Origin of the sequence: uncultured Deefgea sp. (assembly GCF_947072475.1) — a bacterium.
Lineage (GTDB): Bacteria > Pseudomonadota > Gammaproteobacteria > Burkholderiales > Chitinibacteraceae > Deefgea.
On sequence record NZ_CAMTIA010000008.1, the window covers coordinates 1 to 86,485 of the forward strand.

At 50.2% G+C, this 86,485-nt stretch carries 76 protein-coding genes, 2 tRNA genes, 1 pseudogene and 2 riboswitches; of the genes and pseudogenes, 53 read left to right on the forward strand and 26 right to left on the reverse strand.

Annotated features, from left to right (window positions below):
* Positions 1–236: 236 nt before the first annotated feature.
* Complete coding sequence (cysG, locus tag Q0V82_RS04500; RefSeq protein ID WP_297573051.1) at positions 237–1,610, reverse strand: siroheme synthase CysG; 1,374 nt, start codon at positions 1,608–1,610, stop codon at positions 237–239.
* A gap of 242 nt (positions 1,611–1,852) precedes the next feature.
* On the opposite strand from cysG, the gene Q0V82_RS04505 reads away from it, so the two are divergent.
* From Q0V82_RS04505 to Q0V82_RS04515, 3 genes are all read left to right on the forward strand, one after another.
* Positions 1,853–2,161: a c-type cytochrome gene (locus Q0V82_RS04505; RefSeq protein WP_297573053.1), complete on the forward strand. Its 309-nt coding sequence runs from the start codon at positions 1,853–1,855 to the stop codon at positions 2,159–2,161.
* A 147-nt stretch (positions 2,162–2,308) separates the two neighbouring features.
* Positions 2,309–3,223 carry a protein-methionine-sulfoxide reductase catalytic subunit MsrP gene (gene msrP, locus Q0V82_RS04510; protein ID WP_297573054.1) on the forward strand — a complete coding sequence of 305 codons (915 nt, stop codon included), beginning with the start codon at positions 2,309–2,311 and terminating at the stop codon, positions 3,221–3,223.
* Positions 3,224–3,288: 65 nt separating this feature from the next.
* A complete protein-coding gene (locus Q0V82_RS04515) occupies positions 3,289–3,948 on the forward strand; it encodes a sulfite oxidase heme-binding subunit YedZ (protein ID WP_297573056.1) in 660 nt (219 codons plus the stop codon).
* Here the strand turns inward: Q0V82_RS04515 and Q0V82_RS04520 are convergent.
* The 11 genes from Q0V82_RS04520 to Q0V82_RS04570 all read right to left on the reverse strand — a co-directional run bounded on the left by Q0V82_RS04520 (position 3,945) and on the right by Q0V82_RS04570 (position 17,059).
* The gene (locus Q0V82_RS04520) at positions 3,945–6,059 is read right to left on the reverse strand and encodes an ATP-binding protein (protein WP_297573058.1); all 2,115 of its coding nucleotides are present in this window, start codon (positions 6,057–6,059) and stop codon (positions 3,945–3,947) included. The genes Q0V82_RS04515 and Q0V82_RS04520 overlap by 4 nt on opposite strands.
* Before the next feature lie 99 nt (positions 6,060–6,158).
* On the reverse strand, positions 6,159–8,174 hold the full coding sequence (gene recG, locus Q0V82_RS04525) for an ATP-dependent DNA helicase RecG (protein ID WP_297573060.1): 2,016 nt from the start codon (positions 8,172–8,174) through the stop codon (positions 6,159–6,161).
* Between the two features lie 507 nt (positions 8,175–8,681).
* Positions 8,682–9,173 (reverse strand): YaiI/YqxD family protein, encoded by a 492-nt coding sequence (locus Q0V82_RS04530; protein ID WP_297573062.1) that lies wholly within the window; start codon positions 9,171–9,173, stop codon positions 8,682–8,684.
* A 17-nt stretch (positions 9,174–9,190) separates the two neighbouring features.
* Positions 9,191–10,102 carry a patatin-like phospholipase family protein gene (locus tag Q0V82_RS04535; protein ID WP_297573064.1) on the reverse strand — a complete coding sequence of 304 codons (912 nt, stop codon included), beginning with the start codon at positions 10,100–10,102 and terminating at the stop codon, positions 9,191–9,193.
* A complete protein-coding gene (tsaA, locus tag Q0V82_RS04540) occupies positions 10,099–10,854 on the reverse strand; it encodes a tRNA (N6-threonylcarbamoyladenosine(37)-N6)-methyltransferase TrmO (protein ID WP_297573069.1) in 756 nt (251 codons plus the stop codon). The genes Q0V82_RS04535 and tsaA overlap by 4 nt, the downstream gene beginning before the upstream one ends.
* Before the next feature lie 86 nt (positions 10,855–10,940).
* Complete coding sequence (locus Q0V82_RS04545; protein WP_297573070.1) at positions 10,941–12,263, reverse strand: sodium-dependent transporter; 1,323 nt, start codon at positions 12,261–12,263, stop codon at positions 10,941–10,943.
* A 110-nt stretch (positions 12,264–12,373) separates the two neighbouring features.
* Positions 12,374–12,826 (reverse strand): DUF4124 domain-containing protein, encoded by a 453-nt coding sequence (locus Q0V82_RS04550; protein WP_297573071.1) that lies wholly within the window; start codon positions 12,824–12,826, stop codon positions 12,374–12,376.
* Between the two features lie 126 nt (positions 12,827–12,952).
* Positions 12,953–13,417: a hypothetical protein gene (locus Q0V82_RS04555; protein ID WP_297573072.1), complete on the reverse strand. Its 465-nt coding sequence runs from the start codon at positions 13,415–13,417 to the stop codon at positions 12,953–12,955.
* Positions 13,414–14,403 carry a Nudix family hydrolase gene (locus Q0V82_RS04560; protein ID WP_297573073.1) on the reverse strand — a complete coding sequence of 330 codons (990 nt, stop codon included), beginning with the start codon at positions 14,401–14,403 and terminating at the stop codon, positions 13,414–13,416. Before Q0V82_RS04560 ends, Q0V82_RS04555 begins: the two co-directional genes overlap by 4 nt.
* Positions 14,404–14,479: 76 nt before the next feature.
* Positions 14,480–15,721, reverse strand: a complete 1,242-nt coding sequence (argJ, locus tag Q0V82_RS04565; protein ID WP_297573074.1) for a bifunctional glutamate N-acetyltransferase/amino-acid acetyltransferase ArgJ — start codon at positions 15,719–15,721, stop codon at positions 14,480–14,482.
* A 291-nt stretch (positions 15,722–16,012) separates the two neighbouring features.
* Complete coding sequence (locus Q0V82_RS04570) at positions 16,013–17,059, reverse strand: serine/threonine protein kinase (protein ID WP_297573075.1); 1,047 nt, start codon at positions 17,057–17,059, stop codon at positions 16,013–16,015.
* Positions 17,060–17,500: 441 nt separating this feature from the next.
* Between Q0V82_RS04570 and Q0V82_RS04575 the strand changes: the two genes are divergently transcribed.
* Positions 17,501–19,099 carry an ABC transporter ATP-binding protein gene (locus Q0V82_RS04575; RefSeq protein ID WP_297573076.1) on the forward strand — a complete coding sequence of 533 codons (1,599 nt, stop codon included), beginning with the start codon at positions 17,501–17,503 and terminating at the stop codon, positions 19,097–19,099.
* Between the two features lie 89 nt (positions 19,100–19,188).
* Here Q0V82_RS04575 and Q0V82_RS04580 read toward each other — a convergent pair whose 3' ends face one another.
* Complete coding sequence (locus Q0V82_RS04580) at positions 19,189–20,910, reverse strand: SulP family inorganic anion transporter (RefSeq protein WP_297573077.1); 1,722 nt, start codon at positions 20,908–20,910, stop codon at positions 19,189–19,191.
* Between the two features lie 181 nt (positions 20,911–21,091).
* Here Q0V82_RS04580 and Q0V82_RS04585 point away from each other — a divergent pair, with 181 nt between their 5' ends.
* From Q0V82_RS04585 to Q0V82_RS04620, 8 genes are all read left to right on the forward strand, one after another.
* Positions 21,092–21,247: a cbb3-type cytochrome c oxidase subunit 3 gene (locus Q0V82_RS04585; RefSeq protein ID WP_297573078.1), complete on the forward strand. Its 156-nt coding sequence runs from the start codon at positions 21,092–21,094 to the stop codon at positions 21,245–21,247.
* Positions 21,248–21,430: 183 nt separating this feature from the next.
* Positions 21,431–21,507: transfer RNA gene (locus Q0V82_RS04590), tRNA-Pro, on the forward strand.
* Between the two features lie 205 nt (positions 21,508–21,712).
* Complete coding sequence (gene dbpA / locus Q0V82_RS04595; RefSeq protein WP_297573079.1) at positions 21,713–23,104, forward strand: ATP-dependent RNA helicase DbpA; 1,392 nt, start codon at positions 21,713–21,715, stop codon at positions 23,102–23,104.
* 234 nt (positions 23,105–23,338) lie between these two features.
* Positions 23,339–24,625, forward strand: a complete 1,287-nt coding sequence (locus Q0V82_RS04600; protein WP_297573080.1) for a DUF445 domain-containing protein — start codon at positions 23,339–23,341, stop codon at positions 24,623–24,625.
* A gap of 291 nt (positions 24,626–24,916) precedes the next feature.
* Positions 24,917–25,025, forward strand: a riboswitch (glycine riboswitch).
* A gap of 231 nt (positions 25,026–25,256) precedes the next feature.
* Positions 25,257–26,363, forward strand: a complete 1,107-nt coding sequence (gene gcvT / locus Q0V82_RS04605) for a glycine cleavage system aminomethyltransferase GcvT (RefSeq protein WP_297573081.1) — start codon at positions 25,257–25,259, stop codon at positions 26,361–26,363.
* 94 nt (positions 26,364–26,457) lie between these two features.
* Entirely contained in the window at positions 26,458–26,844 is a 387-nt protein-coding gene (gene gcvH, locus Q0V82_RS04610; protein WP_374758525.1) for a glycine cleavage system protein GcvH, read from the forward strand.
* 217 nt (positions 26,845–27,061) lie between these two features.
* Complete coding sequence (gcvP, locus tag Q0V82_RS04615) at positions 27,062–29,947, forward strand: aminomethyl-transferring glycine dehydrogenase (protein WP_297573082.1); 2,886 nt, start codon at positions 27,062–27,064, stop codon at positions 29,945–29,947.
* A gap of 243 nt (positions 29,948–30,190) precedes the next feature.
* Entirely contained in the window at positions 30,191–31,075 is an 885-nt protein-coding gene (locus Q0V82_RS04620) for a DUF6268 family outer membrane beta-barrel protein (RefSeq protein ID WP_297573083.1), read from the forward strand.
* Between the two features lie 327 nt (positions 31,076–31,402).
* Here Q0V82_RS04620 and Q0V82_RS04625 read toward each other — a convergent pair whose 3' ends face one another.
* The 4 genes from Q0V82_RS04625 to Q0V82_RS04640 all read right to left on the reverse strand — a co-directional run bounded on the left by Q0V82_RS04625 (position 31,403) and on the right by Q0V82_RS04640 (position 35,487).
* A complete protein-coding gene (locus Q0V82_RS04625) occupies positions 31,403–31,855 on the reverse strand; it encodes a GNAT family N-acetyltransferase (RefSeq protein ID WP_297573084.1) in 453 nt (150 codons plus the stop codon).
* A 703-nt stretch (positions 31,856–32,558) separates the two neighbouring features.
* The gene (locus Q0V82_RS04630; RefSeq protein WP_297573085.1) at positions 32,559–33,584 is read right to left on the reverse strand and encodes a cytochrome d ubiquinol oxidase subunit II; all 1,026 of its coding nucleotides are present in this window, start codon (positions 33,582–33,584) and stop codon (positions 32,559–32,561) included.
* Between the two features lies 1 nt (position 33,585).
* Positions 33,586–34,917 (reverse strand): cytochrome ubiquinol oxidase subunit I, encoded by a 1,332-nt coding sequence (locus Q0V82_RS04635; RefSeq protein WP_297573086.1) that lies wholly within the window; start codon positions 34,915–34,917, stop codon positions 33,586–33,588.
* Positions 34,918–34,926: 9 nt separating this feature from the next.
* On the reverse strand, positions 34,927–35,487 hold the full coding sequence (locus tag Q0V82_RS04640) for a GbsR/MarR family transcriptional regulator (RefSeq protein WP_297573087.1): 561 nt from the start codon (positions 35,485–35,487) through the stop codon (positions 34,927–34,929).
* A 198-nt stretch (positions 35,488–35,685) separates the two neighbouring features.
* Positions 35,686–35,951: riboswitch (cobalamin riboswitch) on the forward strand.
* Between the two features lie 5 nt (positions 35,952–35,956).
* Between Q0V82_RS04640 and Q0V82_RS04645 the strand changes: the two genes are divergently transcribed.
* From Q0V82_RS04645 to Q0V82_RS04715, 15 genes are all read left to right on the forward strand, one after another.
* Positions 35,957–36,079: a hypothetical protein gene (locus Q0V82_RS04645; RefSeq protein ID WP_297573088.1), complete on the forward strand. Its 123-nt coding sequence runs from the start codon at positions 35,957–35,959 to the stop codon at positions 36,077–36,079.
* Positions 36,080–37,954 (forward strand): TonB-dependent receptor domain-containing protein, encoded by a 1,875-nt coding sequence (locus Q0V82_RS04650; protein ID WP_297573089.1) that lies wholly within the window; start codon positions 36,080–36,082, stop codon positions 37,952–37,954.
* A 2-nt stretch (positions 37,955–37,956) separates the two neighbouring features.
* Positions 37,957–38,910, forward strand: a complete 954-nt coding sequence (gene cbiB / locus Q0V82_RS04655; protein WP_297573090.1) for an adenosylcobinamide-phosphate synthase CbiB — start codon at positions 37,957–37,959, stop codon at positions 38,908–38,910.
* A complete protein-coding gene (gene cobD / locus Q0V82_RS04660; RefSeq protein WP_297573091.1) occupies positions 38,903–39,955 on the forward strand; it encodes a threonine-phosphate decarboxylase CobD in 1,053 nt (350 codons plus the stop codon). Before cbiB ends, cobD begins: the two co-directional genes overlap by 8 nt.
* 8 nt (positions 39,956–39,963) lie before the next feature.
* The gene (locus Q0V82_RS04665; RefSeq protein WP_297573092.1) at positions 39,964–40,752 is read left to right on the forward strand and encodes an ABC transporter substrate-binding protein; all 789 of its coding nucleotides are present in this window, start codon (positions 39,964–39,966) and stop codon (positions 40,750–40,752) included.
* Positions 40,753–40,787: 35 nt separating this feature from the next.
* Positions 40,788–41,390, forward strand: a complete 603-nt coding sequence (gene cobO / locus Q0V82_RS04670; RefSeq protein WP_297573093.1) for a cob(I)yrinic acid a,c-diamide adenosyltransferase — start codon at positions 40,788–40,790, stop codon at positions 41,388–41,390.
* Between the two features lie 846 nt (positions 41,391–42,236).
* Complete coding sequence (locus Q0V82_RS04675; RefSeq protein WP_297573094.1) at positions 42,237–43,526, forward strand: cobyrinate a,c-diamide synthase; 1,290 nt, start codon at positions 42,237–42,239, stop codon at positions 43,524–43,526.
* An 82-nt stretch (positions 43,527–43,608) separates the two neighbouring features.
* The gene (locus tag Q0V82_RS04680) at positions 43,609–44,496 is read left to right on the forward strand and encodes a cobalamin-binding protein (RefSeq protein WP_297573095.1); all 888 of its coding nucleotides are present in this window, start codon (positions 43,609–43,611) and stop codon (positions 44,494–44,496) included.
* Positions 44,497–44,505: 9 nt separating this feature from the next.
* Positions 44,506–45,519, forward strand: coding sequence for an iron ABC transporter permease (locus Q0V82_RS04685; protein ID WP_297573096.1), 1,014 nt, complete (start codon positions 44,506–44,508; stop codon positions 45,517–45,519).
* Positions 45,516–46,301: an ABC transporter ATP-binding protein gene (locus tag Q0V82_RS04690; protein ID WP_297573097.1), complete on the forward strand. Its 786-nt coding sequence runs from the start codon at positions 45,516–45,518 to the stop codon at positions 46,299–46,301. Before Q0V82_RS04685 ends, Q0V82_RS04690 begins: the two co-directional genes overlap by 4 nt.
* Positions 46,302–46,444: 143 nt before the next feature.
* The gene (locus tag Q0V82_RS04695; protein WP_297573098.1) at positions 46,445–47,938 is read left to right on the forward strand and encodes a cobyric acid synthase; all 1,494 of its coding nucleotides are present in this window, start codon (positions 46,445–46,447) and stop codon (positions 47,936–47,938) included.
* Positions 47,913–48,665, forward strand: a complete 753-nt coding sequence (locus Q0V82_RS04700) for a hypothetical protein (protein ID WP_297573137.1) — start codon at positions 47,913–47,915, stop codon at positions 48,663–48,665. The genes Q0V82_RS04695 and Q0V82_RS04700 overlap by 26 nt, the downstream gene beginning before the upstream one ends.
* 138 nt (positions 48,666–48,803) lie before the next feature.
* Complete coding sequence (locus Q0V82_RS04705; protein ID WP_297573099.1) at positions 48,804–50,414, forward strand: methyl-accepting chemotaxis protein; 1,611 nt, start codon at positions 48,804–48,806, stop codon at positions 50,412–50,414.
* Positions 50,415–50,529: 115 nt separating this feature from the next.
* Positions 50,530–50,605: transfer RNA gene (locus Q0V82_RS04710), tRNA-Thr, on the forward strand.
* Between the two features lie 177 nt (positions 50,606–50,782).
* Positions 50,783–51,208 carry a ProQ/FINO family protein gene (locus Q0V82_RS04715; protein WP_226762903.1) on the forward strand — a complete coding sequence of 142 codons (426 nt, stop codon included), beginning with the start codon at positions 50,783–50,785 and terminating at the stop codon, positions 51,206–51,208.
* Between the two features lie 77 nt (positions 51,209–51,285).
* Here the strand turns inward: Q0V82_RS04715 and Q0V82_RS04720 are convergent, their stop codons facing one another.
* The gene (locus Q0V82_RS04720; protein ID WP_297573100.1) at positions 51,286–52,266 is read right to left on the reverse strand and encodes a malate dehydrogenase; all 981 of its coding nucleotides are present in this window, start codon (positions 52,264–52,266) and stop codon (positions 51,286–51,288) included.
* A gap of 232 nt (positions 52,267–52,498) precedes the next feature.
* Between Q0V82_RS04720 and Q0V82_RS04725 the strand changes: the two genes are divergently transcribed.
* The 23 genes from Q0V82_RS04725 (at position 52,499) to Q0V82_RS04835 (ending at position 75,190) form a co-directional block, all read left to right on the forward strand.
* On the forward strand, positions 52,499–53,218 hold the full coding sequence (locus Q0V82_RS04725; RefSeq protein WP_297573101.1) for a GntR family transcriptional regulator: 720 nt from the start codon (positions 52,499–52,501) through the stop codon (positions 53,216–53,218).
* A 92-nt stretch (positions 53,219–53,310) separates the two neighbouring features.
* Entirely contained in the window at positions 53,311–53,685 is a 375-nt protein-coding gene (gene sdhC / locus Q0V82_RS04730) for a succinate dehydrogenase, cytochrome b556 subunit (protein ID WP_297573102.1), read from the forward strand.
* Complete coding sequence (sdhD, locus tag Q0V82_RS04735) at positions 53,679–54,029, forward strand: succinate dehydrogenase, hydrophobic membrane anchor protein (RefSeq protein WP_288843601.1); 351 nt, start codon at positions 53,679–53,681, stop codon at positions 54,027–54,029. The genes sdhC and sdhD overlap by 7 nt, the downstream gene beginning before the upstream one ends.
* Positions 54,026–55,819, forward strand: a complete 1,794-nt coding sequence (gene sdhA / locus Q0V82_RS04740; RefSeq protein ID WP_297573105.1) for a succinate dehydrogenase flavoprotein subunit — start codon at positions 54,026–54,028, stop codon at positions 55,817–55,819. Before sdhD ends, sdhA begins: the two co-directional genes overlap by 4 nt.
* A gap of 70 nt (positions 55,820–55,889) precedes the next feature.
* Complete coding sequence (locus tag Q0V82_RS04745; RefSeq protein WP_297573106.1) at positions 55,890–56,603, forward strand: succinate dehydrogenase iron-sulfur subunit; 714 nt, start codon at positions 55,890–55,892, stop codon at positions 56,601–56,603.
* A gap of 71 nt (positions 56,604–56,674) precedes the next feature.
* The gene (locus Q0V82_RS04750; protein ID WP_297573107.1) at positions 56,675–56,920 is read left to right on the forward strand and encodes a succinate dehydrogenase assembly factor 2; all 246 of its coding nucleotides are present in this window, start codon (positions 56,675–56,677) and stop codon (positions 56,918–56,920) included.
* A 34-nt stretch (positions 56,921–56,954) separates the two neighbouring features.
* A complete protein-coding gene (gene gltA / locus Q0V82_RS04755; RefSeq protein WP_297573109.1) occupies positions 56,955–58,241 on the forward strand; it encodes a citrate synthase in 1,287 nt (428 codons plus the stop codon).
* A 106-nt stretch (positions 58,242–58,347) separates the two neighbouring features.
* Complete coding sequence (locus Q0V82_RS04760; protein WP_297573111.1) at positions 58,348–61,155, forward strand: 2-oxoglutarate dehydrogenase E1 component; 2,808 nt, start codon at positions 58,348–58,350, stop codon at positions 61,153–61,155.
* Between the two features lie 58 nt (positions 61,156–61,213).
* Positions 61,214–62,383 carry a 2-oxoglutarate dehydrogenase complex dihydrolipoyllysine-residue succinyltransferase gene (gene odhB / locus Q0V82_RS04765; RefSeq protein ID WP_297573113.1) on the forward strand — a complete coding sequence of 390 codons (1,170 nt, stop codon included), beginning with the start codon at positions 61,214–61,216 and terminating at the stop codon, positions 62,381–62,383.
* A gap of 81 nt (positions 62,384–62,464) precedes the next feature.
* Positions 62,465–63,898, forward strand: coding sequence for a dihydrolipoyl dehydrogenase (gene lpdA / locus Q0V82_RS04770; protein ID WP_297573114.1), 1,434 nt, complete (start codon positions 62,465–62,467; stop codon positions 63,896–63,898).
* A 92-nt stretch (positions 63,899–63,990) separates the two neighbouring features.
* Positions 63,991–65,160: an ADP-forming succinate--CoA ligase subunit beta gene (gene sucC, locus Q0V82_RS04775; protein ID WP_297573115.1), complete on the forward strand. Its 1,170-nt coding sequence runs from the start codon at positions 63,991–63,993 to the stop codon at positions 65,158–65,160.
* A 128-nt stretch (positions 65,161–65,288) separates the two neighbouring features.
* The gene (sucD, locus tag Q0V82_RS04780) at positions 65,289–66,173 is read left to right on the forward strand and encodes a succinate--CoA ligase subunit alpha (RefSeq protein ID WP_297573116.1); all 885 of its coding nucleotides are present in this window, start codon (positions 65,289–65,291) and stop codon (positions 66,171–66,173) included.
* 222 nt (positions 66,174–66,395) lie between these two features.
* The gene (locus tag Q0V82_RS04785) at positions 66,396–66,698 is read left to right on the forward strand and encodes a YqjD family protein (RefSeq protein WP_297573117.1); all 303 of its coding nucleotides are present in this window, start codon (positions 66,396–66,398) and stop codon (positions 66,696–66,698) included.
* A complete protein-coding gene (locus Q0V82_RS04790; protein WP_297573118.1) occupies positions 66,699–67,082 on the forward strand; it encodes a phage holin family protein in 384 nt (127 codons plus the stop codon). It begins immediately after the preceding gene.
* Entirely contained in the window at positions 67,079–67,348 is a 270-nt protein-coding gene (locus tag Q0V82_RS04795; RefSeq protein WP_288842098.1) for a hypothetical protein, read from the forward strand. The genes Q0V82_RS04790 and Q0V82_RS04795 overlap by 4 nt, the downstream gene beginning before the upstream one ends.
* Before the next feature lie 49 nt (positions 67,349–67,397).
* Complete coding sequence (gene cysM, locus Q0V82_RS04800) at positions 67,398–68,276, forward strand: cysteine synthase CysM (RefSeq protein WP_297573119.1); 879 nt, start codon at positions 67,398–67,400, stop codon at positions 68,274–68,276.
* A gap of 92 nt (positions 68,277–68,368) precedes the next feature.
* Complete coding sequence (locus Q0V82_RS04805; protein WP_297573120.1) at positions 68,369–69,235, forward strand: 3',5'-nucleoside bisphosphate phosphatase; 867 nt, start codon at positions 68,369–68,371, stop codon at positions 69,233–69,235.
* A 49-nt stretch (positions 69,236–69,284) separates the two neighbouring features.
* The gene (locus Q0V82_RS04810) at positions 69,285–69,908 is read left to right on the forward strand and encodes an L-threonylcarbamoyladenylate synthase (protein WP_297573121.1); all 624 of its coding nucleotides are present in this window, start codon (positions 69,285–69,287) and stop codon (positions 69,906–69,908) included.
* Between the two features lie 15 nt (positions 69,909–69,923).
* Complete coding sequence (locus tag Q0V82_RS04815; protein ID WP_297573122.1) at positions 69,924–70,568, forward strand: site-2 protease family protein; 645 nt, start codon at positions 69,924–69,926, stop codon at positions 70,566–70,568.
* A 9-nt stretch (positions 70,569–70,577) separates the two neighbouring features.
* Positions 70,578–70,937, forward strand: coding sequence for a hypothetical protein (locus tag Q0V82_RS04820; RefSeq protein WP_297573123.1), 360 nt, complete (start codon positions 70,578–70,580; stop codon positions 70,935–70,937).
* On the forward strand, positions 70,934–71,755 hold the full coding sequence (locus Q0V82_RS04825) for a ScpA family protein (RefSeq protein ID WP_297573124.1): 822 nt from the start codon (positions 70,934–70,936) through the stop codon (positions 71,753–71,755). Before Q0V82_RS04820 ends, Q0V82_RS04825 begins: the two co-directional genes overlap by 4 nt.
* A gap of 178 nt (positions 71,756–71,933) precedes the next feature.
* Complete coding sequence (gene scpB / locus Q0V82_RS04830; protein ID WP_297573125.1) at positions 71,934–72,470, forward strand: SMC-Scp complex subunit ScpB; 537 nt, start codon at positions 71,934–71,936, stop codon at positions 72,468–72,470.
* 194 nt (positions 72,471–72,664) lie between these two features.
* Positions 72,665–75,190: an EAL domain-containing protein gene (locus Q0V82_RS04835; protein ID WP_297573126.1), complete on the forward strand. Its 2,526-nt coding sequence runs from the start codon at positions 72,665–72,667 to the stop codon at positions 75,188–75,190.
* Positions 75,191–75,337: 147 nt separating this feature from the next.
* Here Q0V82_RS04835 and mltB read toward each other — a convergent pair whose 3' ends face one another.
* Together mltB and hrcA are read right to left on the reverse strand one after the other, a co-directional pair.
* On the reverse strand, positions 75,338–76,351 hold the full coding sequence (gene mltB, locus Q0V82_RS04840) for a lytic murein transglycosylase B (protein WP_297573127.1): 1,014 nt from the start codon (positions 76,349–76,351) through the stop codon (positions 75,338–75,340).
* Between the two features lie 13 nt (positions 76,352–76,364).
* Entirely contained in the window at positions 76,365–77,381 is a 1,017-nt protein-coding gene (gene hrcA / locus Q0V82_RS04845; protein ID WP_308445216.1) for a heat-inducible transcriptional repressor HrcA, read from the reverse strand.
* 95 nt (positions 77,382–77,476) lie between these two features.
* Here hrcA and Q0V82_RS04850 point away from each other — a divergent pair, with 95 nt between their 5' ends.
* From Q0V82_RS04850 to Q0V82_RS04860, 3 genes are all read left to right on the forward strand, one after another.
* The gene (locus tag Q0V82_RS04850; protein ID WP_297573128.1) at positions 77,477–78,352 is read left to right on the forward strand and encodes an NAD kinase; all 876 of its coding nucleotides are present in this window, start codon (positions 77,477–77,479) and stop codon (positions 78,350–78,352) included.
* A 223-nt stretch (positions 78,353–78,575) separates the two neighbouring features.
* Positions 78,576–80,228, forward strand: a complete 1,653-nt coding sequence (gene recN / locus Q0V82_RS04855) for a DNA repair protein RecN (RefSeq protein WP_297573129.1) — start codon at positions 78,576–78,578, stop codon at positions 80,226–80,228.
* 191 nt (positions 80,229–80,419) lie between these two features.
* Positions 80,420–81,661 (forward strand): tyrosine-protein phosphatase, encoded by a 1,242-nt coding sequence (locus Q0V82_RS04860; RefSeq protein ID WP_297573130.1) that lies wholly within the window; start codon positions 80,420–80,422, stop codon positions 81,659–81,661.
* Between the two features lie 234 nt (positions 81,662–81,895).
* Here the strand turns inward: Q0V82_RS04860 and trpC are convergent, their stop codons facing one another.
* The 6 genes and pseudogenes from trpC to Q0V82_RS04890 form a co-directional block, all read right to left on the reverse strand.
* Positions 81,896–82,705, reverse strand: a complete 810-nt coding sequence (gene trpC / locus Q0V82_RS04865; RefSeq protein ID WP_297573131.1) for an indole-3-glycerol phosphate synthase TrpC — start codon at positions 82,703–82,705, stop codon at positions 81,896–81,898.
* A gap of 57 nt (positions 82,706–82,762) precedes the next feature.
* The gene (locus Q0V82_RS04870; RefSeq protein ID WP_297573132.1) at positions 82,763–83,329 is read right to left on the reverse strand and encodes a hypothetical protein; all 567 of its coding nucleotides are present in this window, start codon (positions 83,327–83,329) and stop codon (positions 82,763–82,765) included.
* A complete protein-coding gene (gene trpD, locus Q0V82_RS04875; protein ID WP_297573133.1) occupies positions 83,329–84,357 on the reverse strand; it encodes an anthranilate phosphoribosyltransferase in 1,029 nt (342 codons plus the stop codon). Before trpD ends, Q0V82_RS04870 begins: the two co-directional genes overlap by 1 nt.
* Positions 84,358–84,534: 177 nt before the next feature.
* The gene (locus Q0V82_RS04880) at positions 84,535–85,104 is read right to left on the reverse strand and encodes an aminodeoxychorismate/anthranilate synthase component II (protein ID WP_297573134.1); all 570 of its coding nucleotides are present in this window, start codon (positions 85,102–85,104) and stop codon (positions 84,535–84,537) included.
* Positions 85,105–85,147: 43 nt separating this feature from the next.
* Positions 85,148–85,525 (reverse strand): GxxExxY protein, encoded by a 378-nt coding sequence (locus Q0V82_RS04885; protein WP_297573135.1) that lies wholly within the window; start codon positions 85,523–85,525, stop codon positions 85,148–85,150.
* Between the two features lie 38 nt (positions 85,526–85,563).
* Positions 85,564–86,485 (reverse strand): annotated as a pseudogene (locus Q0V82_RS04890) (anthranilate synthase component I family protein); the annotation flags it as partial.

Sequence of the window (86,485 nt, forward strand, 5' to 3'; positions counted from 1 at the left end):
TATGCGTTATTGGCTTGCGTAGTGGCGTTTTTGTTCTCGGGGCCCAGCAGTATTTATGTGGCGCAGCGCTGGGGCTCGGGTAAAGGGCGGCCAATGTCGGATGATAAATCCGAAGTTCGTTTGTCTGATTTGACCGAGATAAAGTAAGTGGGGCAGTGAATTAAAAAATGGCCAGCGATTGAGCTGGCCATTTTTGATGGTAAGGCAGATTTGTTACGCACTGTGGTGCGAATTGTTTAGCACCATTTTAATTTGTCATGCAATTGCACCACGTCACCAATAATCAGCAAGGCGGGTGGTTTGATGCCTTCTTGCTCGATGCGTTCGGCCAGCTCAATCAAGGTAGTGGTGACGACTCTTTGCTGGGCGGTGGTGGCGCGCTCAATAATGGCCACAAGGGTATGTTGATCTCGACCATGACTCATCAGCTGTTCAGCAATATACCCAGCTTGCGCGACGCCCATATATACCACGACGGTTTCGCTGGGGTTGACCAAGCGTGGCCAATCCAAATCAACTTCACCGTCTTTTCTGTGACCGGTTACAAAAGTAACTGATTGGGCGTAATCACGATGCGTGAGCGGAATGCCAGCGTAACACGATGCGCCAGCGGCCGAAGTAATGCCGGGCACCACTTCAAACGCAATGCCATGCTGGGCCAATTCTTCGATCTCTTCGCCGCCACGGCCAAAAATAAACGGATCGCCCCCTTTAAGGCGCAATACTTTTTTGCCCTCGAGTGCTAAACGCACCAGCAATTGATTGATTTCTTCTTGCGGCAGGGCGTGGTTATTGGATTTTTTGCCCACATAAATCCGCTCAGCGTCGCGGCGCACCATCTCCATGATTTCGGCAGAAACCAGATTGTCATACAGCACCACGTCGGCTTGCTGCATAAGGCGCAATGCGCGAAACGTCAGCAAATCGGGGTTGCCCGGGCCACTGCCGACTAAATACACTGCGCCACTGGGCGTGGTTTCGGGGTGATCGATGGCCGCGATCAGTTGCGCGCGGGCGTGCTCGATTTGCCCAGAGAACACTTGGTCGGGAATCGGTCCGGCTAAAACAGCCTCCCAAAACTCGCGGCGCTGTGCTGGGTCGGGCATTTTTTCTTTGCAATATTGGCGTAGCTCACTGCCCAATTGCGCCAGATTGCCCCAGCCGTGAGGAATCAAGGCTTCAAGTTGAGCGCGTAAATGCCTTGCTAACACCGGCACACCGCCGCCGGTTGAAATGGCGATGGTGAGTGGAGCGCGATCAATAATCGCCGGGGTAATAAAGCGGCTATGGCTTGGGTCGTCCACCGCATTGACCAAAATGCCAGCTGCCTCGCACGCCGAAAACACCGCTTGATTGACGCTGGCTTGGTCGGTGGCGGCGATGACTAGGCGTTGCCCAGTAATCTGCGTGATCGAAAACTGCGCCGGTTGCCAGCGCACTTCGCCCGATCGAACTAAATCATGCATCTCGTCACACAGCTCGGGCGAGACGACGGTGACATCGGCACCGGCGGAGCGTAATAAACGCAGTTTGCGAACGGCAATTTCACCGCCGCCCACAATCAGACAGGCTTGTTGTTTTAAATTCAAAAATAAAGGAAAGTAATCCATGATCTAGGCCATTTTGTTCGGGCAGAGAGCTATTGTCGCGGTTTTTGGCGGTGATGGCGTAAAAATTTCAAAGATTGAGCGCAGTTTTGATGTTTGGCAGAATGTGGTGCATTATTTTTAGGCATTATGCCGATTAGACTGCGTTTGTAGGTGAAGCAATAGCGCTATCAAAGTAAGATAAAGTGTAGAAAGTCGTCAGTGAGATGGCTTGACGGGTCAATCGTTATATAAGGGTTTGAATTATGAAAGTTATGCCTTGGGCGGTATTGAGTTTGGCCTTACTCCAAGGGGCGGCAATCGCCGCACCGGTTGAGGCGATGTTAAAGTCAAAAAACTGTATGGCTTGTCATTCGGTCGATAATAAAATCGTGGGGCCAGCATTTAAAGCGATTGCAGCCAAATATAAAGGCGATAAAAACGCCGTGACTTTGCTGGCCGGTAAAATTCAAAAAGGCAGTGTTGGCGTTTGGGGCCCGGTGCCGATGGGGCCGAATATGGTGACGGGTGAAGAAGCCAAGCAATTGGCGACTTGGATTTTGGCGCAGAAATAAAAATGCACTGAAAAAGACCGTAAAGTGAATACTTTACGGTCTTTTTTGTTGGTGGCCTGTCAGAATACTTGCATTGGTACGACAAAGTAAAAAACCACCCTCATGCGTTGTGCGGGGATTCAAGACCGCATTTTTGGAGAACTCGTCATGCTTATTCGTCAACCTAGCGATATTTTGCCGTCAGAGATAACGCCGCAATCGGTATTTTTAAATCGCCGCCAGTTTATGCTCGCAGGGACCAGCGCCTTATTGCTCACGGGCGAGGCGATGGCCGGTTTAAATGCCAAGCCCAGTGCCTTGTCGGTCAAAGAGTCGCCAAATAGTTTGAAGCAAATCACGACTTACAATAATTACTATGAATTTGGCACGGATAAGGGCGATCCTGCGCTGTATGCGGGGCAGCTAAAAACCAAGCCGTGGCAAATTGTGGTGAACGGTGAGGTCGGTCAGTCGCGCACCTATAGTATTGATGATTTATTAAAGGTGGCGGCTTTAGAAGAGCGTATCTACCGCTTACGCTGTGTAGAAGGATGGTCCATGGTAATACCTTGGGTGGGTATTCCGTTGGCCAGTGTTTTAAAACAAGTCAACCCCACGTCAAAAGCCAAGTTTGTTGCTTTTGAGACTTTAAACGACCCCAAGCAAATGCCGGGCCAGCGCAGCCGTGTTTTGGAATGGCCTTACCGTGAAGGCTTACGGATTGACGAGGCGATGCATCCTTTAACGATTTTGGCGGTGGGCTTGTATGGCGAAGTGCTACCCAATCAAAATGGCGCGCCGGTGCGCTTGGTGGTGCCGTGGAAATATGGTTTTAAAAGCATTAAATCCGTGGTCGGCATTCGCTTGCAAGAGCAGCAGCCCACAACGAGTTGGCAGCAAAGTGCGCCCAATGAATATGGCTTTTATTCTAATGTGAATCCCGATGTGCCGCATCCGCGTTGGAGTCAAGCCAAAGAGCGGCGAATTGGCGAATTTTTAAAGCGCGATACGCTGCCGTTTAATGGTTATGGCCCGCAAGTTGCGTCGATGTATCAAGGCATGGATTTGCGTAAGTTCTTTTAACTTGTTCGGCTCGACAATTTTTTTGTACGTCATTTGAACAAAACCTTCTACTGCAAGGTATATCCATGCAACGCATTATGAATGAAGGCTTAAAGCCTATACCTCTATTGTTGCGCGATAGACTCAAAGGTTTTTTGCCGCGTCCAACTAAAGTACTGCTGTTGATTGCGGGTCTGCTGCCTTTGGCGCGCTCGCTGGTGCTGAGTTTGGAAGCGGTCAATCCCATTGAGTTTTTTACTCGCTCGACGGGTACATGGGCGCTGGTGGCACTGCTGCTGACTTTAAGCATCACACCTCTGCGGCAGTTAACGGGCTATTCGCGTTTGATTGACTACCGCCGCATGCTGGGGCTATTTACCTTTTTTTATGCGTTTTTGCATTTCATGACGTATCTGTGGCTGGATCAGTTTTTTGATTGGTCGGCGATCGGGCAAGATATTTTAAAACGTCCTTTTATTACCGTGGGTTTTGCGGCTTTTGTGTTGTTAATTCCGCTGGCGGTGACGTCAACCAAGGGTTGGATGCGGCGTTTAAAGCGCAATTGGTCACGCTTACATCGTTTGGTGTATGTGATTGCAATTTTAGGTGTGGTGCATTATCTCTGGCTGGTGAAGGCTGACCTGACTACGCCCGCGATATATGCCGCCGTATTGGCGGTGTTGTTGGGCTGGCGTGTGCTGCGGTATTGGCGGGGTCGGCGCGATCAAGCACCAGCAAACGGCTAAGCCAGTTGTTTTTGCTGGTGCTCGATGATGGCGCGGTGGGTGAGTTGAACCTCGCTATCGAGCTCGATTAGTTGCGTGCTTTGGTAGTGTGCTGGGTTTTGTTCAATTAGCGCGAGGCATTGCGCGACACGGTCGGCACCGATTTGCAGCGCAATGCCTTTGCCGCTATGCGCTAAACGACAGGACTCTTGCGGGTCTTGCAACTGCGACAATTGCTGAATAATTTCATGAATCCGTTTTAAGCCTTTTTCGCTGATGCTAAAAAAACGCTCAGCACTAAACCCGAGCCGCGATTGCGCTTGCGGGTTGAAATACGCCAATGTGGCGTGTGCTGGCGCTGGCTCGCGGTGGGTTTCAATAAACGAAGCGCTTAAATTTTGAGTGATGCTGGCAATGGCCTGAATCAGGTCTTTGGCCGAAAAAGGCTTGCCAAGCCAGCCGTTAAGGCCAATGCGTTGAATTTCGGCCTCGCTGGGCCGTAGGCCCGCACTGACCATGAGTGCGGGGATGAAATTACCGCGCTGGCGCAAAATTTCGAGTGTGGCAATGCCATCTAACTCGGGCATATTGCGATCAATCACCAACATATTGATGTGTGGGTTTTGGTTTAAGAGACTGAGAGCCTCTTGCCCATTACGCGCCTCGATGACGTTGGCGTTGGCTAAGCATAAAATTTGCCGCATCAGGTCGCGATTTACTTCTTGATCTTCAACCAACAAAATACATAAGCCTTGCAGCGAGCATTGTGGCGCAGGGTTTTGGGCGCAATGCGCTTGAATTTCAGCTTGTACAGTACAGGTGAAGGTACTGCCTTGTTGCGGCTGGCTGGTAAAGCTTAAATCGCCAGCCATATTGAGCGCATATTCTTTGCTGAGCGCTAAGCCAAGGCCGGTGCCGCCTTTAAAGCGTCCGCTGGCAGTTTGCTCAAAAGGGCGAAACACCGCGTTGATTTCTTCGGCATCAATGCCCATGCCTTGATCTGCGACGATGGCTTGTAGTGTGATGCGCTGTTCGGTCAGGGTTGTGGCGCTGATATGGCAAGTAATGCGGCCGTGGTCCGAAAACTTAATCGCATTGCAGAGTAAATTAATCAGTATTTGCCGCCATTTGCCAGTGTCTAGCCATACATTGTCAGGAATAGGGTCGGCACTAATCGATAGTGACAGGTTTTTGTTGCGTGCCATCGGCTGAAACGTAGCCTGCAAATCGCTCAATAGCGCTGGCATGTCTAATGGGCTGGGGTTGAGTGAAAAATGCCCCGCTTCAATTTTGCTCATATCGAGCACATTGCCCAGTAGCGTTTGTAAGTGTCGGCTGGCTTGAATGATATGCTGCAAATACGCTGGATTGCTGCGGTCAGCATGGGCTTGGGCTAATTCGGCGTAGCCCAAGATGGTGGTCAGCGGTGTGCGCATTTCGTGGCTGATTGAGGCTAAAAAAAGGCTTTTGGCTTGATTAGCCGCTTGAGCACTTTGTTCGGCCGCTTTGAGTTGCGCTAGTGTTTGTTGGTTGCGCCATAAAGTGCGCAGCGCAAAATAAGCAAAGCCACTCATCAGTGCCAATAGCAACACAATCAGGCTAAATCGGTAGCGACTAAAGCTGGTAAAGGTGTCTTTTTTGGCTTCTAAACTGGCATTGTATTGCGCGTCGATCGAGGAGACGACAATGCGTAGGTGGGGGGCGACTCGCGCCATGCTGCTGGCTAGTGCCGGTAATTGCGCCGCGCTCAGCTCGGGGAGCAATTGCTCAGTTTTTTTGGCCCATTGCACCAGTGGCGTAATGTGTGCATTAAATTTGGGATTGTTGGAGTATTCGCTAAATTGGCCGTTGTCATAATGGTGGATTAGCGTTGCAAAATCAGCAAACGCAGCTTTGACTGCGCTAAAGTTTTCCGACTTAGGATTTTTGATGGCATCGTCGACGGCGCGTTCGACAAAACTAAATAGGCGATTGCCAGAGCGCGCTTCTTTAATCAGCTTTTGCTGCGCTGGCGAGTTAAACTCGTTGAGTAACTTTTGCGCTTTAAATTCATAACTTAAAACAAAAATTGAGACCAAGCTCAATACGCCGATCACCATGCAAAAAGTCGTGCGAAATTTGAAGTGATTCAAGCGAGTGCCCTAAGCCAAAAAATGTATACTAGTAGTATATCCTTTTGAAATTCTTACGTGTCGATTGCGGTAAACCCTAGTCGTTCACTGTTGCTTTGTTTACACCTTGAGTAACGCTTCGCGTCCGGGCAACCAACGATCTAAATGTGGCTGAGCCAGCTTGGCGTGGTGCTGCAAAATGGTTTCGGCGCTGTCTCTGGCTAATTCAAGTAAATCAGCATCGGTTTCTAAGTCGGCAAAGCGCAGCATCGGTACGCCTGATTGCTTAATGCCGGCCATATCGCCCGGCCCTCGGATGTGCAAATCTTGGCGGGCAATTTCAAAGCCGTCGGTGTGCTCAAAAATTACTTTTAATCGCGCCTTGGCGGTTTCGCTCAGTGGCGTGGTGTAGAGCAAAATGCACAAACTAGCGTGTGCACCACGGCCAACGCGGCCGCGTAATTGGTGTAATTGCGACAAACCCATTCGCTCGGCGTGTTCAATCACCATGAGGCTGGCGTTCGGCACATCAACGCCGACCTCGATCACCGTGGTGGCGATTAAAACTTGAATTTCATTGCGAGAAAAAGCCGCCATCGTTGCGGCTTTTTCTTCGGGTTTCATTTTGCCGTGTAATAAGCCAACGGCAATCCCTTCGAGCTCTTCGCTGAGCTGGGCGTGGGTGTCGACCGCAGTTTGCAATTGCAGTGTTTCAGACTCTTCGATTAAGGGGCAAACCCAATACACTTGCCGCCCTTCGAGCACTTTGGCGGCAATGCGCTCGATGACTTCGTCGCGGCGCGCGTCGGAAATCAGCTTAGTAATAATCGGCGTGCGCCCAGGCGGTAATTCATCAATCACGCTAACGTCCAAATCGGCATAAAAACTCATTGCCAAAGTACGCGGAATCGGCGTGGCACTCATCATCAGTTGATGCGGGCTTTGGCCTTTTTCGCGTAGCGCCAGTCTTTGCTGCACACCAAAGCGATGTTGCTCGTCGACAATGGCTAAACCGAGGTTTTGAAACGCCACACTGGCTTGAAAAATCGCGTGGGTGCCGACCAAGAGTTGTGCGCTGCCGTCACTCGCGGCGGCAATCGCTTCGCGTTTGGCTTTGGCCTTTAGGCTGCCAGTGAGCCACACCACGTTAACGCCCAGTGGCGCTAACCATGCCGATAGTTTTTGGAAGTGCTGTTCGGCCAAAATCTCGGTAGGGGCCAGCATCGCCACTTGAAAGCCCGCTTCAATTGCATGGCAGGCGGCCACGGCGGCAACAATGGTTTTGCCTGCGCCCACATCGCCTTGCAGCAAACGCTGCATCGGGTGCGCTTGCGCTAAATCTTGGGTGATTTCAAGTAGCACGCGTTTTTGCGCGGCGGTGAGAGCAAACGGCAAGTTGGCAATCAGCTGCGCGCCGAGTCGCCCGGCGGGGTCGATCTTGGGGGCAGTTTTTTCGCGGCGCACTGCGCGCGCTAAGCGCAGCGACAATTGCTGGGCGAGTAATTCGTCAAACTTGAGTCTTTGCCATGCCGGATGCGTGCGGGCGGTGAGCAGTATCTTCGGGATGTCGGGTGTTGGCGCATGCAGTAAACGCACGCTGCTGGCAAAATCGGGCAATTGCAGTGGCGCTAAAATGGCGTCGTTCAGGGTGTCGGGCATGGGCGTTTTGGTCAAAGCTTGGCCGATCCATGTGGCCAGTTGCGCTTGCGATAAACCTGCCGTGGTTGGGTAGATCGGGCTTAAGGCTTCTTGCAGGCTGACTTCGCCGCCAACGCGAATTTTGGGGTGAACCATTTCGGTGCCAAAATAGCCGTGACGTAAATCGCCATAGAGTCGCACGCGCTTGCCCACCGCCAATTGCTGCACTTGGCTGGGGTAAAAATTCATCAGCCGCACCACCAATGAGCCGCTGGCGTCTTTAACGCGGGCATTGAGTTGTTTGCGCGGCTTGTAATTGACTTCGCAAGACAAAACCTCGCCCTCAACCAAAACCGGACTGCCCATCGGCGCGTCGGCAATGGCGTAGAGATGCGTTTCGTCTTCGTAGCGCAGCGGCAAATGCAAAATCAAATCAAATTCGCGTTGTATCCCCAATTTATGGAGACGCTGCTGTTGGGCGGGTGTGAGTGAGCTCATTAGGTGGCTTGAACAATCGTTCTATTGACCTTACTGTACCGTATTTGCGCCATTTGAGCTAGGGGCGGTTGACATTGGCGGGTCGAGCGCCTTACGTGAGCTGGCTGCAGTTGACTGCGGGCTTGATTTTAAAAATCCGACGCAGAGGCGCAGAGGCGCGGAGGAAAACATTGGCAAGTCGCGGTATAAATTGTTGTGTTGCTTGGTGGTTTAAGTGGTTTGAATCATCGAAAGGCCGACGCAGAGGCGCAGAGGCGCGGAGAAAAACATCAATACGTTGATAGTTTAAATCGTTGCGTTTATTGGTGGTTTGAATGGTTTGAATGGTTTGAGTTGTCGAAAGGCCAGCGCAGAGGCGCAGAGACGCGGAGGAAAAACATCAGTATGTTGCAGTTCAAATCGTTGCGTTTAATGGTGGTTTGAACGGTTTAAATTTTGATTGTTTTGATTTTGCTTTTCTCCGCGCCTCTGCGCCTCTGCGTCAAAAGTTTTTTCGGTGTGCAGCGTTTAGCGGCCGTGTTGTGCTAAAAACCGATCCAGTGCTTTGGCAAAAGCTTGTTTGTCGCTTTGGCTAAATGCCGCTGGGCCGCCCGATTGCAGGCCGGCGCCGCGTAGTTCTTCCATGAAGTCGCGCATATTGAGTCGTTCGCGGATGTTTTCTGGCGAATAAAACTCGCCGCGAGGATTGAGCGCGTGTGCCTGTTTGTCAATGATGCGCGCCGCCAGTGGAATGTCGGCGGTGATGACTAAATCGCCCGCTTGGGCTTGCGCCACAATCCAATGATCTGCTTCGTCAAAACCATGGGCCACTTGAATCGCACGAATATGCGCCGACGGCGGCACGCGCACCAGTTGATTGGCGACCAAAGTCAGCGGCAGGGCTAAGCGATCGGCGACGCGAAACATGATTTCTTTGATGGCCACCGGGCAGGCATCGGCATCGACCCAAAGATGGCATTTTCTAGGGGTATTTGTGTCTAGATTTTGCTGTGTATGCATTGCTGGTAAATACCCCGTTAGTTTTTGCTGCGCTCAGCGAGTTTTTGTTTGATCAAGGGTAGCATCGCCAATGCGGCTTTTTCGCCTTCTAAAATGGCGACGTTTTTCATATCAAAATCACTGGCGCCAATTTTGCCGACTTTAGGGCGAATCACGATGTCGGCGCGGGCGAGTTCTTGTTCGCCCAGTTTTTGTCCCATGATGACAATCGCTTGGTTCATCACGCCCAGTGTGCTGGTGCTGGCGGCTTGGCCGCTGGCTTTGCTGGAGATATCTACCGCAATCACAAAATTAGCGCCCAAATCGCGTGCGGCATCGACCGGTACGGGGCTGACTACGCCGCCATCGACGTATTTTTTATTGGCTATGCTCACCGGCATAAAAATCCCCGGAATGCTGCTCGACGCGCGCACGGCTTGGCCGGCGTTGCCGCGGTTAAAGGCGATTTTTTTGCCGGTATCCAGCTCAGTGGCCACCGCAGCAAACGGTTTGGGGAATTGGTTGATGGCTTTATTGCCGACCAATTGATTGACGTAATCTTGTAGTTTTTGCCCTTTGATTAAGCCGCCGCCGAGTAAATTGACGTCGCGGATTTGGCTTTCATCCAGACTAAATGCGCGCTCTTGCAGCGTAAACGCATCCATCCCGCTGGCGTACAGCGCGCCAACCACGCTGCCGGCACTGGTGCCGGCGACGACTTCGGCTTGAATGCCGTTGGCTTCAAGCATTTTAATCACCCCAATATGAGCAAAGCCTTTGGCGGCACCGCCGCCGAGCGCGAGGCCGATTTTAATTTTGGGTGCTGGCGTTGGCGTAGGCGGTGCGACTGGCGGCGTACTGCACGCGGCCAATAGGCTGCTGGTGATAACGACCATCAGCGTGCTTAGTTGTGGGCGAAACTGTTTGAGTGCGTACTGAAATCGGTTCATCGTGGTTCCATTGAGAGCACCAAGGCGGTTTGACCATCGCATCGCCATTGGATTTCATACTGATAAAGCCGGATGCCATAGCTGCGGCATGGGTCGCTAGCATAGGCAGGGCGTGGGTCTTGGGCTAATACTTCGCAAATTAAGGCGTGCAGTGCACTTGAATCGGCGGCTGGCAATTGCGCCAATTGGCGGTGGGCGGTGGGGCTAAATTCAACCTTTAGCGTTAGCGGCGCGCCGCTGACAAAGCCGCCTTTCGCCTCACTTTGGCATTCAATAAACGGAATATAAGGCTTGATGTCGATAATCGGCGTCTGGTCGACTAAATCCACGCCAGAAAAGCGCAAGGTCACGCCGTTTTTGGTGTCGATATCTAAAAGACGCACCAAAGACAAACCCAATGAATTGGGGCGAAATGGACTGCGACTGGCAAAAACGCCGACTTTTTCATTGCCGCCCAAGCGTGGTGGGCGCACCGTGGGTGACCAGCGACCAAGCGTTTCATGAAAAATAAAATTCAGCCAAAGATGAGAAAACCCGTCCAGGCCGCGTACGCAATCGGCGTGATTAAATGGCGCAACGAGTTTGAGTGTACCAATCGCATGCGGCGCCAAGCTCGGTTGGCGCGGAATGCCGAATTTGTCGACAAAAGGCGTGCGAATAAAGCCGATGGGCTCGATGGTGTATTGGTTTGGATTCACAGAATTTGGATTGTTTGGATTGTTTGGATTCACAGGGTTTGCCGGCGTCAGCATAAAGCGGCCATAAAAAAGCAGCGAGTGCTGGATATTACCGCACTCGCTGCTCTTTATTGGGCGTGACTGCTTGAATGGGTGAACAATTACAAGTTATGCGCCCAAATCACGCAAATCACAATCGGCGCTACTACGGCGCAAATGAAGCGAAACGCCGGCAAAATACGCGCGGCATCTTGCGCAATCAACGACGCTTGCACGCGCGGCCAAATCGCCCAGCCAGCAAACAATGCGGCCAATAAACCACCGGCAGGCATCATCACATTGGAGGCAGCGTAGTCCATCAGGTCAAATGGGTTTTTGCCAAAAATATGAAAATCAGCCAATACGCCAAATGACAATGCCGCTGGAATGCTCAGTGCAAATACCGCAACACAGGTCATTAAAGTGGCTTTTTGGCGTTGAACGTTAAATTCATCAATCAAAAACGCCACAATCGGCTCGAGCAAAGACACCGACGACGTAATGGCAGCAAAAATCAGTAGCAAAAAGAACATCACGGCAAAAAATTGACCGAATGGCATTTGCGAGAAAATCGCAGGCATGGTGATAAACGTCAGGCCCGGACCAGCGGATGGATCAATGCCAAAAGCAAACACCGCCGGCAGCACCATCAAACCGGCCATCACGCAAGCGAGGGTCGCCAGTAGTGAAATCCACAGTGTTGCGCCGGGGAGTTTGGTTTTTTCGTCAACGTATGAGCCGTAGGCAATCAAAATCCCGCAGCCGACCGACAATGAAAACATCGCCAAGCCCACCGCTTCAATCATCATGGCAGCGTTGATTTTAGAAAAATCTGGGGTAATGAAATACATCACGCCGTCCATGGCGTTAGGTAGGGTCAATACCCGCGCGATAATGATCAGCATCAAGATAAACAAGGCTGGCATTAAGACTTTACTAGTGCGCTCAATGCCTTTTTGTACGCCGCCCATCACAATGCCGACGGTGGCTATTAAAAATAGACCGGTGTAAAAAATGCTTTGGCTTGGGCTGGCAATAAAGCCATTAAATAAGTCGCTGAGTGCTTTAGTGTCTTGCGTCATCACTTCGCCGGTAAGCGATAGCCATAGGTAAGCAAAACTCCAGCCGCCCACCACGCAGTAAAACGACAGTAAAACAAAAATACACAACACCGAGAGCCGACCCGCCCAAGGCCATAAGCCGCCTTTGAGATTGCGATACGCGGTGGTGGCGGATTTTTTGGCCATATGGCCGATGCTCATTTCTGCCAGCACCATTGAAATGCCGATCGTCAGTACACAGGCCAGATACACCAATAGAAATACACCGCCGCCGTTTTTGCCGGCAACGTAAGGAAACTTCCAAATTGCACCAAGACCGACTGCTGAGCCTGAGGTGGCAAGAATAAAGCCAAGTTTTGAGCCCCAATTGGCGCGTGAAGTCATAGAAAAATACTCTTGTTAAATTGTCACCGCGTGAGTTTTGCTTTTTCAAGCCCCTCGAACAAGGGTAATAGTTGGCTGGTCGTGCTGCGATTTGTGTGGTTTGCGAGTTTTTACTGCCCTGGCTTGGGCGCGGTTTGGACTTGGCTGATTGCTGCCTGCCATTGCGCTAGGTTGAATTCTTTCAAAATTGTTGTTTCAATAATGAGGATTGGCGGACGGGCTTGTAAGGTCTTGGCAGCATTAAAAAAAGCCAACATGCTGTCTTCTTGGCTTGGATCGGCCGTTTTTAGCGCGTAGCGCAATTTGCTTTGTTCTAATAGCGCCTGTGCCGCTTCACAGTTTGCCCCGCATTGTGGCGTAATCCATAGTGTGATCGCCGCAGGTTTGTCCGTGGTGGGCGCTGGCGCGCTGCTGCTGTGTATCTTTCTTTCTTTGGCCGCGGTGTGAGTCGGTGCGCGATCGGAATAAAACACATTGCCCTCAGTATCGCGCCATTGGTAGACCTTGCTGGCAAAGCCCATGCTGGATGTAGTAAGCAAAGTAAGTAAGAGCCAGAATCGCATAACAACCTTTAAATTAAAATTGCGAAGTACGACATATTGTTTTTGTGTTCAAGCATTGAAGTCGAAAACACCACAGTTTAAGTGGCGCGCCACAGTAATGCGGCGCGCCAAGATTAAAAGCTCAGATTAAGATTTGCCGCGTGAAGTGGTTTGAATTCGAACTTCAACTTGCTCTAGCTGCAAAGACAGCAGCCAGTCTTGGCGTTTTTGGCTGCAAATCGGGAGTGCGGTTTCGGCCTGCCATTGATCTTTGCCGATGTCTTGCATTTTGTAGCGATTGCTACCCATGTCCATATCCACCATTTGCCAATTTAAATACACCGATTTGGCAGGGCCAGTTAGCGTGAGGGTGACGGGTTGATCGGTGCTGACCGGTGCGGCACTTTTGATTTGGTAGCTTTGTTCGTTGATTTTAAACTGACAGCCTTGCTGCAAGTCTGGGCAAGAAATATGGATCACTTGATCGACTTTTGCTTGTTGCCAGCCTTTAAATAAGCCCATTTTATAAGCAAATAAACTCGCGCCCAGTAGTAGCGCGAGGATCAAAACGCTTTTTCTGGCCCATGCATTGTTTTTGAGGGGGTTTTTCATTGTGCTTGACTCCATGCGGCGCGCAGTAGGGCTACGCCATGTCCGCCGTGTGCTTGGGCGGTGTGAAGGGTGGATTGGTTTTGTCCGCCAATGGCAAATACCGGAAAGCACCAGCCCAGTTGCAATAATTGACTGAATTTTTCCCAGCCTAAAGGCGTTTGCCCCGGATGGCTTTGCGTTGGCGCAATATGGCCTAAAAAGGCAAAGTCAACGCCGATGCGCGCCGCAGCTTCAAGATCGCTCAGCTGATGCGTGGATGCGCTCACCCAATCGATGCTGCGAGGTCTAGCGTTCAGTTGCTGTAGTTGGCTGGCGGTAAAATGAATGCCGTCGGCTTGGATCGCTTGGGCCAAGGCTAAATCACGATGCAAAATCAGTTTGCCGCCGTGTGGCCGGGCAATGCTTTGCACTGCTTTTGCCAGATCTTGGTAATCACTGGCGGATAGTTGTGGTTCACGTAACAATAAGCAAGTTGGGCTAGTGGCCCACTTGGTACTGAGTTGCGCCATAAACGCTTCGCGACCTAATTCGGCCATATTGGAGATTTCAATGACCTCCGGCAAGGCTAGGCCACGCAAAATCGGGCCGTTGGCCGGCAAAATGGGTGAAACATTCAATTGACCTACACCTTGCCAAGCGAGCTCTTGCCCCTCGTGGCCGTGCAAAGTGCCGTTCCAGCCGCGCACTTTAAAAAATCGTAACTCCACATTGGCGTGCGGATAAGCAAAGCGCTGAGTGAGCCACGGTGTGGCGGCGGTGACGGCTATGCCCATTTCTTCTTGCAGCTCGCGGCATAAAGCGTCGTGAGCGGTTTCGCCAGCTTCGAGTTTGCCGCCCGGAAATTCCCAGTAATGCGCGTAAGGCTTGCCAGCGGGACGGCTGCCCATTAAAAACTGCCCTTGTGCGTTGATTAATACCCCGGCGGCAACGACGGTGGTTTTTTTGGGGCTGCTGGGATTGCTGTGGTTGCGGTACTCTGGCTGCATGGACGGGCTCGAAAAAAAGAAAAATCGCCAGCTAAGCCATCGTGTAGGCGACTTGGCTGGGTCTGGCAGGGATAGTTTAGCTGCGGTAGTCAGCGTTGATTTTCACGTAGTCGTAAGAGAAATCACAAGTCCATACCGTGGCGCGGTGCTCGCCGCGGTTGAGTTGGATATTAATGCTGATTTCAGCTTGGTTCATCACGGCTTGGCCTTGGCTTTCTTGGTAATCAGGATTGCGCCCGCCATCAATGGCCACTAATACGTCGTCAAGCCGCACTTCGATTTGGTCGACGTCTAAATCGCTAATGCCGGCATAGCCAATCGCGGCCAAAATACGGCCTAGATTAGGGTCCGAGGCAAAAAATGCAGTTTTAACCAATGGTGAGCGGCCGATGGCGTAGCCAACGGCTTTGCATTCGGCGTAAGTGGCGCCGCCGGTCACATTAATGGTGATGAATTTGGTTGCGCCTTCGCCGTCACGCACAATCGCTTGCGCCAAAAAGTGCGAAACCTGCTCAATTGCCGCGCGCAAAGTGGCGTAGTCGCGGCTATTGGCATCGGTGATTTCGGTGTTGCCGGCCAGCCCTGTGGCAATGGCGATATAGCTGTCGTTGGTGCTGGTGTCGCCGTCAACGGTGATGCTATTAAATGAAGCATCGGTCGCGGCCAGTAGCATCTCTTGCAATAAGGCTTGGCTAATGGCGGCGTCGGTGGCGACAAAGCCGAGCATGGTGGCCATATTCGGGTGAATCATGCCCGAGCCTTTGGCAATGCCGGTCACGGTGATAGTTTTGCCAGCCAAAACGATTTGCATGCTGGTCGCTTTGGGGGCGATGTCGGTAGTCATAATCGCGTTAGCGGCCTGTGCCCAGTTGCTAGCGGACAAATTGGCTTTGGCAGCCGGCAAAACGGCGATGATTTTTTCTGATGGTAGTGGCTCTAAAATCACGCCGGTTGAAAAAGGCAGCACTTGTTCGGATGTACAGCCCAACTCACTGGCCGTTGCGGCGCAAATTTGCTCGGCGCGCGCGAGGCCGTCTAAGCCGGTGCCCGCATTGGCATTGCCAGTATTGATCACTAGCGCCCGAATCGATTGGCCTGTGGCCAAATACTGCTGAAGATTTTTTTGGCAAATCCGCACTGGCGCGGCGCAAAAGCGATTTAAGGTAAACACCCCCGCAACGCGGGCGCCATCGGCGATTTGGATTAAGGTGGTGTCTTGGCGGCCGACTTTTTTAATGCCTGCGGAGGCAATGCCAATTTCAACCCCGGCAACCGGGAATAATAAAGCAGGATCAATGGGGGCGAGATTAACCGGCATGCAAGACTCCAAATGGTTGCAAATTTTAAAAAGTAAGCAGATTGTAACGTGATGCGACTGAGCGACGAAAGGCTTTTGCTCGGTGCGATGCACGTGGATGGGTCAGTGGCTTAGCAAATCAGCGACGATCTTTGCTTGTTAATCGCCGCTGACTGTACTGATTGTACTGATTGTGAAGTGCGTGACTTCAATCTGATTGTCGCAGATTCTGTGGCCAGCCGTGTTCGCGGTCAAAAACACCTTATTCATCGCTCAGAACATCTCTCAGAGCGCGGTGTTTTTGCGCTGTGTTTACATATCCCAATACGGCGGATCGATTTCATCGTCGATGCGGATGTAGCCAGTCGATTCATTGCTCCACAGTGGCGGCAAATGCATGATTTCAATTTGCTCGCGCAGCTCGGCAATCCGGTCTTGCCAATAGGTGGCGGTATTAAACCAAGGAAAAGCCGCCGGAAAAGCCGGGTCATCCCAGCGCCGCGCCAGCCATGCGCTGTAATGCATCAGGCGTATTGTTCTGAGCGCTTCAATTAAATGCAGCTCGCGCCGATCAAACTCACAAAAATCTTCGTAGCCGGCCAAAATATCCGCCAGTTGATTTTGTTGCTCTTCTCGATCGCCAGACAGCAACATCCATAAATCCTGAATCGCTGGGCCGGTGCGCGCGTCGTCAAAGTCAACAAAGTGCGGCCCAGCTGGCGTCCATAAAATATTGCTCGGGTGGCAGTCGCCGTGTAGGCGGATCAGTTGGATGTCGCCAGCGCGTTGATAGCATTCAGCCACACCGGCGAGCGCCGCTTCGGCAGTCGCTTGGTAGCTGGCGGCTAAATCCAGTGGAATGACGTTATTGTTGATTAAATAGTCGAGCGAGTCTTGGCCAAAGGTTTGCGGCGTGAGTTGTGCGCGATGGGCAAAGGGACTGAGTTGGCCAACAGCGTGAATCCGGCCTAAAAATCGACCAATCCATTCGCGAGTTTCAGCTTGATCGAGCTCGGGCGCGCGCCCGCCACGGCGTGGGAAAACCGCAAAACGAAAATCGCCAAAGCGATGCAGCGTTTGGCCGTTAAGCGTTAGCGGCGCAACCACCGGAATTTCGCGCTCGGCCAGTGCCTGCGTAAACTCGTGTTCTTCTAAGATCGCCGCGTCGCTCCAGCGCTCGGGGCGATAAAATTTGGCAATGACTGGGTCGCCATCGTCGATACCAACTTGGTAAACGCGATTTTCGTAACTATTGAGCGCAAGTAAATGCCCTGAGCAAGCCAGGCCAAGCGATTCAAGGGCGTCTAAGGTCAGGTCGGGCGTGAGTGCGGAGTAAGGAGCAGGTTTCATGCTGGGCATTTTACGCCGTTTGTACTTGGGCTAGGCAGTCAATTTGTGGGTTTGGCTGTTTTCTTTTTGCGCGCTTTCGGTGGGATTCAGGGTGGATTCAAATTGTTGCCAGTTTGTGCGTTTTTTTCTGGTGTTTGAGAGATGCTCTTATGAGTGCGAAGGAAGTGCTTTATGATCGATCATTAAGCTTGCGCGGTGCGCATGAAGTGCTTGCTAATGCGCTGGTCTGCTGATTCTTTGTTCGCTAGCGGGTTAGGAAGCCGCCGCCGTGACATCAAGCAAAGCGCAATTCAAAGCGAAATGCTTTTATCCAGCCCGATGGGTTTGTTTTTCTCCGCGCCTCTGCGTCTCTGCGTTGAAAGGTTTTTGGCGCGCTTGACACTAAAAATAGCCAAGTGATTCGTGTTAACGAGGTTTTGATGGGTTTAGTTGATTTGGGGTATCAGCGCTATGGTTAATTTGTTGACCGTGTCGAATTTATCGCTGCGATTTTCCGGTGCCAATGAGCCGGTGGTGCGTGATGTAAGTCTGCATTTGCATGTGGGTGAAAAATTAGCCTTGGTGGGTGAGTCAGGCTCGGGTAAAAGCGTTTTGGCGCGCAGTCTGTTGCGACTCGATCGCGAGGTGATTGCCAGTGGCGAGATTAAATTTGCCGGTCAGTCTTTGTTGCCCTTGCCAGAATCAGCGCTGCGTTTAATCCGTGGTCGACGCATTGCGATGATTTTTCAGGAGCCAATGACGGCGCTCAACCCTTTGCAAACCGTCTACACGCAGATTGCCGAAGTCTTGGTGGGGTATAGCGCTGCAGCGGCTAGAGATAAGGCGTGTAAGCTATTACTGCGTATGGGTATTGCGGATGCCGCTGATAAGCTCGATGTATTCCCTTATCAATTGTCAGGTGGGCAGCGGCAGCGGGTGATGATTGCCATGGCGATTGCTACTGAACCCGAGATTTTGATCGCTGACGAGCCAACCACCGCGCTTGATGTGACGGTGCAGGCGCAAATCATGGCCTTGCTGAGTCAATTGCAGGCCGAGCAAGGGATGGCGGTGTTGTTTATCTCGCATGATTTAAATCTGGTACGCCGTTTTGCTGATCGAGTGGCGGTGATGCAGGCAGGGCAAATTGTCGAGACGGCGCCAACGCAGCAATTGTTTGCGAGTCCCGCTCATCCCTATACCCAGTCTTTATTGGCGGCGCGCCCGACTCGCGTTGCTGCGCCTTTGCCATCGCATTCACCTTGCGTATTACAAGTACGGCAATTAACGCATGCTTATCCGGTATCTCGTTCGTGGTTTCGCACGCAACTCAAAACTGTTTTAACTAAGCTCGATTTTGATTTGCACCGCGGACAAACTTTGGCGGTGGTGGGTGAATCCGGTAGCGGTAAAACAACCTTGGCTTTGGCTTTGCTGCGTTTATTGCGTGTGGGTCAGGGCGGCGGTAGCGTGCAATTAACGCTAAATGGATCGCCCGCACTGCAATTGAGCGCATTGCAGGGCAAGGCGTTGCGACAGGCGCGCCAGCATATACAAATTGTTTTTCAAGATCCGTTTGCCGCTTTGTCGCCACGGCTGACGATTTTTGATCTGGTGGGCGAGGGTTTGTTGGTGCATCGCCCAGAATGTAGTACGGCTGAGCGCCGTGAGCAGGTGATTGCGGTATTGCAAGAAGTGGGCTTGGGGGATCATGCCGACATGGACAATATTTTGTCGCGCTACCCGCATGAGTTTTCTGGTGGGCAAAGGCAAAGAATCGCCATTGCGCGGGTGTTGATTATGCAGCCGAAAATTATTGTGCTCGATGAGCCGACGTCGGCGCTCGACGCGACGGTGCAGCAGCAGATTTTGCAGTTATTAGTCGCTTTGCAGCTTAAATTTGGTTTGAGTTTTTTGTTGATTAGCCATGATTTGGCGGTGGTGCGTGCTTTAGCGCATCGCGTGTTGGTGCTTAAAAACGGTGAAGTGCTCGAAACGGGCGATGTTGAGCTGGTGCTGTCTGAGCCGCAGCATCCTTATACTCAGCAATTATTAGCGGCGAGTCTTTGATGGGTTGTGGAGAGGTAGGGGGGGTGAAGCGGTACGAGGCGGTACGCAGCGGTGGAATGCGCTGCGCTTATTCGCACCCTACTTGCACCCTAAGGCTTGTTGGTGTTGGCCCAGTATTTAAGCGCTTCGTGCAAGGTGGTGAATATATGCTCTGCGCCAATTTTTTCGGTGATGTGATGGCGGTTTAAGTCGTCAATAAAGGCGGTATCGCAACGGGCAAACATCAGTGTGATGTTTTGTTGCTGCAATTGATCATCCAGTTGGCGTAGCGATTGGGCGGCCGAATAGTCGATGTGCGTCATGGCTGAGGCATCAATCATTAAGCAGTGCACTGGCGTAGCGGCTTGGCTTATCAGTGAGTGAATGTCGGCGCTAAAGCGGTGCTCGTTGGCATAAAATAAGTCGGCGCCAAAATGATAAATAATCAAACCCGCTTGCGTTGTCGCGCCCGGCTCAATGGCTTGCGTTACCAAATTGCCCTCCAAGTTGGCTTGCAATATCGCGCAATGCGGATTGTAGCTGTGGCTAACGTGATGCAGTAAAGACAGTAGCGCGGCAAATAGCAGTCCTTGCTCAACGCCGACTAAGGCCACGGTCATTGCGGTAATGATCGCCAGCTTAAATTCCCCTGGGCTTTCTTGATAAATGGCTTTGAGTGCGGACACATCAATCATGCCGATGGCGATGCTAAACACAATCGCGGCAAGGACCGTGTGGGGTAAGTAGGCGAGCCAGGCGGTCAAAAAAACCAAAGCAATCGCAACAATCCCCGCAAACACCAGTTGCGCCACTTGGCTGCGTGCGCCAGCTTGTACCGCCATTGCCGTTTGCGTAGGGCTGCCGTTAACGACAAATGCCCCGCTAACCGCTGCTGCGGCATTGGCGGCGGCAAGACCTAATATATTGGCGTTTTCATCTTCGTCTTCTTGAAATTGCAAGGCATAGATTCGTGCGGTGGCGGCACTTTGCGCAATGATGATGACGGCGCAAGATAGCGCTAATGGAATCAGTGTGAGCGTGCCATGCCAAGTCATGTCGGGCCAAGATAGTTGCGGTAAGCCGCCAGGCACCGGACCGATTAAGGCAATGCCCCAGTTGGAAATGGCGAGATATTTTCCGGCCAGAATGCTAGTGAATACGGCAATCATCGCCACGGGGAAGCGAGGATTGATGTGCTTGCCAATTAAGATGGAAAAAATCACAAAGATGCCCAGATAGAGCGTGGGTAAGTTGATGTCGGGTAAATGAGTGACTGCGAAATGGAGTTGCGACCAAGTAGTGTGGGCTTGATGGGTTTGCTTATGAATCCCCAAAAGCGGCGCGAGCATAGCGATGCTCACTTGCAAGCCAACGCCAGTTAAAAAGCCGGTTAAGATGGTTCTGGATAAAAAGTCAGCCACAAAGCCGAGTTTAAGCCAGCGCGCGATGAGCAAAATGCCCGCAGTGAGCAGGGCGACGATGGCGACTAAATTCATATATGCGGCGCTAGCTGGTGTGGCCATGCCCGATAAGCCGTTGGCAAAGATGGCGGCAGTGGCAGAATCAGCCGCAACGACTAAATGTCGTGACGCGCCAAACAGAGCAAAGCCCAGTAGGGGGAGTAATACGGTGTAGAGCCCGGTCACAATGGGCGTACCGGCAATACTGGTGTAGCCTAAAACTTGCGGAATATTGACTGAGGCGAGGGCGATGCCGGCTTTGGCGTCATTGATGACCCCTTGGCGGGTATTGGGTATCACGCCGCGCGCTAGCGGAATGCTCGGGCAGCGATATTTGCGATAGAGCTTGACTGCAGTCTGAGTGATCGTCATTCGGATTTGGATGGTTTTGAGTGGGTATTTGAATTCTACGCCGCAAATGAGCTTTCGCCTTGCTGTGTTGTGGATTTATTAAATTGAAAGTAAGCTGGTGCTGGTATTGGGGGGTGTGTTTGTTTTGCTATTAACTTAATTCGGTCGTGTCTTGCTGGGTTGCGGCTGTAGGAGCGTCATCATGGGTTTGTCGATTTATCATTGGATTTTAATTATTGCCTTTGTGGCGATTGTGATTTGGGTGTTTGGAAAAAAGCAGAAAAAACGCTTTGAAGAAGACGCCAAATTGCCGTTTGATAGTGAAAAAATCGATAAAAAAGATAAAAACGCAGATTAAATCAAGACGCCACGTCAATTGATTGCCGCATACGGCGCGAGGTTTTTTGCGTGGCAAGTGATTGGCTTGTTTTTAATTGCGTGTAAAAACAGGCTGTTATTGGTTTTCTCTGTTGTTTGTCGATATTTTTGTTCGATAGTGCTTGACCCTTTTTTAAATGATCTATAATATTCGGGTCCTGTTCGGGGCGTAGCGCAGCCCGGTAGCGCACCTGGTTTGGGACCAGGTGGTCGTGAGTTCGAATCCCACCGCCCCGACCAGACTTCTTGCTTTGCCTCATCTCAGTTTCACCCCTGCATTACCAATCTAAATCTTAGTTCTCGTTGTAAATCCCTTAGAATGCTTGTAGTGCAATGGATTGATTTAAGCCGCTTAGCTTAATCGATTTGCGATGCGATTTTTAAGTTTTCGCGCTGCAGATGCCACTGCCTTATTGGCTTGCTTTCTATACTTATTGGATTTGCTATGACTAAAACGCCGTTTTCCGCTCTAAATTTACCTGCTGAAATGCTCGACAATCTGGCTTCGCTGGGATTTGAGGCGATGACGCCAATTCAAGCTGCCAGTTTGCCAATTGTGCTCGAAGGCGGCGATATTATTGCTAAAGCCAAAACTGGTAGTGGTAAAACGGCTGCGTTTGGTATTCCGCTACTGCAAAAACTCAATATTAATTTGCACCGCGTACAAGCTTTGGTGCTGTGCCCAACGCGAGAACTGGCCGATCAGGTGAGTAAAGATTTGCGCCGTTTGGGACGCCATTTACCCAATTTAAAAATTCTGACTTTATGCGGCGGTACACCGTTAACACCACAAGCGGCCTCGCTTGCGCATGGTGCACACGTGGTGGTCGGCACGCCAGGTCGTATTCAAGATCATTTGCATAAAAACACCCTGATCGTAAAACAAGTCAGTACGCTGGTGCTGGACGAAGCCGATCGTATGCTCGATATGGGTTTTGGCGGTGAAGTGCAAGATGTGATTGATTTTCTGCCGCGCTGGCGTCAAACCTTGCTGTTTTCAGCAACGTATCCTGAAGGGATTCGTAAACTCAGTGCGTCGATTCAACGCGCGCCGACTGAAGTCACGGTGGAGTCTTTGCACGATCAAGTGTTTATTGAACAGCAATTATATTTGGTCAAAGACAACGCAGAAAAAGCCGATTTGCTTAAACGCATTTTCGCGCATTACCAACCGGCGTCCAGCGTAGTGTTTTGTAATACCCGACAAGACTGTATGGATTTGGCGCGTAGTTTGCAAAAAGATGGTTTTGATGCCATTGAATTACACGGCGAGCTCGAGCAGCGTGATCGTGATTTAACCTTGGTGCAGTTTGCCAATGGTAGTTGCCCAATTTTGGTGGCCACCGATATGGCCGCCCGTGGTTTAGATATTAAAGATTTGGCCGCCGTGGTGAATTACGAATTGCCGTATGACCCTGAAATCTACGTGCATCGAATTGGCCGTACTGGCCGCGCAGGCAAAAAAGGCATGGCATTTAGTTTGGTGTCGCCATCGCAAGTGAAACGTCAGCGAGCGATTGAAGAATACCTTGAGTTGCCGATTCCAGAAGGGCAGGAAGCCGATCTCAAAATCAACGGTGATTACGCATTGCCAGCCAAAATGGCGACGATTTGCTTTGATGCCGGTCGCAAACAAAAAGTGCGCCCCGGTGATGTGGTTGGCGCTTTAACCGGCGACGGCGCAATTCCGAATGATGCAATTGGCAAAATTGATTTGTTTGAATTCAGAACCTATGTGGCGGTGCAATTGCAATACGCCAACCAAGTGATTGCTCGTTTGGGTAATGACAAAGGCAAACTTAAAGGTAAGCCGGTTAAAGTTCAAATTGTGAAATAAAACGATTTCAGTCTGCATAATGCCCAGCCAATGCTGGGCATTATTGTTTGTGCGGCGACATGCAATGCGTTGTAAAGCACATGTTGCGCGACAAGTCACGCATATTGTCGCCAGACGATTTAACGTAGCTGCGGTAAAGTGAACGCACTGTAGCTGTTGTTTGGATGGTTTAAATCGGGGTGACTGGATCACGCCGCATGCCCTGTGACTGGGCTTGATGATTGGGAGTTGTTAATGAGTCAGACCCCGCGCCAGCCGGCGGCACGTTCTTTTGATGTTAAAGCGCAGCGTTTGCGGCTGCTAAAGCGTAATGCGACGCTATTGCTGGTGCTGATGGCGTTGATTATGCTGCTGGCGACGTATTTTCGCGGCGCGCATCCCAGTTTGCCTTATATTGCCGCTTTTGCTGAGGCCGCTTTGGTTGGTGGTTTGGCCGATTGGTTTGCTGTGACCGCGCTGTTTCGACATCCACTGAATCTGCCGATTCCGCATACGGCGATTATTCCCAAAAACAAACACCGCATTGCCGATAGTTTGGGCGAATTTATTGAAACGCACTTTTTGTCCAGCGAACGGATAATGGCCAAGGTGAGCGAATTTAATCCGGCGCGTCGATTGGCCGCGTGGCTGCAAGTCGACGCGAATGCCAAAGCGGGCGCAGATCAAGTTGCCAGGCTGATGGATTTTATATTGCAAAGCTTGACTGAACCGGCGATGGCGCTGCGTTTGCGCGGTTTATTGCTGCAGCAATTGGCGCAAATTGATTTGGCAAAACCGGCTGGCGAGATTTTGGCGGTGATTCGGCAAAGTGGTCAGCATCAGGTGATGCTCGATGCGGTGCTGGCGCATTTAGAGCAAGAATTGCAGCAGCCTGCGGTGCAGCAGAAGTTGGCGGCCATCATTGCCGCTGAATTTGATTATTTACGCTGGATTTCACTCGATGCAGCCGGTGGGCGCTATATGGCCAAAAAGCTGGTGCATGCGGCGGGGCGTGAAGTGCAAAACATGCGCGAATCGAGCGAACACCCGCTGCGCGCGCACTTTGATCAAGAGCTGGGAAAACTGCAGCAAAATCTAAAGCACGATGCCTCACTACAAGCGGCGCTGCAGTTGAGTCAACAGCACTTACTCGCTCAACCGAGTTTACTCAATGCCATCGACAGTATGTGGCTTAGAATGGTGGCCTGGTTGGCCGATGATTTGGCCGCGCAAGACTCAGTGCTACGCGCTAAATTGGCGCTCAGTTTGCAGCAATTGGGTGCGCGTTTGAGCGATGACGTGGTGCTGGCCGACTGGTTAAATCGCCACGCCCGCGTGGCCGCTGGAGTGCTAGTCAAAAAATATCGCCGCCAAATTGGCCAATTTATCGCCGAACAACTCAAAGCTTGGGATGATGGGGTGATGGTTGAGCGGCTGGAAGTCAGTGTTGGCGTTGATTTGCAGTTTGTACGCCTGAATGGCACGCTGGTGGGCGGGCTGATTGGCGTGGTTTTGTATACTGGGCATCAATTATTGCGTTAAAAAGTGGGGTTTCTCGGTGTTGATGATGGTGTCGTATTGCATGATTCGTGCTGATGACCAATGTAATCAAACTCAAACTCAAACTCAAAGCGAAGCCAAATCACGCGGTACCCGCTTTGAGTCTTGCTGCTTAGCGTGTTACCGAGTGAATAGTGGCTTTGATTTGTAATCTTGACCGCACACTAAAGCCAAGCGATATGTATTCGCTTGGCTTTTTGTTTTTTGTGGCAAGGATTAGGGTAAAAATCCTGTTTTGTGGCTTGCCAATTGGCAAGCTTCCCGTGATAATCCGCCGGTACAGCAGGAGAGTGTGATTTTTACCATTTGATTGATTTAAATCACCACCGAAGGCGCAAATGCACCCGCAAATCGCTCAGGTATCAGGGACTGCTGGCAAAAGTAAAACTCTGGAGAGCGGTGCTCGGTGTTTACACCCGCAGCATCCACCGAAGGGCTCAACGGCAATATCCTTTTAATTGCGATGCCTCGTGCGATCACGGGGCGGCGTTAAATTGGATTTTTTCAGCAGATCTATGCTGCGGCCGGAAAATCTCAGGTGTCAGGACAGAGGGGTGTTGCCCGCCGCGCTATAGGCCGTCGGACTTAGAGGGCTATACCCTAAGGAACCCCAATGACAACCAAAACTACACCACTGTATGAATCTCACCTTGCTGCGAACGCCAAAATGGTTGATTTCGCCGGCTGGTTGATGCCGATTCATTACGGATCACAACTTAAAGAACACGAAATTGTACGCACTGACGCCGGCATGTTTGATGTGTCGCATATGTGCGTGCTCGATATCGTCGGTAGTGAAGCTAAAGCGTTTTTACGTTTTTTGCTTGCCAATGATGTCGAAAAACTCAGTACTGAAGGTAAAGCTTTGTATTCGGGGATGTTAACGCCTGAGGGCACGGTGATCGACGATTTGATCGTTTACCTAACGCATTACGGCTACCGCATGGTGGTCAATGCCGGCACCGCCGACAAAGACATCGCGTGGATGCTCAAGCAAGCCGCCAACTTTGACGTGCAACTGCATGTGCGCCGCGAATTGGCGATGATTGCGATTCAAGGCCCTAACGCCATCGCCAAAGTATGCAAAGTCATCCACGAAGACTGGGAAGACGCGGTGAATGCGCTGAATGTGTTTCAAGGCTTTCCTTTTGGTCCAGTTGAAGACGGCTGGTTTATTGCCCGCACCGGTTATACCGGCGAAGATGGTTTAGAGATCATGTTGCCAAGCGACGAAGCAGCCGCCTTTTGGCAAGCTTTGCTGAGCGTTGGCATTGCGCCAATCGGCTTGGGCGCGCGCGACACTTTGCGCCTTGAGGCCGGTATGAATTTGTACGGTCACGACATGGACGAAACCATTTCACCATTGGCGGCCGGCATGGGTTGGACCATTGCTTGGCAACCGGCTGAGCGTGATTTTATTGGCCGCGCAGCACTTGAGGCTGAACGCGCGGCAGGTGTGGCGTTGAAGCAAGTGGGTTTGGTGCTCGAAGGTCGTGGCGTTTTGCGCGAAGGTCAAATTGTTGCAGTGGCTGGCGTAGGCCAAGGCGTGATTACCAGCGGCACGTTTTCACCAACGCTCAAGCATTCCGTGGCCATCGCCCGCGTTCCTGCAGCAACTAAAGACACCGACACGGTGCAAGTGGACTTACGCGGCACGCTGACCGACGTTCGCGTGGTGAAAATGCCGTTTGTACGCAATGGTAAAAAAGTGTTTGCATAAATAATTCGGGGAGTGGGGAGTAGAAAGTGGGGAGTCAACCCTGTTTCTGCGCCCAGCTCCCAAATCTCAAATCTCAAATCCCTAAGGAAAAATCATGAGCCATATTCCAGCCGAACTTAAATACGTTAACAGCCACGAATGGCTGCGTTTAGAAGCCGACGGCACGGTGACCATCGGCATTACCGATCACGCCCAAGAATTATTGGGCGATATCGTGTTTGTTGAATTGCCACAAGTGGGTGATGAATTAGCCGCCGACGCCACCGCCGGCGTGGTTGAATCAGTGAAAGCCGCATCCGATGTGTACGCACCGATTGCCGGTGAAGTGGTCGCGGTGAACGAGGCTTTGGTGGACGCGCCAGAATTGGCCAATACCGAGCCCTACGGCGCAGCTTGGTTTTTCCGCGTTAAACCGGCCGATGCATCGGTGCTCGATGGCTTGATGACGGCAGAACAATACGCCAAAGAAATCGGCGTTTAAAAACAACACCTGACGCAGAGGCGCAGAGGCGCAGAGAAAGTCTAAAAGTCTTGATGATGTTTTTTTGCAGAAACGTCGCTTAGGGTCGACAAGCTTGGTCGATTTAAGCGGCGGCTTGAAAGCGACCCTAAATTAAGACCTTAGTTTTAAGATTTTCTCTGCGTCTTTGCGCCTCTGCGTTGAAAGGTTTTAAATTTTCAACCATTCTAGGTGCTTCATGTCGCTCTCTACACTGTTTAATCACGAAGAATTTATTGCTCGGCATATTGGCCCCAATGCGGCTGATCAAGCGGCGATGCTGGCGCAAATTGGCGCGAGCTCGATTGAAGATTTAGTCGCGCAAACTATTCCGGACGATATTCGCTTTAAGCAAAAATTGCCTCTGCCGGATGCGGTTTCTGAAGTGGACGCTTTGGCGAAAATTCGCGCTATTGCGGCTAAAAATATCGTTAATCACAGCTTTATTGGTCTGGGCTATTACCCCAATATCACGCCGAATGTGATTTTGCGTAATGTGCTCGAAAATCCAGGCTGGTATACCGCCTACACGCCGTATCAAGCCGAAATCGCCCAAGGTCGTTTAGAAGCTTTGCTCAATTACCAGCAAATGATTATCGATATGACGGGGCTGGATTTGGCCAATGCGTCGCTTCTTGATGAAGCGACGGCAGCGGCCGAAGCGATGGCGATGGCGCGGCGGATTTCGAAAGTCAAAGCCGAGAAATTCTTCGTAGATGAACAGGTATTGCCACAGACACTCGATGTAGTAAAGACTCGCGCGCAATACTTCGGGTTTGAGCTCGTCATCGGCGCGGCAACTGCCGCGGGTGACGATGATTATTTTGGTGCTTTGCTGCAATATCCGGGTGCTGATGGTGCCGTGCGTGATTTAACTGCGCCGATTGCAGCGCTTAAAGCGCGTGGTGGTGTGGCGATTGTTGCGGCGGATTTATTAGCTTTGGCGCTACTTAAATCGCCGGCGGAAATGGGCGCGGATGTAGCGATTGGTAGTAGTCAGCGCTTTGGCATTCCAATGGGTTTTGGTGGCCCACACGCCGCGTATTTTGCCTTTAAAGATGAGATGAAGCGCTCGGCACCAGGCCGAATTATTGGTGTATCGATTGATGCCAAAGGTAAAACTGCGCTGCGTATGGCGCTGCAAACCCGCGAGCAACATATTCGCCGTGAGAAGGCCAATTCAAACATCTGTACCTCGCAAGTACTGCTTGCCAATATGGCGGGGATGTACGCTGTGTATCACGGCCCAGCGGGGATTAAACGCATTGCTGAGCGCACGCATCGCTTGGCGAGTTTGTTTGCGCAAGGCGTTCGGTTCGCCAACGGTTCGGGTGGGGCGGCGGAAAAAATCCTTCACGACGCGTTTTTTGATACGGTGCAAGTCAATACTGGCGCGCAAACGGCGAGCATTTACGCCGCAGCCTTGGCGGCAGGTTACAACTTGCTGCAAGTATCTGATTCAGTCTTGAGCGTGGCTTTTCATGAAGCCGCGACGCAAAAAGATTTGGCGACTTTGATTCAGTTGTTTACTGGTCAATCTGCTGATTTGGCCGCTTTGGATGCTGCAACGGCGGCAGTGATTCCCGCTGCGCTGCAACGCACCTCAAACTATTTAACGCACCCAGTATTTAATCGCTACCACACCGAACACGAAATGCTGCGTTACCTAAAACGCCTCGAAAATCGTGATTTGGCGATGAATCATTCGATGATTTCATTGGGCAGTTGCACCATGAAACTCAATGCCACCAGCGAAATGATTCCGGTTACTTGGGCTGAATTTGGCAATATCCATCCGTTTGCACCGCAAGCGCAAACGCTGGGTTACTTTGAAATGATTAATGGCCTCGCCGATCAGCTCAAAGCGATTACGGGGTTTGACGCGATTTGTATGCAGCCCAATTCAGGCGCGCAGGGCGAATACGCCGGTTTGTTGGCAATTCGTCGATATCACGACAGCCGCAATGAAGCGCATCGCGATATTTGCTTAATTCCAAAATCTGCGCACGGCACTAATCCGGCAACGGCGCAAATGATGGGCCTTAAAGTTGTGGTGGTCGATTGTGATGACAGCGGTAACGTTGATTTGTCTGATCTGAAAGCCAAGGCTGAATTACACGGTGCGAATTTGGCGGCGTTGATGCTGACTTACCCATCAACGCATGGCGTGTTTGAAACGGCAGTTAAAGAAATCTGCGCGACGGTACATCAGTTTGGCGGCCAAGTGTATATGGATGGCGCAAATTTGAATGCGCAAGTTGGCTTGACGCGCCCAGCCGATATCGGTGCAGACGTTAGCCATATGAATTTGCACAAAACCTTCTGCATTCCGCACGGCGGCGGCGGACCTGGCATGGGGCCGATTGGTATGAAAGCGCATCTAGCGCCGTTTATGTCCAATCACGCGGTGGCCAATATCGATCAAGGTGACGCCAGCGTCGCGCAAGGTCAATCAGCCGTATCGGCCGCGCCATTTGGTTCGGCGTCGATTTTGCCAATTTCGTGGATGTATATCACGATGATGGGTGCGGGCGGCGTTAAGCATGCTACGGAAATCGCGCTCCTTAATGCCAATTACATGATGCAGCAATTGTCGGCGCATTATCCGGTGCTATATACCGGCGCGAATGGCCGCGTGGCGCATGAATGTATTATTGATATTCGCCCGCTCAAAGCTGCCAGTGGCATTACTGAAGTCGATATCGCCAAACGCTTGATGGATTATGGCTTTCACGCGCCGACGATGAGTTTTCCGGTGGCGGGTACTTTGATGATTGAGCCGACGGAGTCAGAATCCAAAGCTGAACTCGATCGTTTTATTGCGGCGATGATTTCGATTCGCCAAGAAATCGATCAAGTGCAAGCCGGTGTTTGGCCAGCGGAGAATAATCCATTGAGAAACGCACCACACAGCAAAAACGACATCGCTACCGATTGGGATCGTCCGTATTCGCGTGAAGTGGCGTTTTTCCCCTTGCCTTACGTGCTGGATAATAAATTTTGGCCGTCGGTGAATCGGATTGACGATGTGTATGGCGACCGCAATTTGATTTGTGCTTGCCCGAGCATGGATCAATACGAGTAATTACGGTCGTTTTGTTTACGGTCGTTTTGTTGAGTGGTGTTGATGCTTGAGCTATGCGGTATGGTATCAACCGCCATCTGAATATCGCCCAGTTAAATAGCCCCGCCGAAGTTTGGCGGGGTATTTTTATGTCTGCAAACTGACAAATGAACATCGACGCGACACTGCCGCTAAATAAATCGCGTTGCGCAAAAGGTATCGCTAAACTCGCGAGCAAATTCTTACTTTATATCGATTTTTTGAATGAAAAAAACCTTAATCACGGCACTTTTGGCTTTATTGCCATGGTGCGCCGTCGCGAGTGAAGCGACGATCAATTACAGCGTAACGCCGGTGGTAATGCCCAATGCGGATTTAGATGCTGGTGGCGAAGTCAGTAGCGAATGGCTGATCGCATCGCTGAGCGTGAATCAGCAAATTGATGCGCAGCACAGCCTTGGTTTGGCGCTAACCGCCAGTCAACAGCAATGGCATTTTGATTCGCCAGTAGCTTGGGGCGGAAAAACGCCGTGGCAAGATTTAAATCGGCTGGAACTCTCAATGCCTTATCGTTTTGTAACTGCGGACGGTTGGATTTTTGGCGTAACGCCCGGCGTGCAATATGCTGCCGAAGCGGGGGCTGATCAGGGCGAAAGTATCAATTGGGGCGGCAATGCCTATGTGGCGCATTATTTCTCGCCGCGCTTAATGCTGGGTTTAGGGGTGAGCGCGTGGCAGAGTTTTGATGAAAACGTGGTGTTTCCATTTGTATTACTCAATTGGCAAATTAGCGATCAGCTGACCTTAAAAAACCCCTTTGTCGCCGGTCCCGTTGGCCCTGCAGGCTTGGAGTTGTCGTGGAAAGCATCAAGTGTTTGGGATTTTGCCGCCGGTGGCACATGGCGCAGTTATCAAACTCGCTTAGCGAGTGACAACCCGATTGCCGCCAATGGCATTTTAGAAAACAACTCGGTGCCCTTATTTGTTCGCGCCGGTTATCAATTTGCGCCCAGCACACGCTTAGATTTCTATGCCGGCGCGGCACTAAATGGCGAATTTAAAATCCGTAATCAACAAGGCGATGCTTTGATTAGTGAAAGCTACGCCACGATGCCATTTTTGGGGCTGAGTTTGTCGGGGCGGTTTTAATCAAAACTTTGCCCTTATATTGTGTATTTAGAAAGCCAATGGTCTTGTAGGGTCGGCTTTAGCCGACGGCGCATAAATAATGCGCTCGTATGCAAGCGACCTTAAAAAATCAGCTGAATACAAAAAATAAGCAAGAATATTTGAGCTAGGTATATTACTGTAGCGCTTATTCACTGTGCTTTATAGCCCAATACCTATTAGCTAAGTGGTTTGCTTGAGGGCAATGCAATCTAGATTGGCACTGGTGGATTGATTGTTTTTTTCGGTCACCGATTGCTGCGAATTTTGCTTTTAAGTTAAAGCGCCATCATCAAGATGGCGCTTTTTTTATGTGCTGTGTACCGGCGTGAGTAGATTAAATTTGGTTTGCTCGGTGGCAACGCAGCCCAGCTTTCGGTAGAAAGCATGCGCTTCAGGTCTATGGTTGCCACTGATGATTTCGATTCTGGGTGCTTGATGCTCAGTGGCAAAATCAATGGCCGCCTGCATTAGCGCAGATCCAAGGCCTTGGCCGCGAGATGCGGTATCGACGACCAGCCCAGTGATTTTGCCGAGTAGGGCGCTGCAATGCAGCATGGGCAAAAGATGGATGCCCACTAAACCGAGCGGGGTGTTGTTCTCTTTTGTGCAGGCAACAAATAGTGCATTAAATGGCGTTGCCATATATGCAATGCGCTGTGCGGCCTCGTCTGTGCTGGCGGGGTAGCCCAGTTGTGTGAGTAACAGGGCAATATGCATTGCATCGCCGGCGGTGGCTCGGCGGATTAAGTGTTGATTCATCGTCGAAGGCGGGGCAGATAAAGTCAGTATCTTACACACAAATCAGCATTGTGAAATCAATTCGTCGGAATTGGCCCGCCGCGCCGCCCGCAACCCTGGTTTAGGTTTGAGTGGCGAAGCTAGAAAATTTTTTTTTGGTTTTTCGCCTTTGGCGAAAAGGTCGCTGCGTAGGGTGTGCAAATTGTAATTTGCGCACGCGGGGTGCCGCTTGGTGATTGGATTGTCTGTTGGTGCCGCGTGGCGTTTTGTATTGCGCACTTCGGTCCGCGTGCGCAAACCCTTTGCACAAGCAACCCCCGCAAAGTGTGGCTGCCGCCCGCCGCGCCGCCCGCGCAACCCTGGTTTAGGTTTGAGTGGCGAAGCTAGAAAATTTTTTTGGGTTTTTCGCCTTTGGCGAAAAAAAAGCGAAAAATCCTCGAAAAAGGCCCGTTTTCTCCTACGGAGAACCGTGATTTCTCCTGCGGAGATTTGATTTCTCCTACGGAGATTTGTTTTTTCGCCTGCGGCGAAGGATGCTCGGCTACGCCTGCGCCAAGGTTTTTAGTTTGGGTGCGTGATTTTTACGGATTGAGTTAAATCCCCGCAGCAAGTTCAGCATCCATAGATTGATGCCGAGGTTGATATTGAATGAGATCAAAAAGAAGAGGGCGTTAAAAAAGCCATCCCGCAGGATGGCTTAAATCGGTTACGCAATCGCGGTGCTTTACTCGTAGCTGAGCTCGCCTGCTTTACCCCAAAATACGTAGTAAGAATAAATCGTGTAGCCAATAATCGTTGGTAACACAATCGCTGCGCCGCAGAACATAATCAGCAAGGCTTCTGGGCTGCTCGCGGCTTGCCAGATGGTAAGTTGATCGATGACCAAGTGCGGAAAAATACTAAACACCAAGCCAAAGAACGACAATAAAACAATACCCACCGTGGCGGTAAATGGAATCCAGCAAAAATTATCATTGCCGTTTCTTTGGCGTTGCGCCAAGCGCGGTAGCGCAAAGCCGATCACGGCAAATAAAATCGCCGTCATTAATGGCACTGGCGCGAGTAAAAATACGTTAGGCACTGAAAACCACAGCGCAAATACGCGTGGGCTAATCCACGGCGTTGCTACCGACACCAACACCGTTGCCAAAATGGCAATCCATAAACTGCCTTGCGCCCAAACAATCGCCCGCTGCTGCAACTTGCCGGTTGATTTCATCAACAACCAGCCCGCGCCCAATAGAGCGTACGCTGCGGCCAAACTTACGCCAACCAATAGTGCAAAGCCCCAGGCGCCCCAGCCCGGTGCAAAACCGGTGATGTAGCGACCGAGCATCACGCCTTGCGAAACGGTGGCCAGTAATGAGCCAACAAAAAACAGTCGATTCCACAGTGGTTGGTGATGTGCTCGCGCTTTAACGCGAAAATCAAACGCTACGCCGCGCAAAATCAGGCCCAATAACATCAGCGCCACCGGTAAATACAGCGCGGTTAAAATAATGCCGTGTGCTAAAGGAAAGGCCACCAGTAACAGGCCAACCCCTAACACCAACCACGTTTCATTCGCGTCCCAAAATGGGCCGATTGACGCGATCATTTTGTCTTTTTCTTTGGTATCGGTTTCTAGCTCAAGCAAAATGCCAACGCCAAGGTCATACCCATCTAAAACGACGTAGGCGAACATCGAAACCACCATCAAGCCAGCAAAAATCACTGGCAGCCAGTAGGCCAAATCAATTGTGCTCAACATATTATTGCTCCTGAGCAGGGTGGCCTGCTTTCTTAGCGAGGTAAAACACCACCGAAATATAAGAAACGAGTAAAAAGGCGTAGAGCGTGAGGTACATGATTAAGGTGCTTAAAATCATGCCGCCGCCGACGTTCGACGCCGCATCGCTGGTTTTAAGTACGCCATACACCAGCCAAGGTTGACGACCAATTTCAGTCACATACCAGCCAGCCACAGTGGCGACCCAACCGCTAAATGTCATGCCAATCAAAAGCTTGCAGACCATAGGCGACAAGGTTTTGCCACCGCGCAATTGCCAAGCCGCGAGCCAGCTCACCAAGAGCATTAACATGCCCACGCCAACCATTACGCGAAAACTCCAAAACACTTTGGCCACCGGTGGGTGATCCGCAAATTCGCTAATGCCTTGCAATTCACCATTCAGATCGTGCGTTAAGATCAAGCTGGCTAGTTTTGGAATCGCAATCGCGTAATCATTGCTTTGGGTTTCTGCATTCGGTAGTGCAAACAAAGTCAGCGGTGCACCGCGTTCGGTATGCCAAATGCCTTCAATGGCGGCGATTTTTGCCGGTTGATGTTTGAGCGTATTAATGCCGTGCATATCGCCGATCAAAATTTGCAGTGGAATCAATGCCGCAGCCAGAAAAACACCGGTTTTGAGTGAGGCCATAATGCTGGCGTCCCGCTGGCCTTTAAGCCAACGAAAAGCAGACACGCCCGCGAGTAAAAACGCCACCGTCAGACCGGACGCGACTAGCATATGGCTTAGGTGATACGGCATTGAAGGATTAAAAATAATCGCTAACCAATCGGTGGCATGCGCTTGGCCGTTAATCATTTCAAAGCCAACTGGCGTTTGCATCCAAGAATTGAGCACAATAATCCAGAAAGCCGACAGCGTAGTGCCGCCTGCAACTAGCACGGTCGCTAGCGTATGAATTCGATTGCTGACTTTTTTCTGGCCAAACAACATAATGCCCAAGAAAGTCGCCTCAAGGAAAAACGCCGTTAGCACTTCATACGCCAACAGTGGCCCCGCAATATTGCCGACGGTTTTCATAAAACCGGGCCAATTGGTGCCAAATTGAAAACTCATCGTAATGCCGGTCACCACCCCCAGCGCAAAAGTCAGTGCAAAAATTTTGACCCAAAAGCCATAGGCATCCAGCCATTTTTGCTCGCCGGTGGCGTTAAAGCGCAGTTTAAAAAACAGCAATGCCCAGCCCATAGCGATGCTAATCGTTGGGAATAAAATATGAAAAGTGATATTGGCGGCAAATTGAATTCGCGCTAATACAATCGGGTCCAGTAGACCGGTGGCTTCGGGCAGCATGGTGATTCCTTATTCTTTCTCGCTGACGCGAGGGAATGATAATTTCTGTTTAAACTCTAAAAACTTTTGTACTTGAGCGCCGAGTGTCATCAGTTTTTTCAGCGTTTCAACGTCTAATTTTTGTATGTCGCTAAACCAACTAGTGGTCAGGTCAATCAAATCGTGCATTTGCCCCATTCGGGCTTGTGCGTGGCGCTCGGCTTCGTTGGCCGGCGTTTCCATCAATGCTTCGCGTAGCATCGACAAGGTCGGTTCAACCTCGCGTTTTTTTCTTTCGTCGGCCAGCGTTTTAAAAATTGCCCATACGTCCTCGGGTGTTGAATAGTATTCGCGGCGATCCCCCGGGAAATGCTGCAATTTCACCAATCGCCAAGACTCCAGCTCTTTTAATCCCATGCTGACATTTGAGCGGGAAAAACCCAGTGCCTCGGCCATTTCATCGGCGTTAAGCGGCTTTTCGCTGACAAACAGCAGGGCGTACATTTGCCCAACAGTGCGATTAATGCCCCAGCGGCTACCCATTTCACCAAAGTGCAGCACAAAAGATTGAATCAAAGGAGTGAGGTTCATGTATGTTTTGAATTTTCAGTAATTTGTGAAATTTGATGTAAATCATATTCTGCGCAGAAAAATATTGCAATCTAGAAAATCAATTCTAGCTGACCGCTGGCGGCTAAATCCTTGTTTTAATGTTGTAAGTTGCTTGGGACTATTTTCGAATTAAGCATTAGTCATATTCCAGAAAGGTGGCTACGTGGCGTTTACGTTACAATGCCCGCCATTCAAGGTGATTGATCGTGTAAGCGATTCAATTTAAACGGGAAACAGGTTTAAACCCTGTGCTGCCCCTGCAACGGTATTTCAGTGTGGATTCATCACAAAACACAGCGTAGCAACGATGCGCTTTGCTTTAGCCACTGCCTCAATGTTTTGCGTTTGTTGGTCGTTATCGGTCATTCAAGCGCAGCAGCAGGTGGGAAGGCGATGTATTTTTCTGATTAGCCCGGAGACCGGCCTTGTTGCTCGCAATTGAGCGAGATTGACGCACTGGCAGGGACGCCGTGGCGGAATGGTCTTTGTCGTTGATACGATGGTGATGTGTTCTGCGCGGTTTCCTGTTTTTAATATGCAATATGCAACGGGCGTATTGCCGGAGACCTAAATGAACACCAGTATTAGCAAGACATACCTATTGATTTTGTCGGCCTTAGCCACCTTACCAGCCATGGCCGAAGTCACCCAGCTCGATGATGTGGTCGTGACCGCAACGCGCATTGCGCAGCCACTACGTGATGTGGTCGGTGATGTGACTGTACTCGATCGTGAAGCCATTGCCGCACAAGGCAACTCAAGCTTACAAGAAGTACTCTCGCGTCAACCGGGTATTCAAATTAGCAATTTGGGTGGGCCGGGTAAATCGACTTCGGTTTTCTTACGCGGCGCCAATAATTCGCAAACTTTGGTGTTGATCGACGGGATTAATTTTGGCTCGGCCACACTGGGCGGCGCATCGCTGCAAAATATTCCATTAGATCAAATTGAGCGCGTTGAGATTTTGCGCGGCCCAGCCGCGAGCTTATATGGCAGCGGCGCGATTGGTGGGGTGATCCAGATCTTTACTCGCCAAGGCAAGGCTCAATCGAGTGTCGAAATCGGTTATGGCAATCACAATACTGTCGATGCCAAAGCGACTTTAGCCGGTGGGGATGACGCAACGCGCTATTCAATCACTGCCGCGCATTTTAAAACCGACGGCGTCAACGCCATCGTGAATCCAAAAAACAGCAATTACAATCCTGATCAAGACGGTTATGAAAATAACAGTTTGTCGCTGGCGGCCCAGCATAAAATCAACGCCCAGCATGCATTTGGCGTAAGCGCTTTGGGCGCGTGGGGTGAAAATCATTACGACGGCTCAATCAGTAATGCTGCGTATAAACCGGTGGCACAAAGCTACGATTATCGCGACAAGTCGTTTAACGGTAGCGCCAATATTTGGTCAAAAAACCAATGGAACGACATCTGGACTAGCCATTTAAAAGCCGGCACCAGTATTGATGAGGGCCGCAACTACACCCCATTCTCAGCAACAAATTATCAAGACAAAGTCAGCAAAATCAAAACCCAGCAAAGCTTATTATCGTGGGTGAATGATGTATCGATTTTGGGCGGTACAGTGCAAGTGGGGGCGGAAACGCTAGGGCAAAAAGTCACCAGCGACACCAATTACAGCGTCAATCATCGCCGCATTAATAGCCTGTTGGCGGGTTATTTGGTGACGGTGTCGGATGTAACGCTGCAATTAAATGGTCGGAGCGACGATAATTCTCAATACGGTCGTAATAACACCGGTACGCTGGGTTTGGCTTGGCAGATGAACGATGATTGGTCGCTTGGCACCACCATGGGTACGGCATTTAAAGCGCCAAGCTTTAACGATTTGTATTGGCCAGGTTCGGGTAATCCAAACGTTAAGCCTGAAGAATCTAATAGCAAAGAAGTGTTTGTTCGCTTTGCCAATAATCGCTTCCAAAGCTCGATCACGGTGTATGAAAATAAAGTCACCAATCTGATTGAATGGGCACCGACGCCATCGGGTCTGTGGCAGCCGAGCAATATTGGCACTGCCAAATTAGGTGGCGCAACGCTGACTGCCGATTGGCAATATGCAGGGTATATCGCTGGCGCGAGCTACGATTACCTCGATGCTAAAGATACCTCTACAGGTGCCAATAAAGGCCGTCAATTAGCGCGCCGTGCTAAGCACGCTGGTGTGGCGTATGTGGGTTTACAAACGCCAGTTTGGATGGCGCGCCTTGAAATGCAGGCGCAAGGCCAGCGTTTTGATGATGCCGCTAATAAAAAAGTCTTGGCTGGCTATGCGCTGACTAATTTGGCAGCGAGCTATCAGCTGGATAAAGATTGGTCATTGCACGCTCGCGTGAACAATCTATTTAATCGGGATTACCAAATGGCCACCGATTACGGCAATTTGGGCGTGAATGGCATTGTCAGCGTGCGCTGGCAGCCTAAGTAAGTATGTTGTGGCTTAACCCCACCGGTCTATTGGCGGCATTGTGCATCGCGCTGCTGCTCGAATGGTGCTGGGGTGAGCCACGTCGCTACCACTTTTTGGTCGGCTTTGGCCGACTCGCCACGGGGCTGGCGCAGCGACTCAATCGCGGTGCTGGCTTGGTGCTTCGCGGCGGTTTAGCTTGGCTGATTTTAGTCGGCGGCGCGCTGGGTGTGTTTATTGGGCTGCGCTGGCAAGTTATGCAATATTCGCCGCTGTTGGCGTATGCGCTTGATGCTTGGGCTTTGTGGTTTTCGCTGGGCGCAAACAGTTTATTGGCGCATGTGGCGGCGATTGGCACGCCGTTAATGGCTGGCGATTTACCCTTGGCACGCGCGCAATTGCAAAAAATTGTCAGCCGCGATTGCCAAGCGCTTGATGAATCCCAAGTTGCAGCTGGCGCGGTGGAGTCGTGTTTAGAAAACGGCGCGGATGCGATTTTTGCCAGTTTGTTTTATTTCATGCTGTTGGGCGGCGCTGGCGCGCTTTTACATCGTTTGACCAATACCTTGGATGCGATGTGGGGCTACAAAACGCCAAAATGGCTGCACTTTGGTCGCTGTGCTGCGCGCATGGACGATGCGCTCAATTGGATGCCAGCGCGATTGTGTGCAATGTCTTACGCCTTGCTGGGGAAAACCCGATTGGCGTTGACGGCATGGCGACAGCAAGCACCGCAGTGGGATAGCCCCAATGCCGGTCCCGTGATGGCCGCCGGTGCTGGCGCTTTGGGCATTCGCTTAGGTGGTGCTGCGCCATATCATGGCCAGATTGAGTTGCGGCCAGAATTGGGTTTTGGCCCACTAGCGAGCGCGCCAGATATCGCGCGCAGCATTGAGCTCATTCAAGCCACGCTGGCGTGGTGGTTGGGAGTGATGGTGGTGGTTTTATTGTTCGCGATGGTGATTCATAGTGGCTGATTTTAAACAAGACCGACCATGCCACGCTGCGCCACGGCATGGTGGTAATTTATTGGCAGTACAAGCGCGTTTTGGTGGCGGCGACGCTGATTGGCTCGATTGCTCAACGGGAATTTCGCCTTACAGTTATCCTTTACCCGCGATGCCCGAATCGGTCGCGCAGCGTTTGCCGCAAATCAGCGCTGAGTTTTGGGCGGTGCTTAAAGCTTATTACGGTAGTGCGCAGTGTTTGCCGGTGGCCGGATCGCAAGCGGCGATTGTGGCTTTGCCGCAGTTGCGCGCGCCTTGCCACGTTGGCGTTTTGCGTTTGTCGTATGCCGAGCATGCTTGGCGGTGGCAACAGGCTGGGCATACGGTGAGTTTGCTGGCGCGAAACGAGATCGATGCCGCGCTCGATACGCTGGACGTGCTGATTTTAGTTAATCCCAACAATCCCGATGGTCAGTGCTGGACGGCGCAGCAATTATTGGCGATGCACGACAAATTGGCCGCGCGCGGCGCTTGGTTGATTGTTGATGAAGCGTTTATTGATGTCGATGCTGCAGAGAGTGTGTGTCAAGCTGCGAGCCAGAATAATCGCTCTGGCCTGATTGTTTTGCGCGGCATTGGCAAGTTTTTTGGTTTGGCGGGCTTACGTTTGGGCTTTGTTTTTGCCGATAAAAAGATTTTAGCGGCCTTAGGTGAATATATCGGCCCATGGGCGGTGAGCGGCCCAGCGCTATGGGCAGGGCAATTGGCCTTGGCCGATACGGCTTGGCAGCAAATGCAGCGTTCACGTTTGCTGCAAGAAGCACAAAGCTTAAAAGCGCATTTAATCGCTCAAGGTTTGCCCCCGAGTGGTGATCATCCGCTGATGCAGTTTTGTGTGGTCGATCAAATTGATCAATGGGGGTATGCGCTGGCAGCCAATGGCATATATGCTCGGGTGTTCAATACCCAAGATGTTGGTATTAATGCGCTGCGTTTTGGCGCGTTAACGCTACAGCAACATGCTGAGTTTGCGCAGCGCTTGGCGCGCGCCGCAGCGCAAGTTCAATCGACTTAGGATTCACCATGTTAGGCCCACAAAAAATTGCGTGTTTAAGTAGCGAAACCGTTGAAGTGCTGTATGCCTTGGGGCAACAGCATCGTATTGCAGGGATCTCGGCTTTTTCGCGCCACCCGGCTGGTGTGACTAAAAATCATCCGATTATTTGCGGGTTTTCTAGCGCCAAAGTCGAGAAAATCTTGGCGGTTGAACCCGATTTGATTTTGGCGTATTCAAGCTTACAAGGCGAGATGGTCAAAGAGTGCGTTTTAGCGGGCTATGAAGTGCTGTTTTTTAATCAGCGCAGCATCGCCGGTATTTTTAAGATGATTCGCACCTTGGGTTTATTGCTCGACTGTACTAAGCGCGCCAATGCCTTAATTGCCGAGTTAAACGCACAAATTGCTGCCGCCAAATTAGCCGCGACGCACTTTGCGTGGCGGCCCAAAGTGTATTTCGAAGAGTGGCATACGCCGCTGTATACCGGTATTTTTTGGGTGTCGGAGCTGATCGAGATTGCCGGTGGTGAAGATATTTTTGCATCGATTTCGCCGGCAGTGCGCGCTAAAGATCGCACCGTGACGCCAGAACAAGTGATCGCAGGCGCGCCAGATTTAATTCTTGGTAGTTGGTGTGGGCAAGCTTTTGAGCCGGAATGCGTAGCAGCGCGAGCTGGCTGGGACGGCATTGCTGCAGTGAAAAATCAGCAAGTATTTGCAATCCAAAGCGAAGATTTACTCGTTCCCGGTATTACGGCCATTACCCGTGGCTTGCCGCAGATCCAAGCGTATATTCGCCAGCTGTGCGAGCAGTAAAATCGACTATTTATTTTAATTTCGGAGTTGTCAGCATGAGTCAAGACCTAGCTAAAAACGAGCGCCACACCGCGCGCATGGCGCGTAAAAAAGCGATTATCGACGCGCATATCGCTGAAGCCAATATCGACACCGGCATCATGATTTTGCTGACTGGTAACGGTAAAGGAAAATCATCGTCGGCTTTTGGCATGGTGGCGCGCGCCATTGGTCATGGGCTTAAAGTGGGCGTGGTGCAATTTATTAAAAACCGCACCGACACCGGCGAAGAAGCTTTTTTGGGCCAGCACTGCGAATGGCATGTGATGGGGGACGGGTTTACTTGGGAAACACAAAACTTTGACGCCGACAAAGCCCGCTCAGAAACCGCTTGGGCGATGGCGGCCAAAATGCTGAACGATCCAAGCTACGACGTGGTGGTGCTTGACGAGTTGACGTATTGCTTGTCTTACAAATACCTCGATAAAGACATCGTATTGCGCGATTTAGAATCGCGCCCCGAAATGCAACACGTCGTCGTCACCGGCCGCGCCGCGATTACTGAATTGCATGAAATCGCCGATACCATCACTGTTTTGGCTGATGAAAAACATGCATACAAATCAGGGATCAGAGCGCAGAAGGGTTTGGAATGGTAATTGCCTCTGCGATGGGTGTTTAAGGCTAGGCTGCTCATGTTTTCTTGATGTCAAAAAAACAAGGTAGGGTGTCAATGAGCAACGCGAATTGCACCGTTGCACCGTATGAGGTTGCGCCCAAAGCGCAATTGCTTAGCGGCGCAATTCGCTGCGCTCATTGACACCCTACGATGGTTTCGGTTTGCGCGTTAAGTATTTGATTTGTATCGAAGTAGATTCAACAGCATTCAAACTATCTAAGGATTTCGTACTTAGTTCATCATTAATGAGTCTTTATCTTCTTTTGCCATTAATTTGTTACGTGCTTTTATTTCAAAAAAATTCTGCAGTTTATTGAATTATGGGTCAAATCTTATGAGTAAGTTTAATACTGAATTGAAGGCAGAGAGATTCTTGATTATGTCTAAGGATTTTCTTGTTGCAGCAAAAAGATCAAAGGAAATCAAGGTAGAAAATGGTAAGTTTGAAGAGGCAACTATTCCGGCAGTTGTGTGCCTTGCTTTTGCAATTGAGCTTGCTCTCAAGGCCGTTTATATTTTTGAGAATAGAAAATTAGTATCTGGGCATGAGTTATTAAAGCTTTTTCGTAAACTTAGTAGTGAATCTAAGCAAAAGATTAAAGCGGCAGTAGTTTTGCCTAGTTATCCTCGATATGTTACCCCTCGTACATTTGAAGACGTTCTTGCATCACATAGTAAGGCATTTGAGGATTGGCGTTATGCTTGTGAAGGAAAAAAGGACTTAATAGCAGACCAAGATTTTTTACTGAATTTTGCTGAAAATGTACAGTGTGTTGCTGAAAAATTGCGTGCTCAATTGTCCGATATAGTAATTAAGGATGATAGTTTGCTGTATTCAGCTCATGTTTTATTGATCGCCGCCCCATCCTCAGGCTCTGGCAAAACCACCATCACTGCGGGCCTCGCTTGGCTGTATCGGCGCCAAGGTCTGCGCGTCAAGGTTTTCAAATGTGGGCCCGATTTTCTCGATCCCTTGCTGCTGGGTTTTGCCAGCGGCGCGCCGGTGGATAATCTCGATTTATGGCTGGTCGGTGAGGATTTGTGCCGGCAAATGCTGGCGGACGCGGCACGCGATTTTGATGTGATTTTGATTGAGTCGGTGATGGGATTGTTTGACGGTGAGCCGAGTACCGCTGATTTGGCGGTGCAGTTGGGCTTGCCGGTGTTGGCGGTGATTGACGCAGGCGCAATGGCGCAGACCTTTGGTGCGTTGGCGTTTGGCTTGGCGCATTATCGTGCGGATTTGCCGTTTTTTGGCGTGCTGGCCAATAAAGTGGCGGGTGAGCGGCATGCGCAGATGTTGCAAGAATCAGCACCGTCAGCGCACTGGCAAGGTTGGCTTGGCCGCGTTGAGCCGCTACCTGAGCGCCATTTGGGTTTGGCGTTGCCAGCAGAAATTCCCGATTTAGCTGAGAAACTCGATGCAATAGCCGATGTGTTGGCGTCGCAGCCTATTGGAGAGGCCAAAAACCTGCCGCAGATTGAATTTGCCGCGCCGATTGCCAGCGAAATAGCGCCGTTGCTGGCGGGGAAACGGATTGCAATTGCGCGCGATGCGGCGTTTTGTTTTATTTATCCGGCTAATTTAGCGTGTTTGAGCGCTTTGGGCGCTGAGCTCAAGTTTTTCTCTCCGTTGGCGCAGCAATCTTTACCCGAGTGCGACGCCGTGTGGCTGCCCGGTGGTTATCCCGAGTTGCACGCTGAGCAGTTGGCTGCGCACCCGACGCTGGCGATTGAATTGGCGCAGCATGTGGCTGAGGACAAACCCATTTGGGCCGAATGCGGCGGGATGATTGCATTGTGTGAATCGCTGACTTTGATTGATGGCGCAGTGCACGCGATGTGGGGCGTGTTGCCCGCGCAGGTGGCGATGCAAACCCGCTTAGCTGCACTTGGGCCACAAAGTTTTGACCTGGGATCGGGCGCGCTGCGTGGCCATACGTTTCATTATTCAACAATGCAGACGCAGCTTGAACCTATAGGGTATGGTTCGCCATGCCGCTTAGGATCTGGCGCTGAGGCCATATACCGGCAAGGTAGTTTGCAGGCTTCGTATTTACATGCGTGGTTTATGAGTCATCCTGTGGCGACGGCGGCCTTGTTTGGCGCGGTTTGATGGCATGGTTTGATCGTTGGCTTTGACGATAGATGGCATGGCTGGGCGGTATTAATAATGTGTATCAAGATTGGAATTAAATATGAGTTTTAAATTGAAACTGGCTGTGATGGTTGTGACTGCTTCGTTAGCGACTGCGGCAGTGAACGCGGCAGTGAGTGTGCAAGATGATTTAGGCGTGACGGTCACGCTAGCCAAACCCGCAGCGCGCATTATTAGCTTGGCACCGCATGCGACTGAAGATTTATTTGCCATTGGCGCGGGGGATTTGATTGTTGGCGCGGTCAATTACAGTGATTATCCGGCCAAGGCCAAAGAGATTGAGCGCATTGGTGGGTATAACGGTTTTGATTTAGAGCGCATTCGGGCGCTGAAACCGGATTTAATTATTGCTTGGGGTAGCGGCAATCCACAGCGCCAGCTTGATCAAATTAAGCAGCTGGGGATTCCGGTTTTTACTACTTTTTCTAAAAAAATGGCCGATGTGCCAACGGTGCTTGAGCGCTTGGGCGTATTAACCCAGCAAACCGCTGGCGCGGCCAAGGCGGCGAAAAACTATCGCGATCAATTGGCGCGGTTAGAAAAAACCTATTCAAATCGAGCGCCAGTACGGGTGTTTTATCAGATTTGGGATCGGCCTTTAATGACGATCAATAACACGCAGATTATTTCGGATGTAATGCGCTTATGCGGCGCGGTGAATGTGTTTGGCCATTTGCCAGAGCTCACGCCCAAAGTGGATGTCGAGGCGGTGTTGGTCGCTAATCCAGATGCGATTATGACGAGTGGCGAGCCGGGGGTGAAGGGCGATGTTCTGGCGAGCTGGCAGCGCTGGAAAAACCTAAAAGCGGCGCAAAATAAGCAATTTTATGTGCTGCCCAAAGACATCATTAGCCGCATGGGGCCACGCTTGGTCGATGGCGCGCAAGCGATGTGCGAAGCGGTAGAGCAAGTTCGGCAGGTGAAATAATGCGCTGTAATGCAGACGTTGCTGGGGAATAAAGTGATGAATTTGGCGCGGTTAACACCGCAAAAAACGCTGCTCACGCTGAGTATTTTATTACTTGTGCTATTGCTGAGCGTAATCATCAGTGTGTCGGTGGGCAGTACGTCGCTGCGGCCATGGCAATTTTGGTATGACAACGCCGAATCGGCGTTGGCGCGCGATGTGGTGCTTGAGTTGAGATTGCCGCGCACGGTGTCGGCTTTGGTGGTGGGCGGCTTATTGGCTTTGGCGGGTACTTTGCAGCAAGTCTTGCTGCGTAACCCTTTGGCCGACCCTTATATACTGGGTACCTCGGGTGGCGCCAGTGTGGGTGCACTATTGGCGCTATTACTGGGGGTGGGTACTTTGGGCGTGAATGCCGCCGCTGGCACCGGTGCTTTATTGAGTATTTTGATTGTTTTTTTGCTGGCTGGGCGTGATCGATCGAGTACGCAAACCCGATTATTGTTGACTGGCGTGGCGTTGGCGGCATTTTGTGGCGCTTTGTCGTCTTTATTGCTGAGTATGGCCCCCGATGGTTTATTGCGCGGCATGGTGTTTTGGTTGATGGGTGATTTGGCGGGCGCGCATTGGCAATCGGGGGCGGCGGTGCTGTGTATTCTTTTGCTGCTGGTCTGGCCCTTGGCGCGTGAGCTCAATATTATGGGGATGTCCGCCGAATCGGCGCATGCCTTGGGTTTAAATCATCAGCGCTTGCGCTGGGTGCTGTATTTTGCTGCCGCTTTAGCCAGCGCTTTGGCGGTTACCACTGCGGGGATGATCGGCTTTGTCGGTTTGATTGTGCCGCATGCGCTGCGATTGATGATTGGCCAAGATTTGCGCTTGTTATTACCGGCGGCGACGTTGGCGGGCGGGATTGTTTTGCTGTGGGCCGATATCATTGCTCGCACTTTGATTGCGCCGCAGCAGTTGCCTGTGGGTGTAGTGATGGCGCTGTTGGGTGTGCCGGCGTTTTTGTATTTATTAAGTCGGCGGGCCGTGCGATGAGCGTTCAAGCAATCTCAATGCAGCTAGAGCAAGTGCGTATTGCGCAAGCGGATCGCTGCTTGATTCGTGATTTGTCATTGCATATTCAGCCGGGGGAAGTGTGGCTGGTGTTGGGCGAAAATGGCTGCGGTAAAAGTACTTTATTATCCGCAATGGCCGGTTGGCATGCGCTGGCAGCGGGAGTGGTTGCGCTGCAAGGGCGAGCTTGGGGCGATTGGCCGCATGGTGAGCGCGCTAAAATGCTGGCATGGCAAACGCAGCAAGATGAATGCCCATTCCCCCTCACGGTGTTGGAAAAAGTCCTCACTGGCCGCCATCCGCATTTACCCCGTTTTGCTTGGGAAAGTGCCGCCGACGTGGCTTTGGCACGCGAGCAATTGGCGCGGCTGGATTTGTCCTTGCTGGCAGGGCGTGATTTGGCGACTTTGTCCGGTGGCGAGCGCCGCCGCGTGGCTTTGGCCACCGCCTTAACGCAAGACGCGCCGTTGTTATTGCTCGATGAGCCTTTGTCGCAACTTGATTTGCGCCATCAACAGCAAGCGCTGCAGGTGCTCAGTGAAGAGCAGGCCAAAGGGCGGGCGATGGTGATGGTGACGCATGACCCAAATCATGCGCATTTTTTTGCTGCTGAGCATTGCCGCGTCTTGCTGCTGTTTGGTGATGGCCGTTGGTTAGCGGGCCCACGCGCTGAGGTCTTGACTGCGGATCATCTGACTGCGCTATACCATCACCCGATTGTTGAAATCAATACGCCAGATCGAGCGTGGTTTATTCCGCGTTAACGCTTGTTTGCTTTGCTATTTTAAATCAACCGTGTTGCTTGTCGCGTTGGGCTTTCCTTGTTTGGTTTGGGCTAGATTGACGCCAGCCAGCGGGCCCAAAACGCCGGATGCAGTACGGTTTTTGTTTTTTGTGGATGAATTTTATGCCGACTTTAATGATTCAAGGTTGTACCTCCGACGCCGGTAAATCAACGCTCACCGCCGCGCTGTGCCGTTTATTGCTGCGCCGAGGCATCTCGGTGGCCCCATTTAAACCGCAAAATATGGCGCTCAATTCAGCGGTCACGCCCGATGGCGGTGAAATCGGCCGTGCGCAGGCGGTGCAGGCGTTTGCTTGTGGTCTAGCGCCGCATACCGATATGAATCCGGTGCTACTCAAGCCCTCGAGCGATTGCCGCGCACAGGTGATTATTCAAGGCAAATCGATTGGTAACCTCGATGCGGTGGATTATCACGCGTATAAAACCACCGCGCGCGCGGCGGTGTTTGAATCTTGGCAGCGCTTAGCAGCGCAATACGATTGGGTGTTGGTCGAGGGCGCAGGTAGTCCGGCCGAAGTGAATTTACGCGCTGGCGACATTGCCAATATGGGCTTTGCCGAAGAAGCCGATTGCCCGGTGTGGCTGGTGGCCGATATTGATCGCGGCGGCGTGTTTGCTCATTTTGTGGGGACTTTGGCGTGTCTGTCAGAATCAGAGCAGGCGCGAATTCAAGGTTTTATTATTAATCGCTTTCGCGGCGATATTGCACTATTGCAGCCCGGTTGCGATTGGTTAGAGGCCAAAACCGGCAAGCCAGTGTTGGCCGTGGTGCCGTATTTGCATGGTTTAGACATAGCGGCAGAAGACGCGGTGCCGCGCACGGCGAGTGGTGTTGATGGCGACTTTAAAATTGTCATTGCCACTTTGCCACATATATCTAATCACACCGATTTTGATCCGCTGCGCCGAATTGCTGGGATTAACTGCCAATTTGCCAACCCCAATCAGCCTTTGCCAGCGTGTGATTTATTGATTTTGCCCGGCAGTAAAAATACGCAAGGCGATTTGGCTTGGTTGCGCCAGCAAGGCTGGGATCAACAGATTGCGACGCATTTGCGCTACGGCGGTAAATTGATCGGGGTGTGTGGTGGCTATCAAATGCTGGGCGAACTCATTGTTGATGAGGTGGGTATTGAATCGCAGCAAGCATCAAGCAATGGTTTGGGCTATATACCCATGAATACTCATTTAGAGCCTGAGAAGCAGTTACGCTTAGTCACGGGGCAGTTGGTGGCCAAGGGATTAACGGGCGCGGTGGCCGGTTATGAAATCCATGTCGGGCAAAGTACTTTGCATGGCGACGGCTGGGAGGCTTTGCTGCAATTGGATGATGGTCGAACTGAAGGGCTGATGTCTAGCGATGGGCAAATCATCGGCACGTATTTGCATGGCTTGTTTGATCAATTACCGGCGTTAACGGCTTTGTTAGCTTGGGCCGGTTGGCGCGGATCGGTTGATTTGTTGCCCGATGCTGATGCACGGTTGCGATTGGTTAGAGGCCAAAACCGGCAAGCCAGTGTTGGCCGTGGTGCCGTATTTGCATGGTTTAGACATAGCGGCAGAAGACGCGGTGCCGCGCACGGCGAGTGGTGTTGATGGCGACTTTAAAATTGTCATTGCCACTTTGCCACATATATCTAATCACACCGATTTTGATCCGCTGCGCCGAATTGCTGGGATTAACTGCCAATTTGCCAACCCCAATCAGCCTTTGCCAGCGTGTGATTTATTGATTTTGCCCGGCAGTAAAAATACGCAAGGCGATTTGGCTTGGTTGCGCCAGCAAGGCTGGGATCAACAGATTGCGACGCATTTGCGCTACGGCGGTAAATTGATCGGGGTGTGTGGTGGCTATCAAATGCTGGGCGAACTCATTGTTGATGAGGTGGGTATTGAATCGCAGCAAGCATCAAGCAATGGTTTGGGCTATATACCCATGAATACTCATTTAGAGCCTGAGAAGCAGTTACGCTTAGTCACGGGGCAGTTGGTGGCCAAGGGATTAACGGGCGCGGTGGCCGGTTATGAAATCCATGTCGGGCAAAGTACTTTGCATGGCGACGGCTGGGAGGCTTTGCTGCAATTGGATGATGGTCGAACTGAAGGGCTGATGTCTAGCGATGGGCAAATCATCGGCACGTATTTGCATGGCTTGTTTGATCAATTACCGGCGTTAACGGCTTTGTTAGCTTGGGCCGGTTGGCGCGGATCGGTTGATTTGTTGCCCGATGCTGATGCACAACTGAATACTGAAATCGATAGGCTGGCCGACGCATTGGATTTGGCGATGGATTGGCAGAAAGCGGCGCTATTGGGTTTATAGGCTTCATGTCAGTCTGTGGTTTGTATTAATAAGCTTTGTATTCAGTATTTGCTGTCTATAATTTAAGCGATAGTAATCTACGTGTGGCTCAAGTATTTTGTGCTGTGATTGCTCCGGTTTAAATTGTGGAGGTTTGCAATGACTATTCGTGCCAAATTAATGCTCTTGAGCGCCGTTTTGCTGTTGATGATTGCCTTTATGGGGGCGACGTCGTTGCGCGGTTTGACGCATACATTTGATGACTTTGAGTTGACTTATAAAGACCGTGTTGAGCCCATCAGTCATTTGCGCATCGTTGCCGATATGTATGCAGTCAACATTGTCGATACCGCGCACAAGGCCAATCATCAGCAAGTCCCTTATGCAAAAGCATTGGAGTTGGTCCGTCAGGCGAGGACTGAAATAAATACCAATTGGGATGCGTTTTTGGCGGATGAGCCAGCGGCCAACGAAAAATCGGTGATTGAAGCGGTAAAGCAAAAAAAACTCGCAGCAGATCAGGTCGTGACCGACCTTGAGCGAGTTTTAGTCGATGGCAATGCTGCTGCCTTGGACGCTTTAGTGCGTGAGCAGCTTTATCACGCGGTTGATCCGATTTCTGCGCAAATTGCGCAGTTGGTCGATCTGCAAATGGCGTCGATTAAATTAAATTTTGAAGATGCACAGCAAGAATATATTCAGGCCAAAGTTTGGGCTTGGACTTTAATGGGTTTGGCGCTGGTATTTGGGCTTGGTTTTTCTGCTTGGGTGATTGTTGGGATGAGTCGAAAAATCAACGCACTTAAAAACAGTATGTTGTTAGCGCAAGAGCGGCAAGATTTAACGATTCGTGCGGCTGTGGATGGGAATGATGAAGTCGATAGCATTGCTTTGGCGTATAACGAGTTGGCACAAAAATTACAGACCTTGGTGAGTAATATCGCAAGCGCGATTAATACCGTGAGTAGTGAGGCCAATAGCCTCGCTGCTTGTAGTGAGCAGGTCTCGCAAGCGACGATGGTCGGTGCCGAGTCGACCAGTCAAATGGCTGCGGCGGTAGAGCAAGTGACAGTGGGGATTGCGCATGTGGCTGATAACGCGGCACAAGCTAAATCGATAGGGCAGCAAACGTGCCAACGCGCCGTGGATGGAACTCAAAAAATACAAAAAACCGTGCTTGAAATTCAAGGGATTGATCGAGAAGTATCGGCCGCAGCCGAAAGGGTGGCGATGCTGGGTAATGACTCGGAAAAAATCAGCATGATTGTGGGGGTGATTAAAGACGTGGCCGAGCAAACCAATTTATTGGCGCTCAATGCCGCTATTGAGGCGGCCAGAGCCGGTGAACAAGGGCGGGGATTTGCCGTGGTGGCCGATGAGGTCAGAAAATTGGCTGAGCGCACCGCCTCGGCCACGGTGGATATTCAGCAAATGGTGGGCCGGATTGATCAAACCAGTAAAGACGCGGTGGCCAGCATTAGCTTAACCGCGACGCGCGCTCACGATTGCGCCGAAATTGCCAGTGGCGCAGGTGAATCGATTGCGGGCATTAACGCTAGCGTGATTCATGAGGATGAATCGGTATCGCAAATCTCTGAAGCGCTCAATGAGCAACGCGCAGGGATGCAACAAATTGCCATGCAAGTTGAGCGAGTGGCGCAAATGACCGATGAAAACTCCGCTGCCGTGGCGGGGATGAGCCAGTCGGCTAATCTACTGGAAGCATTGACTGTGCGTTTACGCCAGGATGTAGGGCATTTTCAGTATTGATGCGGCATTTGTGCGGTGTTTTGGGTCTGTTTTTTGGCGCGGGGAAAATACTTTCAAAGTATTTGCAAAAAGAGCTTGCGCAAGTGGCGATCACTGGCTATTATGCACGCCTGTTGCCGATGTAGCTCAGTTGGTAGAGCACCTGACTTGTAATCAGGGGGTCGCGAGTTCGATTCCTGCCGTCGGCACCAAAGAAATCTAAGGGTTGTAGCTTTTATGAGCTACAACCCTTTTTTCGTTACTGCGGCGAAGTATTTCGTCTGTTTTTTTGTTAAGTAGTGTGATTTTTATACTTATATCAGCAAGATCGGGTCTGGGTCTGATAAAATCTGCCACTAAGAGTGTTTCTATCGTTTTAAGGAAGTTTGATGACTACCGCTGATTCGCAGCCTGCTTCACCGATTAGTGCTCCGGCATTGTTGAGAGAATTACAAAAAAATAGCCCTGTATTTCGGGATTGCTTGCCGCTGGCCATTGGCGTCGACAAACAACTATTTGCCGCTCGGCCAGAGTTGAGTCATCGCGTGTTGCGCCAAGCATTGGCGATGCATACACGCTCGCTGCGCTACCTTAAGGCGATGCAGGTGGCCAAGGTGCGTTTTAATTTGGATGGCAGCCAGGCTGATGAGGTAACGGAAGATCAGCGCGTATTTGCGGCAAATAGCTTGCACGAATACTTCAAAAAAGCGGCGACTCAACGCAAAGAAAAAGAAGCGGCTGAGGCAGCTAAAGTGGCTGAAGCGCAAAAATTAGAAAAACTCAATCAATTGGCCGCAAAATTTGCGCGTGATTGATTTGAGTTGAATGAGGATGTAAAAAAGCCCGCTGCATTGCAGTGGGCTTTTTTTTAACTCGATTTTAATGGATGCATTTAAGCGAGTAGGTGTTTGACTGCGTCGCGCTCTTCTGAGAGTTCTTTAGCGCTGGCGTCCATGCGGGTGCGGCTAAATTCACTGATTTCAAGGCCGGTAATGATTTCGTATTTACCGTCTTTGCAAGTAACAGGGTAGCCGTAGATTAAATCGCTATAGCCGTATTCGCCATTGGCAGGTACGCCCATCGTTACCCAGTCACCCTCAGGTGTGCCTAAAACCCAATTGCGAATGTGATCAATGGCTGCGTTAGCAGCTGATGCGGCAGAAGATAGGCCGCGTGCCTTGATGATGGCTGCGCCACGTTGTTGTACGGTCGGAATGAATTCGCTTTCTAGCCATTTTTGATCGTTGATCAGAGCTGCTGCGTTTTCGCCTTTTACTTGTGCGTGGAAAATATCTGGGTACTGCGTGGCAGAGTGATTGCCCCAGATGATCATTTTTTTCACGTCGCCAATCGTCGTGCCGGTTTTTTGCGCTACTTGGGTCATGGCGCGATTGTGGTCTAAACGCATCATGGCGGTGAAATTGGCCGGATTAAGGTCTGGCGCGTTTTTCATCGCGATATAGGCATTGGTATTGGCTGGGTTGCCGACGACTAAAACCTTGACGTCACGGCTTGCAACTTCGTTCAGTGCACGGCCTTGAGCTGTAAAGATTGCGCCGTTGGCTTCGAGTAAGTCTTTGCGTTCCATGCCTGGGCCGCGTGGGCGAGCGCCGACGAGTAAGGCAATATCAGCGTCTTTAAAAGCCACTTTTGGGTCGTCACTTTGTACGATTCCTTGTAGTAAAGGAAAAGCACAATCATCTAATTCCATGACGACGCCATTAAGTGCTGGTAGCGAAGGTGTAATGTCTAGTAATTGTAAGATTACAGGCTGGTCTGCACCAAGCATGGCACCAGAGGCAATACGGAACAAAAGGCTGTAACCAATTTGACCTGCAGCGCCAGTAACAGCAACGCGAATAGGTTGTTTCATCGAGCATACTCCAAGTAAGTGGCGGTTGATCGCCATCAAGCAAATAAGAATTTAGCCGCCTTGATTATGACTGCAAAGCGATATCTTTGATACGTAGCAAGTAATCTTATCACGATGACGATTGGGTGCGTAGTCAGTTTAAGAAAAACAAAAAACCAGTGTTATATCTTTTGTCTTATATAAGACTGTAGTAGACTCAGCTTCGACAACATGATAAAAAGATAAAGTTGGAATGAAAAAACTAGCGGCACAACCTCTATACAAGCAAGTGATACGTGAAGTTATGACTGCGGTTGAGGCAGGTGAATGGCAGGATGACGAAAGTTTGCCGAGTGAAGTTGAACTGGGTGTGCGTTTCGGCGTAAGCCAGGGCACAGTCCGTAAGGCGCTCGATTGCTTGGTGGTCGAGGGGGTTTTGTATCGGCGTCAGGGTGTAGGTACTTTCGTGGCAGGAATGAATGACTTTCTGGCGCGAGGGCATTTTTTACCGCTAGCAGGTGCCGATGGTGTAGCGCCAAAAATTGAACTACTTGGCTGTGTGCGGATTCATGCTGGCGAGCAGTTGGCCGATATATTGGGTTTGCGAAGGGGCGCAGCGTTATGGCAGGTGCGCCGCCTACTTAGGGTTTCGGGTGTTGTTATTGGCTTGGAAGAAATGTTGTTGCCTGAGGCCGGCTTTCCTAATCTCGATATTCGCCGGATTCGTGAGTTAAAAGGCAATTTACGTGAATTATGCTGGCGCGATTTTGGGGTGCGGTTGCGTGATGGCGAGGTGCGCTATCGAGCGGTCGCAGCAGGGCAGAGCGAAGCGCGCTTACTGATGGTGGATTTGAATGAGCCGCTACTGCAGTTGGTGCGTTTGGCCAGAGATTTTGAAGGCAAACCACAGGTTTGGAGTGTCGCTTGGCTCAAAACCGAGGCACTGGCGTTTGAACCTGCGCCGTTTGCATAGATTTTTTAATACTGATAACAGCTCCTTTAAGGACTAAATCAGGCAACCTGAGCTCTTAGAGCTTGATGTGTAACTTAGAGAGGAAAGAGCGTATGCAAAAAACACGCCCAAAACACCTCGCGCTTTGGCAGATTCGTTTGCCACTGCCGGGGATTGTGTCCATCTTGCACCGCATTAGCGGTTTGTTGATGTTCGCAGCCATCCCATTGATGTTGTATGCGCTTGAAGGCTCTTTGTCTTCCGCTGAGCGTTTTGCTGCATTTAAAGACTGCATCGGAAATCCGCTGGTGAAGTTGTTTTTATTGGCGGTGTTGTGGGCCTATTTGCATCACGCCTGTGCGGGCTTACGCTTCTTGTTTTTGGATATTCATAAAGGCTTGGATTTAAAAACGGCACGCTTTACTTCGTATGTAGTGCTAGCAGTGAGCTTGTCATTGACCGTCATTATTGGAGCGATCACATGGTAAATCGGCATGTTGTTGGCGCGCATTATGGTTTGCGTGATTGGCTGGTGCAGCGGGTCACTGCGGTCATTATGTTGGCGTACACCGTGGGTGTGGTGGCGTTTATTTTGTTTGCCAATGGGGCTTCGTTTGAAGCGTGGCAAGCTTTATTCGCCTGTACCTGGGTAAAAATTGTCACCACGATTACGATCATTGCATTGCTATGGCATGCTTGGGTCGGTGTTCGCGACATCTGGATGGATTACATCCAGCATATTGGCGTAAAGCTCACAATGCATGTGCTGACACTGCTTTGGTTGCTGGCGAGCTTGATTTACATGGTTAAAGTTGTATGGGGTGTTTTATGAGCCAAGAATCTACCAAGCGTGCAATTCCTGTTCGCAAGTTTGACGCGCTAATCGTCGGCGCGGGTGGTGCGGGTTTACGCGCGGCACTGCAATTGTCTGAGGCAGGGGTTAAAACCGCTGTTCTGTCTAAAGTATTCCCAACGCGCTCGCACACCGTGGCGGCGCAAGGGGGGGTTTCGGCTTCATTGGGTAATTCTGAGCCAGATCATTGGACTTGGCATATGTACGACACCGTTAAAGGTTCGGACTGGCTAGGGGATCAAGACGCGATTGAATTTATGTGCCGTGAAGCGCCAAAAGTAGTGATTGAGCTTGAGCATTTTGGTATGCCGTTCGATCGCAACGCCGACGGTACGATATATCAGCGGCCATTTGGTGGTCACATGAGCAACTTTGGCGAAAAACCAGTTCGCCGCGCCTGTGCTGCCGCTGACCGTACCGGTCATGCCATGTTGCACGCTTTATATCAACGCAATGTTCGCGCTAATACCCAGTTTTTTGTTGAGTGGATGGCGCTGGACATGATTCGTGATGAAAACGGCGTGGTGCAAGGCGTGGTCGCGATGGAGATGGAAACCTCTGAAATCGTGATTTTCCAAGCCAAAGCCACTTTGTTCGCCACTGGCGGCGCCGGACGGATTTATTCTTCTTCTACCAACGCCTTTATTAATACCGGCGATGGCTTGGGAATGGCCGCGCGTGCGGGTGTGCCGTTAGAAGATATGGAATTTTGGCAGTTTCACCCCACTGGAGTGGCCGGTGCAGGGGTATTGATTACTGAGGGTGTGCGCGGTGAGGGCGGCATTTTACGCAACTCGAACGGCGAGCGCTTTATGGAGCGTTACGCGCCGAACGCCAAAGATTTAGCGTCGCGTGACGTGGTTTCGCGTGCGATGGTGACCGAGATTAACGAAGGCCGTGGTTGTGGCCCAAATAAAGATCACGTTTTGCTGGATATTACGCATTTAGATCCAGAAGTCATCATGTCGAAATTGCCGGGTATCCGCGAAATCTCGATCAAATTTGCCGGTGTTGACCCGATCAAAGCGCCCATTCCCGTTGTACCCACTTGCCACTACCAAATGGGCGGTATTCCGACCAATTACAAAGGTGAAGTGGTGATGGGCGACGAAACTGTCAAAGGTTTCTACGCCGCTGGTGAATGTGCTTGTGCCTCGGTGCATGGTGCTAATCGCTTGGGGACTAACTCATTACTCGATTTATTGGTGTTTGGTAAATCGTCGGGCAATTCAATGATCGAATTTATCAAAAATTCGCACGAATCATTTCCTGAGGTTGCGCTGAAAGACGTTGAGCGCTCTGTGGCGCGTGTTGCCCGTTTGGACAATCAAACCACGGGTAGCAATGTGAACGAAGCGCGCTTGGCGATGCAACGCACCATGCAAGCGCATGCCGGGGTGTTCCGCTTTAAAGACATGTTGGCTGAAGGCGTGGCGAAGATTCTCGAAGTCGAAAAAATGGTTCAAAACACCGTCATTACCGACAAATCGAAAACCTTTAATACCGCGCGTCTTGAAGCGTTGGAATTAGAAAATCTGATCGAAGTAGCTAAAGCGACGATGATTTCGGCCAATGCGCGCACGGAATCACGCGGCGCGCACGTGCGTGACGATGCCATTGATAGCCCCGAGCAACCGAATGGTCGTGACGATAAAAACTGGCTCAAACACAGCCTGTGGTTTAGCTCAGACAATCGTCTTGAATACAAACCCGTCAATTTAACGCCGCTGACGGTGGATTCAGTTGCGTTGAAGACGCGTTCGTATTAATTAATTTACGCCTTTGGGCGTCTACATTCCCCCTCTCTTTTTGGGAGAGGGCAAGGGGTGAGGGTAAAAAATGACTACACAATCCGTAAAATTTCGCGTTTATCGTTACGATCCAGATAAAGACGCTAAGCCGTATATGCAAGACATCAGCGTTGATGTCGACACCACCACTGAACGCAAATTGCTCGATGCCTTGGTGAAACTCAAAGTGGTTGATGAATCGTTGTCATTCCGCCGTTCATGCCGCGAAGGCGTGTGTGGCTCGGATGCAATGAATATCAATGGCAAAAATGGTCTGGCCTGTATTACCGATATCGATACGCTCAAACAGCCAATCGAAGTGCGTCCATTGCCGGGCTTGCCAGTAATCCGTGATTTGATCGTCGATATGACGCAGTTTTTTAAGCAATATCACTCGATCAAGCCGTATGTGATTAACGACAGCCCAGCGCCAGATCGTGAACGCTTGCAAAGCCAAGAAGACCGTAAAGAACTCGATGGCTTGTACGAGTGTATTTTGTGCGCTTGCTGTTCAACCGCATGCCCGTCGTTCTGGTGGAATCCGGATAAATTTGTCGGCCCGGCGGGTTTGCTCGCAGCGTATCGCTTTATTGCTGACACCCGTGACGAAGCCACCAGCGCACGTTTGGATAATCTAGAAGATCCTTATCGTTTGTTCCGTTGCCACAGCATTATGAATTGCGTTGATGTTTGCCCGAAAGAGCTCAACCCAACCAAGGCCATTGGTAAGATTAAAGATTTGATGGTGAAGCGTATTGCTTGATAGTGAGTGGGTATATCCTTCTAGACTTTTTTTGATAAAGCCTGCATGGTTATACCCATAGGGGGGTCTGGATGGATGAAGTTGAGTTCAAACGAATTGTGTGGCGCTCTCGCCGTGGATTGCTGGAATTAGATTTGCAATTAGAGCGCTTCGTTTCCGATGTTTTACCCACGTTATCTGAGTCTGAATTGGCTGTGTACGAACAAGTTTTAATGCTGCCCGATTGGGACTTTTTAGAGTACGTCAATGGCAAGTCGGTGTGTCCTGATACACAGCTGGCCGTGATGATAGCGCGCATCAGCGCCGCACAACAGTAACGTACAGCTTAGGCTGTTTAACAGGAGTCTATAGATGGATAAGAAAGTCACGCTAACGTATAACGACGGACAAAGCACACTCGATTTCCCAGTGTTGCCGAGCACGCTGGGTCCTGATGTTGTAGATATCCGTAAATTTTCGCAAACGGGGATGTTTACCTTCGACCCAGGTTTTTTAGCAACGTCTAGTTGCGAATCCAAAATCACTTTCATCGATGGTGATTTAGGGCAGTTGTACTATCGTGGCTATCCTATCGAGCAGTTGGCGGAAGATTCTGATTACCTCGAAGTCTGCTACTTGTTGATCAACGGTGAGTTGCCAACTGCGGCTGAAAAAACTGTTTTTGAAAAAACCGTCATGAGTCACACCATGATTCACGACCAATTGACGCGCTTTTTTAACGGCTTTCGCCGTGACGCGCATCCGATGGCGATGATGGTCGGTGTTGTTGGCGCATTGTCAGCGTTCTATCAAGACAGCTTGGACATCAATAACGAAGAGCACCGCAAAGTGGCGATGTTCCGTTTGATCTCTAAAATCCCGACCGTGGCGGCGATGTGCCACCGCTACAACCAAGGTTTGCCTTTCGTTTACCCACGCAACGATTTGAGCTACACCGCCAACTTCATGCACATGATGTTCTCTACGCCGTGCGAGCCGTATGTGCCCAACCCAGTATTGGTGCGCGCGCTGGATGTGATCTTCACTTTGCACGCCGATCACGAACAAAATGCATCGACTTCAACCGTGCGTTTGGCCGGTTCTTCAGGTGCCAATCCGTTTGCCTGTATCGCAGCGGGTATTGCTTGCTTGTGGGGCCCATCGCATGGTGGTGCTAACGAAGCGGTATTGGTGATGTTGGACGAAATCGGTTCAGTGGACAACGTGCCGGCCTTTATGGAAGGCGTGAAAGCTAAAACGCATAAACTAATGGGCTTTGGTCACCGTGTTTACAAAAACACCGATCCACGTGCCAATGTGATGCGCCGTATCTGCCACGAAGTCTTGGCCGAAATGGGCTTGCAAGACGATCCAAAATTCAAATTGGCGATGGAATTGGAAAAAATCGCGCTGGAAGATTCGTACTTCATCGAGCGTAAACTTTATCCAAACGTTGATTTCTACTCAGGTATCGTTCAATCGGCCTTGGGTATTCCAGTGCCCATGTTTACAGTGATTTTCGCCTTGGCGCGCACTGTAGGTTGGATTAGCCACTGGAATGAAATGATTTCTGATCCTGGTATGAAAATCGGTCGTCCACGTCAGCAATACACTGGCGCGCAAAAACGTGATTTTGTACCTATTGATCAACGCGGCTAAGACCCCGTTCCTGCGCCCTTATGTACCCCATGAGGGCGTAGCAGCATTGACCGGCCTAAGTGCATCAACTTGCAAAGCTTAGGCGGATAAAACTGGATACACGGCAATGATGAAAGAACTCGAAACAAATTCTCAGCTTTTTGGCGGCAACGCACCTTTCGTAGAAGATCTTTACGAACAGTATTTATTTGACCCCACTTCGGTAGACACTGAATGGCGGACGTATTTTGACAAGCTGCAACTCAGTAGCGGCAACACCACGCGTGATATTGCTCGTGCACCGATTGAAGAGTCGTTTCGGCAATTAGCCAAGCAGCCAATCCGTGCCGCAGGCGTGGCCGATGAAGGCGCGATTGAACGTCAAGTGAATGTACTGCGTTTAATTTCCGCCTACCGCATCATGGGTAGCCGTGGCGCGAGCTTAGATCCATTGGAAAGAATGGATAAAGTGGCGATGCCCCAATTGGACCCTAAAACTTACAACCTATCTGATAGTGATATGGCGGTGAAGTTGGGTACCAATATCGCCGGATTAGAGCGCGCAACCCCCACTGAAGTGCTGGGGTTTTTGAAGCAAACGTATTGCGGCAATATTGGCTTGGAATACATGCACATTACCGATGCAGAAGAGCGCAACTGGGTGCAAGAGTTCTTTGAGTCAAGTCGCTCGCAACCGAGCTTTAATGTTGCGCAAAAAAAACGCATTCTCAAGCAAGTGACTGCCGCCGAAACGCTAGAGCAGTATTTGCATAAAAAATATGTCGGTCAAAAACGCTTCTCGCTCGAAGGCGGCGATTCAATGATTCCGGCGGTGGACTTTCTAGCCCAAGCGGCTGGGGCGTCGGGCGTGCAAGAAATCGTTATCGGCATGGCGCATCGTGGCCGCTTGAATATGCTGGTCAATATCTTGGGCAAACAACCCCGCGATTTGTTTGGCGAATTTGAAGGCCGTTACGATACGTCGTTGGCATCGGGTGATGTGAAATACCATATGGGCTTTAGCTCAGATATTCCCACTGCGGGCGGGCCATTGCATTTGACCTTGGCGTTTAATCCATCGCATTTAGAAATCGTCAACCCAGTGGTAGAAGGCTCAGTGCGTGCGCGGCAACATCGCCGCCACGATACGGTGGGCGATCAAGTGCTGCCGTTATTGATTCATGGCGACTCGGCCTTTATCGGTCTAGGTACCAACCAAGGTACATTTAATCTATCGCAAACCCGTGGTTACGGCACGGGCGGTACGGTGCATTTGGTGATCAATAACCAAGTGGGTTTCACCACCTCGGACATCCGCGACAATCGCTCGACGATTTACAGTACTGACATCGCTAAGATGGTAGAAGCGCCGATTTTCCACGTGAACGGGGACGATCCAGAAGCCGTTTGTTTGGTAACGGATGCGGCACTGAAATACCGACAGAAATTCCATAAAGACGTGGTGATTGATCTGGTTTGCTACCGTAAACACGGTCACAACGAAGCGGATGATCCATTTGTAACGCAGCCAATGATGTATCGCCAAGTGGCTAAGCATCCAGGTGCACGCCGTAAATACGCTGATCGTTTGATCGCTGAAGGCGTGGTCACCGCAGCAGAAGCCGATGGCATGATCCAAGCGTATCGCGATGCATTGGATCGTGGTGAGCACGTTGAAAAAACCACGCTCACTGATTACAAACGCTCGCATGCTATTGATTGGTCAAAATACCTCGGTACGCACTGGCGTCAGCCCGTGGTAACGGCGGTGCCGCAAGCCGATTTGATTCGCTTGACCGAAAAATTCACTGCGGTGCCAGAAGGCTTTAAGCTGCGCGCCAACGTCGAAAAAATCATTAACGAACGTAAAGCGATGGTCGCCGGTGACTCGCCGGTTGACTTTGGTATGGCTGAGCATTTGGCTTACGCCACCTTATTGACTGAAGGTCATGGCGTGCGTTTGTCCGGTGAAGATTCCGGTCGTGGTACGTTTAATCACCGGCATGCCGTTTTGCACGATCAAAATCGTGAAAAATGGGATCACGGCGTACACGTGCCATTGCAAAATCTATCGGAAAACCAAGCACCATTCCGGGTGATTGATTCGATTTTGAACGAAGAAGCCGTTTTGGCGTTTGAATATGGCTATGCCTGCTCAGAGCCGAACGAATTGGTCATCTGGGAAGCGCAATTTGGTGACTTTGCCAACGGCGCTCAAGTGGTGATTGACCAATTTATTACTTCGGGTGAAACCAAGTGGGGTCGTTTGTGTGGCCTGACGATGATTTTGCCGCATGGTTACGATGGTCAAGGTCCAGAGCATTCTTCGGCGCGGGTTGAGCGTTATTTGCAGCTGTGTGCTGAGCACAATATCCAAGTGGTGATGTTGTCTGAAGCGGCACAAATGTATCACGTGCTGCGTCGCCAAATGTTGCGCCCTTATCGTAAGCCGTTGATTGTCATCATGAGTAAAAAACTCTTGAAGGCCAAAAACGCCGCCAGCCCAATTGAGCACTTTACCAGCGGTGAATTTCGCGCCGTGATCGGTGAAGCGCAAGAGCTCGATGGTAAAAAAGTCAAACGCGTGGTGTGCTGCTCGGGTCAGGTGTATTTCGACCTGCTAGCGGGTCGCAGTGAACGCGAGATTAAAGACATTGCCATTGTGCGGATTGAGCAACTGTATCCATTCCCCGCCGATGAGCTCAAAGCCGAACTCAGCAAGTATCCGAACGCCAAAGAAATCATGTGGGCGCAAGAAGAGCCGCGCAATCAAGGGGCATGGCATCAACTGCGCCATCGCCTTGAAGACGTGTTAGAGCCAAAACAAGTATTGCAATACGCGGGTCGTCCATCGTCAGCGTCGCCTGCAGTGGGTTATATGAGTAAGCACAATGCGCAGCTCAAAACCCTTGTTGATGATGCAATGAAACTGTAAATCCAACGCCACGCTCAGCGTGGCGCGGCTGAACTGGCCAAAACTCTGGAGATGAAAAATGATTATCGATGTCTTAGTGCCACAATTGCCTGAATCAGTATCAGAAGCGACTTTAGTTTCTTGGAAGAAAAAAGTCGGCGAAGCAGTTACTCGTGATGAAAACCTCATCGACCTTGAAACAGATAAAGTCGTGCTGGAAATTCCAGCGCAACAGTCTGGCGTCTTGGTTGAGTTGCTTGAAGTGGATGGCGCAACAGTGGGCAGTTTGCAACTGATCGCACGGATCGACACCACCGCCGTTGCTCAAGCTGCGCCTGCTGCTGCAGCGCCAGTGGCCGCAGTGGCGGATGCTTCGGTCATCGGCATGCCCGCCGCCAAAAAACTCGCTGCCGATGCGGGAGTGAATCTGGCGGATGTGGCCGGTACTGGTCGTGATGGCCGCATTTTGAAAGAAGACGTGCAAAATCATTTGAGCAAACCGACTGCGCCAGCAGTGGCCGCGCCCGTGGTGGCGACGGCAACCGATGGCCGCACCGAACAGCGTGTGCCGATGAGCCGTTTACGTGCTCGCGTTGCTGAGCGTTTACTGCAATCGCAACAAACTAACGCCATTCTGACGACGTTTAACGAAGTCAACATGAAGCCGTTGATGGATTTACGCAACAAATACAAAGATAAATTCGAAAAAGAGCACGGCGTGAAGCTCGGTTTCATGGGTTTCTTTGTGAAAGCGGTGGTTGCTGCGCTGAAAAAATACCCGATTGTGAATGCGTCGGTGGATGGTAGTGACATCGTGTATCACGGTTACTTTGATATTGGTGTGGCCGTTGGTAGCCCACGCGGTTTGGTGGTGCCGATTATTCGCAATGCCGATCAATTGTCTTTGGCCGATATCGAAAAAACCATCGCTGACTTTGGTAAGCGTGCGCAAGAAGGCAAACTTGGTGTTGAAGAGCTCACTGGCGGCACGTACACCATTTCCAATGGCGGTACTTTTGGTTCGATGATGTCAACGCCAATCATTAACCCACCACAATCGGCGATCTTGGGCATGCATGCCACTAAAGAGCGCGCCATGGTGGTCGATGGCCAAATCGTTGCTTTGCCGATGATGTATCTGGCGCAGTCTTACGATCACCGCATTATTGATGGCCGTGAAGCGGTTTTGGCTTTGGTGGCGATTAAAGACGCGATTGAAGATCCAGCGCGTTTATTGCTTGATTTGTAATTTCTAAGGGTATGCCGCTACTTGCGGTATACCTTAATGTTTGCATTAATATACCCATGCGGGTTATGGATGGAATTCAAAATGTCGAAATCTTTTGACGTTGTGGTAATCGGTGCCGGTCCTGGCGGATATATTGCGGCGATTCGTGCGGCGCAGCTGGGCTTTAAGACCGCTTGCGTCGATGAATTTAAAAACAAAGCAGGCAAAGCGTCACTGGGCGGCACCTGCTTAAACGTCGGTTGCATCCCATCGAAAGCATTGCTGGAGTCTTCAGAAAATGTAGAGCGCATCGAGCATAAATTTGCTGCGCACGGCATTACTGTGGAAGGCATGAAGTTTGACGTTGGCACCATGCTGGCGCGTAAAGACGGCATTGTCAGCAAGCTGACACAAGGCATCGGTTATTTATTCAAAAAAAATAAAGTCGATAGCTTGCATGGCCATGGCAAAATTTTGGGCCGCGTTGGCGACAAATGGCAGCTTGAAGTGAATGACGCTGGTCAAACCGAAGTGGTTGAAGCGACGCACATCATCATTGCGACGGGTTCTACGCCACGGCAACTGCCGCAAGCGCCGGTCGATAACGTTTTGATCTTGGATAATGACGGCGCTTTATCGATTCCAGTGGTACCAAAACGTTTGGGCGTGATTGGTGCAGGGGTTATAGGCCTAGAAATGGGCTCGGTGTGGAAGCGTTTGGGTTCTGACGTCACGATTTTAGAAGGCGCGCCGGGCTTTTTACTGGCGGCTGACGAAGCGATTGCCAAAGAAGCGCATAAGATTTTCACTAAAGATTTGGGGCTGAAAATCAATACCAGCGTCAAAATCGGTGAAATCAATAAAGGTGATCACTCAGTTACGATCAATTATGTTGACGCTGAGGGTGCAGCGCACAGTGAAGAATTCGATAAATTAATCGTATCCATTGGTCGCTTGCCAAACACTTGGAATCTAGCCAGTGATGATGTTGGTTTGCCACTCGATGAGCGCGGTTATGTGATTGTCGATGGCGATTGCCGTACTAGCTTGCCGAATGTTTGGGCAGTGGGTGACGTGGTTCGTGGTCCAATGTTGGCGCATAAAGCATCAGAAGAAGGCGTTGCGGTGGCTGAGCGTATTGCTGGCCAGCATCCACACATTGATTTTAACAATGTGCCTTGGGTGATTTACACCAGTCCAGAAATGGCTTGGGTGGGTAAAACCGAACAAACCCTCAAAGCCGAAGGCATTGAATACAAGAAAGGCCAGTTCCCATTTGGCCCGAATGGTCGTGCACTCGGTTTGGGTGAAACGGCTGGTTTTGTCAAAATGCTCGCTTGCGCCAAAACAGATCGTATTTTGGGCGTGCATATCATTGGCCCATTTGCTTCTGAGTTGATTACTGAAGCCGTGGTGGCGATGGAATTTAACGCATCAAGTGAAGACATCGCCCGTATCGTTCACGCGCATCCTTCGTTGTCTGAAGCTTTGCACGAAGCGGCGCTGGGTGTGGATAAGCGCGGTTTGCATTCGTAATTTGTTGACGGGTGATGACGCCCGTCGGTGGTACCTCTGGAGGGTTGTGTTGACCCTCACAATAACACGCTCCTCAAAAAGGATTAATAGAGATGAATCTGCACGAATACCAAGCCAAGGAATTATTGGCTAAGTACGGTTTGCCAGTACAACGCGGCATTTTGGCGACAACAGGCGAAGAAGCGGCGGCAGCGTACGATGCGCTCGGCGGCAAATTTGCGGTGGTTAAAGCCCAAGTTCACGCCGGTGGCCGTGGTAAAGCCGGCGGCGTTGTCGTGGTAAAAAGCCGCGAAGAAGCTGCGACTGAAGCCACCCGTTTGATCGGCACTAATTTGATTACGTATCAAACGGATGCCGAAGGCCAGCCAGTTCACAGTGTATTGGTGTGCGAAGACATGTACCCAGTAACGCGCGAACTTTACCTCGGCGCTGTGGTAGATCGTGGTTCGCAACGCATTGTATTTATGGTTTCAACTGAAGGTGGTGTTGAAATCGAGAAAGTGGCAGAAGAAACGCCAGAAAAAATCATTAAAGTAACGGTTGATCCGCTGGTTGGCATGCAGCCGTATCAAGCACGTGAATGTGCATTTGCACTTGGCCTTGAAGGCAAGCAAGTGACTCACTTCACTAAAATGATGTTGGGCGCGGCAGAAGCCTTTATCGCTAATGATTTTGCTTTGTTCGAAATCAACCCATTGGCATTGCGTGAAAACGGCGAATTGTGCTGCGTGGACGCCAAAATTGGCCTCGATTCAAATGCTTTGTATCGTCATCCAGAATTGCTAGCTCAGCGTGACAAGTCACAAGAAAACGAGCGCGAAGTGAAAGCGTCTGAGTTCGAGCTGAACTACGTGGCACTCGAAGGCAACATCGGTTGTATGGTCAACGGCGCTGGTTTAGCAATGGCGACGATGGACATCATCAAACTCAAGGGTGGCCAACCGGCTAACTTCTTGGATGTGGGTGGCGGCGCAACCAAAGAGCGCGTGATCGAAGCCTTTAAATTGATCTTGGCCGACACTTCGGTGAAGGGCGTTTTGATCAATATTTTTGGTGGTATCGTGCGTTGCGACATGATTGCTGAAGCGATTATCGCTGCGGTAAAAGAAGTCAACGTGACCGTGCCGGTGGTGGTTCGTTTGGAAGGTAATAACGCTGAACTGGGCGCTAAAATCTTGGATGAATCTGGCTTGAAACTGGTTTCAGCCCAAGGCTTGAACGACGCAGCAGAGAAAATCGTTGCTGCTGTTGCAGCCTTGTAATCACCACACGAATATGTGACGTAACAAAAGTGATCTAGCAAGGCTCCGAATCGAAGACAGTACATCAAGTACGGCAAGATAAGGTAACGCCGCTAGAGCACTTTTGACTTACTACAAAGGAAAAAACCATGAGCGTTTTGGTTAATAAAGATACAAAAGTGCTGGTACAAGGTTTTACCGGCAAAAACGGTACTTTCCACGCTGAGCAAGCGTTGAAAGTCGGCACTAAAGTGGTTGGCGGTGTGACGCCAGGCAAAGGTGGCTCTGAGCACCTTGGCTTGCCCGTGTTTAACACCATGCGTGACGCTGTGGCGCAAACCCACGCGGATACTTCAGTCATCTACGTACCTGCAGCTTTCGCTAAAGATTCAATCTTGGAAGCGATTAATGCTGGCGTTAAATTGATTGTATGTATCACTGAAGGCGTGCCAACGATAGACATGCTGTACGTGAAAAAAGCGGTTGATGAAGCAGGCATCCGTCTGATCGGCCCTAACTGCCCAGGTATTATCACGCCGGGCGAGTGCAAGATCGGTATTATGCCGTGGCACATTCACAACCCAGGTCGTATCGGTATCGTTTCACGCTCTGGTACTCTGACTTACGAAGCGGTTGCGCAAACTACCGCGCTTGGTTTGGGTCAATCAACGTGTATCGGTATCGGTGGCGATCCTATCCCAGGTTTGAGCCATATCGACGCACTAAAATTGTTCCAAGATGATCCTGATACTGACGCCATCATCATGATCGGTGAGATCGGTGGTTCTGCTGAAGAAGAAGCGGCTGAATTTGCTAAGGCTTACGTGACTAAGCCAGTGGTCGGTTATATCGCAGGTGTAACGGCACCGAAAGGCAAACGTATGGGCCATGCTGGCGCGATCATCTCTGGCGGCAAAGGCACTGCAGAAGAAAAATTCAAGGCGTTTGAGCAAGCGGGTATCGCCTACACCCGTAGCCCAGCTGAAATCGGTAAAACGATGTTTGAATTACTGCAATCAAAAGGCATGATCTAAGTTTTAAATTGCCTGTTTTGAATTTAAAAGCCATCTTGTGAAAGGTGGCTTTTTTGCATTTTAAGGAGTAAGTGGATGCAATAAAGCTAATGTTGTTTATTAAATTAGCATTTTATTTTGTGAAGATGACTCGATGCTGACTGTTTATATTACCTGTGCAAGCAAGGGTCAGCCTGCTATTCTTATAACTCTATTTTGGTTTTTAATTTAAAGGGGCGATTTATGTCTGAAATCAGTGAATCTGTACTAATTGATGAAACTAAAGATGTACTGCAAGAAACTGCCGATTTGATGAATGAAGCGGCCAATGCCAGTCCTGAAGAATCAAAAAAGATCTATGCAAAAATCGCGGCTAATTTATGCGATGCCAAGCATCGTTTAGCTGAAATTGAAGCGGTTGCAGTCAATAAAGCCAAAGTGGCCGCGCAACAAACTGATCAATATGTGCATGCGCATCCGTGGCAAGCGGTTGGTGTTGGTGCGGCAGTGGGCTTGTTGATTGGCTTTTTGGCAGCTCGGCGCTAAATGAATCGGCGCGCAACTTGGCGTGATACGGTGGGCGGCTTAGTCGCTGCCCGTTTTTCATTGTTTGGTCTTGAATTGCGCGATGAGTTTGATCGATTGGCGCAGATGATTGGTTTTGCTATTGCGGCGGCTTTTTTGTTGATTATGGCGCTGACCTTTACCGGTCTGGGTTTGTTGTTTGGCTTTTGGGAGTATCGGGTTATTATTTGCGCCGCTTTTGGGGTAGTGTTTTTATTGAGCGGCTTATTTGCGTATAAACAATTGCGCCAATTAATGCACGATTTAATTACGCCATTTCCATTAACCAGCGAAGAATTTGCGCAAGATAAAAAACTCATTGATGCCGCTTTTCATGCGGTCACTCCGACCAAGGAGGGCGCATGATGGCCAATCAGCAACGTGAGCTCAAAAAGCAGCAACTGGTCTTTCGTTCGCAACTGTGTCGATTGCAGCTGGAAACTCGGCTGCTTGAATCTCGCCGCCCAATGGCGCTAGCCAATTCACTGTTGGGCAATACGGATTCATTGAGTTTACTCAGCAAATTGGCGCAAATCTTAGCCAAGTCGCATCCATCGATGGCACGGTTATCCAATGGCATTAAGTTAATGGGCGTATTGCTGGCGGTGGTGAAGCTGTTGCGTAACAAATAAACCAGACTCCGTGGGCTTGCGTATAATCATGCGACCCATGGAGTGATATATGTTCAAGTATCTAGAAGATTTTGTCGGTAATACGCCGCTCGTCAAACTCAAACGTATCCCTGGCGATACGACTAACACAATTTTAGTCAAGCTTGAAGGCAATAATCCAGCCGGCTCGGTGAAAGATCGGCCGGCTTTGTCGATGATTCGCCGCGCGCAAATGCGCGGCGATATTCAAGTCGGTGATACTTTGATTGAAGCCACCAGTGGCAATACCGGTATTGCACTGGCCATGGCCGCCGCAGTAATGGGCTATCGCATGGTGTTATTGCTGCCCAAAAATTCCAGCATTGAACGAATTCAAACCATGAAAGCTTACGGTGCTGAAGTAATTTTAACCGAAGGCATGGAAGCGGCTCGAGATCAGGCATTGCAAATGGCGCAAGCGGGGCAGGGTTTGATTTTAGATCAGTTTGCCAATGCCGATAATCCACTGGCGCATTTTGAAAGCACAGGCCCAGAAATATGGCGCGATACCGCCGGCACGATTACGCATTTTGTCTCTAGCATGGGCACCACTGGCACCATTATGGGAACGCAGCGCTTTTTAAAAGCACAAAATTCGGCGGTGCAAATTATTGGGGTGCAGCCTTGTGATGGCGCGCAAATTCCGGGTATCCGCAAGTGGACGCCAGAATATGTACCGACGATTTGTCATTTTGATTTGATTGATCGCTTGATGGAAGTGAATCAAATGGAAGCCGAAGTCATGACGCGGCGCCTGGCGCGTGAAGAAGGTATTTTTGCCGGTATCTCATCGGGCGGCGCTTTGTGCGCAGCACTGGCTTTATCGCAAGAAGTCGAAAACGCCGTGATTGTGAGTATTGTTTGCGATCGTGGTGATCGATACCTGTCCACTGGGGTGTTTCCTGCGTAAGTGAAGCCCAGACTGTATTCGATCTTTGGTATAAACAGCATCCATGCTTGCCACCACTTTACTTACCGACTGTTTCAAATCAAGAGAAAACAATGACGCCAGTTGATTTACATTGCCATTCTAATATTTCAGATGGCTTACTGCCGCCCGATGAAGTGGTGCGTCGTGCGCATTCACGGGGCTGTCAATTATTTGCACTCACCGATCATGACGACATCCGTGGTTTGGCGTTGGCGCGGCAAACGGCCGATGAGTTGGGGATGCAGTTTGTTAACGGCGTAGAGATCTCCGTGAGCTGGGGTAAGCACACCTTACATGTTGTGGGTTTAGGTTTTGATGCCGATGACCCAACGCTTTTAGCTGGGCTCGCTAGTGTGCGCGCAGGCCGCGCTGAGCGCGCCGAACGCATGGCTCAGGGCTTGGAAAAACTCGGCATGACGGGTGTATTGGAAGGCTCGCAAAAGTTTGCCGACAATCCAGAAATGATTAGTCGTACCCATTTTGCCCGTTTTTTGGTTGAGTCTGGCCGCTGCAAAGACACTAAATCCGTATTTAAAAAGTATTTAGTGCGTGGTAAGCCGGGGTATGTCGAGCATGAATGGGCGCGTTTACACGATGCGATTGATTGGATTCGGGGTGCGGGCGGCGTTGCGGTGTTGGCGCATCCAGGGCGCTATGATTTAGGTAATGAAACCTTGCGCGTACTCTTGATCGAGTTTCACCGCATGGGGGGTGAGGCGATTGAAGTGGTTTCTGGTACGCACAGCATTGCCGATGCGGCGCGTTTTGGCCGTTTGGCCAATGATTTTAATTACCAATGCTCGAGTGGTACCGATTATCACGCTACGGGTGAAGGTTCAAGAGAGCCGGGTTTAAATGCCGATCTGCCTTTTGGCTGCACCCCCGTGTGGGAGCGCTGGCTAAAACAGCCTTTACAAGAGGTATCTCGCGCTAGCTAATGATTGACATAGTGTGTAGCGAGATACCCTATTAACAAGTTGGAAACTCATGTCACAGTTTTTTTCTATTCACGCTGAAAACCCGCAGCCGCGCCTGATTAAACAGGCGGTGGATATTTTACGTAAAGGCGGGATTATTATTTACCCGACCGATTCGTGTTATGCCATGGGCTGCGCTTTAGATAATAAAGAGGCGATTGAGCGGATTCGGCGCATTCGTCAGTTGGACGACAAGCATCACTTTACCTTGGCTTGTCGTGACTTGTCACAATTGGGTAATTACGCCAGAGTGGACAATCAAGCTTTTCGCTTGCTCAAAGCGGCGACGCCAGGTAGTTATACCTTTATCTTAATGGCGACTAAAGAAGTGCCGCGCCGCGTGTCGCACCCTAAAAAACTCACCATTGGTTTGCGGGTGCCAGATCATCCGGTGGCGCTGGCTTTACTCGAAGAGCTGGGTGAGCCAATGTTGTCGAGCTCTTTATTGCTACCCAATGAAGAGTACCCAATGACCGATGCGTGGGAAATTCGTGATCGCTTAGAGCATGAAGTCGATTTGGTGATTGAAGGCGGCTATTGCGGCACGGAACCGACGACGGTGATTGATCTTTCTGGCGATATGCCGACGCTGATTCGGCAAGGTAAGGGCGATGTGACGCCGTTTTCACTGTAAAGCACAAAGGTTGATATGGAACTCAATATAATTCAGACCATTGCAGTTTGGGCTTTGCCCGTGCTGTTTGCCATTACCGCCCATGAGGCGGCGCACGCGTATGCGGCCAAGCGGCTGGGCGATTCGACCGCTTTTTTGCAAGGTCGAATGACGTTTAATCCACTCAAACACATTGATCCGATTGGCACGGTGTTATTGCCTTTATTGTGCGTATTGTTGCCGGGGGGCTTTTTGTTTGGTTACGCCAAGCCCGTTCCGGTTGATTTTCATGCACTAAATAATCCCAAGCGGGATATGCGCTGGGTGGCTGCAGCGGGGCCGTTGGCCAATTTAGTGATGGCCTTTATCTGGGCTTTGTTGTTTCGTTTTGCCGCTGGCAGTTTAGAGGGCAGCTCGTTCCAATTGCCTTTGGCCTTAATGAGCCAAGCGGGGATTCAAATTAACGTGATTTTAATGGTGCTGAATTTATTGCCCATTCCGCCATTAGATGGTGGACGAATTATGATTTCGATTTTGCCGCCTAATTTGGCAAAAACGTTAATGAAAATTGAACCGTATGGTTTTTTCATCTTAATCGCTTTATTAGTCACCGGTATTTTGGGCTACATCATGATGCCATTCATGGCGATGGTGATGCGTTTAATCCAGATTGTTTTGTAGGTGCGCGTGATGCGAGGGATTGTTTTTCCTGTGGTATTGATCGTGATTGGCGCTGGCTGGCTGATGAATTCGCTTAATTTTTTCCCCAGTGTGAGCTGGATTATTATTATCGGATTAATGAGTGCCGGGATTGCCGTTTTGGCCATTGATGGCATCAATAAATCAACTGTCGTTTTAGGCCCAATGCTGATTGCCGGTGCAATCACCACGTTTTTACGCCAGCAATATCAATTACCATTCTCGATTCAATGGCCAGTATTGCTCATGCTGTGCGGCGTACTCATGCTATTGGCGCGTTCACGATGGATTGCGGCCGCTCCGCCTAAACCGTGGGGAAAACAGTCGTTACCCCCGCGTCAACCCGAATGAATGCGGCCGATTTACCGATCACGCCACGGGTATTGGCGCATGTATTTGGTGAGCCGGTGCATGCGTTTCCGCACGATTTATATATTCCCCCTGAAGCCTTGCAGGTTTTACTGACGGAATTTGAAGGTCCGCTCGATTTATTGCTGTATTTAATTCGTAAACAAAATATCGATATTCTCAATATCCCAATGTCACAAGTGACCACGCAATACATGGCGTATGTTGAGGCGATGGAGGCGTGTCATATTGAATTGGCGGCCGAGTATTTATTAATGGCCGCAATGCTGATTGAAATTAAATCCCGACTCTTGGTGCCCAAACCCAGTGTTGAAATTGATTTTGATACGGATGTTGAAGATCCGCGTGCTGAATTAATGCGGCGATTATTAGAATACGAGCAAATGAAATTAGCCGCGCAAGCCTTGGATGCGCTACCGCAAGCTGAGCGCGACTTTAGCTGGGTTTGTGTCGCGTTTGAACCGGAGCATATTGAATTATTACCCGATGTCAATCTGGTCGATTTAAAGCTCGCATGGATGGGGTTATTGGCGCGCAATCGGCAAATTCAGCATCATGTCATCGCCAGCGAACAATTGTCGGTACGCGCGCAAATGGCGCATATTTTGCGAGTCATTGCCAATGGTCGATATTATGAATTGAATGAACTCTTTGATATGCAGCAGGGCGTGCCATTATTGGTGGTGACTTTTATCGCGATCTTAGAATTAGTTAAAGAGCGTTTGATTTCAGTGACGCAATATGCGGTATTAACGCCGGTTTATGTGCAATTAATTGCGGCAAAGTCGGCCAAAGCATAAAACTGCAAAGTAAATCTCAAATCAGCTTTTGCTGCGTTATTGCATGGTAGTGCGGACTGTCGGTGGCGTTGATATTGAGCTACTCGCATATGACGTTTGAATGCATGCTGCATGCGTCTAGCAATACAATAATGGCATCACGGATCGAGCCATTATTGACTATTTAAGTGAGTTTTAAATGGATCAAATTCAAGCAATTAAAATCATTGAAACCGTGCTATTAACGAGCCAAGAAGCCTTGCGCGTGCCGCAAATTAAAAAAATATTGAATGATGAATTAAGCTCGGCGGTGATTTTGCAATGCCTGCATGAAATGACTTTAGCTTGGCAAGATCGTGGCATTCAATTGTTAGAACTCGCCAATGGCTGGCGCTTTCGTGCTAAGCCTGAAATGCAAATTTATTTAAGCCGCTTAAATCCAGAAAAGCCACCGCGCTATAGCCGTGCAGTGATGGAAACACTGGCGATTATTGCGTATAAGCAACCGATTACGCGCGGTGAAATTGAAGAGATTCGCGGGGTGGTGGTCTCTAGTCAGATTATTCAAACCTTAAAAGAGCGGGGTTGGTTAGAAGTGATCGGCCATAAAGAAGTGCCGGGGCGGCCCGAATTATTGGCGACCAATGCGGCATTTCTTGCTGATTTGGGTTTAAAGCAACTCAGTGAATTGCCTGCGGTTGCTTTTGATGCCGAAATATTACTTCGGCAAGATTAGGGTCGGGTGACGTTGGGTTTGCCAACCGCGTTTGCGCGGATTTTTTGCTGCCTGGACTAATATGACGGCAATTATTTCATGTTACTGACTAAATCCTGTTGGTAGTCTGATAACTGCGACTACATTGTGTAGACATTTCAAGTAGAAAAAGCTTATGTTGATCGTCGTGTTCTTTCAAAGATCTTTTGCTGCCGATGTCGAAATCTTACAGAAAATATTATGTATTGGCATTGACCTATCTTTTAGCGGGCTTAATCGATTACAGCTTGCTGCCAAAAGGGACTTGGTTTAGCCCATTAAATCTTCAGCTAGGTATTGCTGTGGCAGGCTTATTGCTGATGGGTTCTAAGGCGATACTCTCATGCATTCCCGGTGCAATCGCGTATGGACTGGAGCTTGATCCGACATTGTGGGTTGCCGCTAGCATGGCTCTGCTCAATTTAACGCAAGCTTTATGTGTGTTTAGTTTATTGCCGCTGTTTGTTGCCGATGGCGAATTTAAAATCAACGATAGCCATCGATTATTATTATCCGGGCCCATTTATAGCAATATCTTATTTGCGAGTATTTTATTTTCATTCGTGCAATTTGTGGCACCGCAGCCGTTGCTCATGCAAAATTGGCTAATGCTTTGGTTGGCGCAATCCTTGAGTTTATTGATTGTTATTCCGGCTATTTTTGCGGTAATGAATGATAAAGAGTTATTGACGCCAAATTGGATTATTGAATTAACCTTGTTAATTTCGGTGGTGGCCGGTGGGAGTATTTTATTGTTTCAAGGGCATAATATGTATGCCTTAGAAGCGGCGTATTTAATGTTTCCTTTATTTATTTGGTCGTCGCTTCGCTTGGGACAAATTGCCAATAGTGCCATTGCCTTAGTGATTTTGCTGTCGGTGAGTAGTCAATATATTGGCGAAACCAACTCAATTGTTCATACCGTCAGATTATTGTTTTTATTGGCGATTGCGCTGCAAACGGCGATCTTTTTAACCGCGTCGCATCGTGAAAATCAGCGCGCAATCAACGCCGCACGCTTGGCAGGAAAAATCTTTCAGCATGCCAGCGAAGGTATTTTACTCACCGACGCCAACGCTAAAATCATTGCCACCAACCCGGCTTTTGAAAAAATCACTGGGTTTCAAACGCGCGATGCGATTGGCAAGACATCACGAATTTTTGGTCGTCAGCAGGGACAGCTCAGCGTATTGCAAGCGGATCAATTGACCCGTTTGGATCAGATTGGCCACTGGGAAGGTGAGGTACAAGATTGGCGCAAGGGCGGTAATGCGTATCCGGCGTGGTTGTCGATGAGCGCAGTGCGCGATGAGTGCCATCAAATTACCAATTATGTCGCGGTTTTTTCTGATTACACCGCCCGCAAAGAAACCGAGCAAAAAATGCGCCATCTCGCTCAGCACGACGCGCTCACGGGCTTACTCAATCGCAGTGGCTTACACGAGGCGCTGGGGCAAATCTTAACGCGGGCCAGTACCAAATGCCGCGCTTTTGCTTTGTTGTTTATTGATTTGGATCGCTTTAAAACCATTAACGATACTTTGGGCCACGATGTGGGTGATGAGTTGCTCAAGGTGGTCGCGCAGCGCTTGCAAGGCAATGTCAAGCAGCACGATACGGTGGCGCGTTTGGGCGGGGATGAGTTTACGGTGCTGTTGGAAAACGTCATTCACAACGAGCAAGTTATTCAGGTTGTTGAACGGATTTTATTGGCGCTGGGCGAAGTGTATCAAGTGGGGGAGCACGAGCTTTTTGTGACCGGTTCGATCGGGATTAGCCTCTATCCGCACGACGCGGGGCATACGGCGCAATTGATGAAAAACGCCGATATTGCGATGTATCGCGCCAAAGAAATGGGCAAAAATACCTACCAGTTCTATTCGGTGGATATGAATATGGCGCATCAAATGTCGCATTTAAATTTAGAAAATGCACTGCGTTTTGCGCTAGAACGCCAGCAATTGCAATTATGGTATCAACCACAGTTTGATTTGAAGACGGGGCAATTGGCTGGGTTGGAGTGTTTAATTCGCTGGCAGCACCCGCAATTGGGCTTGATTTCACCGATTGAATTCATTCCTGTTGCCGAAGAAAATGGTTTGATTGTGCCGATTGGCGATTGGGTACTCAATGAAGCCTGTCGATGCGTACGGCATTGGCGGCAACAAGGGTTTGCCGTGCCCCGTATTGCAGTGAACTTGTCGGTGCGGCAATTTAAGCCCGATCTGTTACTCAATCAAGTGACCAAAGCGCTGAAAAATAGCGGCTTACCGGCAGACGTATTGGAGCTAGAAGTGACGGAGAGCTTGATTATGACGCGGATTAATGAGGCGGTTGCCATTTTGCAGCAGCTCAAACAATTGGGCGTAAAAGTGGCGATTGATGATTTTGGTACCGGCTATTCATCGTTATCACAACTTAAAAACCTACCACTGGATACTTTAAAAATCGACCGCTCGTTTATTGAAGGCATTCCTGAGTATGCCGACGATGTGGTGATTGCGGAAACTATTGTGATTTTGTCCAAAAAACTAGGCTTGAGTGTCGTTGCCGAAGGGGTGGAAACGCAAGCGCAAATGCAGATTTTGCGTGATATGGGCTGTGCATGTGCCCAAGGGTTTTTCTACAGCAAGCCCTTATCAGCGCCAGATATGGAAAAAATGCTGATCAGTATGACCCAGCAAGTGAGCGAGGTATATTAATCTAGGGCTTATATAGCTTTGCTTAGAGGGCAATACAGGTGTAGCGCTTGCTTAAAGCGCTACTTGCCAGTTTGCTGTTGGTGCGAGACTGGCTTGGCTCATGCACGCAGCGAGTAAGAGCCAAGCTAGGGCGCAAAAACGAAAGACTTATTTTTTTGCCGCTGGTTTGGCTGGCTCATCGCCACGCAGATACGCCGCTTTAATTTCATCGGCAAGCTGTAAGACTGCCGTGGCGTACAAGGTGCTCTTGTTGTAGCGGGTAATGACGTAAAAATTATTAAAGCCTAAAAAGTGCTGGGTGAAACCCGGCTCTGTTTCTAGCGCGTATAACACCGCCGGTTGCTGGGTGTTGATTTCGGCAATCGGTGCCACGCCTTTGGCGATTAATTCATCGACAGTGAAATGAATGTTAAATTTATCGGCCAATAATTGGCTTGGATCTTGATTCATATTGACTGCGGTAAAGGTGTCGCCTTGATCCACCCAACCGTGTTGATTTAGATAGTTGGCGACTGAGGCCAGCGCGTCGCCAGGATTATTCCAAATATCGTGGCGGCCATCGCCATCCCAATCTTGCGCGTATTTTCTAAAAGACGACGGCATAAATTGCGGCCAGCCCATTGCACCGGCATAACTGCCTTTAAATGAGGCGGCGTCTTGTTTTTCTTCTTGCGCTAATAAGAAAAACTCAGTGAGCTCTTTTTGAAAGTACGCAGCACGGCGCGGATAATTAAACGCGATGGTGCTTAAAGCATCAACAATCCGAAACGAGCCGGTATAAGTGCCGTAATTGGTTTCTGCGCCCAAGATCGCCAACATCACTTCGGGCGCTACTTTATATTGCTTGGCAATGGCATCAATTAAATCGGCATGTTTGCGCCAAAACTTGGCACCATTATTGATGCGGGTTTTGTTGACAAAATTGGCCTGAAACTCATGCCAAGGTCGGCTGGTTGAAGGGCGATCCAAAATCGTAATGATATTGCTTTTGGTTTGCGCGTCTTGCAATACCGTCGTCAGGTATTCTTCGCTAAAGCCATGCGTGGCGGCGGTTTGGCGAATGTAGTCTTGCACTGCTGGACGGCTAATTAATTCATCGTCCGCAACAGAAGGGGCCGATACCGCGAGCGTTGCCAAAATGGCTAGGGTGATTTTTTTCATGAATAAGATCAATTTAATGAGACAGCGCGCTAGAGAGTAGCTGCGCTGTAATGTTAACAATGGGAATCACGCGATCATACGCCATTCGAGTCGGGCCAATCACGCCTAAAGTGCCAACGATTTCGCCATCCACGCGATACGGTGCGGCGATGACCGAGCATTCATCCAGTGGCGCGATGCCCGATTCATGGCCGATATAAATTTGGATGCCTTGGGCGCTTTGCCCCAGTTGCATGAGTTTGAGTAGGGTGCTTTTTTGTTCAAAAAGTTCAAACAACTGCCGCATTTGCCGCATATTGCCGGTAAAATCATTCAGCCCGAGTAATTGATGCTCGCCAGCAATAATCATCTGGTCATTGCCTAAATCTTGCCCCATTTGCATGGCGGCATTCATCAGCTCGAGTAATTCACGTTTTACTTGGCCTAAATCTTGTTGCAATACTTGCATTAAATGGCCAATGGTTTTGCCAGCGCAATGGCGATTTAAAAAATGCGCGGCGTCATTGAGCTCATTCACGCCTAGAGCCCGCTCAGTCTGCACAATGCGATTTTGTACCTCACCGTCTTGCGTCACCAAAATCAGCAATACGCGTTTATCCGACAGTGGCAAAAATTCAATTTGTTTGAGCAGCACTTCGCTACGGCGAGGGGGCGTCACCACACCAGCAAAATGCGTCAGCTGGGATAAGAGCTGCGAAGCCGCAGTAATGCTGTGTTGTGGATGATCGTTGGGCAATTCAGTGCTGAGTAACTCGGGTAAAGCGGTGTTGGCGCTATGGCTTTGCGTGGTCAGCAAGCTATCAACAAACAGCCGGTAGCCTTGCGCGGTGGGAATGCGGCCGGCAGAGGTGTGTGGGCTGGTAATGAGACCGAGGTTTTCGAGGTCGGCCATCACATTGCGTATTGTGGCCGAGCTGACATCAAGGCCAGAATAGTGCGACAACGCTTTTGAGCCGACAGGATGTCCATCGGCGATATAGCGTTCAACCAGGGTCTTGAGCAGGCGGTGAGATCGATCATTGAGCATCATAGCGCTGGATTTTAACCTGTCTGGCGTGTTATTAATGCGTTATGTGATTTTTTTCACGAACAAAACCCAAACTTATTGGTGTAAAACCACACGTCATGCATAGCTTATTTAAAACCATCGCCCTTGTTGGCCGCTTAAATACCCCCGCGCTTGGGGATCCGATTGCTCGTTTGGCCGCCATGTTAGAAGGCGGCGGCATTAAAGTCTTAGTCGAGCAAGACATCGCCCAAGAGCATGGCATTACTGAATACCAAAAAGTATCACGCGATCACATCGGCAAATTGGCCGATTTGGTTGTGGTGTTAGGCGGGGACGGTACCATGCTGTCGGTGGCGCGTTTATTGGCCCCCTATCGCATACCCTTGGTCGGTATTAATCAAGGCCGCTTAGGCTTTATGACTGACATTCCATTGCATGAGATGGAAATCACGATCAGCAATATGATCGCCGGGCAGTTTGTTCCCGAAGAGCGCATTTTGCTAGAAACGACGATTTTGCGCGATGGTCAGCCCATTAGCACCTCTTTGGCGTTTAATGATGTGGTGTTTAGCCGTGGCTCGATTGGCTCGATGATTGAGTTTGAGATTTTTGTCGACAATCAATTTGTCTACAGCCAACGCTCCGACGGTTTGGTGGTGTCCACCCCAACGGGTTCTACCGCCTATGCACTGGCCTCCGGTGGGCCGATTTTACATCCCTCACTACCCGCCATTACCTTGGTGCCGATTTGCCCGCAATCTTTATCTAATCGCCCGATTGTGGTGTCAGATAATGCCCAAGTGGCGTTTTTATTGACGCGCGGGCAGGGCGCTCGCGTGCATTTTGATAATCAATCGGATTTCGAGCTGCATGAAATGGATCGCGTCATGATTCGTCGCTATACCAATTCACTGCGTATTTTGCATCCGCATGGTTATAGCTATTACGATATGCTGCGCGCCAAATTGCGCTGGGGCGAAAAGCTACTGTAAGGCTTTGCTTTGCATCGTCTTGCTGAGTTTGCCACGCGGCTTACGTATTTTCGCGCTAAAATGGCGTCAAGCGCTAACAGTTCAATATCCGTCCTCACGATCCGTGTACTACTTTGGCGGATTTTCGTGCGCTAGCGATGAATTTTAACGCCCAGCGCTCGCCATTTTTATAGAACGAATGTACACTTTGATCTTGTTCTGAGCTTTTAACTTAGGTGAGACCATGCTGGCTGCGCTGCATTTACGTGATTTTGTCATTGTTCGTGAACTGGATTTAGACTTTCAAGCGGGCTTAACCGTACTCACCGGTGAAACCGGTGCCGGCAAATCCATTTTGATTGATGCGCTGGGTTTATTACTTGGTGATCGCTCGGATGCTGGCGTTGTGCGCCACGGTGCTGAGCGCGCAGAATTGTCGGCTGAGTTTATGTGTGAAGCCTTAAGCGGCGTCACTGCTTGGTTGCTTGAGCAAGGCTTAAGCGAAGATTGCGCGCCGCTGATTATTCGCCGCGTGATTGACGCCAATGGCAAATCCAGATCATTTATCAATGGCAGCCCCGTTACACTGAGCCAGCTTAAAGGCGTCGGTGAATTCTTGGTCGACATCCACGGCCAACACGCCCACCAATCTTTATTACGCCACGACGCGCAGCGTGATTTGCTCGATGCTTACGCTGGCACCACCCAAGTCGCACGTGACACCGCTAAAAAATATCAAATTTGGCATACGCTAGCGCAGCAACTTAACGATGCCGAACAAAATGCCGAGCGCTTTGAAACCGAGCGCGAGCGCTTACAATGGCAGATTGATGAAGTCGCAGCGCTGAATATGCAAGAGGGTGAATGGCCTGAGTTACAGCTCGATCACAAGCGTTTGCATCATGCCGCAGGCTTAATCGATGGCGTGCAAGAAGGGCTGATTGCATTGAGCGACGGAGATGACAATTGCCAAAGCTGGCTCGCCACGGCAGCGCACCGCCTAAGCCAATTGGCTGATTTTGATCCTTCAATTAATGAAACCTTAGAATTAATTGCCGGTGCCGAGGCGCAATTGGCCGAGTCGGTGAACGCGTTGCGCTTATATGCCGATCGACTAGAGCTCGATCCTGAGCGCTTAAGCGAAGTTGAAAGCCGCCTCGATGCAATTTATAAAATGGGCCGTAAATATCGCATCGACCCATCGCAACTGTTGCCGCAATTACAAGAATGGCAAGCGCGTTTGGCCGAATTGGGCGGTGCCGAAGGTTTAGACGCACTGCGAAAACAAGTGTTAGCGGCAGAAAGCGGCTATCGCAAATTGGCTACGTCTTTAAGTAAATCTCGCGCCAGCGCCGCCAAAAAACTCTCGGAACTCGTGACCGAACAAATGCAAGTGCTCGCCTTGTCGGGTAGCCGCTGTGAAGTGGTTTTGCAGCCTTTAACGCATCCTGCTGCTTACGGCTTGGAGCAAGTTGAATTACAAGTAGCCAATCACCCAGCTTCGCCACTGCGCGCCATGGCCAAAGTCGCATCGGGTGGCGAGTTATCGCGCATTAGCTTGGCCTTGCAGGTGGTGACCAGCCAAGTGGCGAATGTGCCGACGCTGATTTTTGACGAGGTGGACGTTGGCATTGGCGGCCGGGTGGCTGAGATTGTCGGTCGATTATTGTCTGAATTAGGCCAGTCGCGGCAAGTGTTGTGTATTACGCATCTGCCGCAAGTCGCCGCCTGCGGCGTGCAACATTTACAAGTGGCCAAGCAGCAGGGCAAAGAGGGCGTCGTAAGTTCGATTGAATTATTAAGCCACGAGGCCAGAATCGAAGAAATAGCGCGCATGCTCGGTGGTTTAGACATTACCGAAACCACGCGCCAGCATGCTGCGGAAATGTTGGCCTAGGGATTTTGCCGCGCTGCGTTGTCCGCCGTGTTTTGCGCGGTTTGCCGGAGACTAGGCACGACGCACCGCGTTGTCAATTCACGCCAGATTTTGGTCTGCAGCATCCCGTCGAATATCAAAGAACGAAGGTATTGCTTTCTACGATACATCAATAATGGATTGCAATCGTATACCCCACGAAGGATTTAGATTTGAGTCAAACCGATTTAGATTTTATGCAGGCGGCCTTGCAAGAAGCCGAGCTGGCGTTAGCTTTAGGCGAGGTGCCCGTCGGCGCGGTCGTGGTTTATCGCGGGGAGATCATCGGCCGTGGGCATAATCAGCCCATTCATCGTCACGACCCGAGTGCGCACGCCGAAATGCTGGCGATTCGGCAAGCTGCGCAGCATCTGGGCAACTACCGCTTACCCGAGTGCGAGCTATTTATTACGCTTGAGCCGTGTTTAATGTGTAGTGGCGTTATTTTGCAATCGCGTATTGCGCGCGTGGTGTATGCACTCGCCGAGCCCAAAACCGGCGCGGCGGGCAGTGTGTGCAATCCCTATTTAGAGTCCCGACTAAATCAGCACACCCAAATTGAACAAGGCGCAGGTGGTGAAGCGGCAAAGCAGCTATTGCAAAATTTCTTTAGCCAAAAACGGCTTATCCCAGCACCTAAAAAAGCATTAGACATCGCCGGTCTGGCTAATTTTCGTGATCTGGGTGGTATGAAAACCAGCGATGGGCGGGTGGTTCGATCTGCTCGCTTGTTTCGATCGGACCAGCTGATTGGGCTGCAAGATCAAGCGGCATTTGCCGCGCTGCATATTCAAACCATCTGGGATTTTCGCTCTGCCGCTGAAGTGGCGCGTTATCCCGATCCACAATGGCCGCAAATTACCGTCTTAACCGGCGACGTGTTAGCCGAATCTTTACAACAATCGACCCTGCATTTAGATGCCTTATTGGCCGACCCTAAGCAATTGGATTTGCATTTAGGTCGCGGGCAAGCTGCGGTATTGATGGCCGGCCTATATCGCGATATGGTCAGTAATGCACACGCTCAACAAGTCATGACGCAGTGGTTGGTGTCTCTTTGCGATGAACAGCAATATCCGGTGTTGTTTCATTGCACCGCTGGCAAAGATCGCACTGGTTGGGCTGCGGTTTTATTGTTGACGATTTTAGGCGTGCCGCACGAGCGGATTTTGCGCGACTATTTGGCGAGTAATGCCAATGTGTTGCTCAAATACCAGCCTATGATTGCGGGCTGCGTCGCCAATGGCGCTGATGTGGCCATTTTGAACGCAATTTTTGGGGTAGAAGCGACTTATCTAAAGGCCGCTCTGCATGAAGTCAAAAAAATAACCGGCACGCTACCGCGCTATATTGAGCATGTCTTGGGCATCAATCAGCAGCAGCAAGCCGCAATACGCTCACATCTACTCGATTAGCTTGCTTGCGAAAAACGGGATCAATTTTTGCGGAATAAAATTGTTTTTCTGGCTGAATTTTATTGTTGCCGCGTCAAATCGATGGCCCTGTGAGGCCGAAACAGAGAAATAAAAAGTGCGTAAGAAGTCAGCGAAGAGCGTCGATCCACTCGGTTTGGCGACTAGATTGGAGGCTTCAATAGGTATATTGCTCTAAGGTTTATTGATAAAGCCTTAGAGCAGCATACTGCTTAGTTATTGATAAATCGGATTAAATAAATCACTTAAGCCTTGCCCTGGTGAGGCTTGGCGCATAAAGGCTTCGCCGACCAAATAAGTATGTACCGCATGATCATGCATCAATTGCACATCACCGGGCGCATGAATGCCACTTTCACAGACGGCGATTCGGTTGCCGCCAGCGTCAATAATCCGTGGCAATAAGTCGATCGTTGTTTGTAGGCTGACTTCAAACGTACGCAAATTGCGGTTATTCACGCCGACTAATGGTGTGCTTAATTGCAACGCGGCATCAAGCTCCTTGCCGTTATGCACCTCGACCAAGACCGCCATGCCTAGGCTATGCGCTAGCGCTTCAAAATCGCGCATTTGCGCTAAATCGAGCTCGGCGGCAATCAATAAAATACAATCGGCACCCCAAGCGCGCGCTTCAAAAAACTGATACTCGTCGACCATAAAGTCTTTACGCAGCGCTGGTAAAGCGCAGGCCGCGCGCGCGGCTTTAAGGTAATCAGCGTGACCTTGAAAATATTGCACATCGGTCAGTACCGACAAACACGCCGCACCATGGGCCGCGTAATCGGCGGCAATCTCTGCCGGCACAAACGGATCGCGCATCACGCCTTTGCTTGGGCTGGCCTTTTTGATCTCCGCAATCACCCCCGCTTTGCCTGCCGCGTGTTTGGCACGAATCGCCGCAACAAAATCACGATGGTCTTGATTGGCTTCAGCCTGCGCGCGGATTTCGGCGAGCGGAAGGTGTTTTTTAGCCGCAGCGACTTCTTCAAACTTCGTCGCCCAGATTTTTTTTAGGATGTCGGACATGGCTTCACTCGTAGGGCGGGTTAGCCACAGGCGTAACCCGCCAATATTGTATAAATATTAAATTTTTGGAATTAAGTACATACTTGCTTTTGCAATTGCTTCCATTTGCTCACGTACATCTTTTAAGGGGAAGTCATTTTCACTAGTTGATAAAGAGCTATTTGCTACGTAGCGCATGATTTTATTTTGAATTTCAATGGCTTCTTGGAGTTCTTTTAAAAGTTCGTCATGGTTTTCGCATGACGTTGTTCCGTATTTTATTGTTGTGTGTAGCGATTTTAGTATGAGTGTATTTTTGTTGATTATTTCTTGATTGGTTAATTTCCTCTCCGAAAAGGGTATTGACTGACTTATCCACTCTCTTAGAACTCTTTGTTTTTGATTTCTAACACAGAGCTCAATCGTAAATATTTCCCATTCAGAAATAACATTGATTATACGGCTATGTAGATCTAAAGAGCGGTTTGCAACTAATTGTTCTTTCCATGTCTTTAGAGCCTGAAAGGCGGCAATCATTGTTCCAAGCGTAGCTAAAGCGATGAAGTACTCCATTAAATCTTTAAACGTAATGTTGCTGTCTAGGTTGGCAGTGCATTCCATTAAATCTATGAACGCAATGTCCATTATTTAGCAAAGCCTTGAGTAAATTGAATCAAAGCATTCAACTTCGCTTTCGCCGCGCCACTGGCAATCACTTCATGCGCTGCGTTAATGCCGTCTTCGAGGGTGACGGCTAAGTTGGCGGCGTAGATGGCTGCACCAGCGTTCAGTAAAACGATGTCGCGGCAAGGACCAGTTCCACCGTTAAGGACGCTTTCGATGATCGCTTTGGACTCAGTGGCATTGCTGGCGTGCAATGTTTTGATGTCAGCGAGTTCAAATCCCAGCTGGCGTGGGTCAAATTCGTATTCGGTGATTTGTCCGTCTTTGAGTTCGGCAATCATCGTTGGGCCGCTGATTGAGATTTCATCCATGCCGTCTTTGCCATGGACAATGAGTATGTGCTTGGCGCCCAGCTTTTGTAATACCCGCACTTGAATACCGACTAAGTCTGGGTGAAATACACCCATCACTTGATTGTCAGCACCCGCAGGATTTGTGAGCGGGCCAAGGATATTAAAAATCGTCCGTACCCCAAGCTCTTTGCGCACTGGCGCGACGTATTTCATTGCGCTGTGATGGTTGGGGGCAAACATAAAGCCCAAACCGACTTCGTCGATGCACTGGCCGACTTGTTCGGCAGTCAGATTGAGGTTCACGCCAAAGCTTTCAAGCACATCGGCCGAGCCAGAGCTCGATGACACCGATCTGCCGCCGTGTTTAGCGACTTTGGCGCCTGCTGCCGCAGCAACAAAAGCGGCGCAGGTGGAAATATTAAAAGTGTGCGCGCCATCACCGCCGGTACCGCAGGTGTCAACGAGGTGGCGTTGATCTTGCACTACCACTTTGGTCGAAAATTCGCGCATCACGGTGGCCGCAGCGGCGATTTCAGAGACGGTTTCAACCTTGGTACGCAGACCAATCAAGAGCGCAGCGATTTGCGCGTGCGTTAATTCGCCCGACATAATTTGCCGCATTAAATACAGCATTTCATCGTAAAACAATTCGTTATTGTCGATCAGGCGATTGAGTGCGGCTTGTACGGTAATCATGGTGTTTCCACAGAAAACCTGACGCAGAGACGCAAAGGCGCAGAGAAATTCAAATCTTAAATAACATCGTTAGTGAAGTTGATGGCGATGAAAAACCATTCCAATGAGGCTAAATATCGACTGACTAACGACTAATGATTGATCTCTGTGCCTCTGCGTCTCTGCGTTGAAGGCTTGTTAAGAAAATTCGCGTAAGAAATTAGCCAGCATTTGATGGCCATGCTCGGTCAAAATCGATTCGGGGTGAAATTGCACGCCTTCGATGGCTAGCGTTTTATGGCGAACCCCCATGATTTCGCCGTCGGTGGTCCATGCCGTGACTTCAAGGCAGTCGGGGAGTGTATCGCGCTCAATGGCCAATGAGTGATAGCGCGTTACCGTAACCGGTGACGGTATGTCTTTGAACATCCCGATATCATTATGGATAACGGGTGATACCTTGCCATGCATCAGTGTTTTGGCGTGCAAAACCACACCGCCAAAAGCTTCGCCTATCGCTTGATGCCCCAAGCAAACCCCCATAATTGGCAGCTTGCCAGCAAAGTGCTTAATCGCCGCCACCGAAATACCCGCCTCGCTGGGTGAGCAAGGGCCGGGTGAAATCACCAGATATTTTGGCGCTAAAGCTTCGATTTGTTCGATGCTGATTTCATCATTGCGATGCACTTGGACGTCTTGGCCGAGCTCACCAAAATATTGCACCAAGTTGTAAGTAAAACTGTCGTAGTTGTCGATCATCAGTAACATAGTAAAACCCTTTCAACGCAGAGACACAGAGACGCAGAGAAAATCAAAGATGATTAACAATTCTATGCGTGCCTTCTATCAATCGTGCGCTGTTGAAATTAATGAGTAGCCCTAATGGTTTTTGAGCTAAACGTAAATAACTTAATAATTGTGCTTTGTGTACCGGTAGAATAATTTCTACCGCTTTTATTTCGACAATTAGCTTGTTTTCAATCAGTAAATCAATACGAAATGAAGTGGCTAGATTTTTTCCTTTGTAATGCAAAGGCAGTGCTAATTGGCTTTGTGTGTTTAGCTTTCGCAAGCTTAATTCATGCAACATTGCGGATTCATAAACAGCTTCAAGAAGTCCTGGACCTAAATGCCGATGCACTTCAATAGCGGCCCCAATCACTTGCTCGCTGAGCTCATTGTATTGCATCGCTTATTCTCCGTGCCTCTGCGTCTCTGCGTCGGGTGTTAAGCGTCCAACCCCTGTTCGGCTAATTCAGCAGCGCGTAGTACTGCGCGGGCTTTGTTGAGCGTTTCTTGCCATTCGCTTTGCGGTACAGAGTCGGCCACAATGCCGGCGCCGGCTTGCATATACAGCGTTTGGTTTTTAACCACTGCGGTGCGCAGCGCAATGGCGACATCCATATCGCCGTTAAAGCCCAGATAACCCACTGCGCCGGAATAAACACCGCGCTTAGTCGGTTCCAACTCATCAATGATTTCCATGGCCCGCACTTTGGGCGCACCAGATACCGTGCCCGCTGGGAAGGTGGCTTTAAGTACGTCAATCGCGCTGAGTTTGGGTTTGAGCTTGGCTTCGACGCTCGACACAATGTGCATCACGTGGGAGTAGCGCTCAACAATCATTTTGTCGACGAGTTTGACCGAGCCAGTTTGTGCCACGCGACCGGCGTCGTTGCGGCCCAAATCAATCAGCATCACGTGTTCGGCGATTTCTTTTTCGTCAGCGAGTAGCTCTTGCTCGAGCGCGAGATCTTCTGCGCGATCTTTGCCCCGGGTGCGCGTACCGGCAATGGGGCGCACAGTCACGGTGTCGTCTTCAAGTCGCACCAAAATTTCTGGCGACGCGCCAACAATTTGCATATCGCCAAAATCGTAATAAAACATATACGGCGATGGGTTAATACTGCGCAAAGAGCGATATAAGGACATCGCCGAGGCGTGCATCGGCGCACTCATGCGTTGCGCCAGCACCACCTGCATCACATCGCCCTCTTTGATGTAATCTTTGGCTTTGAGTACGGCCGCTTTAAACGGCGCTTCGCCAAATTCAGACACCGGCACACCCACATTGCCAGTCGGTTAAGAGAGCGCCATATTGGCCGGCTCACGTAATTTCATTCGTAATTGATGAATGCGTGCGCTGGCG

Coding starts and splice junctions, on each gene's coding strand:
- gcvH (WP_374758525.1), top strand. CDS start 26,458: ATGAGCCATATTCCAGCCGAACTTAAATACGTTAACAGCCACGAATGG.
- Q0V82_RS04825 (WP_297573124.1), top strand. CDS start 70,934: ATGAATGCGGCCGATTTACCGATCACGCCACGGGTATTGGCGCATGTA.
- Q0V82_RS04805 (WP_297573120.1), top strand. CDS start 68,369: ATGACGCCAGTTGATTTACATTGCCATTCTAATATTTCAGATGGCTTA.
- Q0V82_RS04785 (WP_297573117.1), top strand. CDS start 66,396: ATGTCTGAAATCAGTGAATCTGTACTAATTGATGAAACTAAAGATGTA.
- Q0V82_RS04530 (WP_297573062.1), bottom strand. CDS start 9,173: ATGCATACACAGCAAAATCTAGACACAAATACCCCTAGAAAATGCCAT.
- trpC (WP_297573131.1), bottom strand. CDS start 82,705: ATGTCCGACATCCTAAAAAAAATCTGGGCGACGAAGTTTGAAGAAGTC.
- Q0V82_RS04705 (WP_297573099.1), top strand. CDS start 48,804: ATGACTATTCGTGCCAAATTAATGCTCTTGAGCGCCGTTTTGCTGTTG.
- cbiB (WP_297573090.1), top strand. CDS start 37,957: ATGTTGTGGCTTAACCCCACCGGTCTATTGGCGGCATTGTGCATCGCG.
- sdhC (WP_297573102.1), top strand. CDS start 53,311: ATGCAAAAAACACGCCCAAAACACCTCGCGCTTTGGCAGATTCGTTTG.
- Q0V82_RS04555 (WP_297573072.1), bottom strand. CDS start 13,417: ATGAAAAACCCCCTCAAAAACAATGCATGGGCCAGAAAAAGCGTTTTG.
- Q0V82_RS04750 (WP_297573107.1), top strand. CDS start 56,675: ATGGATGAAGTTGAGTTCAAACGAATTGTGTGGCGCTCTCGCCGTGGA.
- lpdA (WP_297573114.1), top strand. CDS start 62,465: ATGTCGAAATCTTTTGACGTTGTGGTAATCGGTGCCGGTCCTGGCGGA.
- sucC (WP_297573115.1), top strand. CDS start 63,991: ATGAATCTGCACGAATACCAAGCCAAGGAATTATTGGCTAAGTACGGT.
- gcvT (WP_297573081.1), top strand. CDS start 25,257: ATGACAACCAAAACTACACCACTGTATGAATCTCACCTTGCTGCGAAC.
- Q0V82_RS04725 (WP_297573101.1), top strand. CDS start 52,499: ATGAAAAAACTAGCGGCACAACCTCTATACAAGCAAGTGATACGTGAA.
- trpD (WP_297573133.1), bottom strand. CDS start 84,357: ATGATTACCGTACAAGCCGCACTCAATCGCCTGATCGACAATAACGAA.
- argJ (WP_297573074.1), bottom strand. CDS start 15,721: ATGCCGGTTAATCTCGCCCCCATTGATCCTGCTTTATTATTCCCGGTT.
- Q0V82_RS04620 (WP_297573083.1), top strand. CDS start 30,191: ATGAAAAAAACCTTAATCACGGCACTTTTGGCTTTATTGCCATGGTGC.
- gltA (WP_297573109.1), top strand. CDS start 56,955: ATGGATAAGAAAGTCACGCTAACGTATAACGACGGACAAAGCACACTC.
- scpB (WP_297573125.1), top strand. CDS start 71,934: ATGGATCAAATTCAAGCAATTAAAATCATTGAAACCGTGCTATTAACG.
- cysG (WP_297573051.1), bottom strand. CDS start 1,610: ATGGATTACTTTCCTTTATTTTTGAATTTAAAACAACAAGCCTGTCTG.
- Q0V82_RS04625 (WP_297573084.1), bottom strand. CDS start 31,855: ATGAATCAACACTTAATCCGCCGAGCCACCGCCGGCGATGCAATGCAT.
- Q0V82_RS04505 (WP_297573053.1), top strand. CDS start 1,853: ATGAAAGTTATGCCTTGGGCGGTATTGAGTTTGGCCTTACTCCAAGGG.
- cysM (WP_297573119.1), top strand. CDS start 67,398: ATGTTCAAGTATCTAGAAGATTTTGTCGGTAATACGCCGCTCGTCAAA.
- Q0V82_RS04650 (WP_297573089.1), top strand. CDS start 36,080: ATGAACACCAGTATTAGCAAGACATACCTATTGATTTTGTCGGCCTTA.
- Q0V82_RS04795 (WP_288842098.1), top strand. CDS start 67,079: ATGATGGCCAATCAGCAACGTGAGCTCAAAAAGCAGCAACTGGTCTTT.
- msrP (WP_297573054.1), top strand. CDS start 2,309: ATGCTTATTCGTCAACCTAGCGATATTTTGCCGTCAGAGATAACGCCG.
- sdhD (WP_288843601.1), top strand. CDS start 53,679: ATGGTAAATCGGCATGTTGTTGGCGCGCATTATGGTTTGCGTGATTGG.
- tsaA (WP_297573069.1), bottom strand. CDS start 10,854: ATGCTGACGCCGGCAAACCCTGTGAATCCAAACAATCCAAACAATCCA.
- Q0V82_RS04550 (WP_297573071.1), bottom strand. CDS start 12,826: ATGCGATTCTGGCTCTTACTTACTTTGCTTACTACATCCAGCATGGGC.
- Q0V82_RS04630 (WP_297573085.1), bottom strand. CDS start 33,584: ATGTTGAGCACAATTGATTTGGCCTACTGGCTGCCAGTGATTTTTGCT.
- sucD (WP_297573116.1), top strand. CDS start 65,289: ATGAGCGTTTTGGTTAATAAAGATACAAAAGTGCTGGTACAAGGTTTT.
- Q0V82_RS04535 (WP_297573064.1), bottom strand. CDS start 10,102: ATGAACCGATTTCAGTACGCACTCAAACAGTTTCGCCCACAACTAAGC.
- Q0V82_RS04815 (WP_297573122.1), top strand. CDS start 69,924: ATGGAACTCAATATAATTCAGACCATTGCAGTTTGGGCTTTGCCCGTG.
- Q0V82_RS04720 (WP_297573100.1), bottom strand. CDS start 52,266: ATGAAACAACCTATTCGCGTTGCTGTTACTGGCGCTGCAGGTCAAATT.
- Q0V82_RS04745 (WP_297573106.1), top strand. CDS start 55,890: ATGACTACACAATCCGTAAAATTTCGCGTTTATCGTTACGATCCAGAT.
- Q0V82_RS04580 (WP_297573077.1), bottom strand. CDS start 20,910: ATGACGATCACTCAGACTGCAGTCAAGCTCTATCGCAAATATCGCTGC.
- Q0V82_RS04835 (WP_297573126.1), top strand. CDS start 72,665: ATGTCGAAATCTTACAGAAAATATTATGTATTGGCATTGACCTATCTT.
- Q0V82_RS04600 (WP_297573080.1), top strand. CDS start 23,339: ATGAGTCAGACCCCGCGCCAGCCGGCGGCACGTTCTTTTGATGTTAAA.
- recG (WP_297573060.1), bottom strand. CDS start 8,174: ATGAGCTCACTCACACCCGCCCAACAGCAGCGTCTCCATAAATTGGGG.
- recN (WP_297573129.1), top strand. CDS start 78,576: ATGCTGGCTGCGCTGCATTTACGTGATTTTGTCATTGTTCGTGAACTG.
- mltB (WP_297573127.1), bottom strand. CDS start 76,351: ATGAAAAAAATCACCCTAGCCATTTTGGCAACGCTCGCGGTATCGGCC.
- Q0V82_RS04790 (WP_297573118.1), top strand. CDS start 66,699: ATGAATCGGCGCGCAACTTGGCGTGATACGGTGGGCGGCTTAGTCGCT.
- Q0V82_RS04545 (WP_297573070.1), bottom strand. CDS start 12,263: ATGACTTCACGCGCCAATTGGGGCTCAAAACTTGGCTTTATTCTTGCC.
- Q0V82_RS04810 (WP_297573121.1), top strand. CDS start 69,285: ATGTCACAGTTTTTTTCTATTCACGCTGAAAACCCGCAGCCGCGCCTG.
- Q0V82_RS04585 (WP_297573078.1), top strand. CDS start 21,092: ATGGGTTTGTCGATTTATCATTGGATTTTAATTATTGCCTTTGTGGCG.
- Q0V82_RS04575 (WP_297573076.1), top strand. CDS start 17,501: ATGGTTAATTTGTTGACCGTGTCGAATTTATCGCTGCGATTTTCCGGT.
- hrcA (WP_308445216.1), bottom strand. CDS start 77,381: ATGATGCTCAATGATCGATCTCACCGCCTGCTCAAGACCCTGGTTGAA.
- Q0V82_RS04635 (WP_297573086.1), bottom strand. CDS start 34,917: ATGCTGCCCGAAGCCACCGGTCTACTGGACCCGATTGTATTAGCGCGA.
- dbpA (WP_297573079.1), top strand. CDS start 21,713: ATGACTAAAACGCCGTTTTCCGCTCTAAATTTACCTGCTGAAATGCTC.
- odhB (WP_297573113.1), top strand. CDS start 61,214: ATGATTATCGATGTCTTAGTGCCACAATTGCCTGAATCAGTATCAGAA.
- sdhA (WP_297573105.1), top strand. CDS start 54,026: ATGAGCCAAGAATCTACCAAGCGTGCAATTCCTGTTCGCAAGTTTGAC.
- Q0V82_RS04870 (WP_297573132.1), bottom strand. CDS start 83,329: ATGGACATTGCGTTCATAGATTTAATGGAATGCACTGCCAACCTAGAC.
- Q0V82_RS04880 (WP_297573134.1), bottom strand. CDS start 85,104: ATGTTACTGATGATCGACAACTACGACAGTTTTACTTACAACTTGGTG.
- Q0V82_RS04570 (WP_297573075.1), bottom strand. CDS start 17,059: ATGCCCAGCATGAAACCTGCTCCTTACTCCGCACTCACGCCCGACCTG.
- Q0V82_RS04665 (WP_297573092.1), top strand. CDS start 39,964: ATGTTAGGCCCACAAAAAATTGCGTGTTTAAGTAGCGAAACCGTTGAA.
- Q0V82_RS04695 (WP_297573098.1), top strand. CDS start 46,445: ATGCCGACTTTAATGATTCAAGGTTGTACCTCCGACGCCGGTAAATCA.
- Q0V82_RS04680 (WP_297573095.1), top strand. CDS start 43,609: ATGAGTTTTAAATTGAAACTGGCTGTGATGGTTGTGACTGCTTCGTTA.
- Q0V82_RS04885 (WP_297573135.1), bottom strand. CDS start 85,525: ATGCAATACAATGAGCTCAGCGAGCAAGTGATTGGGGCCGCTATTGAA.
- Q0V82_RS04560 (WP_297573073.1), bottom strand. CDS start 14,403: ATGCAGCCAGAGTACCGCAACCACAGCAATCCCAGCAGCCCCAAAAAA.
- cobO (WP_297573093.1), top strand. CDS start 40,788: ATGAGTCAAGACCTAGCTAAAAACGAGCGCCACACCGCGCGCATGGCG.
- Q0V82_RS04760 (WP_297573111.1), top strand. CDS start 58,348: ATGATGAAAGAACTCGAAACAAATTCTCAGCTTTTTGGCGGCAACGCA.
- Q0V82_RS04690 (WP_297573097.1), top strand. CDS start 45,516: ATGAGCGTTCAAGCAATCTCAATGCAGCTAGAGCAAGTGCGTATTGCG.
- Q0V82_RS04715 (WP_226762903.1), top strand. CDS start 50,783: ATGACTACCGCTGATTCGCAGCCTGCTTCACCGATTAGTGCTCCGGCA.
- Q0V82_RS04685 (WP_297573096.1), top strand. CDS start 44,506: ATGCAGACGTTGCTGGGGAATAAAGTGATGAATTTGGCGCGGTTAACA.
- Q0V82_RS04820 (WP_297573123.1), top strand. CDS start 70,578: ATGCGAGGGATTGTTTTTCCTGTGGTATTGATCGTGATTGGCGCTGGC.
- Q0V82_RS04640 (WP_297573087.1), bottom strand. CDS start 35,487: ATGAACCTCACTCCTTTGATTCAATCTTTTGTGCTGCACTTTGGTGAA.
- Q0V82_RS04515 (WP_297573056.1), top strand. CDS start 3,289: ATGCAACGCATTATGAATGAAGGCTTAAAGCCTATACCTCTATTGTTG.
- gcvP (WP_297573082.1), top strand. CDS start 27,062: ATGTCGCTCTCTACACTGTTTAATCACGAAGAATTTATTGCTCGGCAT.
- Q0V82_RS04850 (WP_297573128.1), top strand. CDS start 77,477: ATGCATAGCTTATTTAAAACCATCGCCCTTGTTGGCCGCTTAAATACC.